The 115,343-nt window shown below is 71.1% G+C and carries 95 protein-coding genes, 9 pseudogenes and 1 riboswitch (1 of these 105 running past the window's edge); of the genes and pseudogenes, 70 read left to right on the plus strand and 34 right to left on the minus strand.

The genetic code is table 11. The features are described from left to right. Window positions 1-196 precede the first annotated feature (196 nt). From ACIBNA_RS19140 to ACIBNA_RS19150, 3 genes are all read right to left on the minus strand, one after another. A complete protein-coding gene (locus ACIBNA_RS19140) occupies window positions 197-718 on the minus strand; it encodes a DUF1990 domain-containing protein (protein ID WP_399166371.1) in 522 nt (173 codons plus the stop codon). A 68-nt stretch (window positions 719-786) separates the two neighbouring features. Continuing rightward, window positions 787-2,433 (minus strand): M4 family metallopeptidase, encoded by a 1,647-nt coding sequence (locus tag ACIBNA_RS19145; RefSeq protein WP_399166372.1) that lies wholly within the window; start codon window positions 2,431-2,433, stop codon window positions 787-789. A 210-nt stretch (window positions 2,434-2,643) separates the two neighbouring features. Next, window positions 2,644-4,632 (minus strand): M4 family metallopeptidase, encoded by a 1,989-nt coding sequence (locus ACIBNA_RS19150; protein WP_399166373.1) that lies wholly within the window; start codon window positions 4,630-4,632, stop codon window positions 2,644-2,646. 88 nt (window positions 4,633-4,720) lie between these two features. On the opposite strand from ACIBNA_RS19150, the gene ACIBNA_RS19155 reads away from it, so the two are divergent. From ACIBNA_RS19155 to ACIBNA_RS19180, 6 genes are all read left to right on the plus strand, one after another. Beyond that, window positions 4,721-5,191 (plus strand): hypothetical protein, encoded by a 471-nt coding sequence (locus tag ACIBNA_RS19155; protein ID WP_399166374.1) that lies wholly within the window; start codon window positions 4,721-4,723, stop codon window positions 5,189-5,191. Window positions 5,192-5,246: 55 nt separating this feature from the next. Then, entirely contained in the window at window positions 5,247-5,477 is a 231-nt protein-coding gene (locus ACIBNA_RS19160; protein WP_399166375.1) for a hypothetical protein, read from the plus strand. Between the two features lie 658 nt (window positions 5,478-6,135). Beyond that, window positions 6,136-7,644, plus strand: coding sequence for a tyrosine-type recombinase/integrase (locus tag ACIBNA_RS19165; RefSeq protein ID WP_399166376.1), 1,509 nt, complete (start codon window positions 6,136-6,138; stop codon window positions 7,642-7,644). 183 nt (window positions 7,645-7,827) lie between these two features. After that, window positions 7,828-7,959: a hypothetical protein gene (locus ACIBNA_RS19170; protein ID WP_399166377.1), complete on the plus strand. Its 132-nt coding sequence runs from the start codon at window positions 7,828-7,830 to the stop codon at window positions 7,957-7,959. Window positions 7,960-8,347: 388 nt separating this feature from the next. After that, window positions 8,348-8,854, plus strand: a complete 507-nt coding sequence (locus ACIBNA_RS19175) for a peptidoglycan-binding domain-containing protein (protein WP_399166378.1) — start codon at window positions 8,348-8,350, stop codon at window positions 8,852-8,854. 58 nt (window positions 8,855-8,912) lie between these two features. Beyond that, window positions 8,913-9,119 carry a hypothetical protein gene (locus tag ACIBNA_RS19180; protein ID WP_399166379.1) on the plus strand — a complete coding sequence of 69 codons (207 nt, stop codon included), beginning with the start codon at window positions 8,913-8,915 and terminating at the stop codon, window positions 9,117-9,119. 107 nt (window positions 9,120-9,226) lie between these two features. Here ACIBNA_RS19180 and ACIBNA_RS19185 read toward each other — a convergent pair. The 3 genes and pseudogenes from ACIBNA_RS19185 to ACIBNA_RS19195 form a co-directional block, all read right to left on the minus strand. Next, window positions 9,227-9,667 (minus strand): annotated as a pseudogene (locus tag ACIBNA_RS19185) (class I SAM-dependent methyltransferase); the annotation flags it as partial. Window positions 9,668-9,886: 219 nt separating this feature from the next. Further along, complete coding sequence (locus ACIBNA_RS19190) at window positions 9,887-11,752, minus strand: ABC transporter ATP-binding protein (RefSeq protein WP_399166380.1); 1,866 nt, start codon at window positions 11,750-11,752, stop codon at window positions 9,887-9,889. Beyond that, on the minus strand, window positions 11,749-13,590 hold the full coding sequence (locus ACIBNA_RS19195) for an ABC transporter ATP-binding protein (RefSeq protein WP_399166381.1): 1,842 nt from the start codon (window positions 13,588-13,590) through the stop codon (window positions 11,749-11,751). Before ACIBNA_RS19195 ends, ACIBNA_RS19190 begins: the two co-directional genes overlap by 4 nt. 218 nt (window positions 13,591-13,808) lie before the next feature. On the opposite strand from ACIBNA_RS19195, the gene ACIBNA_RS19200 reads away from it, so the two are divergent. From ACIBNA_RS19200 to ACIBNA_RS19215, 4 genes are read left to right on the plus strand one after another with little or no spacing between them, the layout of a single operon-like run. Further along, complete coding sequence (locus ACIBNA_RS19200) at window positions 13,809-14,723, plus strand: ATP-binding cassette domain-containing protein (protein WP_399166382.1); 915 nt, start codon at window positions 13,809-13,811, stop codon at window positions 14,721-14,723. Next, window positions 14,720-15,469: an ABC transporter permease gene (locus tag ACIBNA_RS19205; RefSeq protein ID WP_399166383.1), complete on the plus strand. Its 750-nt coding sequence runs from the start codon at window positions 14,720-14,722 to the stop codon at window positions 15,467-15,469. The genes ACIBNA_RS19200 and ACIBNA_RS19205 overlap by 4 nt, the downstream gene beginning before the upstream one ends. Before the next feature lie 25 nt (window positions 15,470-15,494). Next, complete coding sequence (locus ACIBNA_RS19210; protein WP_399166488.1) at window positions 15,495-16,745, plus strand: sensor histidine kinase; 1,251 nt, start codon at window positions 15,495-15,497, stop codon at window positions 16,743-16,745. Next, window positions 16,738-17,397, plus strand: a complete 660-nt coding sequence (locus ACIBNA_RS19215) for a response regulator (protein ID WP_399166384.1) — start codon at window positions 16,738-16,740, stop codon at window positions 17,395-17,397. Before ACIBNA_RS19210 ends, ACIBNA_RS19215 begins: the two co-directional genes overlap by 8 nt. Here ACIBNA_RS19215 and ACIBNA_RS19220 read toward each other — a convergent pair whose 3' ends face one another. The 3 genes from ACIBNA_RS19220 to glgX form a co-directional block, all read right to left on the minus strand. After that, window positions 17,398-18,807 carry a sulfatase-like hydrolase/transferase gene (locus tag ACIBNA_RS19220; RefSeq protein WP_399166385.1) on the minus strand — a complete coding sequence of 470 codons (1,410 nt, stop codon included), beginning with the start codon at window positions 18,805-18,807 and terminating at the stop codon, window positions 17,398-17,400. Window positions 18,808-18,854: 47 nt separating this feature from the next. Then, window positions 18,855-18,956: a putative leader peptide gene (locus tag ACIBNA_RS19225; RefSeq protein ID WP_399166386.1), complete on the minus strand. Its 102-nt coding sequence runs from the start codon at window positions 18,954-18,956 to the stop codon at window positions 18,855-18,857. A 143-nt stretch (window positions 18,957-19,099) separates the two neighbouring features. Continuing rightward, window positions 19,100-21,352 carry a glycogen debranching protein GlgX gene (gene glgX, locus ACIBNA_RS19230; protein WP_399166387.1) on the minus strand — a complete coding sequence of 751 codons (2,253 nt, stop codon included), beginning with the start codon at window positions 21,350-21,352 and terminating at the stop codon, window positions 19,100-19,102. A 187-nt stretch (window positions 21,353-21,539) separates the two neighbouring features. Here glgX and ACIBNA_RS19235 point away from each other — a divergent pair, with 187 nt between their 5' ends. From ACIBNA_RS19235 to ACIBNA_RS19260, 6 genes are all read left to right on the plus strand, one after another. Beyond that, window positions 21,540-22,784: an Ig-like domain-containing protein gene (locus tag ACIBNA_RS19235; RefSeq protein WP_399166388.1), complete on the plus strand. Its 1,245-nt coding sequence runs from the start codon at window positions 21,540-21,542 to the stop codon at window positions 22,782-22,784. Between the two features lie 161 nt (window positions 22,785-22,945). Next, entirely contained in the window at window positions 22,946-24,178 is a 1,233-nt protein-coding gene (locus ACIBNA_RS19240; protein ID WP_399166389.1) for an Ig-like domain-containing protein, read from the plus strand. 81 nt (window positions 24,179-24,259) lie between these two features. Continuing rightward, window positions 24,260-25,027 (plus strand): enoyl-CoA hydratase/isomerase family protein, encoded by a 768-nt coding sequence (locus ACIBNA_RS19245; protein WP_399166390.1) that lies wholly within the window; start codon window positions 24,260-24,262, stop codon window positions 25,025-25,027. Window positions 25,028-25,195: 168 nt separating this feature from the next. Beyond that, window positions 25,196-25,804 (plus strand): ATP-binding protein, encoded by a 609-nt coding sequence (locus ACIBNA_RS19250; RefSeq protein WP_399166391.1) that lies wholly within the window; start codon window positions 25,196-25,198, stop codon window positions 25,802-25,804. A gap of 60 nt (window positions 25,805-25,864) precedes the next feature. Next, window positions 25,865-27,043 (plus strand): YncE family protein, encoded by a 1,179-nt coding sequence (locus ACIBNA_RS19255; protein ID WP_399166392.1) that lies wholly within the window; start codon window positions 25,865-25,867, stop codon window positions 27,041-27,043. A 92-nt stretch (window positions 27,044-27,135) separates the two neighbouring features. After that, window positions 27,136-27,789, plus strand: coding sequence for an ADP-ribosyltransferase (locus ACIBNA_RS19260; RefSeq protein ID WP_399166393.1), 654 nt, complete (start codon window positions 27,136-27,138; stop codon window positions 27,787-27,789). Here the strand turns inward: ACIBNA_RS19260 and ACIBNA_RS19265 are convergent. Further along, complete coding sequence (locus tag ACIBNA_RS19265) at window positions 27,743-28,465, minus strand: GNAT family N-acetyltransferase (protein ID WP_399166394.1); 723 nt, start codon at window positions 28,463-28,465, stop codon at window positions 27,743-27,745. The genes ACIBNA_RS19260 and ACIBNA_RS19265 overlap by 47 nt on opposite strands. Here ACIBNA_RS19265 and ACIBNA_RS19270 point away from each other — a divergent pair. Beyond that, the gene (locus ACIBNA_RS19270) at window positions 28,464-29,378 is read left to right on the plus strand and encodes a MerR family transcriptional regulator (protein ID WP_399166395.1); all 915 of its coding nucleotides are present in this window, start codon (window positions 28,464-28,466) and stop codon (window positions 29,376-29,378) included. The two genes, ACIBNA_RS19265 and ACIBNA_RS19270, sit on opposite strands and share 2 nt — an antisense overlap. Window positions 29,379-29,425: 47 nt before the next feature. After that, on the plus strand, window positions 29,426-29,638 hold the full coding sequence (locus tag ACIBNA_RS19275; RefSeq protein WP_059422708.1) for an EF-hand domain-containing protein: 213 nt from the start codon (window positions 29,426-29,428) through the stop codon (window positions 29,636-29,638). 64 nt (window positions 29,639-29,702) lie between these two features. Here the strand turns inward: ACIBNA_RS19275 and ACIBNA_RS19280 are convergent. Both ACIBNA_RS19280 and ACIBNA_RS19285 read right to left on the minus strand, forming a co-directional pair. After that, window positions 29,703-30,489 (minus strand): annotated as a pseudogene (locus ACIBNA_RS19280) (ABC transporter ATP-binding protein). Further along, a pseudogene (locus tag ACIBNA_RS19285) lies at window positions 30,486-31,214 on the minus strand (alpha-isopropylmalate synthase regulatory domain-containing protein); the annotation flags it as partial. The pseudogenes ACIBNA_RS19285 and ACIBNA_RS19280, both read right to left, overlap by 4 nt. On the opposite strand from ACIBNA_RS19285, the pseudogene ACIBNA_RS19290 reads away from it, so the two are divergent. Both ACIBNA_RS19290 and ACIBNA_RS19295 read left to right on the plus strand, forming a co-directional pair. After that, a pseudogene (locus ACIBNA_RS19290) lies at window positions 31,212-31,484 on the plus strand (FCD domain-containing protein); the annotation flags it as partial. The pseudogenes ACIBNA_RS19285 and ACIBNA_RS19290 sit on opposite strands and share 3 nt — an antisense overlap. A gap of 67 nt (window positions 31,485-31,551) precedes the next feature. After that, a pseudogene (locus ACIBNA_RS19295) lies at window positions 31,552-32,235 on the plus strand (NADPH-dependent F420 reductase); the annotation flags it as partial. A 28-nt stretch (window positions 32,236-32,263) separates the two neighbouring features. Here ACIBNA_RS19295 and ACIBNA_RS19300 read toward each other — a convergent pair. Continuing rightward, complete coding sequence (locus tag ACIBNA_RS19300) at window positions 32,264-32,821, minus strand: glycoside hydrolase family 25 protein (RefSeq protein ID WP_399166396.1); 558 nt, start codon at window positions 32,819-32,821, stop codon at window positions 32,264-32,266. Between the two features lie 116 nt (window positions 32,822-32,937). Here ACIBNA_RS19300 and ACIBNA_RS19305 point away from each other — a divergent pair, with 116 nt between their 5' ends. Further along, entirely contained in the window at window positions 32,938-34,155 is a 1,218-nt protein-coding gene (locus ACIBNA_RS19305) for an acetyl-CoA carboxylase biotin carboxylase subunit family protein (RefSeq protein ID WP_399166397.1), read from the plus strand. A gap of 111 nt (window positions 34,156-34,266) precedes the next feature. Here the strand turns inward: ACIBNA_RS19305 and ACIBNA_RS19310 are convergent, their stop codons facing one another. From ACIBNA_RS19310 to gcvT, 4 genes are all read right to left on the minus strand, one after another. Beyond that, the gene (locus ACIBNA_RS19310; protein WP_399166398.1) at window positions 34,267-35,634 is read right to left on the minus strand and encodes an L-serine ammonia-lyase; all 1,368 of its coding nucleotides are present in this window, start codon (window positions 35,632-35,634) and stop codon (window positions 34,267-34,269) included. Between the two features lie 83 nt (window positions 35,635-35,717). Next, a complete protein-coding gene (gene glyA / locus ACIBNA_RS19315; protein WP_399166399.1) occupies window positions 35,718-36,980 on the minus strand; it encodes a serine hydroxymethyltransferase in 1,263 nt (420 codons plus the stop codon). Between the two features lie 14 nt (window positions 36,981-36,994). After that, entirely contained in the window at window positions 36,995-37,372 is a 378-nt protein-coding gene (gene gcvH, locus ACIBNA_RS19320) for a glycine cleavage system protein GcvH (protein WP_010041753.1), read from the minus strand. 103 nt (window positions 37,373-37,475) lie between these two features. Further along, window positions 37,476-38,597 (minus strand): glycine cleavage system aminomethyltransferase GcvT, encoded by a 1,122-nt coding sequence (gene gcvT / locus ACIBNA_RS19325; RefSeq protein WP_399166400.1) that lies wholly within the window; start codon window positions 38,595-38,597, stop codon window positions 37,476-37,478. Window positions 38,598-38,757: 160 nt separating this feature from the next. Further along, window positions 38,758-38,857, minus strand: a riboswitch (glycine riboswitch). Window positions 38,858-39,040: 183 nt separating this feature from the next. On the opposite strand from gcvT, the gene ACIBNA_RS19330 reads away from it, so the two are divergent. The 9 genes from ACIBNA_RS19330 (at window position 39,041) to ACIBNA_RS19370 (ending at window position 48,730) form a co-directional block, all read left to right on the plus strand. Next, window positions 39,041-39,709 carry an AAA family ATPase gene (locus ACIBNA_RS19330; protein ID WP_399166401.1) on the plus strand — a complete coding sequence of 223 codons (669 nt, stop codon included), beginning with the start codon at window positions 39,041-39,043 and terminating at the stop codon, window positions 39,707-39,709. A gap of 67 nt (window positions 39,710-39,776) precedes the next feature. Next, on the plus strand, window positions 39,777-40,571 hold the full coding sequence (locus tag ACIBNA_RS19335; protein WP_399166402.1) for an enhanced serine sensitivity protein SseB: 795 nt from the start codon (window positions 39,777-39,779) through the stop codon (window positions 40,569-40,571). A 177-nt stretch (window positions 40,572-40,748) separates the two neighbouring features. Then, window positions 40,749-41,555 (plus strand): enhanced serine sensitivity protein SseB C-terminal domain-containing protein, encoded by an 807-nt coding sequence (locus ACIBNA_RS19340; protein ID WP_399166403.1) that lies wholly within the window; start codon window positions 40,749-40,751, stop codon window positions 41,553-41,555. Window positions 41,556-41,897: 342 nt separating this feature from the next. Further along, window positions 41,898-42,896 carry an ABC transporter permease gene (locus ACIBNA_RS19345; RefSeq protein WP_274819823.1) on the plus strand — a complete coding sequence of 333 codons (999 nt, stop codon included), beginning with the start codon at window positions 41,898-41,900 and terminating at the stop codon, window positions 42,894-42,896. 8 nt (window positions 42,897-42,904) lie between these two features. Continuing rightward, window positions 42,905-44,671, plus strand: a complete 1,767-nt coding sequence (locus ACIBNA_RS19350; RefSeq protein ID WP_399166404.1) for an ABC transporter substrate-binding protein — start codon at window positions 42,905-42,907, stop codon at window positions 44,669-44,671. Window positions 44,672-44,761: 90 nt separating this feature from the next. Then, window positions 44,762-45,772: an ABC transporter permease gene (locus ACIBNA_RS19355; protein ID WP_399166405.1), complete on the plus strand. Its 1,011-nt coding sequence runs from the start codon at window positions 44,762-44,764 to the stop codon at window positions 45,770-45,772. Beyond that, a complete protein-coding gene (locus ACIBNA_RS19360) occupies window positions 45,769-46,851 on the plus strand; it encodes an ABC transporter ATP-binding protein (RefSeq protein WP_399166406.1) in 1,083 nt (360 codons plus the stop codon). Before ACIBNA_RS19355 ends, ACIBNA_RS19360 begins: the two co-directional genes overlap by 4 nt. Window positions 46,852-46,865: 14 nt before the next feature. Further along, complete coding sequence (locus tag ACIBNA_RS19365; protein WP_399166407.1) at window positions 46,866-47,990, plus strand: ABC transporter ATP-binding protein; 1,125 nt, start codon at window positions 46,866-46,868, stop codon at window positions 47,988-47,990. A gap of 65 nt (window positions 47,991-48,055) precedes the next feature. Beyond that, entirely contained in the window at window positions 48,056-48,730 is a 675-nt protein-coding gene (locus tag ACIBNA_RS19370) for a trimeric intracellular cation channel family protein (protein ID WP_399166408.1), read from the plus strand. Here ACIBNA_RS19370 and ACIBNA_RS19375 read toward each other — a convergent pair. Beyond that, window positions 48,621-49,856 carry an alpha/beta hydrolase gene (locus ACIBNA_RS19375; RefSeq protein WP_399166409.1) on the minus strand — a complete coding sequence of 412 codons (1,236 nt, stop codon included), beginning with the start codon at window positions 49,854-49,856 and terminating at the stop codon, window positions 48,621-48,623. The genes ACIBNA_RS19370 and ACIBNA_RS19375 overlap by 110 nt on opposite strands. Before the next feature lie 135 nt (window positions 49,857-49,991). Between ACIBNA_RS19375 and ACIBNA_RS19380 the strand changes: the two genes are divergently transcribed. Beyond that, window positions 49,992-50,852: a thioesterase family protein gene (locus tag ACIBNA_RS19380; RefSeq protein WP_399166410.1), complete on the plus strand. Its 861-nt coding sequence runs from the start codon at window positions 49,992-49,994 to the stop codon at window positions 50,850-50,852. On the opposite strand, the gene ACIBNA_RS19385 is transcribed toward ACIBNA_RS19380, so the two are convergent. After that, window positions 50,839-50,988, minus strand: a complete 150-nt coding sequence (locus ACIBNA_RS19385; protein ID WP_399166411.1) for a hypothetical protein — start codon at window positions 50,986-50,988, stop codon at window positions 50,839-50,841. The genes ACIBNA_RS19380 and ACIBNA_RS19385 overlap by 14 nt on opposite strands. Before the next feature lie 359 nt (window positions 50,989-51,347). Further along, window positions 51,348-51,986 carry a TetR family transcriptional regulator gene (locus ACIBNA_RS19390; protein ID WP_399166412.1) on the minus strand — a complete coding sequence of 213 codons (639 nt, stop codon included), beginning with the start codon at window positions 51,984-51,986 and terminating at the stop codon, window positions 51,348-51,350. Between the two features lie 116 nt (window positions 51,987-52,102). Here ACIBNA_RS19390 and ACIBNA_RS19395 point away from each other — a divergent pair, with 116 nt between their 5' ends. The 3 genes from ACIBNA_RS19395 to ACIBNA_RS19405 all read left to right on the plus strand — a co-directional run bounded on the left by ACIBNA_RS19395 (window position 52,103) and on the right by ACIBNA_RS19405 (window position 53,915). Further along, complete coding sequence (locus tag ACIBNA_RS19395; RefSeq protein ID WP_399166413.1) at window positions 52,103-52,270, plus strand: hypothetical protein; 168 nt, start codon at window positions 52,103-52,105, stop codon at window positions 52,268-52,270. A 58-nt stretch (window positions 52,271-52,328) separates the two neighbouring features. Next, window positions 52,329-52,595, plus strand: coding sequence for a DUF4190 domain-containing protein (locus ACIBNA_RS19400; protein ID WP_399166414.1), 267 nt, complete (start codon window positions 52,329-52,331; stop codon window positions 52,593-52,595). Between the two features lie 150 nt (window positions 52,596-52,745). Then, window positions 52,746-53,915: a cysteine desulfurase family protein gene (locus tag ACIBNA_RS19405; protein ID WP_399166415.1), complete on the plus strand. Its 1,170-nt coding sequence runs from the start codon at window positions 52,746-52,748 to the stop codon at window positions 53,913-53,915. Window positions 53,916-54,126: 211 nt separating this feature from the next. On the opposite strand, the gene ACIBNA_RS19410 is transcribed toward ACIBNA_RS19405, so the two are convergent. Next, on the minus strand, window positions 54,127-54,792 hold the full coding sequence (locus ACIBNA_RS19410) for an N-acetylmuramoyl-L-alanine amidase (protein WP_399166416.1): 666 nt from the start codon (window positions 54,790-54,792) through the stop codon (window positions 54,127-54,129). A gap of 59 nt (window positions 54,793-54,851) precedes the next feature. Here ACIBNA_RS19410 and mnmA point away from each other — a divergent pair, with 59 nt between their 5' ends. After that, window positions 54,852-55,982 (plus strand): tRNA 2-thiouridine(34) synthase MnmA, encoded by a 1,131-nt coding sequence (mnmA, locus tag ACIBNA_RS19415; protein WP_399166417.1) that lies wholly within the window; start codon window positions 54,852-54,854, stop codon window positions 55,980-55,982. A 488-nt stretch (window positions 55,983-56,470) separates the two neighbouring features. Here mnmA and ACIBNA_RS19420 read toward each other — a convergent pair whose 3' ends face one another. Both ACIBNA_RS19420 and ACIBNA_RS19425 read right to left on the minus strand, forming a co-directional pair. Then, window positions 56,471-57,253, minus strand: a complete 783-nt coding sequence (locus tag ACIBNA_RS19420) for an alpha/beta fold hydrolase (protein WP_399166418.1) — start codon at window positions 57,251-57,253, stop codon at window positions 56,471-56,473. A gap of 61 nt (window positions 57,254-57,314) precedes the next feature. Continuing rightward, window positions 57,315-57,638, minus strand: a complete 324-nt coding sequence (locus tag ACIBNA_RS19425) for a DUF427 domain-containing protein (RefSeq protein WP_399166419.1) — start codon at window positions 57,636-57,638, stop codon at window positions 57,315-57,317. 31 nt (window positions 57,639-57,669) lie between these two features. On the opposite strand from ACIBNA_RS19425, the pseudogene ACIBNA_RS19430 reads away from it, so the two are divergent. The 10 genes and pseudogenes from ACIBNA_RS19430 to gatB all read left to right on the plus strand — a co-directional run bounded on the left by ACIBNA_RS19430 (window position 57,670) and on the right by gatB (window position 69,093). Beyond that, window positions 57,670-58,121: pseudogene (locus ACIBNA_RS19430) on the plus strand (hypothetical protein). After that, window positions 58,118-58,657, plus strand: coding sequence for a TIGR00730 family Rossman fold protein (locus ACIBNA_RS19435; protein ID WP_338783296.1), 540 nt, complete (start codon window positions 58,118-58,120; stop codon window positions 58,655-58,657). The pseudogene ACIBNA_RS19430 and the gene ACIBNA_RS19435 overlap by 4 nt, the downstream one beginning before the upstream one ends. A 41-nt stretch (window positions 58,658-58,698) precedes the next feature. Continuing rightward, a complete protein-coding gene (locus ACIBNA_RS19440) occupies window positions 58,699-59,397 on the plus strand; it encodes an SDR family oxidoreductase (protein WP_399166420.1) in 699 nt (232 codons plus the stop codon). Between the two features lie 29 nt (window positions 59,398-59,426). Beyond that, the gene (locus ACIBNA_RS19445) at window positions 59,427-60,434 is read left to right on the plus strand and encodes a methionine synthase (RefSeq protein WP_399166421.1); all 1,008 of its coding nucleotides are present in this window, start codon (window positions 59,427-59,429) and stop codon (window positions 60,432-60,434) included. A gap of 15 nt (window positions 60,435-60,449) precedes the next feature. Then, the gene (ligA, locus tag ACIBNA_RS19450; RefSeq protein WP_399166422.1) at window positions 60,450-62,645 is read left to right on the plus strand and encodes an NAD-dependent DNA ligase LigA; all 2,196 of its coding nucleotides are present in this window, start codon (window positions 60,450-60,452) and stop codon (window positions 62,643-62,645) included. A gap of 257 nt (window positions 62,646-62,902) precedes the next feature. After that, complete coding sequence (locus ACIBNA_RS19455; RefSeq protein ID WP_399166423.1) at window positions 62,903-65,200, plus strand: putative bifunctional diguanylate cyclase/phosphodiesterase; 2,298 nt, start codon at window positions 62,903-62,905, stop codon at window positions 65,198-65,200. Window positions 65,201-65,524: 324 nt separating this feature from the next. Further along, complete coding sequence (gatC, locus tag ACIBNA_RS19460; protein WP_004925108.1) at window positions 65,525-65,821, plus strand: Asp-tRNA(Asn)/Glu-tRNA(Gln) amidotransferase subunit GatC; 297 nt, start codon at window positions 65,525-65,527, stop codon at window positions 65,819-65,821. Between the two features lie 6 nt (window positions 65,822-65,827). After that, window positions 65,828-67,327, plus strand: a complete 1,500-nt coding sequence (gene gatA / locus ACIBNA_RS19465; protein WP_399166424.1) for an Asp-tRNA(Asn)/Glu-tRNA(Gln) amidotransferase subunit GatA — start codon at window positions 65,828-65,830, stop codon at window positions 67,325-67,327. Beyond that, a complete protein-coding gene (locus tag ACIBNA_RS19470; RefSeq protein ID WP_019329755.1) occupies window positions 67,324-67,563 on the plus strand; it encodes a hypothetical protein in 240 nt (79 codons plus the stop codon). Before gatA ends, ACIBNA_RS19470 begins: the two co-directional genes overlap by 4 nt. 15 nt (window positions 67,564-67,578) lie before the next feature. Then, the gene (gatB, locus tag ACIBNA_RS19475; protein WP_399166425.1) at window positions 67,579-69,093 is read left to right on the plus strand and encodes an Asp-tRNA(Asn)/Glu-tRNA(Gln) amidotransferase subunit GatB; all 1,515 of its coding nucleotides are present in this window, start codon (window positions 67,579-67,581) and stop codon (window positions 69,091-69,093) included. Window positions 69,094-69,148: 55 nt separating this feature from the next. Here the strand turns inward: gatB and ACIBNA_RS19480 are convergent, their stop codons facing one another. Then, the gene (locus ACIBNA_RS19480; RefSeq protein ID WP_399166426.1) at window positions 69,149-69,952 is read right to left on the minus strand and encodes an SAM-dependent methyltransferase; all 804 of its coding nucleotides are present in this window, start codon (window positions 69,950-69,952) and stop codon (window positions 69,149-69,151) included. Window positions 69,953-70,142: 190 nt separating this feature from the next. On the opposite strand from ACIBNA_RS19480, the gene ACIBNA_RS19485 reads away from it, so the two are divergent. The 7 genes from ACIBNA_RS19485 (at window position 70,143) to ACIBNA_RS19515 (ending at window position 78,004) form a co-directional block, all read left to right on the plus strand. Next, complete coding sequence (locus ACIBNA_RS19485) at window positions 70,143-70,562, plus strand: hypothetical protein (protein ID WP_399166427.1); 420 nt, start codon at window positions 70,143-70,145, stop codon at window positions 70,560-70,562. A 192-nt stretch (window positions 70,563-70,754) separates the two neighbouring features. Then, window positions 70,755-73,001, plus strand: coding sequence for an MMPL family transporter (locus ACIBNA_RS19490; RefSeq protein ID WP_399166428.1), 2,247 nt, complete (start codon window positions 70,755-70,757; stop codon window positions 72,999-73,001). Continuing rightward, window positions 72,979-73,554: a GNAT family N-acetyltransferase gene (locus ACIBNA_RS19495; protein ID WP_399166429.1), complete on the plus strand. Its 576-nt coding sequence runs from the start codon at window positions 72,979-72,981 to the stop codon at window positions 73,552-73,554. Before ACIBNA_RS19490 ends, ACIBNA_RS19495 begins: the two co-directional genes overlap by 23 nt. Window positions 73,555-73,589: 35 nt before the next feature. Then, entirely contained in the window at window positions 73,590-74,120 is a 531-nt protein-coding gene (locus ACIBNA_RS19500; protein WP_399166430.1) for a hypothetical protein, read from the plus strand. 200 nt (window positions 74,121-74,320) lie between these two features. Next, on the plus strand, window positions 74,321-74,506 hold the full coding sequence (locus tag ACIBNA_RS19505) for a hypothetical protein (protein ID WP_399166431.1): 186 nt from the start codon (window positions 74,321-74,323) through the stop codon (window positions 74,504-74,506). 206 nt (window positions 74,507-74,712) lie between these two features. After that, complete coding sequence (locus ACIBNA_RS19510; RefSeq protein WP_399166489.1) at window positions 74,713-77,757, plus strand: AAA family ATPase; 3,045 nt, start codon at window positions 74,713-74,715, stop codon at window positions 77,755-77,757. 49 nt (window positions 77,758-77,806) lie between these two features. Next, window positions 77,807-78,004, plus strand: a complete 198-nt coding sequence (locus ACIBNA_RS19515) for a DUF6191 domain-containing protein (RefSeq protein WP_399166432.1) — start codon at window positions 77,807-77,809, stop codon at window positions 78,002-78,004. Window positions 78,005-78,011: 7 nt separating this feature from the next. Here the strand turns inward: ACIBNA_RS19515 and ACIBNA_RS19520 are convergent, their stop codons facing one another. Then, window positions 78,012-79,184, minus strand: coding sequence for a PQQ-dependent sugar dehydrogenase (locus ACIBNA_RS19520; RefSeq protein WP_399166433.1), 1,173 nt, complete (start codon window positions 79,182-79,184; stop codon window positions 78,012-78,014). A gap of 666 nt (window positions 79,185-79,850) precedes the next feature. Continuing rightward, entirely contained in the window at window positions 79,851-80,849 is a 999-nt protein-coding gene (locus ACIBNA_RS19525; RefSeq protein WP_399166434.1) for an aldo/keto reductase, read from the minus strand. A 77-nt stretch (window positions 80,850-80,926) separates the two neighbouring features. On the opposite strand from ACIBNA_RS19525, the gene ACIBNA_RS19530 reads away from it, so the two are divergent. From ACIBNA_RS19530 to serA, 6 genes are all read left to right on the plus strand, one after another. Then, window positions 80,927-81,877 carry a 2-hydroxyacid dehydrogenase gene (locus ACIBNA_RS19530; RefSeq protein ID WP_399166435.1) on the plus strand — a complete coding sequence of 317 codons (951 nt, stop codon included), beginning with the start codon at window positions 80,927-80,929 and terminating at the stop codon, window positions 81,875-81,877. A gap of 426 nt (window positions 81,878-82,303) precedes the next feature. Next, on the plus strand, window positions 82,304-85,324 hold the full coding sequence (locus ACIBNA_RS19535) for a putative bifunctional diguanylate cyclase/phosphodiesterase (protein WP_399166436.1): 3,021 nt from the start codon (window positions 82,304-82,306) through the stop codon (window positions 85,322-85,324). Window positions 85,325-85,555: 231 nt separating this feature from the next. Further along, the gene (locus ACIBNA_RS19540; RefSeq protein ID WP_399166437.1) at window positions 85,556-87,403 is read left to right on the plus strand and encodes an acetolactate synthase large subunit; all 1,848 of its coding nucleotides are present in this window, start codon (window positions 85,556-85,558) and stop codon (window positions 87,401-87,403) included. A 21-nt stretch (window positions 87,404-87,424) separates the two neighbouring features. Continuing rightward, a complete protein-coding gene (ilvN, locus tag ACIBNA_RS19545; RefSeq protein WP_010048631.1) occupies window positions 87,425-87,949 on the plus strand; it encodes an acetolactate synthase small subunit in 525 nt (174 codons plus the stop codon). A 120-nt stretch (window positions 87,950-88,069) separates the two neighbouring features. After that, entirely contained in the window at window positions 88,070-89,068 is a 999-nt protein-coding gene (gene ilvC, locus ACIBNA_RS19550) for a ketol-acid reductoisomerase (protein ID WP_274819886.1), read from the plus strand. A 430-nt stretch (window positions 89,069-89,498) separates the two neighbouring features. Beyond that, window positions 89,499-91,088, plus strand: a complete 1,590-nt coding sequence (serA, locus tag ACIBNA_RS19555) for a phosphoglycerate dehydrogenase (RefSeq protein ID WP_399166438.1) — start codon at window positions 89,499-89,501, stop codon at window positions 91,086-91,088. A 9-nt stretch (window positions 91,089-91,097) separates the two neighbouring features. Here the strand turns inward: serA and ACIBNA_RS19560 are convergent, their stop codons facing one another. Then, entirely contained in the window at window positions 91,098-92,639 is a 1,542-nt protein-coding gene (locus ACIBNA_RS19560) for an MFS transporter (RefSeq protein ID WP_399166439.1), read from the minus strand. A gap of 99 nt (window positions 92,640-92,738) precedes the next feature. Here ACIBNA_RS19560 and ACIBNA_RS19565 point away from each other — a divergent pair, with 99 nt between their 5' ends. Next, window positions 92,739-93,317, plus strand: coding sequence for a TetR/AcrR family transcriptional regulator (locus ACIBNA_RS19565; protein ID WP_399166440.1), 579 nt, complete (start codon window positions 92,739-92,741; stop codon window positions 93,315-93,317). Here the strand turns inward: ACIBNA_RS19565 and ACIBNA_RS19570 are convergent. The 5 genes from ACIBNA_RS19570 to ACIBNA_RS19590 form a co-directional block, all read right to left on the minus strand. Next, window positions 93,304-93,990 carry an ATP-binding cassette domain-containing protein gene (locus ACIBNA_RS19570; RefSeq protein WP_399166441.1) on the minus strand — a complete coding sequence of 229 codons (687 nt, stop codon included), beginning with the start codon at window positions 93,988-93,990 and terminating at the stop codon, window positions 93,304-93,306. The two genes, ACIBNA_RS19565 and ACIBNA_RS19570, sit on opposite strands and share 14 nt — an antisense overlap. Further along, window positions 93,987-94,955: an ABC transporter ATP-binding protein gene (locus ACIBNA_RS19575; protein WP_399166442.1), complete on the minus strand. Its 969-nt coding sequence runs from the start codon at window positions 94,953-94,955 to the stop codon at window positions 93,987-93,989. Before ACIBNA_RS19575 ends, ACIBNA_RS19570 begins: the two co-directional genes overlap by 4 nt. Further along, on the minus strand, window positions 94,945-96,708 hold the full coding sequence (locus tag ACIBNA_RS19580) for an ABC transporter permease subunit (RefSeq protein ID WP_399166443.1): 1,764 nt from the start codon (window positions 96,706-96,708) through the stop codon (window positions 94,945-94,947). The genes ACIBNA_RS19575 and ACIBNA_RS19580 overlap by 11 nt, the downstream gene beginning before the upstream one ends. Beyond that, entirely contained in the window at window positions 96,705-98,198 is a 1,494-nt protein-coding gene (locus ACIBNA_RS19585) for an ABC transporter substrate-binding protein (protein ID WP_399166444.1), read from the minus strand. The genes ACIBNA_RS19580 and ACIBNA_RS19585 overlap by 4 nt, the downstream gene beginning before the upstream one ends. Before the next feature lie 344 nt (window positions 98,199-98,542). Then, complete coding sequence (locus ACIBNA_RS19590; protein ID WP_399166445.1) at window positions 98,543-100,150, minus strand: PucR family transcriptional regulator; 1,608 nt, start codon at window positions 100,148-100,150, stop codon at window positions 98,543-98,545. 190 nt (window positions 100,151-100,340) lie between these two features. Here ACIBNA_RS19590 and ACIBNA_RS19595 point away from each other — a divergent pair, with 190 nt between their 5' ends. The 4 genes from ACIBNA_RS19595 to ACIBNA_RS19610 all read left to right on the plus strand — a co-directional run bounded on the left by ACIBNA_RS19595 (window position 100,341) and on the right by ACIBNA_RS19610 (window position 104,074). After that, the gene (locus tag ACIBNA_RS19595) at window positions 100,341-101,267 is read left to right on the plus strand and encodes a proline dehydrogenase family protein (RefSeq protein WP_399166446.1); all 927 of its coding nucleotides are present in this window, start codon (window positions 100,341-100,343) and stop codon (window positions 101,265-101,267) included. Between the two features lie 38 nt (window positions 101,268-101,305). After that, window positions 101,306-102,937: an L-glutamate gamma-semialdehyde dehydrogenase gene (gene pruA / locus ACIBNA_RS19600; protein ID WP_399166447.1), complete on the plus strand. Its 1,632-nt coding sequence runs from the start codon at window positions 101,306-101,308 to the stop codon at window positions 102,935-102,937. 204 nt (window positions 102,938-103,141) lie between these two features. Next, window positions 103,142-103,696 carry a GNAT family N-acetyltransferase gene (locus tag ACIBNA_RS19605; protein ID WP_399166448.1) on the plus strand — a complete coding sequence of 185 codons (555 nt, stop codon included), beginning with the start codon at window positions 103,142-103,144 and terminating at the stop codon, window positions 103,694-103,696. Between the two features lie 246 nt (window positions 103,697-103,942). Next, the gene (locus ACIBNA_RS19610; RefSeq protein ID WP_399166449.1) at window positions 103,943-104,074 is read left to right on the plus strand and encodes a hypothetical protein; all 132 of its coding nucleotides are present in this window, start codon (window positions 103,943-103,945) and stop codon (window positions 104,072-104,074) included. Window positions 104,075-104,126: 52 nt separating this feature from the next. Here ACIBNA_RS19610 and ACIBNA_RS19615 read toward each other — a convergent pair whose 3' ends face one another. Further along, window positions 104,127-105,695 carry a purple acid phosphatase family protein gene (locus ACIBNA_RS19615; RefSeq protein WP_399166450.1) on the minus strand — a complete coding sequence of 523 codons (1,569 nt, stop codon included), beginning with the start codon at window positions 105,693-105,695 and terminating at the stop codon, window positions 104,127-104,129. Window positions 105,696-105,849: 154 nt separating this feature from the next. On the opposite strand from ACIBNA_RS19615, the gene ACIBNA_RS19620 reads away from it, so the two are divergent. Continuing rightward, window positions 105,850-106,893, plus strand: a complete 1,044-nt coding sequence (locus tag ACIBNA_RS19620) for a 3-isopropylmalate dehydrogenase (RefSeq protein WP_399166451.1) — start codon at window positions 105,850-105,852, stop codon at window positions 106,891-106,893. 243 nt (window positions 106,894-107,136) lie between these two features. Beyond that, a complete protein-coding gene (locus ACIBNA_RS19625) occupies window positions 107,137-108,225 on the plus strand; it encodes a branched-chain amino acid aminotransferase (RefSeq protein WP_399166452.1) in 1,089 nt (362 codons plus the stop codon). A 514-nt stretch (window positions 108,226-108,739) separates the two neighbouring features. On the opposite strand, the pseudogene ACIBNA_RS19630 reads toward ACIBNA_RS19625, so the two are convergent. After that, window positions 108,740-109,874, minus strand: a pseudogene (locus ACIBNA_RS19630) (ABC transporter substrate-binding protein); the annotation flags it as partial. A 275-nt stretch (window positions 109,875-110,149) separates the two neighbouring features. Here ACIBNA_RS19630 and ACIBNA_RS19635 point away from each other — a divergent pair. From ACIBNA_RS19635 to ACIBNA_RS19655, 5 genes and pseudogenes are all read left to right on the plus strand, one after another. Continuing rightward, window positions 110,150-110,313: pseudogene (locus ACIBNA_RS19635) on the plus strand (agmatine deiminase family protein); the annotation flags it as partial. Then, window positions 110,279-110,728: pseudogene (locus tag ACIBNA_RS19640) on the plus strand (TetR family transcriptional regulator C-terminal domain-containing protein); the annotation flags it as partial. The pseudogenes ACIBNA_RS19635 and ACIBNA_RS19640, both read left to right, overlap by 35 nt. Before the next feature lie 125 nt (window positions 110,729-110,853). Then, entirely contained in the window at window positions 110,854-112,098 is a 1,245-nt protein-coding gene (locus ACIBNA_RS19645; protein WP_399166490.1) for a TolB family protein, read from the plus strand. A gap of 301 nt (window positions 112,099-112,399) precedes the next feature. After that, window positions 112,400-114,004 (plus strand): citramalate synthase, encoded by a 1,605-nt coding sequence (cimA, locus tag ACIBNA_RS19650; protein ID WP_399166453.1) that lies wholly within the window; start codon window positions 112,400-112,402, stop codon window positions 114,002-114,004. Between the two features lie 134 nt (window positions 114,005-114,138). Continuing rightward, a protein-coding gene (locus ACIBNA_RS19655) for a hypothetical protein (RefSeq protein ID WP_399166454.1) crosses the window boundary here: on the plus strand, window positions 114,139-115,343 show its 5' portion. Its footprint extends 148 nt past the window's final position; the window shows 1,205 of its 1,353 coding nt (coding positions 1-1,205); the start codon lies at window positions 114,139-114,141; the stop codon falls past the right edge of the window.

A 115,343-nucleotide genomic window follows, 5' to 3' on the forward strand; every position in this document is an offset into this window, starting at 1 on the left:
CCTCCAACACGGCCCGCTGGGCATCAGTCAGTGACAACGGCGGAATCTTCGGGCCCGGACGACTCATACCGAACCAACGACGAATCTCCGACTCAGGTCACTAGGGTCTGTCGTTTGGATCAGGTCGCAGGGAAGCGACTGTTCTGCTCGGTGCGTGCCAGACCCCGCGTCTGCGACGTGATCCAAACGACAGGCCCTAGGCCTCCGCACCACCCTGTGTTGCCAGGTTCCGTAGGACGCTGCCGCACCTGCGCGCGTACGCGTGCTGGAAGCCCCTGGTCGCCGGGCCGCCCGCCTTCGCGTACCACTTGGCGCCGCGGCTGAAGGCGTTCACCGTCAGCCAGACCGTGCCGTCTCCCGTGCGGTCGACGACAAACGACTCCTCGCCGCATTCCGGGTGGCCGGGCAACGTGCCGTAGGCCCAGCCGGCGCGGCGGGGTTCCTCGACCGTCCACACCACACGGCAGGGGGCCTTGATCATCCCGGCGAGGGTGACGGTGACGTCGACACCGGGGACGGCCCGGTCCGCGCCGGCGTCGATGCCGACGCCCAGGGCCCGGTGCATCTCCCAGGTGAGCACCGCCTCCGAGGCCCGGCGGAAGACCTCCTCGCCCTCCCCGAGGCGGGTGCGCACGTTCATGGGGTGGAAGCCCGGCGGGCAGAAGCCCTCGTCACGGGTGGCGCCGACATCGGCGTAGGTGAAGTCCTCCGAAGACATGGTCACCAAGAGTAGGGCGGTACCCGGATCCGCCTTCGCTCCGGGTACCGCCCTCGGCCGCGCTTCGGTCAGCCCACGTTGACGGCGGACCAGGCGGCCGCGACCGCCTTGTACTCGGTGCTGGACGCGCCGTACAGCGCCGAGGCCGCGTTCAGGGTCGCCGTGCGGGCGCCCGCGTACTTGGTCGTCGACGTCATGTACGTCGTCAGCGCCTTGTACCAGATCTGGAGCGCCTTGGTGCGGCCGATGCCGGTGACCGTGGAGCCGTTGGACGTCGGCGAGTTGTAGGTCACGCCGTTGATGGTCTTCGAGCCGCTGCCCTCGGACAGCAGGTAGAAGAAGTGGTTGGCGGGGCCGGAGGAGTAGTGGACGTCCATGCTGCCGAGGCTGGAGGACCACGCGTCGGCGGAGTCGCCGTCCTTGCTGGGCTTGTCCATGTAGCGCAGCGGGGTGCCGTCGCCGTTGATGTCGATTTTCTCGCCGATGAGGTAGTCACCGACGTCGGAGGAGTTGTTCGCGTAGAACTCCGCGCCCGCGGCGAAGATGTCGCTGGTCGCCTCGTTCAGGCCGCCGGACTCGCCGCTGTAGTTGAGGCGCGCCGTGGCCGACGTCAGGCCGTGGCTCATCTCGTGGGCGGCCACGTCGAGCGAGGTCAGCGGTTTGGCGTTGCCCGCGCCGTCGCCGTAGGTCATGCAGAAGCAGCTGTCCGACCAGAAGGCGTTGTTGAAGTTGTTGCCGTAGTGAACGCGCGAGTAGGCGGCCTTGCCGTCGTTGCGGATGCCGTTGCGGCCGAAGGTGTTCTTGTAGAAGTCCCAGGTCACCTGGGCGCCGTAGTGGGCGTCGGCGGCGGCGGTCTCCAGGTTGGAGGGGTTGCCGTCGCCCCAGACGTCGTCGGGGCCGGAGAAGAGGGTGCCGGTGCCGGAGGTGCCGCGGCCCAGGTTGTACGTCTTGTTGCCGCCGCGCGTACCGTCCGACAGGGTGTACGACGACCCGGACTTCGTGGTGCCGATGGTGACCTTGCCGCTGTACGTGGTGTTGCCCGTGCCGGTCTCGATGCCCTGGTACTCGTAGAGCTTCTTGCCGGTGGCGGCGTCGGTGATGACGTGCAGCTCGTTCGGGGCGCCGTCCTCCTGGAGGCCGCCGACGACCGTCTCGTAGGCGAGGGTGGGCTTGCCGTCGGCCGCCCAGATCACCTTGCGGGGCGCGGAGTTCGCCTCGGTCTTCTCCGAGCCGGCCGCCTTGGCGAGCGTCACGGCCTGCTTCTCGGCCTTGGCGGCGGTGACCGCCGGCTTGAGCGAGGCGACCTTGAGGGCGGCCTTCGTGGCTCTGGTGATGCCCTTGGTCTCGCCGGACTTCGACTCGTGTACGACGAGGTCGCCGCCGAGCACCGGCAGGCCCGCGTAGGTGCGCTCGTAGCGGGTGTGGACCGTGCCGTCGGCGTCCTTCACAACGTCCCTGACGAGCAGCTTCTCCTGTGCGCCGAGGCCTATCTCGTCGGCGGTGCCGGTGGCGTCCGCCTGCTGCTCCTTGATGAGGGCGGCGCGGGCGGGCGCGGTGAGGAGGACGGGGGCGGCGGCGAGCGTCGGCTTGCTCGCGGAGTCGGCGGCGACGCTGCTGCCGGAGGTCAGACCGGTGGTGAGCAGGGCGCCGGCCGCGACGGCGGTGGCGATGGCCAGCGTGGTGCGCTTGTGACGCGCGTAGAGAGGGGAGGTCACACAAGCTCCTAGGTGTGGGGGAAGTGCAGTGGTGCTGTGCGGCGGGTGGGGGAAGAGTGGCACTTGAGGCGCGTACATGTCAGGAGCACCGCGTGATGTTGGCCGGAAAACGACGGCGACGTGTCGCACCGGAGGCGGAAAGCGGGCGCCGCCCCGGGGGAGTCGAACCCACCGGGGCGGCGCCCTGCCCTGGGCGGACCGCGAACGGGCCTACGGGAAGGTGAGCTTCCAGCTGTTGATGTATCCGGTGTCGCGGGCCGCGTTGTCCTGGACCCGCAGCTGCCAGACGCCGCCCGCGGCCTCGGAGGAGGCGTTCACCGTGTACGTGGTGTTGATGTTGTCCGCGCTGCCGCCGGTGCCGTAGCCCTTCAGCGTGTACGCCGTGCCGTCGGGGGCGACCAACTGCACCTGGAGGTCACCGATGTAGGTGTGGACGATGTCCACGGCGACCTGGAGGTTGGACGGCGCGTTGCCCGTCAGGCCGGAGACGGTGACCGACGACGTGACCGCCGCGCCCCGGTCCGGGATCGCCACGTCGGCGGTGTTCTCGAAGGACGTACCGCCCCCGCCTCCACCGCCGGAGCGGGCACCGACGTTCACGCCCGCCCACGCGTCCTGGACCGCCTTGTACTCGGCGCTGTCGGTGCCGTAGAGCTCACCGGTCGCCGCGAGGGTGCCGGTGCGGGCACCCGCGTAGTTGGTGGTCGAGGTGAACTTGGTGGTCAGCGCGCGGAACCAGATCTTCTCCGCCTTGTCGCGGCCGATGCCGGTGACCGGAAGGCCGTCCGAGGTGGGCGAGTCGTAGCTGACACCGTTGATGGTCTTGGCGCCGCTGCCCTCGCTCAGCAGGTAGAAGAAGTGGTTCGCCGGGCCCGAGGAATAGTGCACGTCGATCGAGCCGATGCCCGAGTACCAGGCGTCCTTGGAGTCCCCGTCCTTGCTGGGCTTGTCCATGTAGCGCAGCGGGGTGCCGTCGCCGTTGATGTCGATCTCCTCGCCGATGAGGTAGTCACCGACGTCGGAGGAGTTCTTGGCGAAGAACTCGACGGTCGCGCCGAAGATGTCGGAGGTCGCCTCGTTCAGACCCCCGGATTCGCCGCTGTAGTTGAGGCCCGCGGTGTTCGAGGTGAGCCCGTGGGTCATCTCGTGCGCGGCCACGTCGATCGACGTCAGCGGGTTGGCGTTGCCCGAGCCGTCGCCGTACGTCATGCAGAAGCAGCTGTCCGACCAGAAGGCGTTGACGTAGTTGTTGCCGTAGTGCACCCGGGAGTACGCGGCCACGCCGTCGCCGCGGATGCCGCTGCGGCCGTGCACGTTCTTGTAGTAGTCCCACGTCAGCGCGGCGCCGTAGTGGGCGTCGGCGGCGGCCGACTCCAGGTTGGAGGAGCTGCCGTTGCCCCAGACGTCGTCGGGGCCGGAGAAGAGCGTGCCGGTGCCGGAGGTGCCGCGGCCCAGGTTGTACGTCTTGTGGTTGCCGCGGGCGCCGTCGGTGAGGTTGTACGTCGAACCGGACTGGGTGGTGGTGAGGTCGACCGTGCCGGAGTACACCGTGTTGCCGGTGCCGTTCTCGATGGCCTCCCACTCGTACAGCTTCTCGCCGGTGGTGGCGTCGGTGACGACGTGCAGTTCCTGCGGGGTGCCGTCGTGCTGGAAGCCGCCGACGACCGTCTCGTAGGCCACGACCGGCTGGCCGTTCGCGGCCCAGATCACCTTGCGGGGCTCCCGGTTGACGGCCGGGCTCTTGGCGTCCTCGGCCTTCCCCGCGGCCAGGGCCTGCTGCCGGGCCTGCGCGGCGGGCACCGCGGCCTTCGTCGTGGCCGGCTTGATCGCGGCGCGGGTGGCTTTCACGACGGACGCGGTGGTGTCCGTCTTGGTGCTCTGAACGACCAGGTCGCCGCCGAGGACCGGCAGGCCGTCGTAGGTGCGCTCGTAACGCGTGTGCACGGTGCCGTCGCGGTCCTTGAGGACGTCGCGGACGACCAGCTTCTCCTTGGCCCCGAGGCCCAGGTCCTTCGCCGTCCCTGCTTTGTCCGCGTCGGCCTCGCGGATCAGCGCGGCGCGCTGGGCGGGGGTGAGCCGGACCGACTCCGAGTCGGGGTTCGCCTTGCTCGCGGCCGACGGTGCCATCGTAGGGGCCGCGGTGGCGGTGCCGCTGTGCACGGCGGTTGCGATCAGCGCGGCGACGCCGGCGAGGGCCACGGCCGCGGTGCGGCGGGGGGCCTGTTGACCGAACTAACTCTTCCATCTGGATGGCAACGTCGGGGCATTGCTCGTCAACCCGTTTCCGTTGGTTCGTGAACGCCGCTCGGCTCGGCCCGGGTCGCAGAGCGATGGTGAGAAGAAGCACCGGAACCGGCGCACGGGTCTCTACCGGCCGACCGTTCCTCAGCAGATCCCGCGGCGGATTCCTGACGAGAAGTACACCGAGGTCTTCGCCGGGCTCCGCTCGCACCGCGACCGGGCCTTGCTGGCCTTCTGGGTCGCCACCGGCGCCCGCGCCGAGGAACTGCTCACCGTCACGCAGGGAGGTGCGGTCGTCGGCGAGCAGACCATCGGCGTGATCCGCAAGGGCAGCCGCGAGTACCAGGAGCTGCCCGCCACCCCGGACGCGTTCGTCTGGCTGCGGCTCTACCAAGAGGCTGCCTGGAAGAAGGGCGTGCCTCGCGGCCGTCACCATCCACTGTGGTGGACACTACGGCGCCCTTGGCGGCCGCTGGGGTACGGCGCGGCCCGCATGATGTTCAACCGCGTCCAATGAGCTCCTGGGCGCCAACTGGACCCTTCACGACCTGCGGCACACGGCGACGTTCCCGATGCTCGACGACCCGAACATGCCGCCGGTCTACGTGCAGAAGATCCTCGGTCACAAGTACCTGTCGACCCTGGACATCTACAACCGTCCCACCAGGGACGACGTCATCACCGCTGGGCTTGCCCACCATGCCCGTCAGGAGCAGCGACGCAAGGAGCCTCCCGTGCCCGTCGACGAACCGTCCTACAACCCCGACTCCTTGTCCATCCTCTTTGGCCGGGACGTGTCATGACCAGCGCGGCGACACACGTCGCCTCGAGTTTCGTCCCGCGGGAAACGAGCTTGGTGGGTGCCGAAGCGCTCGCCTTGATGGACCGATTCCCACCTCGGCAAAGGTCGAGTATGTGGCCAGCAACGGCCGTCTCGCGCGGAGAAGTCCTTGAGCGGCTGGCTCGTCCGCCGCTGCGAGCTGCGGACAGCAGCGCTCAGGAAACTCGTATGTTCGGTGCACGCCTCGTGCTGGATTGGCTGGCGACCTACCCCGGCGAGACCTGGCAACAGCGCTGGGAGGCGAGCCCGGCCCACGGCCAGCAGATCGCGTCCCAAGGATGGAGGGATGCCTTCGCGAAGTGGACCCGCTCGGAGGCACGCGTGTCCCGGCGCGAGACGCTGCTGGTCGGGGTCCTGGCGCTGCTCTGCGCGGATGCTGTCAGACCCGGCCCGGAGTTCCTCATCGGGTCAAGATCGCGGCACCTCCGACCGGCTCTGGAGGCAACGCGCGACCCAGAGGGATTCGCTCGGTCCGCGATCTGTTAGTCGCCTATCTTTCCCATCGTTCCGTAGGTGACTTCACATCGCTGCAGTCGCTTACGAACTCGCTGGCGCTTCGGTTCTCGGATGACCTGGAGCGGCATCATCCGGGCGTCGACTCTCTTCGGCTGCCAGCCGAGGTGATCACTGCCTGGAAGCTCCGTCTGGCCACCAAGACCGTCCGCAAGCGTCTGCTCGACGGCTCGTTCCGCGAGGTCACAGAGCCACGTAGGAACGCGACTGCCATCAAAACCCAGGTCCGGGCTTTGTACTTGGACCTGGCGGAGTGGGCTGTGGAAGACCCCAGCCAGTGGGCCGCTTGGGTGGCTCCCTGCCCGATCAGCGAAGCCGAGTGCTCGACAGCGAAGGCTGACCGCCAGCTCAAGGCCCGGATGGACCAACGCACTCGTGAGCGTCTGCCCGCGTTACCCACGCTGGTGCAGACAGCTGACCGCCTTCTGAAGGAGGCCAGGGCTCGGCTCGAGGCGCTCAACGCCGCACCGCTCAGCTCGACATTCACCGTATTGGACGAGACATTCACCGTCCCACGCTTCAGTAAGCGCGCTGACGGGCGCCCGATCCATGCCTGGGACAGCAAGGGCCACCGGCGCTCGTTCGCGGGCGAGGAGCGGAGCGCCTTCTGGGCGTGGGCTGCGATCGAGATCTTGCGGCACACCGGCATCCGCATCGAGGAGCTCCTCGAGCTGGGGCATCACAGCATCATCAGCTACAAGCTGCCCACTACCGGGCAGGTCGTCCCGCTCTTGCAGATTGCCCCGTCGAAGACGGACCAAGAGCGACTTGTCCTGGTCACACCAGAACTGGCCGACGTGCTGAGCGCGATTGTCTCCCGAGTCCGCGCTCCCGACGGGAGAGTTCCCCTGGTTCGAAGCTACGACCATTACGAACGGGTCTGGAACCCGCCGATGCCCCTCCTGCTTCAAGATCGCATGAGTGGCTATCCGCGTCCGCTGTCTGCAGCGTCTATCCGCAGGGGACTCGACGCGACTCTGCTGGCCTCAGGATTGGTGGACAGTGCGGGCGAACCTCTCATCTTCCAGCCCCATGACTTCCGACGAATCTTCATCACGGACTCCATCCTCAACGGCCTGCCACCCCACATCGCCCAGGTCATTGCTGGTCACGACCACATCGGAACGACGATGGGATACGCCGCCATCTACCCGACGGACGCCATCGAGGCACATCGAGCGTTCATCGCCCGACGCCGGGCCCTGCGGCCAGTCGAGGAATACCGCACCGTCACCCCAGAGGAATGGGACGAATTCCTCGGACATTTCGAGCGCCGCAAGCTGGCCCTGGGCGACTGCGGCCGCGTATACGGAACCGACTGTGCTCATGAACACGCCTGTGTCCGTTGTCCCGTCCTCATCGTTCACGCGACGGAACGTCCGCGGCTCGCCGAGATCCGCGACAACCTCCTCGCGCGCATCCTGGAAGCCGAACGCGAAGGTTGGCTCGGCGAGCTCGAAGGACTGCAGAGCAGCCTGACCCACGCCGAGGAGAAGCTCGCCCAACTCGACGCGCAGATCTCCCGGCAGCAGGAGACCGTCGACCTGGGAATTCCCACCTTTCGGGAGATCGTTGCTCGCACCACTGCGGTGGCCGCACCGCTGGAGCCCTCGTGACCTGGACGGTTGTCAGAACCCATCTTTGAACCTCTGCTGATCTCGTATACAAGCCCCGGTGGAGTGCTCGGTGCACACAGACCCCGCTCTTCGCAGTGGTGTGGCAATTCTGCCACTACCGGGCGGGCCGGGGTTCCCCATTCACGGCGGGGCCGTGCTCCGGCCTGGCAGGGGGTGGGCACGGTGCCCAGTACAGAGAAGATCGGCAACGTCAGCGTCCAGCGGTACGAGCAGATCGTGGAGAAGCTGCGCGATGCCGTCGAAAAGTTGTCGAACCAACACCCCAACACCCCAGCCCTCCGCACTCCGCGGTGACCCGCGCGTTCGCTGCGAGCCACGGATCTGACGGACCCGTAGGGGCGGCTTCTCGTGGTCCCAGCGGTAGCGGCAGTCGAGCTCAACAAGATCGCGGCTGCAAACCAGAGGCGGTCTCGACCGCCGCCTTGCCCCTATTCCGGTGTGCGCGGCGGCCGTTCCTTGTGGGGCAAACGACCGGCACACTCAACGATCGAGCCGGGCTACCGTGCCCGTCGTACGAGGCTGACACCGGCCATGGCGGTCGCGTGAAGCGGCGCGACCTTGAGGCGGTGCACCACTGACAAAGTTCCCTGCACGGATGACAAAGTCCCAAGCCCACGATGACTCTAAGGTCCATGGGCGAGGACGTCACTGAGACGACATCACCGACCGGAAGGATTGCATCGTGCAACGAGTATCAACGACGCTCCGCATGCGGAGCGGAGTTTTGGGGGCTCTGGCTCTCCTCTTCGCCGCCGGTCTGACGGCCAGCCCGATGATGACTGCGCCCGCCCACGCCGCCTACGGTCCGTGCAACACGACGGTGAAGCGCACCGATGGGTTGGGCGATGGCGGCAACCCTGGCAATCACTACAAAATCCCCGCGCGCACCGATAACGGTCTGAGCTGTTACATGGAATATCAGACGGGCAGTTCAAACGCCGTGACGGCGCTGCAGAGAGCCATCGTTTCCTGCTACAGGGGCACCTATGCCGCCAATCGGATCAACGCCACCGGAGGGGCAGATGGAGTCTACGGCACCGGCACGGTGGATGCCGTTCGGTGGCTCCAAGCCAACCGCCTCGGCGTGAGCGCCGACGGCGACTACGGGCCGGCGACCCGTGAACAGATGCAGTGGCCGCTGTATACCGAGGGCGGTACCTATATCGCCTGCCTCAACCCCCCTTTCTAGTCAACACAACGTCTGTCGACGCCGACCTCTGTGCCTGAGGTCGGCGTCGACGTCTGCCTTGCAGGCCAATACCGTAGGCACGGCCACTGCCAACAGCAGGGACGACCGCAGTTGGTCGACCCGCGTCACCCGGTTGTCGGCCACGACCAGGCTCGCCCCCGAACACTGCGGCCACAGTGACGAGGTGCTTCGCCACAACGGCGACCCCGCGTTGCTCACCGTCCAGTTCCAGACCGACACCAACTGGCAGGTCCGTTACGTGTGAAAACGACCTCTCAGCTCAGTGGACGCCAGCACAGAACGCGGCGCTTCGGGCGAGCTTCATCCACGCGGATGATCTACACCCCCACGACCCAAGCCACGGGCCACGCTCTACGGGCGGCGGGCCAGCAAGTGGGCGTCGAGGAAGCCCCGCTCGGACGCTGGGTCGTGGAGCAACCGAGCCACCGTGACGAGTCCAGCCCCGGCCAGCAACTCGGCAAACTGCTCCGCCGGCCAGCTACAGGCGGGCGCCACCTTGTGATCGAAGCGGACCGGCTCCGGCCCCTCGGTCCCGAAGAAGGACACCAGGAGCAGACCCCCTGGTGCCAGAACACGCACCTGCTCAGCGAGCAGCGCGGGCAATTCTCCAGGTGGGGTATGGATCATCGAGTAGTGGGCCAGCACTCCGCCGAGCACGCCGTCCTCGACCGGCAGGGCCTCCATTCGCGCTTCGTCGAACCGCAGCGCCGGCTGGGCCCGCCGAGCGTGGTCGACCATGGCCGGGGAGAGGTCGAGCCCGAGGGCGTCCAACCCCAAGTCGTGAACGAGATGCCGAGACGCCGCGAAGGGACCACTCGCTGCGAGGACTTCGAGGCGGTCCGCTCCAGGCTGCGGGTCAGAGCAGTCCTGAGATGCGTTTCATCCCCGGCGTGAGCGCCGGGCTTTCAGGCAAGGCCACAGGTAGCGGCCGCCGCTCCGGGAGTCGGGTGTGCCGGGGTCCTCGTACGCGTCGATCATCCGCCCGCCTCCGCCGCCCTCTCCGCCGCCGTCCTACGCCAGGCTGTCCCGCCAGGCCCGGTGCAGATCCGCGAACCTGCCCGTGCCCGCGACGAGTTCGGCCGGTTCGCCGTCCTCGACGATCTTCCCCTGTTCCATCACCAGGACACGGTCCGCGATCTCGACGGTCGAGAGCCGGTGCGCGATGACCACGGCCGTACGGCCCTTGAGCACCGTCGCCATCGCCCGCTGCACCCCACGCTCGCCCGGGATGTCCAGCGAGCTGGTCGCCTCGTCGAGGATCAGCACCGCCGGATCGGCCAGCAACGCCCGTGCGAACGCGACCAGTTGCCGCTGACCGGCCGAGATACGGCCGCCCCGCTTGCGTACGTCGGTGTCGTAGCCGTCGGGCAGGGAGCTGATGAAGTCGTGCGCGCCGATCTCCTTCGCCGCCCGCTCCATCTCTTCCCGCGTGGCGTCCGGGCGGCCGATCGCGATGTTCTCCGCGACCGTGCCGGAGAACAGGAAGGCCTCCTGCGTCACCATGACCACCCCGCGCCGCAGTTCGGGCACGGCGAGATCGCGCAGGTCGACGCCGTCCAGCAGTACCCGGCCGTCGGAGGGGTCGTAGAACCGGGCCAGCAGCTTGGCCAGGGTCGACTTGCCGGCGCCCGTGGAGCCGACGACCGCGACCGTCTGCCCGGCCGGGATCGTCAGGTCGAAACGGGGCAGCACCTCGCCACCGGTGCGGTAGCCGAACCGGACGCCGTCGAAGTCGACCTCGCGGCCCGGCTGTTCACTCGCCGGCGGGGGGAGCTGCCGGGGACTCGACGGCTCGGGCACGGACGGCGTCTGTGCGAGCAGCCCGGCGATCTTCTCCAGCGAGGCCGCCGCCGACTGGTAGGAGTTGAGGAACATCCCGAGCCGGTCGATGGGGTCGTACAGCCGCCGCAGGTACAGCACGGCCGCCGCCAGCACACCGAGGGCCAGCGTGCCGTCCGCGACCCGGTAGGCGCCCCACAGCACGATCGCCGCGACCGCCGTGTTGGCGACCAGCCGCGAGCCGGTGACGTACCGGGCCATCTCCAGCAGCGCGTCGCCGTTGGTCCGCTCGTGCCGCTGGTTGAGCACGCCGAAGTCCGCGTCGTTGACGGCCTCGCGGCGGAAGGCGCGCACCGGCCGGATGCCGTTCATGGTCTCGACGAACTTGACGATGACGGCGGCGATGGCCGTCGACCGCGCCCGGTACACCCGCCCGGCGCGCCGCTGGTACAGCCGCACCAGGGCGTAGAGCGGCACCAGGGACGCCACCGCCACGCCGCCGAGGCCCAGGTCGAGCCAGAGCAGCATCGCCGAGATGTAGACGAAGGACAGGATGACCGTCACGAGCTCCTGAAGGCCCTCGTCCAGCAGCTCGCGCAGCGACTCCACGTCCGTGGTGGAGCGGGAGATGAGCCGGCCCGAGGTGTAGCGCTCGTGGAAGTCGACGCTCAGCGCCTGCGCGTGGCGGAAGATCCGGCCGCGCAGGTCGAGCAGCACGTCCTGGCTGACGCGGGCCGCGGCGGCGACGAACGCGAACTGGAGCCCGCCCGCGGCCAGCGCGCACGCCAGATAGCCGACGGCCACCGCGATCAGCGGCCCGTGGTCCTGCGCCCGGAACGCCGGCACGGCACGGTCGATGGCGTACGCCACGAGCAGCGGGCCCGCCTGCACGACGGCCTGCTGGAGCAGCAGCAGGAGCGTCGTGACCGTGACGCGGGCCTTCATCGGCGCGAGCAGGGAGCGCAGCAGGGCAGCGGTGGCGCCCGGGGGTGTGGGCAGGACGTCCCGGTCGAAGGGGTCGCCGGTGGCGGGGGTCCGAGCGTCGGGTTTGTCGTCGTCGGGTTTCCCGTCGGCCGGTGCGGTGGTGGCCGCCGTCATCGTGCGTCCTCCTGTTCGACGGGCTGTTCGCCTGACTGCTCCGCTGACTGCTCCCCTGCCTGTTCTCCCGCCTGTTCTCCTGACATCAAATGCGCGTACTCGGCGTTCGTACGCAGCAGTTCCTGGTGGGTGCCGACCGCGGCGATCCGGCCGCCGGACAGCAGCGCGACCCGGTCGGCGAGCAGCACGGTGGACGGGCGGTGCGCCACGATCAGGGCGGTGGTGTCCGCGAGGACCTGGCGCAGGGCGGCCTCGACGGCGGCCTCGGTGTGCACGTCCAGGGCCGACAGCGGGTCGTCCAGGACGAGGAAATCCGGTTGTCCGACGACAGCTCTGGCCAGCGCCAGGCGCTGCCGCTGCCCGCCGGAGAGGCTGAGGCCCTGCTCGCCCACCTGGGTGTCCGTCCCCTGCGGCAGGGCGTGCACGAAGTCGGCCTGGGCGACGGCCAGGGCGCGCTCCAGCTCGGCCGGGCCGGCCGTGTCGTCGGCGCCCATGAGGACGTTGTCGGCGACCGCGGCCGAGAAGAGTGTGGGCTCCTCGAAGGCGACCGCGACCTTGGCGCGCAGCGCCTGACTCGACAGGGCCTTGATATCGACGCCGTCGAGGGTGATGCGGCCCGAGGTCACCTCGTGGAGGCGGGGGATGAGCGCGGTGAGGGTGGTCTTGCCGCTGCCCGTCGCTCCGACCAGGGCCATGGATTCGCCGGGCCGGATGTGGAGGTCGACCTTGTCCAGGACGGGCGGGGAGTCGGGTGAGGCGTCCGGGTAGCGGAAGGTGACGCCGTGGAACCGGAGACCGGTCCCGGCTGCGGGCAGCGACGCCGAGTCACCAGGAACTCCCCGCTCCTCGACGCCCTCGTCCATCACCTCGAAATACCGCTCCGTCGCCGTCGCCGCCTCCTGGCTCATCGCCAGCAGGAACCCGATCGACTCCACCGGCCACCGCAGCGCCAGCGCCGTGGACAGGAACGCCACCAACGTCCCCGCCGACAACCCCCCGTCGGCCACCTGCACGACCCCCACCACCAGCGCCGCCCCGATCGCGACCTCCGGCAGCGTCACGATGACGCCCCAGATCGTCGCCAGCAGCCGCGCCTTGCGCAGTTCCGTGCCGCGCAGCCTCCCCGACAGCTCCCGGAACGCACGGGCCTGGCTCCGGTGCCGGCCGAAGCCCTTGATGACGCGGATGCCGAGCACGCTCTCCTCGACGACCGTCGTCAGGTCGCCGACCTGGTCCTGGGCGAGCCGGGCCACCTTGGCGTACCGCTTCTCGAAGATCACGCAGGTGACCATGACGGGCACGGCGGGCCCGAGGATCACCAGCCCCAGGGTCCAGTCCTGGAGCAGCATGATGACCACGCCGACGAGAATCGTCACGCCGTTGACCAGCAGGAACGTCAGCGGGAAGGCGAGGAACATGCGCAGCAGCATCAGGTCCGTCGTCCCCCGGGACAGCAACTGCCCCGACGCCCACCGGTCGTGGAAGGCCACCGGCAGCCGCTGCAGGTGCCGGTACAGATCCGCCCGCATGGATGCCTCGACGTGGGAGAGCGGGCGCGCCACCAGCCACCGCCGCAGCCCGAACAGCAGGGCCTCGGCGAGGCCGAGCAGCAGCAGGTACAGCGCGCCGAGCCAGACCCCGCCCGGGTCCCGGTCGGCGATCGGCCCGTCCACCATCCACTTCAGGACGAGCGGGATCACCAGGGCCACGCAGGAGGCGAGTATCGCCACGAACGCGGCGGTGAACAGCCGTACCCGCACGGGCCGCACGTACGGCCACAGGCGCAGCAGCGTACGCACGGCGGAACGGTCCTGGGCGGGGGCGGGTGTCGTGGCCATCAGCAGCGAGCCTACGGATCGCCACTGACACTGCCCACCGAGTTTCCGCCGTTACCCGGGGCGGCCGTTGGACCTACGACCTGGGGGTACCTCCCTCGAGCGAAGCCGAGAGCTTGGGGTGTTCGAGGGGTCGTACGGCGGCATCAGCCGATCGGATGATGCCCGTTCGAGCGCGACGGCCGATGTGCCGGTACCCACCGCGCCGCGACCCTCGTCGTATGCCGACCGCACCTGTCATCGAAGTCACCGAGTTGCGCAAGAGCTACGCCGGGCGTCCCGCCGTCGACGGTGTCTCCTTCGCCGTGGAGGAGGGGGAGATCTTCGGGATCCTCGGGCCGAACGGCGCCGGCAAGACCACGACCGTGGAGTGCGTGGAGGGGCTGCGCGTGCCCGACTCCGGCCGGGTCCGTGTCACCGGCCTCGACCCCGTCGCCGAGCACGAGGCCACCCGCCGTGTGCTCGGCGCGCAGCTCCAGGAGAGCGAGTTGCAGGCCAAGCTCACCGTCCGCGAGGCACTGGAGCTGTACAGCGCCTTCTACCCGAGCCCCCTCGATTGGCGGCCCCTCGCCGAACGCCTCGGCCTCACGGCCAAGTTGACGACCCGGTTCGCGGGGCTCTCCGGCGGCCAGAAGCAGCGGCTGTTCATCGCGCTCGCGCTGGTGGGCAACCCCCGGGCCGTCGTCCTGGACGAGCTGACCACCGGCCTCGACCCGCGCGCCCGCCGGGACACCTGGGAGCTCATCGAGGACATCCGCGCGAACGGCGTGACCGTCCTCCTCGTCACCCACTTCATGGAGGAGGCGCAGCGGCTGTGCGACCGGATCGCCGTGATCGACAAGGGCCGGGTGGCCGCCCTGGACACCCCGGCTGGGCTGATCCGGCGCTCGGCGGGCGCCACCGTCATCAGCTTCACGCCGTCCGCCCCACTGGACGACCGTGACCTGAACGCGCTGCCCGCGCTCGCGTCGGTCGAGTACAAGGAGGGCCGCGTCACCCTGTCCGGCACCGACGAGACGGTCAACGCCGTCCTCACCCTCCTCGCCCGCACCCGCGTCACGGCCCACCAGCTCCGGGTCACCGACGCCACGCTGGACGACGCGTTCCTCGACCTCACGAAGGAGGCAGCGGCATGAGCACGCACCTGGTCAACACCGCCGTACTGAGGAGCGAGATCCGCCTGTTCCGCCGGGAGCCCGGCAGCCTCTTCTGGATCCTGGGGTTCCCGACCCTGCTGCTGGCGATCCTCGGCTCGATCCCGTCCTTCCGCGAGGCCGACCCGTCCTTCGGCGGGCTGCGCCCGGTCGACGGCTACGTCCCGGTGAGCGTGCTGCTCGGCCTGATCATGGCTGGGATCCAGGCGATGCCGCAGACCCTGACCGGCTACCGCGAGCGGGGCATCCTGCGCCGGATGTCCACGACGCCGGTCCGGCCCGCCGCCCTGCTGTCCGCGCAGATGCTGCTGTACGGCGGGGCCGCCCTGGTGTCGGCGCTGCTCGCCCTCACGGTCGGCCGGCTCGCCTTCGGCGTACGTCTGCCGCGGCAGGCCTTCGGATACGCCCTCGCCCTGCTCCTGGCCGTCCTGGCAGCCCTCGCGCTGGGCGCGGTGATCTCCGCGCTGTCCCGGTCGACGAAGATCGCCGGCGCCATCGGGTCGGCTGTGTTCTTCCCGGCGATGTTCTGCGCGGGCGTGTGGATGCCGGTGCAGACCATGCCGGACGTCCTCGCCCGGTGCGTCGGCTTCACGCCGTTCGGGGCGGCGGCCGAGGCCCTGAACCAGGCCGCTGCGGGGCACTGGCCGGGCTGGGGCCACATCGGGGTGCTCGCCGCATGGACCGTGCTGCTGACGGCCGGCGCCTCGCGCTGGTTCCGCTGGGAGTAGGGAAGGAGCCGTGCAGACTGGGGAGATGACCGCGGCGGACGAGCACATCGAGCACCGTCAGAACCAGTTCCACACCTGGGGCGTCTACGGACTGCTCGCCGTCTCCGTCCTCCTCTCGGTCGCCGCGCACGAGTTGATGACGAGCCCCGCCGAGTGGTACGCGGGCGGGGCGCTGGTCGTCGCCGCGGTGCTGCTCCAGCTGTGGCACGGGCCCCGCCGTGGCCGCCGGACCCCGTCCCGCCGCGGAACCGTCTACTACGTCCTGCGCTGGGCGATCTCCTTCGCCCTCACATGCCTGACCCCGTTTTTCGGGTTCTACGCGTCCGCCGGCTACTTCGACAGCGAAGAACTGATCGCCGGAAGGCGCCGGCAGTGGCTCGGTCTCCTCGCCACCGTCGTCGTGGTGGCGGGCTCGCAGTCCGGCGGGATGCCGAGCGGCAGCCCGACCCGGTGGCTGCTGTTCGGCGTGCTGCTGGTCACGAACTTCGGCCTGGTGATGGTGGTCGGCCACATCACCCAGCAGGAGGAGCAGCGCTCCCGCGAGCGGGCCGTCACCATCACCGAACTCGAACGCACCAACGCCGCTCTGCAACGGGCCCTCGACGAGAACGCCGCCCTGCACGCCCAACTCCTCGTCCAGGCACGGGAAGCGGGCGTCGCCGACGAACGCCGGAGGCTGGCCGCCGAGATCCACGACACCATCGCCCAGGGCCTGACCGGCATCATCGCCCAGCTCCAGGTCGTCGCGAACGCCCCCGACCCGGCCGTGGCCCGCACGCACCTCGAACGCGCCTCGGACCTGGCCCGGCACAGCCTCGGCGAGGCCCGCCGCTCCGTGCACAACCTCGCACCGGTGGCGCTGGCCGACGCCGGGCTGCCGGAAGCCCTGAAGAAGACGGTCGCCGAGTGGGGCGAACGGACTGGGGTGCGCGCCGGGTTCACGGTCACCGGTACCGCCGAGCAACTCCACGAGGAGGTCGCGGCCACGCTCCTGCGGATCGTCCAGGAGGCCCTCTCCAACACCGCCCGGCACGCGGCCGCCGGCCGCGTCGGCGTGACGCTCACCTTCCTCGGCGCCGAGGTCATCCTCGACATCCGCGACGACGGCCGCGGCTTCGACCCCCTCGCCGTACCCCAACGCACCGGCTCCGGCGGCTTCGGCCTGGACGGCATGCGTGCCCGTGCCGAACGCATCGCCGGCTCCCTCACCGTCGAGTCCGAGCCGGCCCAGGGTACGGCGGTCTCCGCTCGCGTACCGTTGGTCAACCATGACTGAAGACGCCGCGACGGGTGACGCCGCGATCACCCTGCTCATCGTCGACGACCACCCCGTCGTACGGGACGGCCTGCGCGGCATGTTCGAGTCCGCCCCGGGATTCACGGTCCTGGCAGAGGCGTCGAACGGCGTCGAGGCGGTCTCGCTCGCCACCGGCCTGGACCCGGACGTGATCCTGATGGACCTGCGCATGCCCGGCGGCGGGGGAGTGGACGCCATCCGTGAACTGACCCGCACCGGCGCCCGCGCCAAGGTCCTCGTCCTCACCACCTACGACACCGACTCCGACACGCTTCCCGCGATCGAGGCGGGCGCCACCGGCTACCTGCTGAAGGACGCGCCCCGCGAGGAGCTGTTCACCGCCGTACGGGCGGCGGCGCAGGGCCGTACGGTCCTCTCCCCGGCCGTGGCCTCCCGCCTGGTCTCCGCGGTCCGTGCTCCCAGGTCTCCCGGCAACGAGCCGCTCTCCGCGCGCGAACGCGAGGTGCTGGCCCTGGTCGCCAAGGGCACGTCCAACCGCGAGATCGCCCGCGAACTGTTCATCAGCGAGGCGACCGTGAAGACCCACCTCACCCACCTCTACACCAAGCTCGGCGTCAGGGACCGCGCGGCGGCGGTGGCGGTGGCGTACGACCGGGGGATCCTGGGCTGATCACTCAGCGGGATACGGCAGCAGTCCGCCCGCGATCCGCTCCCAGGACGCCTTCAGCTCAGCGAGCAACTCGGGCCGGTCCGGGGCGAGATCGGCCTGTTCGCGCGCGTCGGCGGCGAGGTCGTACAAGTGATCCTTGCCGTCGGAGTCCTGGTAGTACTTCCAGTCCCCTCGCCTGAGCGCCCGGTTGGCCCGCACGCGCCAGAACAGGTCCCGCTCGGGGAGCCGTTCGCCCCGCAGCAGGTACCCCGCGAGGCTCGTCCCGTCCAGTGGATACGCCGGGTCGGGGCGGGCGCCGCCCAGTTCCAGCAGCGTCGCGGTCCAGTCGGGGGAGAAATTCGGTTCGTGGCTGACCTGACGGCCGTCGATCCGGGCGGGCCAGCGCAGGATCGTCGGCACGCGGATGCCGCCCTCCAGCAGCACGAACTTCTCGCCGCTGAGCGGCCAGTTGTAGGAGAACCGCTCACCGCCGTTGTCGCTGGCGAACAGCACGACGGTGTTCTCCTCCTGCCCGGAACGGCGCAGGGCGGCGAGCACCTCGCCGACGGCCGCGTCCAAGCTCTCCACCATCCGCGTGTACGTCGCGACCGAGCCGCCGTCGTAGTGGTTCAGGGCCTTGCCGACCTCGTCCTGGGACGTGGCCGCCCTGATCTTCGCCGCGATCTCGGCACCGGTCTGCGCGTCGCCCTCCGCGAGCCAGGGCCAGTGCGGGGTGGTGAAGTTGAGGTTGAGCAGCCAGGGCCGGTCGTGGTCCCGGCGCACGTACTCAACGGCCCGGTCGGTGAGGACCGTCGTGTAGTACCGCAGGTCCTTGTACTCGGCGTCCCCCTCGTACAGGTCGTAGTCGCCGAGCTGGCCGAGCTTGGAGAAGTACTCCAGCACGCCCCCGAAGTTCCCGAAGAACTCGTCCCAGCCCGACTTGGTGGGGCTGTGGTCGGGCAGCCAGCCGCAGTGCCACTTGCCGATGAGGGCGGTGGCGTATCCCGCCTGCTTCAGCAGGGAGGCCAGGGTGGGGTGGTTCGGGTCCAGGCCCTGCGACCTGTCGGCGATCGGCTCGGCCAGCCCGCCCTTCGTACGGCCCGGATAGCGCCCGGTGTAGAGGCTGAACCGGGTCGGGGAGCAGGTCGAGGAGCCGGAGTAGGCGTTCGTGAAGCGCACGCCCTGGCGGGCCAGCCGGTCCAGGTTCGGCGTCCTGATGTGCGGGGCGTCGTAGGAGGACAGGTCGGCCCAGCCGAGGTCGTCGCCGAGGATGACGAGGAAGTTGGGGCGAGGGCCGGACGCGGCACCGGGGCGGGTCTCGAACGGGCGCTCCGCGGGGGCGGCTTCGGCGGCGGTGAGCGTATCGGCGACGGCGGTCACGGCACCACCGCCGACGAGAGCACCGAGGGCACGGCGGGACATTCCGGGCATGTGGGATCCTGGGGAATCAGAGTCAGAAGGGTGGGGGCGGCCGTGGTTCAGCGACAGACCGCGCTCGACTGACGGCACAGATCGACATGGCGCCGCTCGACGAGCGCGACACGTGCGCACGGGAGATCAGCGGTCGGCCTCATGGCCATGGACGGTGCCAGCGGGGCAGCGGCGGGGTCAAGAAGATCCCCGCCGAGTTCACGGAGCCGAAACGAGCCCCGAGCCGGAACGAGTCCCCGAGCCGGAACGAGCCCCCGAGCCGAAGCGCTGCCCCGCCCGGCGAAACGATGCCTCAGCCCACCACCCGCAGCACCAGCACCGCCCGCGCCGGCATCGTGACCTCCGTCCCCGCCCGGTGCTCCACCCCCGGCGCCTCCCCCTGCTCCTCCAGGCTGGTGTCGACGACGACCTCGTATCGCTCCGCCCAGGGCGGCCCCGGCAGCACGAAGCTCACCTGCCCCTCGCCCGCGTGCAGGACGGCGAGGAAGCTGTCGTCTAGGATCTGGTCGCCGCGCTCGTCCCGGCCCGGGATGTCCCGGCCGGAGAGGTACATGCCCAGCGTGGCCGCGGGCGCGTACCAGTCCTGCTCCGTCATCTCGGTGCCCCGGGGCGTGAACCAGGCCAGGTCGCGCAGGCCGTCCGCGGTCTGGGCCCGGCCCGAGAAGAACGCCCGGCGCCGCAGCACCGGGTGCCGGTGGCGCAGCTCGATCAGCCGGGAGGTCAGCTCGAACAGCGCCTTCCAGCCCGGGTCCTGAAGCAGGCCCCAGTCCACCCAGCTGATCTCGTTGTCCTGGCAGTACGCGTTGTTGTTGCCGCCCTGCGTGCGGCCCAGCTCGTCGCCCGCGACCAGCATCGGCACACCGGTGGAGAGCAGCAGCGTGGTCAGCAGGTTCCTGAGCTGCCGCCGCCTGAGCGCCCGTATGCCCTCGTCGTCCGTCTCGCCCTCGGCGCCGCAGTTCCAGGCCCGGTTGTCGTCCGTGCCGTCGCGGTTGCCCTCGCCGTTGGCCTCGTTGTGCTTGCGCTCGTGACTCACCAGGTCGCGCAGGGTGAAACCGTCGTGCGCGGTGATGAAGTTGACGGACGCCTGCGGCCTGCGCCCGCCCCAGGCGTACAGGTCGCTGGAGCCCGACAGGCGGTAGCCCATCTCCCGTACGTCCGGCAGCGCGTGCCGCCAGAAGTCCCGTACGGCGTTGCGGTACCGGTCGTTCCACTCCGTCCACAGCGGCGGGAACGCCCCCACCTGATAGCCGCCGGACCCCACGTCCCACGGCTCGGCGATCAGCTTCACCCGGCGCAGCACCGGGTCCTGGGCTATCACCGCCAGGAACGGGGAGAGCATGTCGACGTCGTGCATGGACCGGGCCAGCGCCGCCGCCAGGTCGAAGCGGAAGCCGTCCACGCCCATCTCCGTCACCCAGTACCGCAGGGAGTCCGTGATGAGCCGCAGCACGTGCGGCTGGACCACGTGCAGGGTGTTGCCGCAGCCGGTGTAGTCGGCGTAGCGGCGCGGGTCGTCCTGGAGGCGGTAGTAGCCGCGGTTGTCGATGCCCTTCAGCGACAGCGTCGGCCCCAGCTCGCCCGCCTCCGCCGTGTGGTTGTAGACCACGTCGAGGATGACCTCGATCCCGGCCGCGTGCAGGGCGCGCACCATGCGCTTGAACTCGCCGACCTGCTGGCCCCTCGTCCCGGAGGCCGCGTAGGCCGCGTGCGGGGCGAAGTAGCCGATGGAGTTGTAGCCCCAGTAGTTCCTCAGGCCCCTGCGCAGCAGATGGTCCTCGTGCGCGAACTGGTGCACGGGCAGCAGCTCCACCGCCGTCACGCCCAGCTTCACCAGGTGCTCGATCGCCGCCGGGTGCGCGAGGCCGGCGTAGGTGCCGCGCAGCTCCTCAGGGATGCCCGGGTGCAGCCGGGTGAAGCCCTTGACGTGCAGCTCGTAGATCACCGAGTCCGCCCACGGCGTCTTCGGGCGGCGGTCGTCCGCCCAGTCGTCGTCATCGTGGACGACGACGCCCTTCGGGACGTACGGCGCCGAGTCCCGGTCGTCGCGCACGGTGTCGGCGACGTGCTGCTGCGGCCAGTCGCGCACGTGCCCGTACACCTCCGGCGGCAGCGTGAAGTCCCCGTCCACGGCGCGGGCGTACGGGTCGAGGAGCAGCTTCGCCGGGTTCCAGCGGGCGCCGGTCCACGGGTCCCAGCGGCCGTGCACCCGGTAGCCGTAGCGCTGCCCGGGCAGCACGCCCGGTACGAAGCCGTGCCAGATCTCGTGGGTCAGCTCGGCGAGCCGGACCCGCGACTGGTTGCCCGCCTCGTCGAAGAGGCACAGCTCGACCCCTTCGGCCCCGCCCGCCCACAGGGCGAAGTTGGTCCCCGCCACCCCGTCCGAGCCGACCCGGAACCGGGCACCCAGCGGGGTCGGCGCGCCCGGCCGGGCGGGCACCGTGGGCGGCGGCGCGGCCCGCCGTGCGCCGTTCACGGCGGCGGCCTGGCGCCCGTTCCCGGTGGCCTGATGACCGGCCACCGCCTCCTGCTCGGCTGCGCTGGACACCTGTCAGCCTCCCGCGGCTCGTGGGACGACGGGGGACAGAGGGGTGCGGCCTGTGCTCCGGCCCGGGCCGCGGCTCCCCTGCGCGTCGTCCTCCCCACTGTTCTGCCCAGAGCGTGGGTCGCACTCACGTTTCCCCGGGGGCGGGCATGGTCGTTTCCCGGGGCCGCGGCCGGTCGTTGGGCACCTCGTGAGGCACGTACAAGGGCGCGCGCGGCGCGCGAGGGCCGCGCTGGCCGCCGTAGTGACATGGGCAGGGCTCCTGACCGGGGCCACCGGCTGTACCTCGGACGACGCGGGCGGGATCGCCGGTGCGTTCGGCGCGCCCCCGGCGCCCGAGGACGTCATCAAGGTCTCGCCCGCCGACGGCGGCAGGGGTGTGCGCCCCGGGCAGAAGCTGCGGGTGCATGTGCCCGACGGCAGGCTGGAGTCGGTGAAGGTCGTCCGGTCGCAGGACGCGCAGGAGTCCCCGGTGCCCGGGCACCTCTCCGCCGACGGACTGACGTGGGAACCCGACGAGAAGCGGCTCGCGCTGGCCGCCAAGTACACGATCGACGCGGTGGCCGTGGACGGCGACGGCCGCCGCTCCGCCCGGCACACCACTTTCACGACGTACGTCCCGGAGGAACGCTTCATCGGCTACGTCGCCCCGGAGAACCGGGCCACGGTCGGCACCGGCATGATCGTCTCGCTGGAGTTCAACCGCGAGATCGCCAACCGCGCCGCCGTCGAACGCGCGGTGCGGGTCACCGCCCGCCCGGCCGTCGAGATCCGCCCGCACTGGTTCGGCAGGACCCGCCTCGACTTCCGCCCCGAGCACTACTGGAAACCCGGCACCCAGGTCACCGTCGCCCTGCGCCTGCGGGACGTCGAGGGGGCGCCCGGCGTCTACGGCCTCCAGCACAAGACGCTCTCCTTCACCGTCGGCCGCAGCCAGGTCTCCGTGGTCGACGCCGCCCGGCACACCATGGAGGTACGGCGCGACGGCGAGGTGCTCGCCACCGTGCCGGTCACGGCCGGCGCCCCCAAGACCACCACGTACAACGGCAAGATGGTGGTGACCGAGATGCTCGAGGTCACCCGGATGAACGGCGCCACGGTCGGCTTCAAGAAGCGCAACGGCAAGGGCGAGTACGACATCCCGGACGTCCCGCACGCCATGCGCCTGACCGACTCCGGCACCTTCCTGCACGGCAACTACTGGGCGCACCACACCGTCTTCGGACGTACCAACGTCAGCCACGGCTGCGTCGGACTGCGCGATGTGAAGGGCGGCGGTTCGGGCACCCCGGCCGGCTGGTTCTTCGACCGCAGCCTCATCGGGGACGTCGTCGAGGTCGTCCACAGCAATGACAAAAAGGTCGCTCCCGACAACGGGCTCGGAGGCTGGAACATGGGCTGGAAGGCATGGAAGGCGGGCAGTGCGGTGAAGTAGCCCGACAGGGATGAGGGTTGCTTCGACTTTCCGTCGATGTTGGGACTGAACAGTGACAATCGCAGGTCACCGGGGTGCGGCGCCTTGTGGTTAATATTCGCCGGGTGCGCGGGGGACGCGCAGGGGTGCGGGCCTGACCAGGTCCGGGGAGGGGAGAACAATTGAACGGGCGACCGATATCGGGGGCGTCGGTTGGCGGCAGGCACGGGCTGCTCGCGTTGATACTGGGCGTGCTGCTGCTCGCCGTCACGGCGTGCGGCGGCGGGGGGACCGGCTCCGGTTCCGGCGCGGGCGCCGGCAAGGGCAAGGGCGCGGACGCCGCGCAGAGCAAGCAGTCCGAGGCCATCGTCGCCATCACCCCCAAGGACGGCGCCAAGTCCGTCGACACCAGCGGGGCGCTGAAGGTGACCGCCGCCAAGGGCAAGCTGACCGAGGTCGTGGTCAAGGACGCCGAGGGCAAGAAGGTCGACGGCGAGATATCCGGCGATGGCGCCACCTGGGCGCCGTCCACCCATCTGGCCGCCGCCACCAAGTACACGGTCCACGCGGTCGCCAAGGACTCCGAGGGCCGCACGGCCGCCGAGGACGCGGGCTTCACGACCCTGACGCCGAAGAACACCTTCATCGGCACCTTCACCCCCGAGGACGGCTCCAAGGTCGGCGTGGGAATGCCCTTCTCCATCCGCTTCAGCCGGGGCATCACCAACCCGGACGACGTCGAGAAGGCCATCCGCATCAGGACGGAACCGGCCGTGGACGTCGAGGGCCACTGGTTCGGCAACGACCGTCTCGACTTTCGCCCCGAGAAGTACTGGAAGCCCGGCACCAAGGTGACCGTCGACCTCGGCCTCGACGGCGTCGAGGGCCGCCCCGGCGTCTACGGCGAGCAGGACAAGACCGTCGACTTCACCATCGGCCGCAACCAGGTCTCCGTCGTCGACGCCAAGAAGCTCACGATGAAGGTCATGCGCGACGGCAAGGTGATCAAGACGATCCCCGTCACCACCGGCAAGCCCGGCATGGAGACCTGGAACGGCCAGATGGTCGTCAGCGAGATGCTCACGGTGACCCGGATGAACGGCGAGACGGTCGGCTACGGCGGCGAGTACGACATCAAGGACGTCCCGCACGCCATCCGCCTGACCACCTCCGGCACCTTCCTGCACGGCAACTACTGGGCGGGCGGCGCCTTCGGCAACTACAACGCCAGCCACGGCTGCATCGGCCTGCGCGACGTACGCGGAGGCTGGGACAAGAAGGTGCCGGCCGCGTGGTTCTTCAACCACTCGATGGTCGGCGACGTGGTGATCGTCAAGAACTCCGAGGATCGCACCGTCGACCCCGACAACGGGCTCAACGGCTGGAACATGTCGTGGGAGAAGTGGAAGAAGTAGCTCTCCGCCGCTGACAAGAGGGCCCCGGTGTGACGGACCGCACCGGGGTCTTCGTCGTTAGTGGGCGTTAACCTGCTGCCTATGACCGTCTCTCTCGAAGTCGCTGAAGGCGTCGGCACGCTCCGTCTCGACCGCCCGCCCATGAACGCGCTGGACATCGCCACGCAGGACCGGCTGAAGGAACTCGCCGAGGAGGCCACGCGCCGCGAGGACGTGCGGGCGGTGGTGGTCTACGGCGGCGAGAAGGTGTTCGCGGCCGGCGCCGACATCAAGGAGATGCAGGCGATGGACCACACCGCGATGGTCCTGCGCGCCCGCGCCCTGCAGGACTCGTTCACGGCGGTGGCCCGGATCCCCAAGCCGGTCGTCGCGGCCGTGACCGGCTACGCGCTCGGCGGGGGCTGTGAGCTCGCGCTGTGCGCGGACTTCCGCATCGCCGGCGAGAACGCCAAGCTCGGCCAGCCGGAGATCCTCCTCGGCCTGATCCCCGGCGCGGGCGGCACCCAGCGTCTGGCCCGCCTGGTCGGTCCTTCCAAGGCCAAGGACCTGATCTTCACCGGCCGGATGGTGAAGGCCGACGAGGCGAAGGAGCTCGGCCTGGTGGACCGGGTCGTGCCCGCCGACGAGGTGTACGCGCAGGCGCACGCCTGGGCCGCGAAACTGGCGCAGGGCCCGGCCCTCGCGCTGCGCGCCGCCAAGGAGTCGATCGACACGGGCCTGGAGACGGACCTCGACACCGGCCTCGCGATCGAACGGAACTGGTTCGCAGGCCTGTTCGCCACCGAGGACCGCGAGCGCGGCATGCGCAGCTTCGTGGAGGAGGGGCCGGGCAATGCCAAGTTCCTCTGAACATCCCTCCCAGGGCTGACAGTTGACGTGGTGTCTGATCCGGGTCCCTCGATGGGGCGGTTTATGACAGCCTTGAGGCAGCCTTAAACGTGTTTGGTCGAGGGAGTCCGCCGCTTGCCGCGAAACAGGCCGTCTTCGCAGGCCAATCGGGCTGCCGGTGATGTCGAAGTGCCGCTGGCATATGCCGTCGGCTCGCCGGTCCCCACCTCGCTCCCGGGGGCGTATTCCCCGGGAACGGCCCCCGAGGGCGCTCCGGGCGGCCATGATGGGGGCATGGCGGGGCTGGAGGGTATGGAACAGCCGCGGGGGCACGCACATGCGGCCGCGGCGCGCTGGTCGCCGACCGTCGAGGACGAACGGGCGCTGAAGGCGCTGGAGTTGTACGGCAACCCGGCGGAGGCAGAGGTTCCACTGCCGTCCCGCCCCGAGTCCGCGGCCACCGCCAGACGGCTGACCCAGGTCGTCGTCCTGCGCCACTGGGGGCTCACCCCCAAGACCACCGAGGACGCGGTCTTACTCGTCTCCGAGCTGGTGGGCAACGCCGTACGCCACACCGGCGCCCGCGTCTTCGGGCTGCGTCTGCACCGGCGCCGCGGCTGGATCCGCGTCGAGGTCCGCGACCCGTCCCGGGGGCTGCCCTGTCTGATGCCGGTCCAGGAGATGGACATCAGCGGCCGGGGCCTGTTCCTCGTCGACAAGCTGGCCGACCGCTGGGGGGTCGATCTGCTGCCCCGCGGGAAGACCACGTGGTTCGAGATGCGGGTCACCGACCGCTGAGGACCGCCGCCGATCGGGCGAATCACCGGTTTCCCCGCGAAGCGGACCTTAAATGGTGCAATGCACCGCCACCTTGTCAAGAGCGCCCTTGTCGTGGGCGCTGCCCTCGCCTGCCTCGCCGCCTGCGGCACCCAGGGCGGGGAACGGACCTCCGAGGCACGCGGCACCAAGGCCGCCGTGCCCGCGCCGCGCGAGAAGAAGCCCGTCGAGGGGCTGCCCGGGATGCCGCCCGTCCTCGACCCCGAGGACGTGTACGCGGCCGACCGCCCGAACAAACTGTCGCCCGTGGTCAAGGACTTCCCGTCCCGGGTCTACGTCCCCAACACCGAGTCCGACACCGTCTCCGTCATCGACCCCAAGACGTACGAGATCATCGAGACGATCCCCGTGGGCCGGCAGCCCCAGCACGTCGTCCCCTCCTGGGACCTGAAGACGCTCTGGGTCAACAACAACCGCGGCCACACCCTCACCCCGATCGACCCGAAGACCGGCAAGGCGGGCAAGGAGGTCGAGGTCCACGACCCGTACAACCTCTACTTCACGCCGCACGGCAAGTACGCCGTCGTCATGGCCTCCCTCGACCGCGAACTGGTCTTCAGCGACCCGCACACCATGGAACGCAAGAAGACGGTCCCCGTCTCCTGTTACGGCGTCAACCACGCCGACTTCTCCCTCGACGGCCGCTACTTCATCGTCTCCTGCGAGTTCAGCGGCGAACTGCTCAAGGTCGACACCGAGGAGATGAAGGTCGTCGGGCAGCAGAGGCTGCCGTTCGAGGGCGCCATGCCGCAGGACGTGAAGGTCTCGCCCGACGGCAAGAAGTTCTACATCGCCGACATGATGGCCCACGGCATGTGGGTCCTGGACGGCGACAAGTTCACCGAGCCCACCCTGCTGCCCACCGGCAAGGGCTGCCACGGCCTGTACGTCAGCCGCGACTCCCGCGAGATGTACGTGTCCAACCGCGGCGAGGGCACGATCTCCGTCTTCGACTTCACCCAGGGCAAGCTGACCAAGAAGTGGCAGCTGCCCGACGGCGGCAGCCCCGACATGGGCGGTGTCTCCGCCGACGGCAAGGTGCTGTGGCTGTCCGGCCGCTACGACGCCGAGGTGTACGCCATCGACACCCGCACCGGCACCCAGCTCGCCCGCATCCCCGTCGGCAGCGGCCCGCACGGCCTCGCGGTCTACCCGCAGCCCGGCCGCTACTCGCTCGGTCACACGGGCATCTTCCGGTGAGAGCCATCCGCCGTCCACCTAGGGGCAGTTGACACGCCCCTGATCGGGTGAGGGTCCCGGCCCGGCGCCGCGGACCGGCGATCGTGCTCCTCGTGATCACCACCAGCCTGCGGCGGCGCACCGCTGCCGCCGCCCTCTCCCTCGCGGCCGTCCTCACCACCACGGCCGCCACGCCCGGCCAGACCTCCGAGGCTTCCGGGGCCTTCGCGGCTTCCGCGGCGTCCGCGACGACGCTCGCCAAGCCCGCCGCCCCCGGACCGGCCGTCTGTCCCGTCCAGTTCGACGACAAGACCAAGGCCGCCGCCGACCGCCGGGTCCAGGTCGACCGCATCACCCCCGACCCGTCCTGGCGCACCAGCTGCGGCACCCTCTACCGCGCCGACGGCCGCGGCCCGGCCGTGGTCTTCGAGGAGGGCTTCCGCCCCCGGGACGTGGTCGACGGCCAGTACGACCTGGAGAAGTACGTCCTGGTCAACCAGCCGTCCCCGTATGTGTCGACCACGTACGACCACGACCTGTTCAAGAAGTGGAAGTCCGCCTTCAACTACTACGTCGACGCCCCCGGCGGCGTCGACGTCAACGAGACCATCGGCGACAACCACAAGTGGGCCGACCAGCAGGAGGTCGCCTTCCCCGGCGGCATCGCCCGCGAGTACATCGTCGGGGTCTGCCCGGTCGACAAGCAGACCAAGACCGAGATCATGAGCGAGTGCGAGAGCAACCCGCACTACGAGCCCTGGCACTGAGCAGCACCTCCGAGCCCACGGGCCGGTATCCGGCCGCCTGGAACGCCCGCAGACTGCGGGCGTTCCCCGCCGACACCTGAGCCCACACCGGCTCGCCCCCGGTCAGCTGCCGGGCCACCGCCACCAGCCGCCGCCCGAGCCCCCGGTGCCGTGCCCCCTCGTCCACCTCGACCGCGACCTCCCACCGCCCGGCCACGCCACGGCCCAGCACGAGCACCCCGCCGTCCGCCGCCCACACCCGCACGTCGTCACGCCGCCGGCGTGCGGATTCCACGCGCGGATGGCCGGGATCGTCGATCTCCGCCAGCGCGACCGACGGCTCCCCGGGCAGCGCGGCACCGGTCAGCAGCACGTCGACGGTGTCGGACGTACGTCCCGTCCGGTCCATGAGGGCCGTCAGGAAGCGGGCGTTCATCGTGGCCGCGAGCCGGTCGCAGTCGGTCCCGGCCAGCGTCCGCCGCACCCAGTCGGGATCCTCGTCGGTGAAGACGACCGAGTGAGCCGTGAAGGCCAGGACCCCCGCGTCCCGGGGCGAGGGCTGCGGCACGATCGTCGTACGGCCGTCCGCCGGCGGGAAGACGCCGCGTGCCGCCGCGTCGAGAATGTCCCCCAGAGTGTCCGCCACCCACGCACTCCTTGAGTCTCCACCCACTGGAAGGCCCAGACTCCCAGACATGATCGACGACGGCACCGGACTGCTCACCATCGGCGAACTGGCCCGGGTCACCGGACTGACCGTGCGCACCATCCGGTACTGGTCCGACGAGGGCGCACTGCCCCCGGTGGCCCGGTCCGCGGGTGGCTACCGGCTGTACGACGCCGCGTCCGTGGCGCGGCTGGAGCTGATCCGGACCCTGCGCGAACTCGGCCTCGGGCTGGCTGACGTCCGCCGGGTGCTGGCCGGTGAGACGACGGTCGCGCAGGTCGCCGCCGCGCACGTGGTCGCGCTGGACGCGCAGATCCGGTCGCTCAAGGTGACCCGTGCGGTGCTGTCGACAGTGGCGAAACGTGGTTCCAGCGCGGAGGAGATGACACTCATGAACAAACTGGCGCGGCTGTCGGCGGCCGAGCGACGACGGATCGTCGAGGACTTCATGGCCGAGATCTTCGAGGGGATCGACACGGCCGATCCGGACATCCGCAGCAGGCTGCGTTTCGCGGCCGCGCAGCTGCCCGACGACCCCACGCCCGAGCAGGTGGACGCCTGGGTGGAGCTCGCCGAGCTCATCCAGGACCCCGGCTTCCGGGCGCAGATGCGGCGGATGATCAAGTTCAACGCGGAGGACCGGGGGCCGGACGTCCCGGCCGGGTCGTCCCTGTGGTTCATGAGCCGGCTCGTCCAGCTCGCGGCCGGGGCACGTCGGCGCGGCATCGCGCCCGAGGCGCCGGAGGCCGATGACGTCCTGCGGGAACTGCTCGGCCACGCCGACCGGTCCGCCGTGCTCGAGCGCCTCACGGCCGCCTCCAACGCCCGGGTCGCCCGCTACCGCGAGCTGCAGGCCATCGTGAACGGCCTCGGGCCCCAGCCGACCTACGACGAGGAGTTCGCCTGGGTGGTCGCCGCGCTGGTCGCACGTACGGGCGGTTAATCTGACCTGCGTCAGCAAGACGCAGAACAGAGAGTAGGGGCGGATCGGTGGCGGACATCGAGGAAGCACGCAAGCAGTTCGAGCAGATCGATACGGACGGCGACGGATTCATCACCGCTGCCGAGTTCAAGTCCGCTCTGGCCCGGTCCGGCGACTGGAACGTGACCGAGTCGGTCGCCGAGGTCGTCATCAAGACTCGCGACCTCGACGGCGACAAGAAGCTGAGCTTCGACGAGTTCTGGGGCTACCTGAACAAGTGACGCCGGCGCTCCGGCGCCGAGGGTCGTGGGGCCCGGTCCGTCCTCGGACGGACCGGGCCCCACGTCATCCCCGTCGTGCCGTGCGTACGCTCCAGCGGCCGTCGTGCCGTTCCGGCGTCAGCGGCAGGTCGAAGCACTTGCCGAGCCGGTCGGCGGTCAGCACCCCGGCCACCGGGCCGCCCGCGAGCGGACGCGCGCAGCAGCAGGGCGTGTGTCGTGTGGGCCGGCAGCTCCTCCAGGTGGTGGGTGACCAGGACCGTCGCCAGGTGCGGATGCTCCCGGCGCAGTTCCCCGAGCGCCCCGATCAACTGCTCCCGGCCCGGCAGGTCCAGGCCGGTGGCGGGTTCGTCCAGGAGCAGCAGCCGGGGCTCGGGTATGAGGGCCCGCGCTATCAGGGTCCGGCCGCGCTGCCCCTGGGAGAGCGTGGGCCGGCGCGCCTCACGGTGCTCGGCGAGCCCCAGCGTCCGGATCAGCCGCTCCGCCCGCTCCCGCTGCTCCGGCGCCGGACGCCACCGGGGCAGCGGCTCGACCGAGTTGGTGAGGCCGGTCAGGACGACGTCCCGTACCCGCAGCGGCGAGGTGAGCGGATGCCGCGGGTCGACATGGCCGACGTGCGCACGCAGCTCCCGCACGTCGACCCGGCCCAGCCGGTGGCCCAGCACCTCCACGCAGCCCCGGGTCGGGTGGACGAGCGCGCCGAACAGGCCGAGCAGGGTCGACTTGCCGGCGCCGTTCGCGCCGAGCAACGCCCAGTGCTCACCGGCCCGGACGGTCAGCGACACCTCCGCCAGGATCGGCCGGCCGTCGCGTACGACGTGGACGTCCTCGGCCCGCAGGACGACTTGCGTCACCGCAGCGCCCTGTTCACCGCGGACAGCACCGCCCGGACCGAGGCGCCCAGGGCCGAGGAGTCCCGGCCCGCGCCCCAGCACGTCCTGCCGCCGACACGGCACTCGGCGAAGGCGTTCGTGCCCTCGTCGCCGCCCTGCTCGCAGAAGTCGAGCACGCCGACGCCGATCCCGGCGCCGGCCAGCGCGTCGACGAACGCGGAGACCGGTCCGCCGCCGGTGCCCTCGTAGTCGCCGGTGCGCTCGCCGGTCCGCAGCGTGCACACGAAGCGATGGCCGCCGGTCTCGTCGCGGTGCACGGACCAGGCCTCCAGTCCCACCTCCCCGTCCTCCACGACGTACGTCGCCCTGAACAGCGCGTACAGCTCCTTCGCCGTCATCTCCCGCCCGCTGTCGTCCGTCGCCTCCTGCACGGCCCGGGAGAAGTCCGGCCGCATGCGCGCGGGGATGTCGACGCCGTGACGGGTGCGCAGCAGGTAGGCCGTGCCGCCCTTGCCCGACTGCGAGTTCACGCGGATCACCGCCTCGTAGGAGCGGCCCACGTCGGCCGGGTCGATCGGCAGGTACGGCACCGACCAGGGCGCCTGCCGCTCGGGCACGCCCAGCTCCCTGGCCCGCTCGGCGTGCCGGGCCAGTACCTTGCTGATCGCGTCCTGGTGGGTGCCCGAGAAGGCGGTGTGGACGAGATCCCCGGCGTACGGGTGGCGCGGGTGCACGGGCAGCCGGTCGACGCGGACATCGCCTTCCACGCCGCCGTGGTCGCCGCCGCCCACAACCCGGTGCTCGCCGACCTGTTCGCCGAGTTCACCCCCGTCCTGCGCGAGGGCCTGATCGAGCTGCTGTCCCTGACCGGCCTGCGCGCCGACGACCCGGACACCGGCGACGAGGCGCACGAGGCACTCGTCCGGGCGGTGGCGGACGGGGACGCGGAGGGGGCGGCGGAGGTGCTGCGCGGGGAACTGGAGGACCCGTTCGCGCCGGCCCGGAACCCGGAATAGCCCATCCGCTCCGGAGGTTGACACTGATCACGAAGGCCCCGCGAAGAGGCCCAGGCGTCACCGATTCCCGGAAGGGCGAGGCGAGGACATGAAGATCGGCATCATCGGCGCCGGCAACATCGGCGGCAATCTGACCCGGCGGCTCACAGCCCTCGGTCACGACGTGTCCGTCGCCAACTCCCGAGGCCCGCACACACTCACGGCCCTTGCGGAGGAGACCGGCGCGACACCCGTGACGGTCGAGGAGGCACCCCGGGGCGCCGAGATCGTCGTCGTCACCGTCCCGCTGAAGGCGGTCCCCGACCTGCCGTCCGGCCTGTTCGACGAGACGGCCGACGGCGTCGCGGTCATCGACACCGGCAACTACTACCCCCGGCACCGGGATGGCAGGATCGCCGCGATCGAGGACGAGGGCCTCACCGAGAGCCGCTGGACGGAACGGCAGATCGGCCACCCCGTGATCAAGGCCTTCAACGGCACGTACGCCCAGGACATCCTGGAGCGCCCGCTCCCGGCCGGCGACCCCGACCGTATGGCCCTCCCGGTGGCCGGCGACGACGAGGCGGCCAAGCGCAAGGTACGGGACCTGATCGATGAACTCGGCTTCGACACCGTCGACGCGGGCGGCATCGACGACTCCTGGCGCCAGCAGCCCGACACCCCGGTCTACGGCCTGCGCGGCGGCGTCGAAGCGGTCACGAAGGCCCTGGCGGAGGCGTCCCCGGAACGCACACCGGACTTCCGCGGCTAGGGGGTGTCCGCAAAGTCCCCTGCGAAGGTCACGCGTCCGCCGCCCACTTCCGCAGCGCCGCCTTGCTCTCGAAGTCGGCCACGTTCTTGTCCAGCGGGTCGTCGGTGTACTGGTGGAAGCGCCACCTGGCCTTGATGCGGGGCTTTCCCGCGCTGACGTAGTCGGCTATCCACAGGGCGTCGCCCGCGTAGGACGTCGTGTCGTGGTTCAGCCAGAAGTTCCTGTTGCAGTAGAGCACCACCTGGTTGTTCGGCCGGAGGTCCTTCAGCTTCCGGATGAACAGGTCCTTCTCCGCGTTGCTCGCGTGCGTCCCGTTGCTGGTCGTCTCCCAGTCGACGGCGAGGATGTCGCCCGGCCGGTCCGGGGCCTTGCCGACGAAGTACTCGGCCTGGGCGGTGAGATTGCCGGGCCACAGGAAGTGGTAGAAGCCGACGACCAGCCCGGCGTCGCGGGCTCGCTTCGTCTGGGCGGCGAGTCTGGGGTTGACGTAGGAACGCCCCTCGGTCGCCTTGACGAAGACGAAGGAGAGGCCGTCGGTGTTGTAGGAGGAGGACTGGTAGGCGCTCACGTCTATGCCGCGCAGCATGGGGGCTCCCTGAAGTGCTGGTGGGGGAGGGGGAGTTGGTGCCCACCACCATGGCACGGGCTGCTGTGGACTGACGTGTAATTGTCAACTTGCGAACGAGAACGGTGTCCGGCCGGATGACGACAGCACACACCCCCGCGGCGACCCCGACGGCAGCGGACGGCGGCGGCGAGGCCGGGAGCGGCACGGTGCTCTACCTCGGCCTGCGGCGCTCCCCCCTGGAATGGCGCGCCGAACTCGACGCCGCCGCCGCGCGGGGACTGAGCGTCCACGTCGCCTCCGACGCCGACGTCTCCCACACCGGGCTGCCCGACCACCGGCTCGGCTCCTTCGACCGCGGCTCCTCGCTCGCGGAGCAGGCCGCTCAGGCCGCCCCGGACCAGGCCCTCGTCGCGGTCGCCTGCTGGGGCGACAAGTACGTCGGCCTCACCGCGCTGCTCGCCGAGCGGTTCGGCGTGCGCGGCATCGGTACCGACGCCGCGGCCGTCACCACGGACAAGGCGGCCCAGCGCAGGGACATGGAGCCGTACGGGCTCAACCCACCCTGGCGCGCGGGCCGGACACGCGACGAGCTGCGCGCCGCCGTCTCGGAGCTCGGCACCGCGGGCCGGCCCCTGGTGTTCAAGCCCGCCCACTGCTCCGGCGGCCGCGGCATGGCGCTGATCACCCAGGACACCGGCCTGGACGAGGTGTTCGCGCTCACGGCCGCCAACTACTCCAAGACCAGCGACTTCCTCGTCGAGGAGTACGTCGACGGCTCCGAGCACTCGGTCTCCGGTGTCGTCTCCGACGGCACGGTGCGGATCCTCGGCGTCACCGACAAGAGCGTCGAGGGGCCGTTGTCCCCGTCGTGGGCCACGGCTGTCCCCTCCGCCCTGGCGCAGGCGCAGGTGAAGGATCTGATGCGGGCCGCCGAGCAGGCCGTGCTCGCCGTCGGCCTCGGGACCGGGGGATTCCATGTCGACCTGCGGCTCGGCTCCGCGGGCCCCGTCGTCCTGGAGGTCGGCGGACGGCTCGGCGGCGACCTGATCAACTCCCACCTCATCCCGTACGCGCACCAGGGTGCCGTCCGTCCCTACGAGGCGCTGCTCGCCCTGCTCACCGACGGAGAGCTGCCCGGCGAGACCCCCGAGCCGAGTCGCGGCGCGGCCATGGTGCTGTTGCCCGAGGACGGGCGCCCGGCGGGCGAGGTGGCCGTGGCCGCGCTCACCCGCCCCCGGGTCGTCCTCGCCGAGGACTGGCCCGGCACGGACACCGTCGTGGCGATCGTCGTCACCGAGGACCCGGCCGATCTGCCCGCGGCCGTGGCGGACGTCCGCGAGTCGGCCCGGTGACCGCCGGCCCCCGCAACTGTGCCCGGCCTTCGAGGAACTGACGCCGCCTCACCGGCTCGGTGGCGACAGCTCCTTCCGCCACGACCGCCGCGACAGCCGCCGCCCGGGCCCTCAGCACTCGATGATGTTGACGGCCAGCCCGCCCCGCGCGGTCTCCTTGTACTTCACCGACATGTCCGCGCCGGTGTCCTTCATGGTCTTGATGACCTTGTCCAGGGACACCTTGTGGGAGCCGTCGCCGCGCATCGCCATGCGCGCGGCCGTGACGGCCTTCACCGCGGCCATGCCGTTGCGCTCGATGCACGGGATCTGGACCAGGCCGCCGACCGGGTCGCAGGTCAGGCCGAGGTTGTGCTCCATGCCGATCTCCGCGGCGTTCTCGACCTGCTCCGGCGAGCCGCCGAGCACCTCGGCCAGCGCGCCCGCCGCCATCGAGCAGGCGGAGCCGACCTCGCCCTGGCAGCCGACCTCGGCGCCGGAGATGGACGCGTTCTCCTTGAACAGCATGCCGATCGCGCCCGCGGCGAGCAGGAAGCGGACCACGCCCTCCTCGTCGGCGCCGGGCACGAAATTGACGTAGTAGTGCAGGACCGCCGGGATGATGCCGGCCGCGCCGTTCGTCGGGGCGGTCACGACCCGGCCGCCGGCCGCGTTCTCCTCGTTGACCGCCATCGCGTAGAGCGTGATCCACTCCATGGCGAGGGCCTTCGAGTCGCCCTCGGAGCGCAGCTTGCGGGCGGTGTTCGCGGCCCGGCGGCGCACCTTCAGACCGCCCGGCAGGATGCCCTCGCGGGACATGCCGCGCGCCACGCACGCCTCCATCACCCGCCAGATCTCCAGCAGACCGGCGCGGATCTCCTCCTCGGTGCGCCAGGCCCGCTCGTTCTCCAGCATCAGCGCGGAGATGGACAGGCCCGTCTCCCCGGCCACGCGCAGCAGCTCGTCGCCCGTGCGGAAGGGGTACTTCAGCACCGTGTCGTCGAGCTTGATGCGGTCCGCGCCGACCGCGTCCTCATCGACGACGAAGCCGCCGCCGACCGAGTAGTACGTCTTCGTCAGCAACTCCGCGCCCGAGGCGTCGTACGCCCACAGGGTCATGCCGTTCGCGTGGTACGGCAGGGCCTTGCGGCGGTGCAGGACCATGTCGTCGTCGTAGGAGAACGCGATCTCGTGCTCGCCCAGCAGCCTCAGCCGGCCGTCGGCCTTGATCGTCTCCACGCGTTCGTCGGCCGTCTCCACGTCCACCGTGCGCGGCGAGTCGCCCTCCAGTCCGAGCAGCACCGCCTTGGGCGTGCCGTGGCCGTGGCCGGTGGCGCCGAGCGAGCCGTAGAGCTCCGCGCGGACCTTCGCGGTCGGGGTGAGCAGTTCCTCGTTGTGCAGCCGCCGGGCGAACATCCGGGCCGCGCGCATCGGGCCGACCGTGTGGGAGCTGGACGGGCCGATGCCGATCGAGAACAGGTCGAAGACCGAGATGGCCACGGGAACTCCTGACTACGGGGGTGGTGCGAAGGGGGTGGGCGCCGCGCCGCTTGTGGCCGCGCGGCGCCCGAAAGGTTTCTTCGTTACGTGTTCGGACCCGGGTACAGCGGGTGCTTGTCGGCCAGGGCCTTCACCCGGGCCTTGAGGGCCCGCGCGTCGTAGGACGGCTTCAGCGCCTCGGCGATGACGTCCGCGACCTCCGCGAAGTCCTCGGCCGTAAAGCCCCGCGTCGCCAGGGCCGGCGTGCCGATCCGCAGACCGGACGTCACCATCGGCGGACGCGGGTCGTTCGGGATCGCGTTGCGGTTGACCGTGATGCCCACCTCGTGGAGGCGGTCCTCGGCCTGCCGGCCGTCCAGCTCCGAGTGGCGCAGGTCGACCAGGACCAGGTGCACGTCCGTGCCGCCGGACAGGACGTCCACGCCCACCGCCCGGACGTCGTCCTTCACCAGACGCTCGGCCAGGATGCGGGCACCCTCCAGCGTACGGCGCTGGCGCTCCTCGAAGTCCTCCGAGGCCGCGACCTTGAAGGCGACCGCCTTGGCCGCGATCACGTGCTCCAGCGGACCGCCCTGCTGACCGGGGAAGACAGCGGAGTTGATCTTCTTGGCGAGTTCGGCCGTGGACAGGATCACACCGCCGCGCGGGCCGCCCAGCGTCTTGTGGGTCGTCGTGGTCACCACGTGCGCGTGCGGGACCGGGTTCGGGTGCAGCCCGGCCGCGACGAGCCCGGCGAAGTGGGCCATGTCGACCATCAGGTACGCGCCGACCTCGTCCGCGATCCGGCGGAACTCCGCGAAGTCCAGCTGCCGCGGGTAGGCCGACCAGCCCGCGACGATCAGCTTGGGCCTGGACTCCTTGGCCAGCCGCTCGACCTCGGCCATGTCGACCCGGCCGTCGTCGCCGACGTGGTAGGCGACGACGTCGTAGAGCTTGCCGGAGAAGTTGATCTTCATGCCGTGGGTCAGGTGCCCGCCGTGCGCGAGGTTCAGACCCATGATGGTGTCGCCAGGCTTGAGCAGCGCGAACATCGCGGCGGCGTTGGCCTGGGCGCCCGAGTGCGGCTGGACGTTGGCGTGCTCGGCGCCGAACAGCTCCTTGACCCGGTCGATCGCGATCTGCTCGACCACGTCGACGTGCTCGCAGCCGCCGTAGTAGCGGCGGCCCGGGTAGCCCTCGGCGTACTTGTTGGTGAGGACCGAGCCCTGCGCCTCCATGACCGCGACCGGAGCGAAGTTCTCCGAGGCGATCATCTCCAGCGTGGACTGCTGCCGGTGCAGCTCGGCGTCGACCGCGGCGGCCACGGCCGGGTCGAGCTCGTGCAGGGGTGTGTTCAGGACGGACATACGGCTACGACTCCTCAGCCCGCGGAGAACGCGGTGTACTCGTCGGCGGAGAGCAGGTCGCCCGGCTCGTCCGTGACCCGCACCTTGAACAGCCAGCCGCCCTCGAAGGGGGCCGAGTTCACCAGCGACGGGTCGTTCACGACGTCCTCGTTGACCTCGGTGACCTCACCGGAGACGGGGGAGTAGAGGTCGGACACCGACTTGGTCGACTCCAGCTCGCCGCAGGTCTCGCCCGCGGACACCGAGTCACCGACCTCGGGGAGCTGGACGAACACGACATCGCCGAGCGCGTTGGCCGCGTGCTCCGTGATACCGACCGTCGAGACGCCGTCCTCGGCGGCCGACAGCCACTCGTGCTCCTTGCTGTAACGCAGCTGCTGGGGGTTGCTCATGGCCTGGATTCTCCTGTACGCGCGGGAGTGCTGTGGAAGGGGGGACTGCTGGTGAGCTGGGAGGACGGACAGCGGGGTCGCTGCCGCGGCCCTTGGTCAGTGTCTACTTCTGGCGCTTGTAGAACGGCAGCGCCACGACCTCGTACGGCTCGTGACTGCCCCGGATGTCCACGCCCACGCCGGTCGTGCCGGGCGCGGCGTGCGCGGCGTCGACGTAGGCCATCGCGATCGGCCTGCCGAGGGTGGGGGAGGGGGCGCCGGAGGTGACCTCGCCGATCACCTCGCCGCCGGCCACGACCGCGTACCCGGCGCGCGGCACCCGGCGGCCCTCGGCGACCAGGCCGACCAGCACGCGGGGCGGGTTCTGCTCGGCGCGGGCGGCGGCCTCCCGCAGGGCCTCGCGCCCCACGAAGTCGCCCTCCTTCTCGAACTTCACCACCCGGCCGAGCCCGGCGTCGAAGGGCGTGAGGGACGTGCTCAGCTCGTGCCCGTACAGCGGCATGCCCGCCTCCAGGCGCAGCGTGTCGCGGCAGGACAGCCCGCACGGGACCAGTCCGGCGCCCTCGCCCGCCTTGGTCAGGGCCTGCCACAGCTCGACCGCGTGCTCCGGCTTCACGAACAGCTCGAAGCCGTCCTCGCCGGTGTAGCCGGTCCGGGCGATCAGGGCCGGGACGCCCGCGACCGTGCCGGGCAGACCGGCGTAGTACTTCAGGCCGTCGAGGTCGGCGTCGGTGAGGGACTTCAGGATCCCCGGGGACTGAGGCCCCTGCACGGCGATCAGCGCGTAGGCGTCCCGGTCGTCGCGCACCTCGGCGTCGAAGCCCGCGGAACGTTCCGCCAGGGCGTCCAGCACGACCTGGGCGTTGGAGGCGTTGGCGACGACCATGTACTCGGTCTCGGCCAGCCGGTAGACGATCAGGTCGTCGAGGATGCCGCCGTCGGCCCGGCAGATCATGGTGTAGCGGGCGCGGCCGGGCTTGACGCCGCCGATGTTGCCCACCAGGGCGTAGTCGAGGAGGGCGGCGGCCTGCGGACCGGTGACGGTGATCTCCCCCATGTGGGAGAGGTCGAAGAGCCCGGCCTTCGTGCGCACGGCGTTGTGCTCGTCGCGCTCGGAGCCGTAGCGCAGGGGCATGTCCCAGCCGGCGAAGTCGGTCATCGTCGCGCCGAGCGAGCGATGCAGGGCATCGAGCGCGGTGTGGCGGAGTTCTCCTGTACTGCTCATCGGTCGCGTCTCCCAGGGGCATGACGGGCGAGGTCGTTCCTCCCCATCTGTCATCGGAACCTGAGAGGTTCGCCATGACCACGGGGGACACGGCTTGCACCTTGGGTGGAGCCACGCCCGTCGCCTCGACGACAGGAGATGGCCCGCTTTTCAGATGTGCCTCGCCCGCGCGGTAACGGGGCCTGAGAGATTCAAGGGAGGGACTTGCTCCTTCGGCGCCCCAGCGTCAGCGGTGCTGGGAACTCTCCCGCGCGGATTCAAACGGCCGGTATGCAGTTGGCGCGCACATCATTGCACGCATCGTCGCGGGGTGGCAGGGGCACCACCCTGTAGCAGGCCTGTTGCAGGAAGAGGACTAAAAAGAGAGACATCGGGCATTACCTTCTCTTTACACTCGGCGGGGATGGGTCTTCCGTACCTGGCCCCAGGGGAGGACGATCACGGTGAACAGGACCACCGCGTACGCCACGACAACGGGCGTCGCGCTGCCCGAGCAGCCGGCCGGTCCGGCACGCGCGGGCTGCGGCCCGCTGCCGGTGCCGGTCGTCCGCGATCTGCGCGAGCGCGCCGGCCGCAGCCCGCACGCGCTGCTGTTCGGCCCTCGCGACCTCGTCGTGGTCACGGGCCTGCCCGGCAGCGGCAAGTCCACGCTGATGCGGCGCACCGTGCCCGGCCGGCGCATCGACTCCCAGGACACCCGCGACCGCTGGGACGGCCGCATGCCGCGCTTCCTGCCGTACGCGGTCTACCGCCCGCTCGTCCGCCTCGCCCACTACGCCGGGCTGCGCCGCGCCCTGCGCACCGGCGAGGGCGTCGTCGTGCACGACTGCGGCACCCAGGCCTGGGTCCGCCGCTGGCTGGCGCGCGAGGCCCACCGCCGGGGCGGCACCCTGCATCTGCTCATGCTCGACGTCACCCCCGAGGAGGCCCTGGCCGGCCAGCGCGACCGCGGCCGCGGTGTCTCGCGGTACGCGTTCCTGCGCCACCGCGCGGCGACCACCCGCCTGCTGCGCGCCGCGGAGCGGGGCGAACTGCCCGCGGGCTGCGGCTCGTCGATCCTCGTCGACCGGGACGCGGCGGACACCCTTCGCCGGATCGGGTTCACGGGCTGACCGCAGGCGGCCGGCGAGACGCTAGCCTTTTGAGCCACAGCAGTGGTTCCAGGCAGGCGGTAGGCAGATGGACTTCCCGGCGGACTTCTCCGCGGACTTCCCGGCGCACACGCAGACCCATCCGCACGGCGGATGGCCAGGCAACGAACTGGAGGAGGTGCTCTCGGCCTCCCTTGGCGCCGGGCCGTCGGCCGGCGGGCGGATCGTCGAGGTGCTCGGCCGGAGTTTCGTCTGGGTCCCCCTGCCGAGCGGCGGCGGGCCCCGCAGTGGCCCCCTGGACCTGCCCGGCATCGAGATCGAGGGCCAGGCCTACGTGCCGGTGTTCAGCTCCGAGGAGCAGTTCCGCCAGGTCGTCGGCTCCCACATGTCGTACACCATCGCGCCCGCGGTGGAGTTCGCCCGCGGCCTGCCCCCGCATGCCGGGATAGCCATCAACCCGGGCGGCGTGGTCGGCATCCCACTCCCGCCGCCCGCCGTTGCCGAGCTCTGCCGGGCCGGCCGGACCCCCCTGGACGGCCCCGCGAGCGGCGGCCGGGTCCGCCTCTTCGAGCCCGACTGGCAGGAGGACCCGGTGGACTTCCTCGCCGCCGCCTCCGCCGAGTTCGAGGCGATCGGCGTCGTCGTCACCGCCCGCCGCTGCCTCGCCGCGATCGAGACCGCCGACCCGGTGATGTTCGTGGGCGTCGAACTCTCCCAGTGGGAAGGCGACCTGCGGGCCCTCCCCCTGGAGGCCCTCACCCGCGCCGTCACCAAGTCCCCGGCCCCGTGGCCGGTCAACCTGGTCCTCCTGGACGTGGCGGAGGATCCGGTGGGCGAGTGGATGCGGGAGCGAGTGCGCCCGTTCTTCCAGAGGGTTCACTAGCAAACGCCCCTAGGGGCGAGGCGCCTCAGGGGCGCGGGTCTGTAACATCATGCGGCTCCGCCGCGTGGGCGCGATCAACCACGAACAACCCGCGGCCGCAAGACGGCACCAAGCCCCGAGCTCCGGGCGGGCTTAAGCTAGGTCACGGTCGAGGCGTTGTACGAAGGGGCGGTAAAGGTGAGCGCGAGCGGCACGGCCGCGGCCGGACAGGTCGAGCACATGCTGCGCCAGGTCACGCCCGGGCGTTACGACGCCTACGAGGCACTCCTGCGCGCGCTCGCGACCCCGCACTCCGGCCAGATCTGGATGCTCCTCTGGCACGGCCAGGCGGGCTCCCCCGACGCCCAGTACGGGAACATGGAGGTCGACGGCTACGGCTACGCGCCCTGCGTGACCTCCGCCCAGGAGCTCTCGGCCAGCGGCTGGAACCGCAGTTACGAGGTGGTCGACGGAGTCGACGTGGCCCGCGCCCTCTACCCCGACCACTACGGCCTCTGGCTCAACCCGCACGCCCCCGGCGGCGGTGTCGGCATCCCCTGGCTCGACCTGCGCCGGATCGCCACAGGCCTGGACCGCCAGCCCGCCGGCCCGCTGCGGCTGTCCGAACCGGCCATCGAGATCCCGCAGTTCTACGCCCTGCTCGCGCAGAACGCCCACCGCACCCCGGCCGTCCGCTCGCTGCGCCGGGCCTGGGTGCAGCCCGCGCTCGGGGCGCCGTACCTCGCCATCGGACTGGATGTGTACGACACTTCGCCGCCGGCCGTGGATTCCGTGCGCGCGATGATGCAGCAGTCCCTCGGTGCCGTACCGGACGGGCTGCCCGTCTCGACCGTCGCCATGTCCGACGAACACGACCCGGTCGCCATGTGGCTGCGCGCGAGCGCCCGTCCCTTCTACGACCGCGAGGCCCACGCCACCGCCCCTGTCCAGGCCCAGGCACCGGCCTCGGACTACGGCTTCCCCCCGGCTCAGGGCAGGTACTGACCCACTCCGCGGCCGGCCCGCGGGTCCCTGTTTCCCCACCCTCAAATGCGACTAGCTCTCAGCTCTTCGCGCGTAGATAAGGGGGAAAATCAGGGGTATGCCCTAAAATGCCCCTATTGCAGCGCGTCCGACCCCCGTTACCTGTTGTCCGGATAACGGATCCCCGCAGACAGCATCACGTTTACGCATCCTTTCACCGTCAAGTCTGGCAACAGATCGCCAAAGCGTTGAAGACTCCCCGCAAGACACGGGCCGGGTCGGTCTCGTGTACGAGACAAACAAACCGCTACAGCGGCAGCCAGGGGCTCGGCGATCGCCGGCCCGAGAGGGGTCAATCGCACCGTGACCGCACCGATCGAGACCACCGGGGCGGAAGCCGGAGCACAGCCCGAGGCCGTGCTCTCCGGGGTCAAGAAGAGCCAGATCGAAGGGCGTTCGCTCACCCAGATCGCCTGGATGCGCTTCAAGCGGGACAAGGTGGCGATGGCGGGAGGCGTCATCGTCATCCTGCTCGTACTGATGGCGGTGTTCTCCAAGCCGATCCAGTGGATCTTCAACCTCGATCCCAACAAGTTCAACCAGGACCTCATCGACCCCGCGCTGCTCGCCCCCAAGGGCGGCTGGGGAGGCATGAGTTGGGACCACCCGCTCGGGGTGGACCCGCAGTACGGCCGGGACATGCTCGCCCGCATCATCGACGGCTCCTGGGTCTCCCTCCTGGTCGCGGGCGGCGCCACGCTGCTGTCCGTGTGCATCGGCACGGTGCTCGGCGTCATCGCCGGCTACTACGGCGGCTGGATCGACAGCGTCATCAGCAGGCTGATGGACACCTTCCTGGCGTTCCCGCTGCTGCTGTTCGCCATCTCGATCTCGGCCTCGGTGCAGGACGGTTTCTTCGGCCTCGACGGGCTGTCGCTGCGCATCTGCGTGCTGATCTTCGTGATCGGGTTCTTCAGCTGGCCGTACATCGGCCGCATCGTGCGCGCCCAGACGATGACCCTGCGCAAGCGGGAGTTCATCGAGGCCGCCACGAGCCTCGGGGCGCGCGGCCCGTACGTCCTGTTCCGGGAGCTGCTCCCGAACCTCGTCGCGCCGATCCTCGTCTACTCGACGCTGATCATCCCGACGAACATCCTGTTCGAGGCCGCGCTGAGCTTCCTCGGTGTCGGTATCGCTCCGCCGCAGGCCTCCTGGGGCGGCATGCTCAGCAACGCTGTGGATCTCTACACGGCTGATCCGCAGTACATGTTCGTGCCCGGACTGGCGATCTTCATCACCGTCCTGGCCTTCAACCTGCTGGGTGACGGGCTGCGTGACGCCCTCGACCCTCGCAGCAAGTGATCCATCGAATGAGGGGGCTTCCTCAGGTGAAGACGAGAAGGGTGACCGCCGGCGTTGCGTCGGTCCTGGCGCTGTCGCTGGGTGCTGCCGCGTGCGGCGGCGGAGGTGACGACAACGACGGGGGAGGCAACGGCAAGAAGGACGCCGCGCTGAACTCGATCGTCAACGCGTCGAGCAAGAAGGGCGGTACGGTCTCGTACGAGCACTCGGACGTGCCGGACTCCCTCGACCCGGGCAACACGTACTACGGCTGGGTGCAGAACTTCTCCCGCCTCTACGGCAGAACGCTCACCACGTTCAAACCGGCGGCGGGCAAGGAAGGCCTGGAGGTCGTGCCGGACCTCGCCGAGGGCCTCGGCAAGTCCAGCCCGGACGCCAAGACCTGGACGTACAAGCTGCGTGCGGGTGTGAAGTTCCAGGACGGCACCCCGGTGACGTCCAAGGACGTGAAGTACGCCGTCGAGCGCTCCAACTTCGCGCCCGAGGCGCTGTCCAACGGCCCGACGTATTTCAAGGCGTACCTCGAGGGCGGCGACAAGTACAAGGGCCCGTACAAGGACAAGTCCGCCGAGGGCATCAAGTCCATCGAGACGCCGGACGACCGGACGATCGTCTTCAAGCTGAAGCAGCCGTTCGCCGACTTCGACTACCTGGCGACGTTCTCGCAGACGGCGCCGGTGCCGAAGGCGAAGGACAACGGTGCGAAGTACGTGCAGAACATCGTGTCCTCCGGCCCGTACCAGTTCCAGTCCTACGAGGAGGGCCGCGGCGCCACCCTCGTGCGCAACCCGCAGTGGGACGCCAAGACGGACCCGATCCGTAAGGCCCTGCCGGACAAGGTCACGATCAAGTTCAAGGTCAACCCGGTCACGGTCGACAACAACCTGCTCTCCGACAAGATCACGGTTGACGCGGCGGGCACGGGTGTGCAGCCGCAGACCCAGCCGAAGGTGCTGCGGGGCAAGTACGTCAACCAGACGGACAGCTCGTACGCCGGTGCGACGCAGTACATCGCGCTGAACCTGAAGGTGGCACCGTTCGACAACATCCACTGCCGCAAGGCTGTGCAGTGGGGCCTCGACAAGCAGTCGGTGCTCGACGCCATGGGCGGCTCGCCGAAGGGTGACGTGGCGACCACGCTGCTGCCGCCGTCGGTCAACGGCTACGCCAAGTTCGACACCTACGCGACCGAGGGTCACAAGGGTGACGTGGCCAAGGCCAAGGCGGAGCTGAAGGCGTGCGGCAAGCCGAACGGCTTCAGCACGATCATGACTGCCCGCTCCGACCGCCCCGCCGAGGTGGCGCAGGCGACGGCCGTCCAGGCGTCGCTGAAGAAGATCGGCATCAACATCGAGATCAAGCAGTTCCCGGCCGGTAAGTACTTCTCCAACTTCGCCGGTGTCCCGAGCTACGTTCACAAGAACAAGCTCGGCATGCTGTCGATGGCGTGGGGCGCGGACTGGCCGACCGGCTACGGCTTCCTCGACCAGGTCGTCAACGGTGCCGCCATCAAGCCCTCGGGCGGCAACAACCTGATGGAACTGGACGACCCGAAGATCAACAAGGCCCTGACGGACGCGATCGCCAACACCGACGACGCGGCCCGCACCAAGGCCTGGGGCGAGGTCGACAAGATGGTGCTCGACAATGCCTCGGTCGTCCCGGTCATCTACCGGAAGAACCTGCTGCTCCGGCCGACGTCCGCGACGAACGTCACGGTCACGCAGGCCTACCTCGGCATGTACGACTACCTGCTGATGGGCTCCTCGAAGTAACCAGCAGGCCGGATCCTTTCGAAAGGCAGGTGAAGGCACCGGGTGGCCGCGGCGGACGATCCCGCCGCGGCCACCCGGGGCCGTACAGCTGTGGCTGCGTACATCCTCCGACGCGTCATGGGCGCGGTGCTGTTGCTGCTGGTGGTCAGCGCAGTCACCTTCGCCATCTTCTTCCTGGTGCCCCGCCTCGGGGGCCAGACGGCCGACCAGTTGGCCACCCAGTACGTCGGCAAGGACGCGAACCCCGAGTCCGTCGCCGCCATCAAGCAGAACCTGGGTCTGGACCAGCCGGTCTACGTCCAGTTCTGGGAGTTCATCAAGGGCCTCGTGGTGGGCGCCGACTACAAGTTCGGCCCCGACGCGACGCACTGCGGCGCACCCTGCTTCGGGTACTCCTTCAAGAGCCACATCGAGGTGTGGCCCCAGTTGGAGCAGCGGATCCCGGTCTCCTTCTCGCTGGCCGTCGGTGCGGCGGTGATCTGGCTGATCTCCGGTGTGACCACCGGCGTGATCTCGGCACTGCGCAAGGGCAAGCCGATCGACCGCATCTCGATGTTCATCGCGCTCGCCGGCGTCTCGCTCCCGATCTTCTTCACCGGCCAGATCCTGCTCGCGCTCTTCGTCTACGAGATTCCCGTCTGGGAGAGCATCGACTACGTCCCGTTCACCGAGAACCCGGCCGAATGGGCATGGCACATGGTGCTTCCCTGGGTCAGCCTCGCCTTCCTCTTCTCCGCGCTCTACGCCAGGCTCACCCGGGCGGGCATGCTGGAGACGATGAGCGAGGACTACATCAGAACGGCCAGGGCCAAGGGTCTGAAGGAGACCACGGTCGTGACCAAGCACGGCCTGCGTTCCGCGCTCACTCCGATCGTCACCATCTTCGGCATGGACTTCGGCACCCTCGTCGGCACCGCGGTGCTCACCGAGACCGTGTTCTCGCTCCAGGGCATCGGCGCATACTCGGTCCAGGCCATCAAGGACAACGACCTGCCCATCGTGATGGGCGTGACCCTGGTCGCCGCGTTCTTCATCGTCTTCTGCAATCTCGTCGTCGACCTGGTGTACGCCGCCATCGACCCCCGGGTGAGGTACTCGTGAGCAAGCTCGACAAAGCCGCGCTCGGCGAGCCGGACACCACCGCCCCGTCCGTGGCGGACGACGTGTTCCTCTCCGTCCGCGACCTGCGCATCCACTTCGACACCGACGACGGTCTGGTCAAGTCCGTGGACGGCGTCAGCTTCGACGTGCGCAAGGGCAAGACCCTGGGCATCGTGGGCGAGTCCGGTTCCGGCAAGTCCGTCACCTCGCTCGGTGTGATGGGCCTGCACCGCTCGGCGCGCGCCAAGGTCTCCGGCCAGGTGTGGCTGGACGGCCAGGAGCTGATCGCGGCCGACCCCGACGACGTACGGCGGCTGCGCGGCCGGAAGATGGCCATGATCTTCCAGGACCCGCTGTCGGCGATGCACCCCTACTACTCGGTCGGGCAGCAGATCGTCGAGGCGTACCGGGTCCACAACGACGTCAGCAAGAAGGTCGCCAAGCAGCGGGCGATCGAGATGCTGGACCGCGTCGGCATCCCCGAGCCCGCCAAGCGCGTGGACGGCTACCCGCACGAGTTCTCCGGCGGTATGCGCCAGCGCGCCATGATCGCCATGGCGCTGGTGAACAACCCCGAACTGCTCATCGCCGACGAGCCGACCACCGCCCTGGACGTCACCGTGCAGGCGCAGATCCTCGATCTGATCCACGATCTGCAGAAGGAGTTCGGCTCCGCGGTCATCATGATCACCCACGACCTGGGCGTGGTCGCCGAGATGGCCGACGACCTGCTGGTCATGTACGGCGGCCGGTGCGTGGAGCGCGGTCCCGCCGAGGACGTGTTCTCCGAGCCCCGGCACCCTTACACCTGGGGCCTGCTCGGCTCGATGCCGCGCCTGGACCGCGAGGAGACCGACCGGCTCATCCCGATCAAGGGCGCCCCGCCCTCCCTCATCAACCTCCCGTCCGGCTGCGCCTTCCACCCGCGCTGCCCGTACGCGGACATCCCGAAGGACAACGTCACCCGCACGGTCCGCCCCGAGCTGACCGAGGTCGGCGGCTCGCACTGGGCCGCCTGCCACATGACGCAGGAGCAGCGGGAGCGTATCTGGACCGAAGAGATTGCGCCGAAGCTGTGAGCGACGAAAAAGCGGTGAGCAAACCGGACACGAGCGGGAGCACCCTCACCCAGGACACCGCCGCCGACGGCGAGGTCCTGCTGAAGGTGACCGGCCTGGAGAAGCACTTCCCGATCCGCAAGGGCCTGCTCCAGCGGCAGACCGGCGCGGTGCGCGCCGTCGACGGCATCGACTTCGAGGTCCGCAAGGGCGAGACGCTCGGCGTCGTCGGTGAGTCGGGCTGCGGCAAGTCCACCATGGGACGGCTGATCACGCGGCTGCTCGAACCGACCGGCGGTACGGTCGAGTTCGAGGGCAAGGACATCACGCACCTGAAGACCGGCCAGCTGCGCCCCATGCGCCGCGACGTGCAGATGATCTTCCAGGACCCGTACTCCTCGCTGAACCCCCGGCACACCATCGGCACGATCGTCGGCGCCCCCTTCCGGCTCCAGGGCGTCGAGCCCGAGGGCGGGGTGAAGAAGGAGGTCCAGCGGCTGCTGTCGGTGGTCGGCCTCAACCCCGAGCACTACAACCGCTATCCGCACGAGTTCTCCGGCGGCCAGCGCCAGCGCATCGGCATCGCCCGGGCGCTCGCCCTCAACCCCAAGCTGGTGGTGGCGGACGAGCCGGTCTCCGCGCTGGACGTGTCGATCCAGGCGCAGGTGGTGAACCTGCTGGACGACCTCCAGGAGGAGCTCGGCCTGACGTACGTGATCATCGCGCACGACCTGTCGGTCGTCCGGCACGTCTCGGACCGGATCGCCGTGATGTACCTCGGCAAGATCGTCGAGCTGGCCGACCGCGACAAGCTGTACAAGTCGCCGATGCACCCGTACTCCAAGGCGCTGCTGTCGGCCGTGCCGATACCGGATCCCAAGCGCCGGGGCGGCAAGAGCGAGCGCATCCTGCTCAAGGGCGACGTGCCCTCGCCGATCGCCCCGCCGAGCGGCTGCCGCTTCCACACCCGGTGCTGGAAGGCGACGGAGATCTGCAAGACCACGGAGCCGCCGCTGGTGGAGCTGCGGGCCGGGCAGCGCGTCGCCTGCCACCACCCGGAGAACTTCGAGGACCAGCAGCCGCAGGACACCAAGCTGCTGTCCTCGGCGAAGGAGGCGTCGGTGGAGAAGGCCGCTGCCGGGGAGTCCGCGCAGAAGTAAGCACACGGGAGGACCCCCGCCTTGTTTTGCAAGGCGGGGGTTTGCCATGGGGTGAGAATGTTCGGGTGCTCCCACATCTGTTCAGCCCCTCCGTCCAGCACATGCTCGACCTGATCGGCATCTTCGTCTTCGCGATCTCCGGCGCCCTGCTGGCCGTGCGCAAGAACTTCGACGTGTTCGGCATCGCCGTGCTCGCCGAGGTCACCGCGCTGGGCGGCGGGCTCTTCCGTGACCTGGTCATCGGGGCCGTACCGCCCGCCGCCTTCACGGACCTGGGGTACTTCCTCACCCCGCTGCTCGCCACCCTGCTCGTCTTCTTCCTGCACCCGCAGGTGGAGCGCATCCAGGTCGCCGTGAACGTCTTCGACGCGGCCGGCCTCGGCCTGTTCTGCGTCGCCGGCACGATCAAGGCGTACGAGTACGGGCTCGGCCTGACCGCCTCCGCCGGCCTGGGACTGACCACCGCGGTGGGCGGCGGTGTGCTGCGGGACGTGCTCGCCAACGAGGTGCCCTCGCTGCTGCGCTGGGACCGCGACCTGTACGCGGTCCCAGCGATCGTCGGCGCCGCCCTGGCCGCCCTGTGCATCCGCTACGACGCCCTGAACCCGCTCACCAGCGCCCTCGCGGTGATCACCGCCTTCGTGCTGCGCCTGCTCGCGATGCGGTTCCACTGGCGAGCTCCGCGGGCGTGGCACCGGCGGTCGACGGTGAGCGAGGAGGAGCAGCCCGTCCTGCCGTGACGTGGTCGCGGCCCATCACCTCCGTCAGCCAGCGGAACGCCGGGACCACCTGCGGCCGCCACAGCGCCATGGTGTGACCGCCCGCGCTCCTCGGGACGTACACCACGTGCACGGTCGTCGGTGCCTTCGCGGTCTGTTCCAGGGCGATGGCCGCCTCGTAGCCGTCGTGCGGCTGGCCGGAGAGATAGAGCGAGATACGTGGCGGGACGGACGCCTTGCGCAGCAGTGCGTAGGGGTTGTTCTCGGCCCGCAGGGCGGGGGTCTGCGCGGCGAGCGAGTCGCGTTCGCCGATCGGGTCGTTGTAGCCGGACAGGCTGACGGCGGCCCGGTAGCGGTCGGGGTGGGCGACGGCCAGCTTGGCCGCGCAGTGCGCCCCGGCCGAGTAGCCGGCCACCGCCCAGCCCCGCGGGGCGGACTCGGCGCGGAAGTTGTCCATGACCATCATCGGCACGTCGACGCTCAGCCAGGTGTCGGCGTTGACCGTGCCCGGGATGTTGGCGCAGCCGGTGTCCACCCCGGCCAGCAGATTGGTGCGCGGCGCGACCAGGATGAAGGGGGCGACCTGCCCGTCCCGCATCAGCGGCTCCAACTGCTCGTGCGCGTGCAGCGAGCCGAACCAGGCCTTCGCCGAGCCGGGATAGCCGGGCAGCAGCTCCACGACCGGGAACTTGTGGTGCCGGTAGGCCGGTTCGTCGTACTGCGGCGGGAGCCAGACGTAGACCTCGGCGTTCACGCCCGAGACCCGGCCCTTGAGCTGGGTGACGCGCACGCCGCCGGCCGCGCGCATGCCGGGGCCGGTGGCCGGCCGGAAGGTCTGGCGCACCTTGGGCAGCCGCTTCAGCGCGATGCCCCCGGTGCCGTCGGCGCCCAAGTCGGCCGCCTGCTGCACGTGGTCGCCGGTGCCGAGCAGGTCGGCCCAGTTGTCGTACAGGCTGTTGGCGTTGTTGACCAGCGTGAAGACCAGCGCCACGGCAGTCCCCTGGGCGAACAGCAGCATCAGCGCGCGCGTCGCGGTGCGCAGGGCGCGGGGGCCGCGGACGCGCGACCACAGGGCGAGCGGCAGCGCCAGCGCGACGATCGACAGCGCGATCAGCGTGTAGAGGAACGCAGTCCCGGTGAGGCTCATGTCTCTTCAGAGGGGCGGATGGCCCTTCGGGTTTACGGACGAGTGCGGACACTTACCGAGAAATTGCCGAGGCCTCACCCAAGCCGGAACCGACCAAAGCTACCGCTTAGTAGTTAGTTCTTGTACTGTTCAGCCATGCCAGAAGCAGCCTCCGCACCGGCCGTCCGTGCCACGATCGGCGACAGCGAGTTCGACCGCGACACCGCGCTCACCCGGCGCGCGCCCGGCGTCTACGACATCGACCTCTCCGCGGGCTGGACGATCATCAGCGCCGTCAACGGCGGCTATCTGCTGGCCGTCCTGGGCCGCGCGCTCGCGGACACCCTGCCGCACGCCGACCCCTTCACCATCTCGGCGCACTACCTGACCGCGTCGCGGCCCGGCCCGGCGGTCGTCCGCACGGACGTCGTCCGCACCGGCCGGACCCTGTCGACGGGCCAGGCCTCCCTCTTCCAGTACGACGACGAGGGCCGCGAGGTGGAACGCATCCGCGTCCTCGCCTCCTACGGCGACCTGGACACCCTGCCCGACGACGTCCGTACGACGGCCGGGCCGCCCGTGATCCCGCCGCTGGAGCACTGCTTCGGCCCGGAGGACGGGCCCGCGCCCGTCCCCGGCAGCTCGGCCATCGCCGACCGGCTGATGCTCAAGCTGGACCCCTCGACCCTGGGCTGGGCCCTCGGCAAGCCCTCCGGCAAGGGCGAGATGCGGGCCTGGTTCGGGCTCGCGGACGGCCGTGACCACGACCCGCTCTCCCTGCTGCTGGCGGTGGACGCCCTGCCGCCCACCGCCTTCGAGCTCGGACTGAAGGGCTGGGTGCCCACCGTCGAGCTGACCGTGCACGTCCGCTGCCGCCCGGCGCCGGGCCCGCTGCGCGTGTCGATCACCACCCGCAACCTCGCCGGCGGCTTCCTGGAGGAGGACGCCGAGGTGTGGGACAGCGCCGACCGGCTGGTGGCGCAGTCCCGCCAGCTCGCCCGGGTCAGGCTCGGCTGAGCGGCTCGCGCCTGTTCTCGTCCCGCTGATCGTCCGGCAGCATGCGCTGGGTGACGGTCAGCGGGAACTCGGCGAGTTCTGGGTCGAGTTCACGCGGGTGGCCCAGGGCCTCGGAGAGATCCCAGGTATGGGTCACGGTCTCCAGGGCGTAGGCCGACAGGGCGGCCCGGCCGGGTGTCTCGCGGCCTCGTCGTACGCGGCCGTTCAGCCGTCGTCGAGCGGGCTTCGGCGAACGGCGAACGGCGAACGGCGGTACGGCGCTCGCGCGGGTTCCGCCACCGAGCTATACCGGCGCTCCGGCGAAGACCCGGGGCGAAGTGCCTGGTCGGCGGGGTCCTTGAGGTGCGCTTTTGCCCTGCTGGCAGGGCGGTCACGCGGCCCTGGACAGCGGGCGGGCCTGCCGGGCGCCTTCGGGGGCTCCGGCAGCAGGTCCAGCAGGCGTACGCGGGGCGGGCCCGGGCTCGCCCCCGCTGTCGTTCCTGCCCTTGCGGTCAGTCAGTCCAGCCAGTGATGGCGGCCCAGGCCGATCAGTCGCATCTGGCGGGTCGCCATCTGCGCGACGTGCCGGGTCCGCTCCTCGCGCTCCTGTTCCGGCCCTTCCAGCGCCTCCAGGAAGAGCGACGCGGTGATCAGCATCTGGTCGACGTAGAGGTGCGCGAGCATCAGCAGGTCGTCCTCGGTCCAGCCCGCGGACACCGGGTCCTTGGCCAGTTCGTCCTTGACCTCCTGGGCGAACCGGGCCAGTTGGTCCCGTATGGCCTCCCGTACCGGCTGGACTCCGCCATGTCGCTCACGGGCGATGAACCGGACATGTGCGGGGTACCCGTCGACATGACGGGCGATCAGCTCGATGGTGCGCGTGATGCGCTCCTCGCTGTCGCCCGTCGTGGACACCGTCGTCCGGATCATCGGGTGCAGGCTGCCCAGCGCCTCCTCGACCAGGGCCACGCCCAGATCCGCCGTGGAGCGGAAGTGGCGGTAGAAGGCCGTCGGGGCGACACCGACGGCGCGGGTGACCTCTCGCAGCCCCAGGCTGCTCAGACTCTGCTCCTCCAGCAGCCCGAGGGCCGCGTCCAGGAGTGCCTGCCGGGTCTTCTGCTTCTGGACCTGCCGGATGCCGAGGGTGTGACTCATACCATGCAGTTAACAACTGTTCTCTGGAATTGGAAAGTCATCGAGCGCGCTAGACTGGGAAGTCAGTGAACAAGTGTAACTACAACCGTTCACCGAAACCCTGGGGGTTGTTTCCCGTGCTGTTCATCGTCGCCGCACTCCTGCTGCTGGGTGCCGTCCTGGGCACCGTGGCCCACGCGCCGCTCACCTTCTCCGTCGCCGCGGGCGTCGTCATCGCCGTCTGGCTCGGCATCTTCACGCTCCGCGAGCGCCACGGCCGCCGGCGCCAACCACAGGCCCACTGACCATCGCGCGCGCCAAGCGAGCCCCCCACCACCGACCCGACACCGGGAGTCGATCACCATGCAGCTCACCGCACCGGCCACGCGCCGCACCGGTATCCGCGACACCGACGGCATGGCCGTCGCGTCCTTCGTCCTCGGCCTGCTCGGCCTGCTCGTGTTGAACGTCTTCCTCGGCCCCACCGCCATCGTGCTGGCGAGCATCGCCCTGTGGCGCGGTACCCAGCGCCGCGGCCGCGCGCTCCTGGGGCTGGGCCTCGGCGTCGCCGACCTGGTGGTCCTGGTGGCGTTCATGCAGGCCGACAGCACGATCTCGTGGAGCTTCTGAGCCGTCGTAGGACAGTCCGTCGCCGACAAGCCGCGGCCGGCCCCGGGGACGACGCGTCGCAGCCGCGCGGGAAAGCGGTTCACTTCGCTTCAGGTTCGGCCAACCTTGATCTGAGGACGGTCGAGGGGGAGCCGTAGAATCGGGCTCACCATGGCTTACCTCGACCACGCCGCGACCACCCCGATGCTCCCGGAGGCGGCAGAGGCGCTCACCGCCCTCCTGGGTGCCACCGGCAATGCCTCATCCCTCCACGCATCCGGCCGGCAGGCCCGCCGCGCCGTCGAGGAGGCCCGCGAGACCCTCGCCGAAGCCCTCGGCGCCCGCCCCAGCGAGGTCGTCTTCACCGCGGGCGGCACGGAGGCCGACAACCTCGCCGTCAAGGGCCTTTACTGGTCACGCCGTGACGCAGACCCGGCCCGCACCCGCGTCCTCGCCAGCCCCGTCGAGCACCACGCGGTCCTCGACGCCGTGCACTGGCTCGGCGAACACGAGGGCGCCACCATCGAGTACCTCCCGGTCGACGCCCACGGTCGCGTCCACCCGGACGCCCTGCGCGAGGCGATCGCCCGCAACCCCGACGACGTGGCCCTCGCCACCGTCATGTGGGCCAACAACGAGATCGGGACGATCCTGCCGATCCGCGAACTCGCCGACGCTGCCGCTGAGTTCGGTGTCCCCCTGCACTCCGACGCCGTCCAGGCCTTCGGCCAGATCCCCGTCGACTTCGCCGCATCCGGCCTCGCCGCGATGACGGTCTCGGGCCACAAGATCGGCGGCCCGTACGGCATCGGCGCCCTGATCCTCGGCCGTGCACACACCCCCGTACCCGTCCTGCACGGCGGCGGCCAGGAACGGCATGTCCGCTCCGGCACCCTCGACGTGCCCGCCATCGCCTCCTTCGCGGTCGCCGGACGGCTGGCCGCCGAGCAGCGCGAGTGGTTCGCCCGCGAGATCGGAGCCCTGCGCGACGCCCTCGTCACGGCGGTCCGTACGGCGGTGCCGGACGCGATCCTCGGCGGCGACCCGGACCCGGAGGGACGCCTCCCGGCCAACGCGCACTTCACCTTCCCCGGTTGCGAGGGCGACTCCCTGCTGCTCCTGCTCGACGCCCAGGGCATCGAGTGCTCCACCGGCTCCGCCTGCACCGCCGGCGTCGCGCAACCCAGCCACGTCCTCCTCGCCACCGGCACCGACCCGGACCTGGCCCGCGGCACCCTCCGCTTCTCCCTCGGCCACACCTCCACTCAGGCCGATGTCGAGGCCGTGGCGAAGGCCATCGGGCCGGCCGTTGAGCGGGCGCGGGCGGCGGGGCTGACGTAGGGACCGGCGTAGGGACTGCGAAGGGACCGGCGCGAACCCGGGGCGCGCGGCGCTCGGCGCGGACGGGGGCGCGCCCTGGCCGGCTACCTGTGCGCGTTCATGATCGTGTCCGCGGTCCTCTTCGCGCTGTCGTTCCCCCGGCTCTGGCGCGGAGCGCTCGGCCAGGGGCCGGCACCCGCCGTCGCGCTCGTCGCCGCCCTGTTCTGACCGGTCAGGCGGGCGCCGTACGCGCCTCGCGCACCAGCCGCATGTACGTGTCCCAGTCCCAGTGCGGCCCCGGGTCCGTGTGGTCCGTGCCCGGGACCTCCACGTGGCCGATGATGTGCTCGCGGTCGACGGGTATGCCGTAGCGCGCGCAGATCCGGGCCGTGAGGCGGGCCGATGCCTCGTACATCTCGTCCGTGAAGTCCTGCGGACGGTCCACGAAGCCCGCGTGCTCGATGCCGACACTGCGCTCGTTGTAGTCGCGGTTGCCCGCGTGGTACGCCACGTCGAGCTCGCGGATCATCTGGGCGATGTGCCCGTCCTTGCGGACGATGTAGTGGGACGCCGCTCCGTGCGACGGGTCCTGGAAGGCCCTCACCGCGCTGTCGAAGCCGCCCTGGGTGACATGGATGACGACCATGTCTATGCCGTAGTCGTCGGGCCGGTCCGCGCGGCGCCAGTTCGCGTCCGACGCGGCCACCCAGCGCGCGCCCGCGTAGTCGACCTCGCCCTGCTTGCGCGGCTTCTCGACGCCGGGCACGCGCCACCACAGACGCGCCAGCTCGTCCCGGGCCAGCAGGGCGGAGCCCGCCGCGGCCACCGTGCCACCGATCAGCAGCGCGCGACGGCCGACCTTCCGGTCGCCGTCCTTCGAAGCCTTCCGCTGTCCCATGTGATCGCCAACGGATACCCGGCGGCCTTGGTTCCCGCGCCCCGTACCCTGGAAGGGTTATGACTGACACCCCGCAGCGCACCCGTCCCCTCCGCGTCCTGGCCGCCATGTCCGGCGGAGTCGACTCCGCCGTCGCCGCCGCCCGCGCGGCCGAGGCGGGCCACGACGTGACCGGCGTCCACCTCGCGCTCTCCGCCAACCCCCAATCCTTCCGCACGGGCGCGCGGGGCTGTTGCACCATCGAGGACTCGCGCGACGCCCGCCGCGCCGCGGACGTCATCGGCATCCCCTTCTACGTGTGGGACCTCGCCGACCGCTTCCGAGAGGACGTCGTCGAGGACTTCGTCGCCGAGTACGAGGCCGGCCGCACCCCCAACCCCTGCCTTCGCTGCAACGAGAAGATCAAGTTCGCGGCGCTGCTGGACAAGGCGCTTGCGCTGGGCTTCGACGCGGTCTGCACCGGCCACTACGCCAAGGTGATCGTGCACGAGGACGGCACCCGCGAGCTGCACCGCGCCTCCGACATGGCCAAGGACCAGTCGTACGTCCTCGGCGTCCTGGACGACAGGCAGCTCGCCCACGCGATGTTCCCGCTCGGCGACACGGTCACCACCAAGGACGAGATCCGAGCCGAGGCCGAGCGCAGGGGCCTGGCGGTCGCCAAGAAGCCCGACTCGCACGACATCTGCTTCATCGCCGACGGCGACACCCAGGGCTTCCTGGCGGGCCGGCTCGGCAGGTCCGAGGGCGACATCGTCGACGAGTCCGGCAACCGGCTCGGCACGCACGAGGGCGCGTACGGCTTCACCATCGGCCAGCGCAAGGGCCTGCGCATCGGCACCCCGGCGCCCGACGGCAAGCCGCGCTACGTCCTCGACATCTCCCCGGTCACCAACACGGTCACGGTCGGCCCGGCCGACGCGCTGGACGTCAACGCCCTGACCGCGATCAAGCCGCGCTGGTGCGGCGTCGCCCCCACCGGCCCGGGCACCTACACGGCCCAGCTCCGCGCCCACGGCGGCGAGACCGAGGTCACGGCCGAGCTGGTCGACGGCCGGCTGGAAGTGTCGTTCGCGGAGCCGGTCCGCGGCGTCGCCCCCGGCCAGGCGATCGTCCTGTACGACGGCACACGCGTGGTGGGCTCGGCGACGATCGCGTCGACCAGGCGAGCGACGGCGGGCGTGGCCTGACGCTGTGGTGACAGGGGTCTGACGCTGGTGCCCCGGGGTCTGACGCGTCGGCAGCCGGGATCTGACGCGTCGGTACTCGGGGTCTGACGCGTCGGTACTCGGGGTCTGGCGCTGTGGTGCCCCGGGGTCTGGCGCTGTGGTGCTCAGGGTGCGCGGGGCCTGACGCATCGGCAACCGGGGTCTGACGCTGCGGTGCCCAGGGCCCGACGCTGCGGCCCCCGGGAGCCGACACATCGCCACCCGGGGCCCGACGCATCGCCACCCGGCGCTGCGGCAACCCGGGGCCTGGCACCCGGGCATCACTGGCCTTCCGCTGCGCGGAGTCGGCGCCTGACACCGCGCGTTCCCGATCTGATCCCGCGGACGTCCAGAGCCGCGCCCGCGGCGCCCCGGCGCGACCCCGACGGCACCCCGGGGCACCCGAGACAGGCTCCACGCCGCGCGTGCCCCGTCCCTCTCGGCCCTATTCCCTCTCAGCGCCGTCCCTCTCAGCCCCGCGTGAAGAACTCCATCAGCACCGGCGCCAGCACATTCGGCTCGACCATGTGCGTCTGCCCCTGGAGCGTGCGGTACGTCCCCTCGGGGACGGAGTCCGCGATCGCCCGGGCCGCCTCGCGGAGCCAGGCCGGGCTCGCGTCGCCCGCGACCGCCAGGACGGGGACGCCGATCGAGGCCAGCCGGGCGCGCGGGACCCGGCCGTCGCGCATGACGGCGTCGTCGTAGGCGAGGCTCGGGGCGATCGTCTCCATGCCGGCCCACATGGGGGACTGGCGGGCGCCCTGGATCACCCCCTCGGCCAGGCCGGTCAGCCGCAGGAACAGCTCGACCGCGTCCCCGCGCCGCCCCTCGCCGAGCGCCTCCGTCAGACGCGCGGTGTACTCCGCGCGCTCCCTGGCGCCCTCCTCGGACATCGCGAACGGCGTCTCGTAGACCGCGACGCGCCGCACCGGCAGGCCGCTCGCCGCCGCCTCCAGCGCCAGTGCCCCGCCCGACGAGGTGCCGTACAGGAACGCCTCGCCGCCCACCGCCTCGATCACCGCCGCAAGGTCCTCGACCTCACGCTCCACGGCGTACGGCGCCGTGTCCCCGCTGGCACCGCGGCCCCGGCGGTCGTAGACGACGGCCTGGAAACGCTCCGAGAGCGAGACGGCCAGCGGCGCCAGGGTGCCGCCCGTCGACATCGCGCCGCTCACCAGGACGACCGCGGGGCCCCGGCCGGTGCTCTCGTAGGCGATGCGGGTGCCGTCGCGCGAAAGGATCCTCTTGTCCATGTCAGTGCAGACTGCCGCACGGCACGGATTTCATCGATGAGGCGGGCCGCGCGTCAGCCGATCACATCACTTCCACTTCGTAGAAGCACAGGTGGTCCTTGATCCCCGCGACGTCCGGCTTGGGCTCCGGATACGCCCAGACGAGGTCCGCGGCGTCCGGCAGCGACCAGTAGGACGCGGTGCCCTTGAACGGGCAGTACGTGCGCGTGCCGGACGGTGTCAGCAGGTCCAGGCGTACGTCCTCGGCCGGGATGTAGTAGCGATCGGGACAGCCCGTCTCGCGCAGGACCAGCGGCCGGTCGCTCTCCGCCAGGACCTGCCCGGCGCGCACGACGCGCACGGGCCGGCCGCTCCGCTCGATGGTGATGCGATGCCCGGTGGTCACGATCGCCCTCCTTGGGTAGCCGACTCCCCGGATACAGCGCACGCTGAAGCGGAGTTCTTCCCTCCCCGAAGGAGGCCACCCATGCGCCCGGCGCGCGGTGCGGGACGCCTGGCTGCGGCCGCGGTACCGCGACCACATCGCGTACTACCGCGCCGTGATGGCCTCGGACGCGGCGCGCAGCGCTGAGGCCGCGGTGGGGCACAACCCCTCACGCGAGGCGTGGGCGCGGATCGGGCGCATGCAGTTCGACTACCGGGTGGGGCACGGCCTCCGGCCGCACCACCGCACGTTCGACCGCGCCGAGGGCGAGGAACACCAGGTGCTGCGCGAGGACTTCCACCACCGGAGGGCGACGCCGACCGAACTCGCCGCCGAGCACGGCCTGGACGCCCGGTTCATGGACGACTGGGAACAAGTCCCGCACCGGCAGTCCAAATGCGGGTCACCATGACGGCGGACCGGGCCCGTACGGTGGGCGCATGAACATCTGTGTCTTCCTGTCCGCCGCCGACCTCGACGAGCGCTACACCCGTCCCGCGCGGGAGTTCGCCAAGCTGCTGGGCAAGGGCGGCCACACCCTTGTGTGGGGCGGCTCCGACGTCGGCCTCATGAAGGTGGTCGCCGACGGGGTGCAGGAGGCGGGCGGCCGGCTCGTCGGCGTCTCCGTGCAGTTCCTGTCGGCCAAGGCCCGTCCCGGCGTCGACGAGATGGTCGTCGCCCGTGACCTCGCCGAGCGCAAGAAGCTGCTCCTGGAGAAGGCCGACGCCGTGGTGATCATGGTCGGCGGTACCGGCACGCTCGACGAGGCGACCGAGATCCTGGAACTGAAGAAGCACGGCCACACGGACAAGCCCGTGGTCCTGCTCAACACCGCGGGCTTCTACGACGGCCTGAAGGAGCAGTTCCGCCGCATGGAGGACGAGGGCTTCCTGCCCCGCCCGCTCACCGACCTGGTGTTCTTCGCGGAGGAGCCGGTGGGGGCGCTGGCGTATCTGGAGGAGAGCCGGGGCGTGGCGTGAACCCGGGCTGGTGCCCTGCGTGATCCTCGCGTGATGCGAGCATGGCGGGCATGGCTACTCATGTGATCACCGGAGCCGGCTCCGGCATCGGCGCCGCCGTGGCCCGCCGTCTGCACGCGCGCGGGGACGACCTCGTGCTGCACGCGCGCGACGCGGGCCGCGCCAAGGAGCTGGCGGCCCAGTTCCCCGGGGCGAAGACCCTGGTCGGCGACCTGGCCGACCCCGACAAGCTCTCCTGGTCCTTCTCCCACCAGTCGCTGCCCGACCGCGTGGACTCGCTGCTGCACATCGCCGGGGTCGTCGACCTCGGCCCGGTCGGCGAGCTCACCCCGAAGACCTGGCGCCACCAGCTCAACGTCAACCTCGTCGCCCCGGCCGAGCTGACCCGCCACTTCCTGCCCCAGCTGCGCGCCGCCCGGGGCCACGTGGTCTTCGTCAACTCCGGTGCCGGCCTGAGCGCCCACGCCGACTGGTCCGCGTACGCCGCCTCCAAGCACGGTCTGAAGGCCCTCGCCGACTCGCTCCGCCACGAGGAGCACGCGGGCGGCGTCCGCGTCACCTCGGTCTACCCCGGCCGCACGGCCAGCCCCATGCAGGCCAAGGTCCACCGGCAGGAGGGCAAGGAGTACGACGCCTCGAAGTGGATCGACCCCGAGTCGGTCGCCACGACGATCCTGATGGCCCTGGACCTGCCGAGGGACGCCGAGGTCAACGACCTGACGGTACGACCGGGGAGCTGACCGGCCGGGCCGCTGCGTAGGCTGCTCCGGTGAGCGAAAACAGCCAGTTCAGGTTCGGTGCCGCAACAGGTGTCGGCTCCATGCCCGGGGGCGACGCCAGGGAAGCCGCCAGAACCGTCACCGGAACCTTCGAGGACTTCCCCTACCTGCCCGAACTGCCCGCCCGCGGGCCCGGCGCGGACATGATCGGGCGGACCGCCGGCATGCTCGTCGAGTTGTACGCGCGCGTGGAGCCCAGCGGCTGGCGGCTCGGCGACCGCCCGGGGAGGGACACCAAACGGGCCCGCTCCTGGCTCGGCCAGGACCTCGACGCGCTGGAGGAATTCACGCAGGAGTACACCGGGCCGCTGAAGGTCCAGGCCGTCGGGCCCTGGACCCTCGCCGCCAACCTGGAGTTGCGAGGCGGCGAGGCCGCCCTCTCCGACCCCGGAGCCTGCCGCGACCTCGCCGCCTCCCTCGCCGAGGGACTCCGACTGCACCTCGCCGAGGTCCAGCGGCGGGTCCCCGGCGCGCAGCTAGTCCTCCAGCTCGACGAGCCCTCCCTCACCGCCGTGTTGCGCGGCCAGGTGAAGAGCGCCAGCGGCTACCGCACGCACCGGGCCGTCGACCGGCAGATCGTCGAGGGCGCGCTCCGCGACGTCGCCGCGGTGCACGCCGGCGGCCCGGTCGTCGTCCACTCCTGCGCACCGGACGTCCCGTTCGCCCTGCTTCGCCGGGCGGGCGCGGCGGCCGTCTCCTTCGACTTCTCCCTGCTCACCGAGCGTGACGACGAGGTGATCGGCGAGGCGGTGGAGGGCGGCACCCGGCTCCTCGCCGGTGTCGTCCCGACCACGGAGGGCCCATTGTCAGACCCTGCCGGTAGCGTCATGGGTGTCAGGACGCTGTGGCGCAGGCTGGGGCTGTCACCGGGGCTTCTCGCGGAGGCGGTCACGCTCACGCCGGCGTGCGGACTCGCGGGGGCCTCCCCGGGTTACGCGCGCACGGCTCTCGCCCACTGCGTCCGGGCGGCGAGATCCCTCGCGGACAACCCAGAGTAACGGGAGGACGACACGGTGGCCGGCGACAAGCAAGCGGAGACGACGACGGTGCCCGCCGAGGCACGGGAGAAGCACGCGCGCCTCGCGGAGCAGATCGAGGAGCACCGCTTCCGCTACTACGTGAAGGACGCTCCCGTCGTCAGCGACGCGGAGTTCGACCAGCTGCTGCGTTCCCTGGAGGCCCTTGAGGAGGAGTTCCCGGAGCTGCGCACCCCGGACTCGCCGACCCAGAAGGTCGCCGGCTCGTACGAGACGGAGTTCACGGCGGTCGAGCACCGCCAGCGCATGCTCTCCCTCGACAACACCTTCAACGACGAGGAGCTCGCCGCCTGGTCGGAGCGCATCGCGAGGGAACTGGGCGAGCAGGACTACCACTTCCTGTGCGAGCTGAAGGTCGACGGCCTCGCCGTGAACCTCACCTACGAGCACGGCCGTCTCACCCGCGCGGCGACCCGCGGCGACGGCCGCACCGGCGAGGACATCACTCCGAACGTCCGGACGATCGCGGAGATCCCGGAGCGCCTCAAGGGCGACTCGGTCCCCGACCTCGTGGAGATCCGCGGCGAGGTCTACTTCCCGATGGAGAAGTTCCAGGAGCTCAACGCCCGTCTGGTCGAGGCCGGTGACAAGCCCTTCGCCAACCCGCGCAACGCGGCGGCCGGTTCACTGCGCCAGAAGGACCCGCGCGTCACGGCCACGCGCCCGCTGCACATGGTGGTCCACGGCATCGGCGCCCTGGAGGGCTTCACCGGCCTGACCCGCCTCTCCCAGGCCTACGACCTGCTCAAGACCTGGGGCCTGCCCACCTCCCGGCACAACAAGGTGGTCGACGGCCTCGACGGCGTACGGGAGTTCATCGCCTACTTCGGCGAGAACCGCCACTCCGTGGAGCACGAGATCGACGGCGTGGTCGTCAAGCTCGACGAGATCCCGCTCCAGGGCCGCCTCGGCTCCACCTCGCGCGCACCGCGCTGGGCGATCGCGTACAAGTACGCGCCGGAGGAGGTCAACACCAAGCTCGTCAACATCCGCGTGGGCGTGGGCCGCACGGGCCGCGTCACGCCGTACGCCCAGGTCGAGCCGGTCACGGTCGCGGGCTCCGAGGTCGAGTTCGCCACGCTGCACAACCAGGACGTGGTCAAGGCCAAGGGCGTCCTCATCGGTGACACGGTGGTGCTGCGCAAGGCCGGTGACGTCATCCCCGAGATCCTCGGGCCGGTCGCCGACCTGCGCGACGGCAGCGAGCGCGAGTTCGTGATGCCGAGCGAGTGCCCCGAATGCGGTACGGCTCTGCGGCCGATGAAGGAGGGCGACGTCGACCTGCGCTGCCCGAACGCCCGTACCTGCCCGGCCCAGTTGCGCGAGCGTCTGTTCTACCTCGCGGGCCGAAAGGCGCTGGACATCGAGCACTTCGGCTACGTCGCCGCGGCCGCCCTCACCAAGCCGCTGGAGCCCGAGGACCCGCCGCTGGTGGACGAGGGCGACCTGTTCGACCTCGCCGTCGAACAGCTGCTGCCCATCAAGGCGTACGTCCTCGACCCGGACAGCGGTCTGCCCAAGCGCGACCCGAAGACCGGCGAGGAGAAGGTCGCCACGATCTTCGCCAACCAGGAGGGCAAGCCCAGGAAGAACGCGCTTGCCATGCTGGAGAACATCGCGGCGGCCAAGCAGCGCCCGCTCGCCCGGATCATCACCAGCCTGTCGATCCGTCACGTCGGCCCGGTCGCCGCCGAGGCGCTGGCCCGCGAGTTCCGCTCGATCGAGCGCATCGACCAGGCCACGGAGGAGGAGCTGGCGGCCACCGAGGGCGTCGGCCCGACCATTGCCGCCTCCCTCAAGCAGTGGTTCGCCGAGGACTGGCACCGCGAGATCATCCGAAAGTGGAAGGCCGCCGGCGTCCGCATGGAGGAGGAGAGCACCGGCGAGGACGAGGGGCCGCGCCCGCTCGAAGGACTCACCGTCGTCGTCACGGGCACCCTCGAACACTTCACGCGGGACGGCGCCAAGGAGGCGCTGCAGAGTCGCGGAGCGAAGGTGACCGGCTCGGTTTCGAAGAAGACGTCGTTCGTCGTTGTGGGTGACAGCCCTGGATCGAAATACGACAAGGCGATGCAGCTGAAGGTTCCGGTCCTGAACGAGGAGGGTTTCGGGGTCCTTCTGGAACAAGGGCCGGACGCGGCGGCCGAAGTCGCCCTTTCGGCTGAGGAGTAGCGGTTGAAGGCCACCCGATCGGCGCATACCAGATGCATACGGGTGGCCGGGGCGCATTCGGGCAACCGTCGGCGACCGCTGCCCGTGGAAGCCTTCTGCGGCCTACTGTTGAGATGTGCGCCTGCCGTGCCCAGCTGCGGTCGGGGCATCTTCGTGCTCGCGGAGCACGGGGAAGGGTTTTCCAACGCGGGCCGCCCGAGGGTTGTCGGGCACCGGGCCGCGGGGCGTGGGCACCGCCGGCTGTGAGAGGGACGGGAATGGAACCGACCGAGAGCGCCGTGCCGGGCTCACGGCTGCGTCTGCGTCGCATGGCGGTCGTATGGCGTGCAGTCCGTGGGACGGGCCGGCCGGCGGGGCGTCCGGGCGCGGAAGTGCGCGCCGTCGGACAGTACACCGCGGACGGACGCAGCTCCGGGGGGCGCGCCGCGGCGGACGGCCGTGGCGCCGCACAGCCGGTCACCGACCGCACGTCCGGCCTGACCGGCGAGGACGCGGACACGGAACGGCACCTGACCTGGCCCGCGCTGCCCGCGGCGGTCGTCGCGGCGGCCGGGTTCGTCCTGGGCGCCGGCTTCTACCGCGCCTTCACCGGCGACCACGCGCTCTTCCCGTCCGGCACGGCCGGCTGGGCGCTGGCCGTGCTGACCGGCATCATCGTCGGCCACCTCGTCATGCTCGGCCGCTCCCGCTGGTGGGGCGGCACCGGCTCGGGCGCCGCCCTCACCCTCGCCGTGCTGCTGCTGTACGGCTGGGTACCGGCCGGCATGGTCAGCCTCACGGTCGTCGTGCTGGTCGGCATAGCCCGCCGCAACCGCTGGCGCCAGGGCATCCTGCACGGGGCGGCCGACCTCCTCGGCATCGGCGCCGGCGCCCTGGTGCTGGGCGTCTTCGGATCCATACCGTCCGTCGAGTCCCCATCGGATCCGGACAGCTGGACGCTCTACACCGCGTCCGAGGTGGTCATGGTCGCCGTCGCCTACCTGGCGGTCAGCCGCGTCCTGCTGTGGTACCTGCACGCCCCGCGCTCCGGCCTGCCCACCGTCGCCCGCACCGCCCTGGTCAGACAGGGCCTGGTCGCGGTCGCGCTGCTGGGGATCGCGCCGCTGGTCTGCGTGGTGGCCACGGCCAAGCCGATCCTGCTGCCGCTGTTCTCCATCCCCCTCATCGCCCTGGACTCCACGCTCTGGATAGCCCGGGCCCGGGCCGAGGAGCAGCTGCGCGACCCGCTGACCGGGCTGCCCAACCGTCAGTGGCTCCTGGAGCGCATCTGGACCGCGCTGGACGATGCCGAGCGGATCGACGCGCGCGCCGCCCTGATGCTGATCGACCTGGACCGTTTCCGGTCGGTCAACGACACGCTCGGTCATCTGGCCGGTGACCGGCTGCTCCTCCAGATCGCCGACCGGCTGCGGGTGGCGCTGCCGCGCGGGGCGGAGGCCGCACGGCTCGGCGGGGACGAGTTCGCCGTCTTACTGCCGGTCGCCGACTCCACGACGTCCGCGACCCGGATCGCCCGCAACCTGGTCGCCGCGCTCAGCTCCCCGCTCGACCTCGACGGCCTCACCCTCGTCCTGGAGGCCAGCGCCGGGGTCGCCGTCTTCCCCGACCACGCGCTGGACGCCGAAGGGCTGCTGCGGCGGGCGGACGTGGCGATGTACCAGGCGAAGCGGGACCGTACGGGCGTGGAGGTCTACGAGTCCAAGCGCGACTCGAACACGCCGGACCGGCTCGGTCTGCTGGGAGACCTCCGCAGGGCGCTGGACGCCCACGAGGTCGAGCTGCACTACCAGCCCAAGGTCCGCTTCGACGGACAGGTCGCGGGTCTGGAGGCCCTGGTCCGCTGGGTGCACCCCGAGCGGGGCAAGGTGCCGCCGGACGAGTTCATAGCGATCGCCGAGTCCTCCGGCCTCATGCCCCATCTCACCGAGTACGTCCTGGAGACCGCGCTCGCCCAGGTCGCGCGGTGGCGGGCGCAGGGACTGTTCGTCCCGGTCGCGGTCAACGTCTCCCCGCGTGACGTCCACACCCCCGGCTTCGCCGGCTCGGTCGCCGCGCGGCTGGCCCGGCACGGCGTCCCGGCGGGAGCGCTCCAACTGGAGATAACGGAACACGTCCTCCTGGAGGACCCGCAGCGCGCCGCCGACACCCTCAACGGGCTGACCGGGCACGGCGTGAAGATGTCCCTGGACGACTTCGGCACGGGCTACTCGTCGCTGGTGCACCTGCGCAAGCTCCCGGTCAGCGAGCTGAAGATCGACCGCTCCTTCGTCGCCCGGCTCGCCGTCGACACCGAGGACGCGGAGATCGTGCGCTGCACGGTCGACCTCGCGCACTCCCTCGGCCTGCTCGTCGTCGCCGAGGGCGTCGAGGACGACGAGACCTGGGAGCGCCTGCGCGACCTCGGCTGCGACGCCGTCCAGGGCTGGCTGGTCGCCGCCGCGATGCCCCCCGAGGAGACCACGGCCTGGCTCCGCGCCCGGGGTTCCCGCGGCTGGCAACGCCCCCGGGCGGCCCTCCCGGCGGCGACGGCGGACGACTCGGGCCGCATCGTCTAGGTCCCGGACCGGACCGATTCGGTCACCGGCCCTGAAACCACTCCGGCGGGCCGGGCCACCGGCGTCAGGGAAACCGTTTCACGGTCACAGCTGCCCGCCCCATAGGATTAGGACCTGGCGCCACATTCCCGCCTGCCGTGCGACGCCTGGCACGCACGCTCGCCGCGTTGCCGAATCGTCCACGTGGCTGTGCCACGAGGACGCTCCGGCGCCTTGCGATCGCTCGCGCCGGACGCCGCACGGCCCGCCCTCCGGGCGGACGACGGGAATGTGACGCCAGGTCCTAGGCCCAAACCACACACACTCACCCCAGAGGATCGCTGCATGCCTGGCATCACGCGCGAGGAGGTCGCCCACCTCGCCCGGCTGGCGCGTCTGGAGCTGAAGCCCGAAGAGCTCGACCACTTCGCGGGACAGCTGGACGACATCATCGGCGCGGTGGCCCGCGTCAGCGAGGTCGCCGACCAAGACGTACCGCCGACCTCGCACCCGCTCCCGCTGACGAACGTCATGCGCCCGGACGAGGTCCGTCCCTCGCTCACCCCCGAGCAGGCGCTCTCCGGAGCCCCGGCCCAGGAGCAGCAGCGTTTCAAGGTGCCGCAGATCCTGGGGGAGGAGTAACCCGCCATGACGGACAGCCCCATCATCAAGCTCACGGCCGCCGAGACCGCCGCGAAGATCGCCTCCGGCGAGCTCACGGCCGTCGAGGTCACCGAGGCCCACCTCGCCCGGATCGAGGCCGTCGACGAGAAGGTGCACGCCTTCCTGCACGTCGACCGCGAGGGCGCGCTCGCCCAGGCCCGTGCCGTCGACGAGAAGCGGGCCAAGGGGGACAAGCTCGGTCCGCTGGCCGGTGTTCCCCTGGCGCTCAAGGACATCTTCACCACCGAGGGGATCCCGACCACCGTCGGTTCGAAGATCCTCGAAGGCTGGATCCCGCCGTACGACGCGACCGTCACCAAGCGGCTGAAGGCCGCCGACGTGGTGATCCTCGGCAAGACCAACATGGACGAGTTCGCCATGGGGTCCTCCACCGAGAACAGCGCCTACGGCCCGACCGGCAACCCCTGGGACCTCACCAAGATCCCCGGCGGCTCCGGCGGCGGTTCCTCCGCCGCGCTCGCCTCCTTCCAGGCCCCGCTCGCCATCGGCACCGACACCGGCGGCTCCATCCGCCAGCCCGCCGCCGTCACCGGCACGGTCGGCGTGAAGCCGACGTACGGCGGGGTGTCGCGCTACGGCATGGTCGCCTTCTCCTCCTCCCTCGACCAGGGCGGCCCCTGCGCCCGCACGGTCCTGGACGCGGCCCTGCTGCACGAGGCGATCGCCGGTCACGACCCGATGGACTCCACCTCGATCGACGCCCCGGTCCCGCCGGTCGTCGAGGCCGCCCTGAGCGGCAGCGTCGAGGGCATGCGCGTCGGCGTCGTCAAGCAGTTCCGCGGCGAGGGCTACCAGGCCGGCGTCATCCAGCGGTTCGACGAGTCGGTCGCGCTCCTCAAGGAGCTGGGCGCCGAGATCGTCGAGCTGGACTGCCCCTCCTTCGACCTGGCGCTGTCGGCGTACTACCTGATCGCGCCGTCCGAGTGCTCCTCCAACCTCGCCCGCTTCGACGGCCTGCGCTACGGCCTGCGCAGCGGCGACGACGGCACGCACTCCGCCGAGGAGGTCACCTCCCTCACGCGCGAGGCGGGCTTCGGCCCCGAGGTCAAGCGCCGCATCATGCTCGGCACGTACGCGCTGAGCTCCGGCTACTACGACGCGTACTACGGCAGCGCCCAGAAGGTCCGCACGCTCATCAAGCAGGACTTCGACAAGGCGTTCGAGCAGGTCGACGTGATCGTCTCCCCGACGACCCCGACCACCGCCTTCGCGATCGGCGAGCGCGCCGACGACCCGATGGCGATGTACCTCGCCGACCTGTGCACCATCCCGACCAACCTGGCGGGCAACGCGGCCATGTCGCTGCCGTGCGGCCTCGCCCCGGAGGACAACCTCCCGGTCGGACTGCAGATCATCGCCCCGGTCATGAAGGACGACCGCCTCTACAAGGTCGGCGCCGCCGTCGAGGCCGCCTTCGTGGAAAAGTGGGGTCACCCGCTGATCGAGGAGGCTCCGTCGCTGTGAGCGCACTGTCCAAGGCCAAGGGCTTCAAGAAGTCCAAGTCCGGTCTGTACGTGTCGATGGCCACGTCGGCCTTCGGCGCCGTCGGTGTCTACAAGCAGATCAAGAAGGCCCGCGGAGACAACGACACGCTGCGGCTGCTCGACGCCGTCGTGACCGGTGCCGCCGTCGTCACCAACCTGGCCATTCTCTACCGCGAGCTGAAGCGGCTGGGCGACGACGACGTCCTGCTGGGCTGAGAGGGAAGTTTCACCGTGACCACCACGACAGACCTGGTGTCGTACGAGGAAGCACTCGCGTCGTACGACCCCGTCATGGGCCTCGAGGTCCATGTCGAACTCGGCACCAAGACCAAGATGTTCTGCGGCTGTTCGACCGCCCTCGGGCAGGACGCCAACGCGCAGACCTGCCCCGTGTGCCTCGGCCTGCCCGGCGCGCTCCCGGTCGTCAACGCGACCGGCGTCGAGTCCGCGATCAAGATCGGCCTCGCCCTGAACTGCGAGATCGCCGAATGGTGCCGCTTCGCCCGGAAGAACTACTTCTATCCGGACATGCCGAAGAACTTCCAGACCTCCCAGTACGACGAGCCGATCGCCTTCAACGGCTACCTCGACGTGCAGCTGGAGGACGGCGAGACCTTCCGCGTGGAGATCGAGCGCGCCCACATGGAGGAGGACACCGGCAAGTCCACCCACGTGGGCGGCGCGACGGGCCGTATCCACGGCGCCTCGCACTCGCTCCTGGACTACAACCGCGCCGGCATCCCGCTCATCGAGATCGTCACCAAGCCGATCGTCGGCGCGGGCGAGCGTGCCCCCGAGGTGGCGAAGGCGTACGTCCGTGAGCTGCGCGAGGTCATCAGGGCGCTCGGCGTCTCCGAGGCCCGTATGGAGATGGGCCAGATGCGCTGCGACGTGAACCTGTCGCTGCGCCCGAACGGCACCGAGAAGTTCGGCACGCGTTCCGAGACGAAGAACGTCAACTCGCTCAGGTCCGTGGAGCGCGCGGCCCGCTTCGAGATCCAGCGGCACGCGGCCGTGCTGAGCAGCGGCGGGACGATCGTCCAGGAGACCCGGCACTTCCACGAGGACACGGGGTCCACGACCTCGGGCCGGGTGAAGGAGGAGGCCGAGGACTACCGGTACTTCCCCGAGCCCGACCTGGTCCCGGTGGCGCCGTCGCGCGAGTGGGTCGAGGAGATCCGGGCCGGACTGCCCGAGCTGCCGCTGGTCCGCCGCAGCCGGCTCCGCGAGGAGTGGGGCGTCTCGGCCACCGACATGCAGGCGATCCTCAACGCCGGTGCGCTGGAGCCGATCGTCGCCACCATCGAGGCCGGGGCCGACGCCACCTCCGCCCGCAAGTGGTGGATGGGCGAGCTGGCCCGCAGCGCCAACGAGTCGGGCAAGGCGCTCGACGAGCTGGCGATCACTCCGCAGCAGGTGGCCCGGGTCACCGAGCTGGTCGCGAAGGGTGACCTGAACGACAAGCTGGCCCGTCAGGTCATCGAAGGCGTCCTCGCGGGCGAAGGCACCCCGGACGAGGTCGTCGACAAGCGCGGTCTGAAGGTCGTCTCCGACGAGGGCGCGCTCACCGCCGCCGTCGAGGAGGCCATCGCCGGCAACCCGGCCATCGCGGACAAGATCCGCGGCGGCAAGGTGGCCGCGGCCGGCGCGCTGGTCGGCGCCGTCATGAAGGCGACCAGGGGCCAGGCCGACGCGGCCCGCGTGAAGGAGCTGATCCTTCAGAAGCTGGGCGTCAGCGAGGGCTGACCTCCCGCGGACCCGAAAGGGGGGATGCACCAAAACCGGTGCATCCCCCTCTCAGCTACTTACGGCGTCCCACGACCCGCACGAAGCCCAGCGTGCCGCCCTGGTCGAGGCGCAGCATCTCGGCGGACCGACCGGCCATCCGGATGTGGAACTCGTCCGTGTGCTCCTCGGCCACGACCTCGGACCACCGCAGCCAGTCGCGCCAGCCGTCCTCCAGCCAGTCGGCCGTCTCGACCTCCACAGCCCCGCTGCGGGTCCAGTGGCGATGCCACCAGGCGGCAGTGTGGAAGCACCAGAATCCCGGCTCCCAGTACGGCTTGAGGTGCTCCGGCGGCTCAGCGCCGTCGATCTCCTCGCGCAGCGCCGGTGCGACGACGCCGATCCGCCCGCCCGGCTTCAGCAGCCGGGTCAGCGTGGGCAGATACAGGTCGTCGGTGCCGAAGTAGTGGTACGCGTCGACGGAGACGATCGCGTCGAACGTCCCCTCGGCGAACGGCAGGTCGTGCGCCTCGGCGAACACGGGCATGACACGGTCCGCGACGCCGGCCTCGGCGATACGGGCCGCGTTCTCGTCGGGCTTGACCCACAGGTCGGCGGCGGTGACCTGGACGTCGTACTCCTTGGCCAGGAAGATCGACGTCATGGCGCGACCGCAGCCCAGGTCGAGCACGCGGGCGCCGGGGCTCAGCGTGTCGAGCCCGAGAGCCGGGGCCAGCCACTCCAGCAGCCACAGCGCGTGCGGGCCCATCTGGTTCTCGATGGTCCAGCGGGCGTCGTAGCGGTTGCTGCGCGGGTAGCGGGGGTGGCTGACGCGGTCAGTGAGGCGGTCGTTCGAGGTCCGGGAAGTGATGTCCGACATCGGTGAACGGGCTCCTTGAGTCCTTGAGGAAAAAGGGGGATGCGTCGGAGCTCGGTCGGACCGTCAAACAATGCACCTGCTTCGGCTGGGCGGCGGGGTGCCGCGGGCGTACCTCGGACCAGCGGACGCTAACAGCCGGCCCGTCGGCCCCGCACTCGGTTTTCCCACCCGACGCGCTACCGTCTCGGCCATGAGTGGACGCGCTGATTCCGACACCGATCCTGAGATAACGGACCCGGAGGCAGCCGCCGCGCAGGACACCGAGCCGGATGCCGTCCCGGACGAGCCGGATGCTGTCCCGGACGAGCCGGATGCCGTACCGGACGAGGCGGACGACGAGCCGGACGACGCCGATGATCCGGCGGAGGGCGCGCGGCGGGCCCGCTGGACGGCCGTCGGCACCGGCGCCGTCCTGGCCCTCGCGGGGCTGGCCGCGGCACTGCTGCGCCTCACCCGCTCCGCACCGGCGCTCGTCCCGGCGGCGTACGCCGGCGGAGCGGCCGTCTGCGCGGGCGCCGCCGTGCTGGGCTCCCGGGGACGCACCCGGCGGGCGCTGTGGCTGCTGATCGCGGGCGCGATGGTGATGGCGCTGGGGGACCAGTTCGACTGAGGGCGACAGAGTTCACCTGATGTCCTGTGAGCCGTCTCTCCCGGTTGTGAATAAGCCCACGAATGCGACAAATGATCTCGTGTGCCTGTAAGAGTGGCTTCGCATTGCTCATGCGTTCTTTGCGGGCTGTTCAGTTCATGGACGACTGCTCCCGGTCAAAGATCCAAAAAAGTCACCCTGGGAGCACGTTTCGTGGCAGCCCTCGCACGCTGGTGTGTCCGACGCCGTCTGGTCAGCGTTCTGCTCTGGCTCCTCGCCTTCGCGGGGGTCGCCGCTGGCGCCGCGGTCGCCGGCTCCGCGTACTCGAACGACTACCAGGTCCCCGGCACCGAGTCGGGCCGCGCCAGCCAGCTGCTGCACGAGGACTTCCCGCAGCTCGGCGGCGACAGCGACACCGTCGTGTGGCACACCACGTCCGGCAGCGTCCGCGCCACCGACGTCGAACAGACGATGACCCGTGCCCTGGAACGCGTCGAGAACCTGCCCGGCGTGGCCTCCGTGACCAGCCCGTACGACGGGCCGGGCGCGGGACGCGTCAGCGCGGACGGCCGTACGGCGTACGCCACGGTCACCTTCGACGACCAGGCGCAGGACATCAACCGGTCCGAGGCGCAGGCCGTCGTCGACACCGCGAAGAGCGCGGAGACCGACGGGCTCCAGGTGGAGCTGGGCGGCAGCGCCGTCGCGCTCACCGAGTCCTCCGGGGGGCACCTCGCCGAGGTCATCGGCGTGGTCGTCGCCGCGGTCGTGCTGTTCCTCGCCTTCGGCTCGCTCGCCGCGTCCCTGCTGCCCATCGCCACCGCCCTGGTCGGCGTCGGCACCGCCTACGCCGGGATCGTGCTGCTCGGGCACGTCATGACCGTCGCCGACTTCGCCCCCATGCTCGGCATGCTGATCGGGCTCGGCGTCGGCATCGACTACGCGCTGTTCATCGTGACGAGACACCGGCGCGGGCTGAAACGCGGGCTGTCCGTCACCGAGGCGGCCACCAACGCCGTCGCGACCACGGGACGGGCGGTCGTCTTCGCGGGTGCCACCGTTTGCATCGCCCTGCTGGGCATGCTGATCCTGCGGCTGAGCTTCCTCAACGGCGTCGCCATCGCCGCCAGCCTGACCGTGATCCTCACCGTCGCGGCCTCCGTGACCCTGCTGCCCGCCCTGCTGTCCCTCATCGGCATGCGGGCGCTCAGCCGCCGCGAGCGCCGCCGCCTGGCGGAGCACGGGCCCGAACCCGAGCTGCCCACGGGCTTCGCCGCCCGCTGGTCGGCGTTCGTGGAGCGCCACCCCAAGGTGCTCGGGGCGGTCGCGCTGGTGGTCATGGCCGTCCTCGCGCTGCCCACGTTCTCCCTGCACCTGGGCACCTCCGACCAGGGCAACGACCCGAAGACCTCCACCACACGCCAGGCCTACGACCTCCTCGCCGACGGCTTCGGCCCCGGCGTCAACGGCCCGCTCACCCTCGTCACGAAGGTCGACGGAGCCGACGACAAGCTCGCCCTGGGCAACCTAGACGGCACGCTCCGGGCCACCGAGGGCGTCGCCTCGGTGACGCCGGTGACGTTCGACTCCGGCGGCCACACCGCGTACCTGACCGTCGTACCGGAGTCCTCGCCGCAGTCGAAGCAGACCAGCGACCTCGTCGACCGGCTGCGCGAGAAGGTGCTGCCCCGTGCCGAGGCGGGCACCTCGCTCGACACGCAGGTCGGCGGCATGACGGCCGGCTACGACGACTTCGCCGACGTCATCGTCTCCAAGCTGCCCCTCTTCGTCGGGGTGGTGATCGGCCTGGGCTGTCTGCTGCTCCTGCTCGCCTTCCGGTCGATCGGCATCCCGCTGAAGGCCGCCGCGATGAACGTCGCCGCCGTGGCCTCCGCCTTCGGGGTGGTCGTCGCGATGTTCCAGTGGGGCTGGGGCAGCGAACTGCTCGGCCTCGGCAGCGCGGGGCCCATAGAGCCCTTCCTGCCCGTGATCATGGTGTCGGTGCTCTTCGGCCTGTCCATGGACTACCAGGTCTTCCTGGTGAGCCGGATGTACGAGGAGTGGCTGGAGACCGGCGACAACCGGCGTGCCGTCCGGATCGGCCTCGCCGAGACCAGCCGGGTGATCAACTCGGCGGCGGTCATCATGATCTCCGTCTTCCTCGCCTTCGTCCTCAGCGGCGACCGCGTGATCGCCATGTTCGGCATCGCCCTGGCCGCCGCCGTCGCCCTGGACGCCTTCGTCCTGCGCACGCTCCTCGTCCCCGCCCTGATGCACCTGCTCGGCGGCGCCAACTGGTGGCTGCCCCGCTGGCTGGACAAGTGCCTGCCGCGGATCAGCATCGAACCGCCCGAGGCCCGGGCCGCCCATGAGAGGCTGGCCGCCGCGACGGACGCCGAGGTGGCGGACGTCCTGGCGGAGGAGGAGCGGCAGCGGGATGTACGCGATATCCCTGGGTGACGACGGCGCCGAACTGCGGCCCCTTGAGTCCTGGCACGCGGAGGAGTTCTTCGCGCACCTGGAGCGGGGCAGGGAGTTCATCGGGCGGTTCATCAACTTCGGGTCGCAGGAGACGGACGTGGAGTCCGCGCGGGCCATGCTCCAGCGGTACGCCGACATGCGCGCCGCCGACACCCGCTCGCTGCACGGGCTGTGGCTGAACGGCAAGCTCGTGGGCGGCGTACTGTTCCTGAACTTCGACGCCGCGAGCGGCAACTGCGAGGTCGGCTGCTGGCTGGAGCCCGCCGGGACCGGGCGTGGTCTGGTCACCCGGGCGATGCGCGTCCTCATCGACTGGGCGGTCGAAGAGCGCGGCATTCACCGGATCGAGTGGGTCGCCGCCTCGGGCAACCAGCCGAGCCTGAACGTGGCCCGGCGCCTCGGCATGACCCGCGACGGTGTGCGCCGCGAGGCGCACCCCTATGGTGGCGTACGGCACGATCTCGAAGTCTGGTCGGTGCTGGCACCCGAGTGGCGCGCCGCACGCGCGCGTGCCGCTCACGACGATCATTAAGAGACTTCTCAGACAGCGACCCTACGGTGCGAGACATGGCAACGAACGCAGTGGACGAGACCGAGGCCACCGAGGCCACGACCGACGAGAAGGCGGTGGACACCACCAAGTCCGACGAGGTGACCCGGACCGAGGTCCCGGCCGAGGCTGCCGAGACCAAGGAGGAGGGCCCCTCCGGCGTCGGCCAGGGCGCTGCCGCCGTGGTCTCCGCCGCGCTGGGCGTCGTCTCGCTCACCGGCAGCTGGCTCGGCACGGTGGCTGCCGCACGGCAGAACCTCATCGGTCAGCTTCAGACCGCGCAGAACGCGGACGTGGCCAAGCAGATCCAGGCGGTCTACGGCGACGCCTGGCAGACCACCGCCCTGTGGGGCGGCCTGTTCGCGCTGACGGCGCTGGTCGTCGGCGTCTTCGTGCTGGCCCGGCCGGCGTTCGGCACCCCCGGCAGGATCCAGGCCCCCTGGATCAAGTCGGTCGCCTGGGCGGGTGCCGCGCTCGGCGTGATCGGCCTGTTCCTGGCCGTCCTCAAGTACACCGGCATCCTGCTCGGCCTGCCGTCCGCCGGCTGAGTCACCGCAGGTCCTTCAGGGGTCTTAGTGCATCCGTGAGCACCTTACGGAGGCCCTAAGACCCCTCAGCCGTGTCTAAGGCCCCGACCGCCCACGAAGATGCGGAACTCTCCCGATGTGGCAGCCCCGCCTGGGAGACGAAGGTGGAGGCATCGCAGAAAGCGAAGCCCTCGCACCCGACCTCTCCCGAAGGACACGCCATGTACGAGTACGAGTTCCAGCAGATGCGCGCCGCCGACCTCATGCGCCGCGCCGATCACGAGCGCCAGGTCCGCGAGGCCGCCCGGGCCCGCCGCGCCGCCCGTCACGAAGGCGCCGAAGGCTCCGCCGAGCACGAGAGCCATAGCCGCCGCTTCCGCAGGCCCCGGTCCGCCCGGGCCGCGTGAACACGGGGGCGGGGCCGGTCCGGGCTGTGAGCGTCCGTACGGAAGCGGCTGCCGATGCGGTGGCCGTGCGTACGGAAGCGGCTGCCGATGCGGTGGCCGTGCGTACGGAAGCGGGCGCCGGTGTGGTGGCCGTCCGTGGGGAAGCGGGCGCCGGTCCCGCGGCCCGCCGCGGCAAATCCGGTGCCGTGCTGCCGGACGCGCATGCGATGCTCGGGTCCGTGGATACCAGGTCCGTCAGCCCCGTGTTCGTCGGCCGTGCCGAGGAGTTGGGCACGCTTCTCGACGCACTCGCACGCTCCCGCGGGGGAGAGCCGCAGGCGCTGCTCATCGGTGGGGAGGCCGGAGTCGGCAAGACCCGCCTGGTGGAGGAGTTCGCCGCCGCAGCCCGTCACCGGGGCGCGGTGGTCGCACTGGGCGGCTGCGTGGAGATCGGCGCCGATGGACTGCCCTTCGCGGCTTTCTCCACCGCACTGCGCGCCCTGCGCTGCGAACTCCCCGGCGAGCTGGCCGCCGCGGCCGCCGGACAGGAGGAGGAACTGGCCCGGCTGCTGCCCGAGCTGGGCGAGTCGGGTACCGGGCGGCACGACGAGGACGGCATGGCCCGCCTCTTCGAACTCACCGCACGCCTGCTGGAGCGCGTCACCGCCGAGCACACCGTCGTCCTCGCCCTGGAGGACCTGCACTGGGCCGACGCCTCCACCCGGCACCTGCTCTCCTACCTCTTCCGCACCCTGCGCACCGGCCGCCTCGTCGTCCTCGCCACCTACCGCGCAGACGACATCCACCGCCGCCACCCGCTCAGGCCCCTGCTCGCCGAACTCGACCGGCTCCGCACGATCCGCCGCCTCGAACTCGCCCGCTTCAACCGCGACGAGGTGTGCCGCCAGGTCGCCGGCATCCTCGCCCAGGACCCCGACCCGGACCAGGTCGACGCGATCTTCGAACGCTCCGACGGCAACGCCTTCTTCGTCGAGGAACTCGCCGTCGCCGCCCACGAGGGCTGCCGCACGGGCCTGACCGACTCCCTGCGCGACCTGCTGCTCGTCCGGGTGGAAGGGCTGCCGGAGACCGCCCAGCAGGTCGTTCGGATCGTCGCCGAGGGCGGCTCCACCGTCGAGTACCGGCTGCTGGCCGCCGTCGCCCGGCTCGCCGAGGACGACCTCATCGAGGCGTTGCGGGCCGCGGTGAACGCCAGCATCCTCACCCCCGCGCCCGGCGGCGACGGCTACCGCTTCCGCCACTCCCTGGTCCGCGAGGCCGTCAGCGACGACCTGCTCCCCGGCGAGCGCTCCCGTCTCAACCGCCGCTACGCCGAAGCCCTGGAGGCCGACCCGACCCTCGTCCCGGCCGACCAGCACGCGACGCGCCTGGCCAGCTACTGGTATCACGCCCACGACGCGGCCAAGGCCCTGCCCGCCGTCCTCGACGCCTCCGTGGAGGCCCGCCGCCGCCACGCCTACGCCGAGCAACTGCGGCTGCTGGAACGGGCGATGGAACTGTGGGACACCGCCCCCGAAGCCGTACGCCGGAGCCTGCGACCCGTCGACTGCGCCGAGGTCTATCCGCCCTGCGGCGGTCCGGAGGCCACCGCGCTGAGCCACCTCGACCTGCTGGCCGAGGCGGCCGTCGCCGGACGGCTCTGCGGGGAGCGCGAGAGCGCCCTGAAGATCACCAAGAGGGCGCTGCGCCAGCTGGACGAGGAGGACGACCCCCTGCGCGCCGCCTGGTTCTGGATCCAGCGCTCCCGGCTGGTGCAGCGGCTCGCCCGCGGCGACGGCTGGAAGGAGATCGCCACCGCGCAGGACCTGGTCCGCGGCCTGCCGCCGTCCGAGGTGCACGCCGAGGTGCTCGCCACGGTCGCCCACTGGTCGATGCTCCGCCAGCCGGGCCCGGAGGCCCTGACGGCCGCCGAGCGTGCGGTGGAGTACGCGCGCATGGTGGGCGCCGACGACATCGAGTCCAACGCCCGGCTCACCCTCGGCTCACTCATGATCGACGCCGGGCAGATCGAGGCCGGGCTGGCCCACATGTACCAGGTCAAGGACGAGGTCAAGGCCCGGGGGCTCGCGGTGGTCGTGGGCCGCAGCCATGTGAACCTGCCCTCCGCCCTGGAGGGCATCGGGCGCTCCGAGGAGTCCGTGGACGTCCTGCACGAGGGCCTGCGCCTCACCGGCAGGATGGGCCTGCGGGAGGCCGAGGGCTGGGTCTGGGGCAACCTCGCCGAGTCGCTCATCTCCCTGGGCCGCTGGGACGAGGCGGCCGAGGCGGCCGTCAACGCCCAGCGGCGCGGGCAGACGGCCGCGCCGTACGGCTCGGGCGCCAACAGCCTGGCGTTCCTCGCGCTCGCCCGCGGCCGGGCGCCCGAGGCGACTCGCCACCTCGCCGAGAGCCGCGCCTCCTACGGCCCGCACGACCCCATGCCGCAGCACGACCTCCCGATCTCCTGCCTCACCATCGCCGTCGCCGTCGCCGAGGGCCGCCTCCCCGACGCCCGAGCCGAACTGGCCCGCACCCTGGAGTCCGGCTTCCCGCCCGGCACCCAGCGCTACGCCTGGCCGCTGCTGCTCGAAGCCGCCACGGCCGAGGCCGACGCCCGCGCGTTGCCGGCCGCCCGGGACGGTCGTGCGGAGGTCCTGGAGAGCATCTTCGAAGCCGTCAGGTGCCTCACCACGAACGCCCCCGTCTGGCTGGCCCACGAGAAGTGGGTCCGCGCCGAACTCCACCGCGCCGGAAGCGGGAGCACACCGGACACCTGGTCGGAGGTGGTCACCGCCTTCGAACCTCTTCAGCGCCCTTACGACCTCGCCCGCGTCCGGTACCGCCTGGCCGAGTCGCTGCTGACGGGCGGCGGCGAGGCCGGCGAGCGCGACCGCGCCACGGAACTGCTGCGCCTCACCCATGCCGTCGCCCGCCACCTCGGGGCCCGGCCGCTCGCCGACGCCGTCACCGCGCTCGCCCGGCGCGCCCGCCTGCCGCTCACGCCCGCCGCGGAACCGGCCCCCGCCCCCGCGGACCCCGCCGAGGCCCTCGGCCTCACCGGCCGGGAACGGGACGTGCTGCGCCTGGTCGCGGACGGACACACCAACCGCCGGATAGCCGAGGAGCTGTTCATCTCCCCGAAGACCGCGAGCGTCCACGTCTCCAACATCCTGGCGAAGCTCGGCGTCTGCGGACGCGGCGAGGCGGCGGCGGTGGCGCACCGGCTGGGGCTGTTCCCGGCCGAATCCCTCACCTCCGGGTCGACGGGCTGAGGCATACGCTGTAAAGGACGTCGGGGGAGTCGCGGCCCAGGGAGGCTTCGTGTTCAACATGTTCGAGGAACTGTTCTCACCCGGCCGCAAGCACACCCGCGACGAGCAGAACCGCCTGGAACTGACCCGCGAGGACGTCGGGGACGGCGATCCGGGACGCGGGCCGATAGACCTGTCGTCCGGGAAGGTCGTCGTACGCCCGCCGCAGGAGCCGGACGCCGAAGACCCCGAGGACACCGAGGACTGAGCCCGGGCTACGTCACCTGCAGTTCCAGGATCCGGTCGTCCCCGTCCTCCGGATTGCCCCGGCCGTCCGTGTTGCTGGTCACGAGCCACAGCCGGTCGCCGCCCGCCGGGACCACCGTGCGCAGCCGGCCGTACTCGCCCTCCAGGAACGCCTGCGGTTCTGCGGAGGCCTCCGTGCCGTTCAGCGGGATGCGCCACAGCCGCTTGCCGCGCAGGCCCGCCATCCAGATCGACCCCTCGGCGTAGGCGATGCCGCTGGGCGAGGCCTCGGCGGTGGTCCACTGGTCGATCGGGTTGTGGAACCCGGAGTCGTCGGACCTGCCCTCGGCCTCCGGCCAGCCGTAGTTGTCGCCCGGCTTGATCGCGTTGAGCTCGTCCCAGGTGTCCTGGCCGAACTCCGAGGCGAACAGGCGCTGCTTGCCGTCCCAGGCGAGGCCCTGCACATTGCGGTGGCCGTACGAGTACACGGGGGAATCGGGGAAGGGGTTGCCCGGCGCCGGTTCGCCCTCCGGTGTCAGGCGCAGGATCTTGCCGCCCACGGACTCCTTGTCCTGGGACAGGCCCGTGTCACCGCTCTCGCCCGTGCCGACGTACAGCATCTTGTCCGGGCCGAACTCGATCCGGCCGCCGTTGTGGACGAAGCCCTTGGGGATGCCCCTGAAGACCGTGTCCGGAGCGCCGAGCTGCTCGCCGGAGGGCTTCTTCTCGTCGTACAGCATGCGGACGATGCGGTTGTCGGAGGCCGAGGTGAAGTACGCGTAGACCATGTGGTCCGAGGCGTAGTCGGGGGACAGGGCGATGCCGAGCAGGCCGCCCTCGCCGGCGGCCGATACGCCCGGCACCTCGCCGAGCTCGGTCTTCTTCCCGGTCTTGTCGTCGACCCGGACGATCGTCCCGTCGTCCCGGGAGGAGACGAGCAGGCCGCCGCCGGGCAGCGGGGCGAGGCCCCAGGGGGAGTCCAGGCCCTCGGCGACGGTACGCACCACCTTCACCGAGCCCTTGGCGGGCGGTGTCTCCTCGGCGGCCTGCCCCGCCGACGGGGACGACCCCGGTGCCGTACGGCTCGGGGAAGCGCTCCCGTCCGGGTCGGTCGATCCTCCGCCGTCGGAGGAGCAGCCGGCCGTCAGCAGGAGCGCGGCGGCGGCCAACACGGCCGGCACGGCTCGACGTTGCACGATCATGGTCCCTTCGAGCGGCGGCGGGTTCTACCTGTCATACACCTCCCGCGCCTCCGAAGTTCCCGATCACCCAACCCCGACCAGCGAACGCGGCCCCCTCACGGCTTTTGCCCGGTTCCCTCCGCTCGCCGGGGCACGCCCCCTCCTCCGCGGTCTACCGTCGGCCGGCGGTGCGGGCTTCGGGGAGCCGGGGTGCCGCTGTGGTGCCAGTCCTTCGGCGGCTTGGATGCCGCCGGTGGCTGAGCCCGCCGTGGGTGATCGTGGGTCGGTTCCGGATCAGTCCCACGTCCCCTGGGCGGGTGGCAGTTCCGCCACCTTCAAGGGCTTTGCCTGGATCCCTCCGCGCGCCGGGGCGCGCCCGCCTCCTCCGCGGTCCGCCGTCGGCCGGCGGTGCGGGCTTCGGGGAGCCGGGGTGCCGCTGTGGTGCCAGTCTTCGGCAGCCCGGATGCCGCTGCGGCGTCAGTCCGTCGGTGGCTTGGATGCAGCCGGTGGCCGAGCCTGCCGCGCGTGATCGCGGGCAGGCTCTGGAGCAGTCCGCGACTCCTGGGCGGGTGGCAGTGCCGCCGCATGTAAGGGCCTTGCCCGGACCCCTCCCGCGGTGCCGGCCTTCGGCAGTCGGCTGCCGCCGGTGGCCGAGCCCGCCGCGCCTGACCGCGGGCCGGCTCCGGATCAGTCCCACGACCCCTGGGCGGGTGGCTGTTCCGCCACCTCTCGCAGGTCCTCGGTCGTCAGACGCAGCGTCGCCGCCGCCGCGTTCTCCGTGACCCAGCGCTCCTGCTTGGTGCCGGGGACCGGGACCACGTGCCGGCCCTGGGCGAGAACCCAGGCGAGGGCGACCTGGGCCGGGGCGACGTGTTCGCCGTGGCGGCGGGCCACGCGGCGCAGGCCCGCGACGATCGGCTGGTTCGCGGCCATCATCTCGGCCGTGAAGCGGGGGTGCCGGGCCCGGACGTCGTCCGCCTCGAAGCCCGCGCCGGGCCGCAGCCTGCCGGTCAGGAAGCCGTTGCCGAGCGGCATCGCCGCCAGGAAGCCGACGCCCCGCGTCTCGCACCACGGCAGCAGCGTCTCCAGCGCCTCCGGCGACCACACCGACAGCTCCGCCTCCACCGCGCTCACGGGGAACACCTGCTGCACCCGTTCCAGCTGCCGGATCGTCGCGTCGTGCAGCCGGGCCCCGGAGCGGCGGCCGGCCCGCGCGCCCACCGCGCACAGGCCCAACGCCCTTACCTTCCCGGCCTGGACGAGCTCCGCCATCGCGCCCCACGTCTCCTCGACGGGGACTTCCGGGTCGGCCCGGTGCAGCTGGTAGAGGTCTATGACGTCCGTCTGCAGGCGCCGCAGCGACGCGTCGCAGGCACGTTTCACATACCCCGGGCGGCCGTTGGCGACGATGTGCTGGTCGCCCACGAGCAGACCGACCTTCGTCGACACGAACGCGTCCGACCGCCGCTCCTTCAACGCCCGCCCCACCAGCAGTTCGTTGGTGAAGGGGCCGTACATGTCGGCCGTGTCCAGCAAGGACGACCCGAGGTCCAGCGCCCGGTGCACCGCCCTGAGCGACTCGTCGCCACGCTGCCGCGACGCGCTGTACGCCCAGCTCATCGGCATGCACCCGAGTCCGACGGCCCCCACCGCGAGCGCCGCCGCGCCGATCGTCCTGCGCTCCACCTGGTCGTGACCCTCCCTGTTCCGGCCACCCCAACCTAACCTCTGCCGTCGCACCCTCCTGACATAGCCTCCAGAGCATGACTGCTGACGTGTGGCTGCCCATCCCGCCGGACGAGATCGAGGGACTCCCCGAGGGCCCCGCCTACCGCTTCTGGAACGGCGAGGAGGACTTCCCCGCGGACCCGGCGGACTGCGCCTTCTACGCCGTCCCCTACATGAAGCCCAGCCCTCTGTGCGTGCGTCCCCTGCCGGAGATGAGCCACGTGGAGGTCGTACAGACCCTCTCCGCCGGCATCGACCACGTGGAGCCGGGGCTGGGGCACCTGCGTCCGGGCGTGCGGCTGTGCAACGCGCGCGGGGTGCACGAGGCCAGCACCGGAGAGCTCACCCTGGCGCTGATCCTGGCCTCGCTGCGCGGTGTCCCCGACTTCGTCCGCGCGCAGGACCGGGGGGAGTGGCTCGCCGGGTTCCGGCCCGCGCTCGCCGACAAGAACGTCCTCATCGTCGGATACGGATCGATCGGCGCCGCCATCGAGGACCGGCTCGTTCCGTTCGAGGTGGCGCGGGTGGCGCGCGTCGCGCGCTCCGAGCGCACCACGGCGCGCGGGCCGGTGCATCCGCTCACCGAACTCCCCGCGCTGCTCCCGGAAGCGGACGTGGTCATCCTGTCCACGCCGCTCACCGAAACCACCCGTGGCCTGGCCGGGGCCGACTTCCTGTCCCGGATGAAGGACGGCGCGCTCCTCGTCAACGTCGCCCGCGGCCCCGTCGTCGACACCAAAGCGCTGCTCGCCGAGCTGGAGAGCGGCCGCATCACCGCCGCCCTCGACGTCACCGATCCCGAGCCCCTGCCGCGCGAACACCCCCTGTGGCGTACGCCGGGGGTACTCATCAGCCCGCACGTCGGCGGACCCACCTCCGCGTTCCTGCCGCGCGCCAAGCGGCTCCTGGCGGACCAGTTGAACCGTTATGTGAACCGGGAGCCGCTGCGCAACGTGATCCTTACGACGGGTGCCTCAACCGGCTGATCCGAACTTCGGGTACCGTCCGCAATCCCTCGGGTGCGGTGGGTACTCATATACCTGTTGATCGTCACGGAGAGTAGAGAACCTATGTCCCTGAGTGACGAGACTGGTGTATCGTCCCGACAGGGGCTGCGCCGGGGACAGTTCGGCGCCGGGGACGGACACATCAGGACTGTGAGGGGGGCGACAGGCGATGCACGGCCTATGGACGAGCGATCCGACGGGGCGGGGCTGCCGGCGGCGACCCTGGCGGACGGCCGCGAGTAGACGCGGTCACCACGCCGATCACGGCGGGCAGCACACCCACCACAGCGACCACCACGCCGACCACAGCCATCACCACCGCAGGCCAGGCAGCCGTAGAAGGCATGCCCAGCCGACGCACCGGGGCCCGCGGGACCCGGGAGCGGCACGGACCGGGAGGGTCCGGTGAGCGCGCCGCCGACCCCCACACCCACGCTCGACGGAGCGCTGCGGGCACAGCCTCCGTCCCCCGGGGCGCTGCTGCCCCGCACGCCAACCCCCGGCCCTCGGCCGCGCCTGGCCCTCCGACTCGTCCTCGCCCTGGTCTGCGCGGGATACGCCGTCGGTTGCGCGTTCGACTGGGGTTCGAACGAAATGGCCCTGATCATGGGCGACTTCGGGCTGAGCGCCGCCGCCGGCGCCGCCGCCGTGTCCTGCGTCCTCTACGCCCGCAACCGCTGCACCCGCTTTCGACCCGCCTGGTTGCTGTTCGGCCTCTCCTCGGCGATGGCGGCCCTGGGCAACCTGGTCTGGGGGTGGTACGAGGTCGTCCTCGGACAGCCCGTCCCCAGCCCCTCGTACGCCGACCTCTTCTTCCTGTGCTTCGCGCCGCCCGCCATCGTGGGACTGCTGGTCCTCGCCAAGCGGCCCGTGAGCAAGGCCGGCTGGGTCTGCCTCGCGCTCGACGCCTGGCTGATCGGAGGCTCGCTGCTCACCCTGGCGTGGAGCCTCGCGCTCGCCCAGGCCGCGAAGACGGAAGGGCCGGGCGTGGCACATACGGCGCTGTCGCTGGCGTATCCGCTGCTCGACATCGCGCTGATCAGCATGGTGTTCGCGCTGCACTTCCGGCGCTCGGCGGTGAACCGCACAGCGATCAACACCGCGATCAGCGGCCTGGCGCTGACCCTGATGTGCGACGCCCTGTTCACCTCGCCGCTGATGCACGACAGCTACCGCTCCGGCCATCTCCTCGATGCCGGCTGGTTCGCCGGCTCGCTGCTCCTGGCGTATGCCCCGTGGGCCGCGCCCAGCACGCCGGACATCGACCGGCACGGCCCGGACCGGCAGAGCACGGCGGGGCATGCGCGCGTGGTCCACGAGCACGTGCCCGGGCAGCGCAGCGGACCGCACCACCACCTGCCCCTCCCCGGAGGCGAGCTCGGCCGGTACCCGGCCGCCCGGCCCATCGCCGGTTCCCTCGCCGCCCTCACGCCGTATCTCGCGGCGGCCGTGTGCACCCTGGGGATCCTCTACAACGTCCTGAACGGCCGCAGCGTCGACCGCGTGGTGCTGATCACCGGCGGCACGGTGGTGCTCGCGCTCGTCGTGCGGCAGGGCATCATGCTGCTCGACAACGCCACCCTCACCCAGGAACTGGCGCAGAAGGAGAACCACTTCCGCTCCCTGGTGCAGGGCTCCAGCGACGTCATCATGATCGCCGCGCCCAGCGGCATCCTCCGGTACGTATCCCCGGCCGCCGCCGGTGTCTACGGCCGCCCCGCGGAGGAGCTCGTGGGGACGGAACTGGCCAACCTCATCCACCCGGAGGACCTGGGCTGCGTCGTCTACGAGGTGCGCCGTTTCCTCGCCGCCGACCCGGTTGAGGAACCCACCACACGCATCGAGTGCCGCTTCCGGTCGGGTGACGGCGGCTGGCTGAACGTCGAGTCGACCGTCAACCGTCACCACGGCGGCCTCATCCTCAACAGCCGGGACGTGACCGAAAGAGTGCGGCTGCAGGCGCAGCTCCAGCACAACGCCGAGCACGACCCGCTGACTGACCTGCCCAACCGCGCCCTGTTCACCAGGCGCGTGCAGCAGGCGCTGTCCGGCCGTCGCGCCTCCGACCGGGGCGTTGCCCTGCGCAACACGGCCGTCCTCTTCATCGACCTCGACGGCTTCAAGGCCGTCAACGACACCATCGGGCACCAGGCCGGGGACGAGCTGCTCATCCAGGCCGCCCGCCGGCTCCAGGACTCCGTCCGGCAGGGAGACACCGCCTCCCGGCTGGGCGGGGACGAGTTCGCGGCCCTGATCGTCGGGGACAACACCCGCGACCGGGAGGCCCGGCAGCGGCACATCCTGGAGCTCGCCGACCGCCTCAGGACGACGCTGTCCCAGCCGTACGTCATCGACGGCAACGATGTCCGGGTCAACGCCTCCATCGGCGTTGCCTTCGCGGAAGCGGGCCTCGGCGCGGGCGAGCTGCTGCGCAACGCCGACCTGGCGATGTACCGGGCCAAGGCCGGCGGCAAGGGCCGCGTCGAGCTGTACAAGCCGCAGATGCAGCAGGACGTCGTGCGGAAGGCGGAGCTGGCCACGCGCCTGCGGGCCGCGCTGCACGACGGCGAGTTCGCCCTGCTGCACCAGCCGGTGGTCCGTCTGGAGGACGGCCGGATCTCATCGGTGTCCGCACAGGCGCGCTGGCGCTCCTCCCAGGGGGTGCTGTTCACCCCGGCGGAGTTCCTGCGCGTGGCCGAGGACAGTGACAAGACCGCCGAGCTGGGCCGGTGGATGATCGAGGAGGCCGTCGAGCAGGCCGCCGAGCGGCACGGGACCGGGCTGTCCGCGCCGGTCGTGGTCCGGATGAGCGCCCGCCGGCTGCTGGACCGGTCGATGCCGCTCGGCACGATCGAGGCGCTGCTCACGCGGCACGGATTGCCGTCCGGGTCGCTGATCATCGAGCTGTCCGACGCCGACCCCAGGGCCGGCCTGGACGAGCTGGAGCGGCGGCTCGGTGCCCTCAGGCGGGTCGGTGTCCGGATCGCGCTCGACGGGTTCGGCAGTGGCTACGGGGCGATCACGGCCCTCAGGCGGCTGCCCGTCGACGTGCTGAAGCTCGACCGCAGTCTGGTCGAGGGCGTCGTGGAGTCCGCGCGCCTGCACAAGATCACCAGTGGGCTGCTGCGCATCGCCGGCGACCTCGGGCTGAAGTCCGTGGCCGACGGGGTGGATCTGCCCGAGCAGGTCGTCGCCCTGCGCGCGATGGGCTGTACGCATGGGCAGGGCATGGCGTTCTCCGGGCCGCTCGACGAGTATCGGCTGCGCCGGGCGCTCGCCTCCGGCCACTATCCGGTGCCGCACGGACCGGCCGAACCGGCGTTCGCGGGCGGCGCCCCGCGGGTGTACAGCTCGGGTGTGTCCGCCGTCATCGGAGGCGGTACGGCCCTCCGCTCACATAATGAGACTCCCGTCCCACCCACTTGACAGTGAGTGCGTGCCGGGGAGAGGGTCTGTGCCATGCGCACCCGAATTCTCGTACTTGGAAAGCGCGTCGGCTGACGCTGAGCCTCGACCGCTCAGCGACCCCACCCGGCGCGCTCCCCTCGCTTGCCTTATGGCACGAGGGGTTTTTTGTTGCACGGGCGCCTTCCGTGCAGCAGTCGAAAACCGCACAAACTTCGCAAAAAACCCTCAGCATCTGAGAAGAGAATGCCGATGACCGAGCAGGCCACCGGGGCCCATCACCCGCAGCCCCGGCCCCGATCCGGAGGACAGCACTCCGCCCCCGAGCAGGTGACGGGCGCGCAGTCCCTCATCCGCTCCCTCGAGGAGGTCGGCGCCGACACGGTATTCGGCATTCCCGGTGGTTGCATCCTTCCGGCGTACGACCCGCTGATGGACTCCACCCGCGTGCGTCACGTCCTGGTGCGCCACGAGCAGGGCGCCGGTCACGCGGCCGAGGGGTACGCGCTGGCCACCGGCAAGGTCGGCGTCTGCATGGCGACCTCGGGCCCCGGCGCGACCAACCTCGTCACGCCGATCGCCGACGCGCACATGGACTCGGTGCCGATGGTCGCGATCACTGGACAGGTGCCCTCCAAGGCGATCGGCACGGACGCCTTCCAGGAGGCGGACATCGTCGGCATCACCATGCCGATCACCAAGCACAACTTCCTCGTCACCAAGGCCGATGACATCCCGCGGGTGATCGCGCAGGCGTTCCACATCGCCTCCACCGGCCGTCCCGGCCCGGTCCTGGTCGACATCGCCAAGGACGCCCTCCAGGCGAAGACGACCTTCTCCTGGCCGCCGGCCATGGACCTGCCCGGCTACCGCCCGGTGACCAAGCCGCACGCCAAGCAGATCCGCGAGGCCGCCAAGCTGATCACCCAGGCCCGCCGGCCGGTGCTGTATGTCGGCGGCGGCGTGATCAAGGCCCAGGCCACCGCCGAGCTGAAGGTCCTCGCCGAGCTCACCGGCGCGCCCGTCACCACCACCCTGATGGCGCTCGGCGCGTTCCCCGACAACCACCCGCAGCACCTGGGTATGCCCGGCATGCACGGCTCGGTGGCCGCCGTCACCGCCCTGCAGAAGGCCGACCTGATCGTCGCCCTCGGCGCCCGCTTCGACGACCGCGTCACCGGCAAGCTGGACAGCTTCGCGCCCTTGGCCAAGATCGTCCACGCGGACATCGACCCGGCCGAGATCGGCAAGAACCGCGCCGCCGACGTGCCGATCGTCGGTGACGCCCGCGAGGTCATCGCCGACCTGGTCCAGGCCGTGCAGAAGGAGCACAGCGAGGGCCACCAGGGCGACTACAGCATGTGGTGGAACGACCTGAACCGCTGGCGCGAGACCTACCCGCTCGGCTACGACCAGCCCGGCGACGGCTCGCTCTCCCCGCAGCAGGTCATCGAGCGCATCGGACAGCTCGCCCCCGAGGGCACGATCTTCACGGCGGGCGTCGGCCAGCACCAGATGTGGGCCGCGCACTACATCGAGTACGACAAGCCGGGCACCTGGCTGAACTCCGGCGGCGCCGGAACCATGGGCTACGCCGTCCCGGCCGCCATGGGCGCCAAGGCCGGCGCGCCGGACAAGGCGGTCTGGGCGATCGACGGCGACGGCTGCTTCCAGATGACCAACCAGGAGCTCGCCACCTGCGCCCTGAACAACATCCCGATCAAGGTCGCCGTCATCAACAACGGCGCCCTCGGGATGGTCCGCCAGTGGCAGACCCTCTTCTACAACCAGCGGTACTCCAACACCGTGCTGCACTCCGGCCCGGACGACGTGAACCCTCAGGCGCGCGGCACCCGGGTCCCCGACTTCGTGAAGCTGTCGGAGGCCATGGGCTGCTACGCCATCCGCTGCGAGTCCCCGGACGACCTCGACAAGGTCATCGAAGAGGCGAACTCCGTCAACGACCGCCCGGTCGTCGTCGACTTCATCGTCCACGAGGACGCGATGGTCTGGCCGATGGTCGCCGCAGGCACCTCCAACGACGAGATCATGGCCGCCCGGGACGTCCGCCCCGACTTCGGCGACAATGAAGACGACTGAGCGAGAGAGACCGAAGAGATCATGTCCAAGCACACGCTCTCCGTCCTGGTGGAGAACACTCCCGGCATCCTCGCCCGGATCGCCGCGCTGTTCTCCCGCCGCGGCTTCAACATCGACTCGCTCGCCGTCGGTGTCACCGAGCACCCCGACATCTCCCGGATCACCATCGTCGTGGGGGTGGAGGACCTGCCGCTGGAGCAGGTGACCAAGCAGCTCAACAAGCTCGTCAACGTGCTCAAGATCGTCGAGCTGGAGCCGTCGCAGGCGGTGCAGCGCGAACTCGTCCTGGTGAAGGTGCGCGCCGACAACGAGACGCGCTCCCAGATCGTCGAGATCGTCCAGCTGTTCCGCGCCAAGACCGTCGACGTCTCCCCGGAGGCCGTCACCATCGAGGCCACCGGCTCCGGCGAGAAGCTGTCCGCCATGCTCAAGATGCTGGAGCCGTACGGCATCAAGGAGCTCGTCCAGTCCGGCACGATCGCGATCGGCCGCGGTGCCCGCTCCATCACGGACCGGTCGCTGCGCGCCCTGGACCGGTCGGCGTAAGACGGGAACGGGCGGTCGGCGCGCCGTCGGCCGCCCGTATTCCGAGACCCTCAGACTTCCCTTCCGCCCCCCGTCATACGGTGGGACGCAACACCTGCACTCCCGAGGAGAGAACCCAAAGTGGCCGAGCTGTTCTACGACGCCGACGCCGACCTGTCCATCATCCAGGGCCGCAAGGTCGCGGTCATCGGTTACGGCAGCCAGGGCCACGCCCACGCGCTGTCGCTCCGTGACTCGGGTGTCGACGTGCGCGTCGGTCTGCACGAGGGCTCCAAGTCCAAGGCCAAGGCCGAGGAGCAGGGCCTGCGCGTGGTGACGCCGTCGGAGGCCGCCGCCGAGGCCGACGTCATCATGATCCTCGTCCCGGACCCGATCCAGGCCCAGGTCTACGAGGAGCACATCGCCCCCAACCTGAAGGACGGCGACGCGCTGTTCTTCGGCCACGGCCTGAACATCCGCTACGGCTTCATCAAGCCCCCGGCCGGCGTGGACGTCTGCATGGTCGCCCCGAAGGGCCCGGGCCACCTGGTGCGCCGCCAGTACGAGGAGGGCCGCGGCGTTCCCTGCATCGCCGCCGTCGAGCAGGACGCGACCGGCAACGCCTTCGCACTGGCCCTGTCGTACGCCAAGGGCATCGGCGGCACCCGCGCCGGCGTCATCAAGACGACCTTCACCGAGGAGACCGAGACCGACCTGTTCGGTGAGCAGGCCGTCCTCTGCGGTGGTACGGCCGCGCTGGTCAAGGCGGGCTTCGAGACGCTGACCGAGGCCGGCTACCAGCCGGAGATCGCCTACTTCGAGTGCCTTCACGAGCTGAAGCTGATCGTGGACCTCATGTACGAGGGCGGCCTGGAGAAGATGCGCTGGTCGATCTCCGAGACCGCCGAGTGGGGCGACTACGTCACCGGCCCGCGCATCATCACGGACGCCACCAAGGCCGAGATGAAGAAGGTCCTCGCCGAGATCCAGGACGGCTCCTTCGCGAGGCAGTGGATGGACGAGTACCACGGCGGTCTGAAGAAGTACAACGAGTACAAGAAGCAGGACTCCGAGCACCTGCTGGAGACCACCGGCAAGGAGCTGCGCAAGCTCATGAGCTGGGTCGACGAGGAGGCGTAAGCCTCATGGCCGGGGGCCGGAGCGACAGGCTCCGGCCCCTTCGGCCAACCCGGGGTAACGTCGGAGGTACGGCGTTGTCCATCCCGTCCGGCCACGGACGGGTGATCCTTCCGCAGCGGCGCAAGACGACGCCCTGGGCGCCACTAGACTGCTGCACTACATACGCGTCAGGCCCACAGCGTCGTGCGTCTTCCACGCGGCCAAGCGACACCGGAGAAGTGCAGGCACGTTCCCACGCCGCCCGGCACGCACTCTCGCCGCACCGGCCGAAGGCCCTGGTAGCTCCGCTACGAGAACCTCCGGCCGACACGCCGAGAGCACGCACCGAACGACGCGGGAACGCACCCGCACTTCTCCGGCGCCGCTCCCCCCTCCACCGCCTGCGGCCGTCGGGACGGCCGTCCGCAGCATTGGACTTGTGAGGACTCACGTGAGCTCGAAACCAGTCGTACTCATCGCTGAAGAGCTGTCGCCTGCCACCGTCGACGCGCTGGGCCCGGACTTCGAGATCCGGCAGTGCAACGGCGCGGACCGGGCGGAGCTGCTCCCGGCCATCGCCGAGGTGGACGCGATCCTGATCCGTTCGGCCACCAAGGTCGACGCCGAGGCGATCGCCGCCGCGAACAAGCTCAAGGTCGTCGCGCGAGCCGGCGTCGGCCTGGACAACGTGGACGTCTCCGCCGCCACCAAGGCCGGCGTGATGGTCGTCAACGCCCCCACCTCGAACATCGTGACCGCCGCCGAACTCGCCTGCGGTCTCCTCCTCGCCACCGCCCGCAACATCCCGCAGGCCAACGCCGCGCTGAAGAACGGCGAGTGGAAGCGCAGCAAGTACACGGGCGTGGAGCTGGCCGAGAAGACCCTCGGCGTCGTCGGCCTCGGCCGCATCGGCGCGCTCGTCGCGCAGCGCATGTCCGCCTTCGGCATGAAGGTCGTCGCCTACGACCCCTACGTGCAGCCCGCGCGCGCCGCGCAGATGGGCGTGAAGGTGCTGTCGCTGGACGAGCTGCTCGAGGTCTCCGACTTCATCACCGTCCACCTGCCCAAGACCCCCGAGACGCTCGGCCTGATCGGCGACGAGGCGCTGCGCAAGGTCAAGCCGAGCGTGCGCATCGTCAACGCCGCGCGCGGCGGGATCGTCGACGAGGAGGCGCTGTACTCCGCCCTCAAGGAGGGCCGGGTCGCCGGTGCCGGTCTCGACGTGTACGCAAAGGAGCCGTGCACCGACTCGCCGCTCTTCGAGTTCGACCAGGTCGTCGCCACCCCGCACCTCGGTGCCTCCACCGACGAGGCGCAGGAGAAGGCCGGTATCGCCGTCGCCCGTTCCGTGCGTCTGGCGCTCGCCGGTGAGCTCGTGCCGGACGCGGTGAACGTCCAGGGCGGCGTCATCGCCGAGGACGTCAAGCCGGGCCTGCCGCTCGCCGAGCGCCTGGGCCGGATCTTCACCGCGCTCGCCGGTGAGGTCGCGGTCCGCCTCGACGTCGAGGTGTACGGCGAGATCACCCAGCACGACGTGAAGGTGCTGGAGCTGTCCGCCCTCAAGGGTGTCTTCGAGGACGTCGTCGACGAGACGGTGTCCTACGTCAACGCCCCGCTGTTCGCCCAGGAGCGCGGCGTCGAGGTGCGGCTGACCACCAGCTCGGAGGCGACCGAGCACCGCAACGTCGTCACCGTGCGCGGCACCCTCGCCGACGGCGAGGAGGTGTCGGTCTCCGGCACGCTGGCCGGCCCCAAGAACCTCCAGAAGATCGTCGCCGTCGGCGACTACGACGTCGACCTCGCGCTCGCCGAGCACATGGTGGTGCTGAAGTACGAGGACCGGCCGGGTGTCGTCGGCACGGTGGGCCGCATCCTCGGCGAGGCGAGCATCAACATCGCCGGCATGCAGGTGTCGCGGAGCGTGGCCGGCGGCGAGGCGCTGGCGGTGCTGACCGTGGACGACACGGTGACCTCCGGCGTGCTGGCCGAGGTCGCGGCGGAGATCGGTGCGACGTCGGCTCGTTCGGTGAACCTGGTCTGAGATTGCCGTTCAAACGCCGGACGAGCTGAGTTGATCAGCCCGTCCGGCGTTGTCGTGCGCGGGCACGCGCCGCAGTATGACCGCCGCCAGCACGGCCGCGCCCAGCAGCGTCACCGCCCCCGCCAGGGCGGCGCCCCGCATACCGCTGGTGAATGCCTCGCGTGCCGCCGCCGCCAGGACGTCCCCCGTGCGTCCCGGCAGCCGCTCGGCCACGGCCAGGGCGGCGCCCAGCGTCTCGTGGGCGGGGGCCGGTGCCGAGGCGGGGATCTCGTGGCGGTAGACCGCCGTACCGATCGAGCCCAGGACCGCCATCCCCAGGGCGCCGCCGAACTCCGCGCCGGTCTCCATCAGGGAGGAGGCGGTCGCCGCCCGGTCCGCCGGGGCGGCACGCATCGCGAGGTCCATGATCTGGGTCGTCGCCATGACGACTCCGCAGGCCAGGACCCCGCACGCGGCCAGCACCAGCCACATCGACCCCGTACCGGCGAGGGCCAGCAGGACGTAACCGCTCGCGGAGATCGTGAAGCCCGCCGCGACGACGGTGGCGCGGGCGACGCCCCTGTGGACCAACCAGGCCGCCAGCGGGGCCGCCATGCCGATCGGCACCGACGGCAGCAGGGCCCACAGCGCGGCCTCCATCGCGCTCTTGCCGAGCACCGACTGGATGTACTGCGTGGTGAAGAACGCCGAGCCCATCATCCCGAACAGCGCGAGCAGGTTCAGGACGACGGCCGGCCCGAAGCCCCGGCCGCGGAACAGCGCGGGCGGGATCATGGGTGAGGCCGATGTGCGCTGGCGGTGGACGAAGAGGGCGGCGAAGAGCAGGCCGACGGTGATCGAGACGACGTACCGGACGTTCCAGCCGTCCGACGTGATCTCCTTCAGGCCGTAGATCACCGGGAGCACCGCCGCCATCGACAGCGGCACGCTGAGCCGGTCGAAGCGGCCGGGGGCGGGGTTCCTCGACTCGGGGAGCAGGATCGGGCCGAGGACCAGCAGCAGCGCCATCGCGGGCAGGTTGACCAGGAAGACCGAGCCCCACCAGAAGTACTCGACGAGCACGCCGCTCATCACCGAGCCGAGTGCGACGCCGCCCGTCATCACGCCGGACCACAGGGCGATCGCCTTCGCGCGCTGCGCGGGGTCGGTGAACATCGTGCGGACCAGCGCCAGCGTCGACGGCATCAGGGTCGCGCCGCCGATGCCCAGCACGGCGCGGGCCGCGATCAGCGCCTCGGCGCTGTGGGCGTACGCCGCGGCCAGCGAGGCGGCTCCGAAGGCCGCGGCGCCGATCAGCAGCAGCTTGCGGCGGCCGATCCGGTCGCCCAGCGCGCCCATCGTCATCAGCAGGCCGGCCAGGACGAAGGCGTAGATGTCGAAGATCCACAGCTGCTGGGTGCCGGTGGGCTCCAGATCGGCGCTGATCTCCGGGATCGCGAAGTAGAGGACCGAGACGTCCATCGAGACCAGCAGCAGCGGCAGCATCAGCACGCCGAGTGCGGTCCATTCGCGGCGGCCGGCGCGGGCCGGGGAGTTGGGGTTCGTCGTCATGGGGCAGGACTGTACGAGCGTCTTAAACGCTTGTCTAGTACGACTGTATAAGACGGGTGTCTGGGACGTACGTATGGATGCGGGGTAGGGTGAGATGCCATGGGACATCGTGAGGATCTGCTCGAGGGCGCCAAGCGCTGCCTGCTGGCGAAGGGGTTCGTGCGCACGACCGCGCGCGACATCGTCAAGGAGTCCGGGACGAACCTGGCCTCGATCGGCTACCACTACGGCTCGAAGGACGCGCTGCTGGCGCAGGCGTACGTCGAGATGGTGGAGGGGATGTCCGACGCCTTCGAGGGAGGCGGCGAGCTGGGCGGGGAGCCGGGGTCGCTGGAGCGGTTCGCCGAGGTGTGGACGAACATCATCTCCACCATGCGGGACCCCGGTTCGCTGTGGCGCCTCAGCATGGAGATCGTGGCCCTGGGGGACCAGTTGCCGCAGGTGCGGGAGCATCTCGCGCAGGCCCAGCGGGGAGGGGCGCGCGGCATCATCACGCTCTTCCACGGCGGGAGCGAGGAGGATGTCCCCGAGGAGAAGGTCGACACCCTCGGCTACTTCTATCTGACCCTGATGATGGGGGTCATGGCGCAGTGGACCTTCGATCCGAAGAGCGCGCCCGAGGCCGGGCAGCTCGCCGAGGGGCTCCGCCAGGTGATCGAGGCCGCTACCCGGAAGTGACGCCGACACGCCCCTCGCGCATCTCGACGACCCGGTCCGCGAAGTGCCCTACGACCGCCCGGTCGTGGCAGATGAACAGGTAGCCGAGGCCCAGGTCGTCCTGGAGGTCGGCGAGCAGGTTCAGCACGCCCGCGCGTACCGACGGGTCGAGTGACGACACCGGCTCGTCGAGCACCAGCAGCCGCGGGTCGGACGCCAGGGCGCGGGCGATGCCGGCGCGCTGGCACTGGCCGCCGGAGAGCTCGTGCGGGTGCCGGTCGCCGTACGCGGGGTCCAGGCCCACCCGGTCGAGGAGTTCGGCGACCCGGGCCGGGCCGTCGGCGGGATGCCAGCGGCCCTGGACCTTCAGCGGTTCGGCGATGGCGTCGCGGATGCGGTGTCGGGGGCTCAGCGAGCCGTACGGGTCCTGGAAGACGGGCTGCATACGGGGCCGCAGCGGGCGCAGCTCGCGTTCGGTGAGGGACGTCAACTCCCGTCCCTCGAAGTGGACTTCACCACTGGTCGGGCGGCGCAACTGGAGCACCGCCAGCGCCGTGGAGGACTTGCCGCAGCCGGACGGGCCGTTCAGGGCGAGGGTCTCGCCGGCGGCCAGGGAGAAGGAGACGCCGTCCACGGCGGTGACCTGGCCGTAGCGGACGAGAAGGTCGCGGACGTCGAGCAGGGGTTCGCTCATGCGGGCTGCCGCTCCTTCAGGAACAACTCGGCGGCCGGGTGGGGGAGTTCCTCCCAGCGGTGGCAGGCGACCAGGCGGCCGGGCACCTGCTGGGGCTCTGGTTGTGCCGTGCGGCAGGAGTCCGCCGCGAGCGGGCAGCGCGGGGCGAAGGCGCAGCCCGGCGGGAGCGCGCCCGGGGCCGGCGGGGTGCCGCGCAGGGCGGGGAGACGGCGGCCCGGGGGCGCGTTCTGCGGGAGGGAGGCGAGCAGGCCGGCCGTGTAGGGGGCGCGGGGGCGGGCCAGCACCTCGTCGGCGGGGCCGAGTTCGGTGAGGCGTCCGGCGTACATGACCAGCACCCGGTCCGCGTGGCCCCGCACGACGTCCATGTCGTGCGTGACCAGGACCAGCGCGGCGCCGACCGCCTCCCGCTGCTCGGCGAGCAGCCGCAGCACCTGGTCGCGGCGCTCCTCGTCGAGGGCGGTGGTGGGCTCGTCGGCGACCACGATGTCCGGTTCGTTGATGGTGGCCATGGCGATCACCGCGCGCTGGCGCATGCCGCCGGAGTACTCGTGCGGATACGCCCGTGCCCTGCGGGCCGCGTCCGGGATGCCGACGCGGTCCAGGGCCGCGACCGCCCGGGCCCTGGCCTCCTTGCGGGAGACGCCGGTCACCGACCGCACGGCGGCGGCGAGTTGGTCGCCCACCCGGTGCACCGGGGACAGGGCCGACAGGGCGTCCTGCGGGACGAGCGAGACGCGGCGGCCCCGGTGGGCCGAGAGGTCGGGCAGGATCGTGCTGCTCGTCGTCGCGCCGCGCGGCAGCATGCCGAGGAGCGCGCGGGCCGTGAGGGACTTGCCGGCTCCCGACTCGCCGACGATCGCCAGCACTTCGCGCGGGAGGACGTCGAAGGACAGGCCGCGCACGGCCTCGATCCCGTCGAAGGCGATCCGCAGCTCGCGCACCGACAGCAGGGGCTCAGACTCCAACGGGGGCCTCCTTCTTGGCCGGAGCCGGGGTGACGCGCCGTATCCTCCGGCCCTGGGTGAGGGCCGCTCCCGAGACCGCGAGGCCCGCCAGCAGGGCCAGCGCCACCGCCGGGGCGAGGGCCGCCCACGGGGCGCGTTCCACATAGGCGCGGGACTCGTCGAGCAGCAGACCCCACTCGGGGGCGGGCGGCTGGGCGCCCAGACCCAGGAAGCCCAGTGAGGCCAGGGCCAGGGCGATGCCCGGCAGGCGCAGCAGGGCATGGCGGGCGACCGGGGCGGCCACGGACGGCAGGACGTGCCGGGTGAGGATCCAGAACGGGCCCGCGCCGATGGCCCGTTGGGCGGTCAGGAACGCCGACGCCCGCACCTCCTGCACCAGCGCCGCCGCATGCGCGGACAGGGCCGGCCAGGAGATCAGCGCGACCGCGAGGGCAGCGCCGCCGGTGCCGGGGCCGGCGGCCGCGGCGACCAGGATGCCGACGATCACCGGGGGCAGGGCGTTGGCGATGTCCGCCGCGCCCTGCGCGATCCGGGGCAGGAAGCCCAGGGCGAGCGCGACCAGCAGGCTCAGCAGGCAGACGGCCGCCGCTGTGCCGACCGTCGAGGCGGCGCCGTGGCCCAGCCGGGCGAGCACGTCACGGCCGAGACCGTCGGTGCCGAGCGGGTGGGTCCAGGAGGGCGCGGCCAGCCGGGCCGTGGTGTTCACGGCGTAGGGGTCGCGCAGCAGGCCCCAGCCGATGGCCACGGCGAGGACGGTGAACAGCGTCAACGGGATCGCGGGATGTGCGCGCACCGGCCGTGCCGGAGGCAGTGCCAGCGAGGCGTCACGCAGGGCCGGGCCCAGCAGCCGCCGCCGGGCGAGCGCCGCCAGCGCGCCCGTGACCAGGCCGAGCGCGAGCAGCGCGAGCACCGAGCCCTGGAGCAGCGGCAGGTCCTGCGACTTGGCGGCGCCGAGCGCGGTACGGCCGATGCCCGGCACGGCGAAGACCGTCTCCACGGCGACCGCGCCACCGGTGAGCCCCACGGCGACCATCCCGAACTGCGGGACCAGCGGCGGCAGGACGCGCCGCAGCGCCGCCCCGGCGATCCGCGCCCGGCTCACCCCGGCGCCCCGCCACAGCTCCACCCACCGCTCGTCGAGCACGGCGGGCAACGCGTCCGCGACCAGTCGGCCGAGCAGCCCGCCGCCGGGGACGCCGAGGGCCACGGCGGGCAGGACCATGTTCTCCGGCCCCAACCAGCCCGACGTCGGCAGCCACCCCAGCCACACCCCGAACACCAGCAGCGCCACCGTGGCCAGCAGGAACTCCGGTACGGCGGCCAGCATCGCGGCCCACGCCCCGGCCGAGGCCCGGCCCCGCACCAGCACCGGCGCGACCAGCGTGCACGCCAGCAGCAGCGCCACGCCGAGCGAGGCGCCCATCAGCGCCAGCGACACCTGGAGCCCCGAGACCACGGAGGGCAGGACCTCGGTGCCCGACACCCAGGAGGCGCCGAGGTCGCCGCGCAGCAGGTCAGAGGCCCAGCCGCCCAGCAGGGACAGGGGCCCGGCGTCCAGACCGAGGTCCCGCCGTACGGAGTCCAGAGCTTCCTCGGTCGGGTCCTGCTCGGCGGAGCGGGCCCGCAGCACGGCCAGGGCCGGGTCCCTGCCGGAGAGCCAGGGCAGCAGGCCGACGGCGGCCAGGACGGCGAGCAGGCACAGGAGGCGGGTCAGCGCCGCGGCGCCGGCGAGCCGCCGTATACGGGCTTTCACTTGACGTAGGTGTCCGCCGTGACCAGCTCCCGCTCACGCGGGTCGTGGGCGGCGTCGGTCACTCCGGCGGCGTCGCCCTGGATCACGCGCTCGTGCAGCATGGGCACGGCCGCGTCCGTGCCGAGCACGGCGGCCTCGGCGGCGATGACCGCCTTGCGCCGGGCGTCGCCGGTCGGCGTCTCGCCGGCCTTCTTCAGAGCCTTGTCCACGGCCGGGTCCGCGAGCTGGGAGATGTTGAAGGAGCCGTCGGAGGCGAAGTCGCTGTAGAGGTAGGCGGCCGGGTCGCCGGAGTCGAGGACGGTGGCGCGGGAGAGGATGAACGCGTCGAACCGGCCCGCCAGCGCGTCGGACTCGATGTTGGCGTACTCGCGGACGTCGAGCTTCACCTTGAACCCGGCCTTCTGCAGCTGCTGTTGCAGTGCGGCGGCGACCTCGGGCAGCTCGGCGCGGTCGGTGAAGGTGCCGATGGTGATCGTCTTGCCGGCCGGGTCGCCGGCCTTGGCCCGCTGCACCGGCTTCCGCAGCTCGGCCGCCCAGGGCAGGGCGGGGCCGAGCAGCCCCTCGGCGACGTCGGCGCGCCCCTCGTACACGCCCTTCACGATCGACTCGGCGTCGATCGCCTCGCGGGCCGCCGCCCGCACCGCGGCGTCCTTGAAGGCGCCCTTCTCGGTGTTGAGGTACAGGGTGTTGGTGCGCGGCATCGGGACCTCGGTGATCAGGTCCTGGTCGAGGACGGCGGCCTGCGACACCGGCACCGCCTCGACGATGTCGGCCTCGCCGCTGCGCAGGGCCGCGGCGCGGGCGGTGCCGTCCGGCACGAACCGCACATCGATGCCGGGGGCCTTGGCCTTCTTCCCCCAGTAGCCGTCGTAGCGGTCGAGGGCGGCGGAGGAGGTGCCGTTGACCTTCGTCAGCTCGAAGGGGCCGGTGCCCGCGCCGACGGGGTCGACCGACTTCCCCTTGTAGGCCCTGGCGGCCAGGATCGACAGCTGCGGGGAGCTGAGCCGCTGCGGGACCAGGGGGTCCTCGGTGGCGGTGGTGACGGTGACCTTGTCGCCGTCGGCCTTCGCGGTCAGGTCCACGCCGTCGAGAATGCGGGGCTTGGGGGAGGCGGCGGCGGCCTTGGTGAGGGAGCTGACGACGGTTTCGGCGGTGAGCTTCGTCCCGTCGTGGAAGGTGACGCCGTCGCGCAGGGTGAAGGTCCAATTCCGGCCGGACTGGGCCCACTCGGTGGCCAGCGCCGGCTCGGCGTCACCGTCCGCGTCCAGTTTCACCAGGGTCTCCGCCGTCGACCAGCGCGACAGCTTGAAGGCGTCGTCCGACAGCGGGGACAGCCCCGAGCGCGGTGGCTGCATCATCGCGACGCGTACGCGCTTGCCCCCTGCCCCGGAGTCGTCCGTGGCCGACTGCCCACCGGAGAAACAGCCGGTGAGCAGGGCGGAGGCCGCGGTGACGGCGGCAAGTGGGATGAGTCGAGCGGGGACGCGCACGGGGACACCTCGGTCAAGGCCTGGTAAATGGTTGAACGCGCCATGACCGTAGCATGATGACAATCGTTTTCAGAAGTGGTCCCGGCTGTCAGTGGACGGGACTGTCGGGAGACGGGACGGAAGTGCTTCCGCAGTGCCCAGGCCGCGAGTTGCCGGCCGGTGGCGCAGCCCACTTCGTCGGCCGTCCGGGTGTGGATGCCGCCCCGGATCCGGGCGTCGACGACGTCCCGCTCGTACTCGTGGGCGTAGCGGTAGTGGCGGGACGCACCGGTGGTCGTCGACCGGATGTGCAGGTCGACGCGGGAGGTGCCGAGGAGTCCGGTCGGCGTGCGCATCCGACGGACTCACCCGGACGGCCCGATGTCCTGGCCCTGTGCGAGCCGGGCCCCCTTCAACGCCATGTGCAGGAGCAGGCGGTCCTCGCCGTCGTCCAGGTCCAGGCCGGTGAGCTTCTCGATCCGGGACAGGCGGTAGTACAGCGTCTGGCGGTGGATGCCCAGCTCGGCGGCGGCCCGAGCGGCCTGGCCGGCGCAGTCGAGGTAGACCTCGGCGGTGCGGGCGAGCTCCTGGTGGACGGGGAAGAGCAGGGCGTGCACCGCGGGGTCGCGGGCCACCTCCGGTGGCAGCGCGGTGAGCAGCCGGAACGGCCCGATCGACGCCCACTGGGCGACGGGCCCCAGCCGGGGCTCGGCCGACGCGGCCCGTGCCGCTGCCGAGGCCTCCCACCAGGAAGTCCCCAGCTCGGCGAGGCCGGAGCGGGGCGTTGCGACACCGGCGGCGGGGCCGCCCGCTCCGCGCGAGGGCCTGCCGGCCGGGCCGGACGGAGCGGTGCCGGTCGGTCCGTGGGAGGAAGCCCCGGGCTGTCCGGCCCGGGCAGCGGCGGATGCGCCGCGGGGGCCGCCGGCCGGTTCCTGAGCGGGCGTGCCACCCGCTCCGCCTGCTCCGGACGACGGAGTGCCGGTGGCCGGTCTGCCCGAGGCACCGGCGGCGGCTCCGCCCGAGGTGTTGCCGGTTGTTCCGCGCGGGGTCGGGCCGGTCGTTCCGCCTGAAGTGTTGCCGGTCGCTCCCCGTGGGTCGTCGGCAGCCGCTCCGCCCGAGGTGTTGCCGGTTGTTCCGCCCGAGGCCGGGCCGGTCGCTCCGCCTGAGCCCGTGCCGGTCGCGACCCGCACGGCGCCGCCGCCCGGCCCGCTTCCCCCGCCCGCCCGCTCCAGCAGGCGGGCTGCCGCTGTCGTCGCCGGAGCCAGTACGTCCGACGAGCGCAGACGGACCAGGACGGCCACGCACTGGGACGCGGCACCCCACGGCAGGGTGCACAGGGCCGTCGCGCCCGGCATCGTGCGGACCGACGGGGCGTCGTCGGGGTCGGTCGTGGGCCAGGGGGCGACGCACACCACCGTGTGCGGGCCGTCGGCGCGAGGGCCGAGGGCGGTGCGCAGTTCCGCGATGGCCATGTCACGCTGCCAGTCGCGGTCGGCGGTGAGCACGGCCCGCAGCTCGCGGCTGAGGTCGGCACCGTGCTGGGCCTCGTCCGCGAGCAGCGCGCCGATCCGGGCCGTGACCTGCATCGCGGCGGACAGCTGGCGTTCGCTCGGGCCGGGATCGTCGTCCAGCAGCCAGACGTAGCCGTGGACCACGCCCCGGTGGCGGACGGGCAGGCAGATCCGGCCCCGGTACACCCCGGCCTCCGGCGTCGGCGGGATCCGGACCGGGCCGGTCGCGCGCGTGATGCCGAAGCCCTCGAACCACGCCCGGACGGCCGCCGTCGAGCGGCGGGTGAGGATCGAGCGGGTGCGCACCGGGTCCAGGGCCGACGGATCGAGGTCGCCCTCACTGTCGTACGCGCCGAAGGCGATCAGCTCGAAGTCCCGGTTCTCCAGCGTCGCGGGCGCCCCGAGCAGCTCCGAGATCTCGTCGACCAGCTCCTCGTAGTCACCCCTGTGTTCCGACGTCATCCAGGCATTGTCCCGCACTCCAGAGGCCCCTTCATACATCTGTCTGAGATCTGCGGCACGGATGCGTGACAGCTGTCGATGGCCGACGATCGGAGGGATCCTTAGGTTTCACGGTGGTTCTCCGCGCCGTACCCGAAGCGTCATCCGCCCGGGGTCCGGCCATCCGTTGGTTGTGCTCTGGAGGTGCCCCGTGCTGGGTCCCGTGATTCTCGCCGCGTCGCGCAGCGACCGGATGCGACGCCTGGTTTCGACGGCACCGGTGACCAAGCAGGTCGTCGACCGTTTCATCCCCGGCGAGGGCGTCGACGACATCGTTCCGGTCATCCGGGAGCTCACCGGGCGGGGCCTGGAGCTGACGATGGACGTCGTCGGCGAGGACATCACCAACCCCGTCCAGGCCGCCGCCGCGCGGGACGCCTACCTGGAGCTGATCGACCGCCTGAAGCCGCTGGAGCTCGGCGCCCGCGCCGAGATGTCGGTGAAGCTGTCGATGTTCGGGCAGGCGCTGGACGGCGGCCACGACCTGGCCCTCGCCAACGTCCGCCCGGTCGTCGAGGCCGCCGCCGAGATCGGCACCACGGTCACCCTGGACGCCGAGGACCACACCACCCTCGACTCGATGTTCGCCATCCACGAGGAGCTGCGGAAGGACTTCCCGCAGACGGGCTGCGTCATCCAGGCGTACCTCTTCCGCACCGAGGCCGACGCCCGCCGCCTCGCCGCGGACGGCAGCCGGGTGCGCCTGGTCAAGGGCGCGTACAAGGAGCCGGGCTCGGTCGCGTATCTGGACAAACACGAGATCGACCGGGCATACGTGCGAATCCTCAGGACGTTGATGCAAGGGGAGGGGTACCCGATGATCGGGTCCCACGACCCGCGCCTGATCGCCATCGGCCAGGAGCTCGCCCACCGCGCCGGGCGAAAGCTCGACGAGTACGAGTTCCAGATGCTCTACGGCATCCGCAGCGAGGAGCACCTGCGGCTGGCCGCCGAGGGCCACCGGATGCGTGTGTACACGGCCTACGGCACCGACTGGTACGGCTATTTCATGCGCCGCCTCGCGGAGAAGCCGGCCAACCTGCGCTTCTTCGTGCGCAGCATGATCACCAAGGGCTGAGACCGAAACACCGCTCAACTCAAGGAGTTACGGAAACCATGGACGCTGTGACCCAGGTCCCCACCCCCGTCAACGAGCCGGTGCACGGCTATGCCCCCGGCTCGCCCGAGCGTGCCCGGCTGGAGGCCAGGCTGAAGGAGCTGGCCGACAACCCCGTCGACCTGCCCTGCACCATCGGCGGCGAGAAGCGGATGGGCGGCGGTGAGGAGTTCAAGGTCGTCCAGCCGCACAACCACCAGGCCGTGCTGGGCACGTACCGCAACGCCACGCAAGCGGACGCCCAGGACGCCATCGACGCGGCCCTGGCCGCCGCGCCCGCCTGGCGTGCGATGTCCTTCGACGACCGCGCGGCGATCATCCTGCGCGCCGCCGAGCTGCTGTCCGGCCCCTGGCGCGAGACGCTCGCCGCCTCCACCATGCTCGGGCAGTCCAAGACCGCCCAGCAGGCCGAGATCGACACGCCCTGCGAGCTGATCGACTTCTGGCGGTTCAACGTCTCCTACGCCCGCAAGCTCCTGGCCGAGCAGCCCCCGGCGAACTCCCCGGGTGTGTGGAACCGTCTGGACCACCGCCCGCTGGAGGGCTTCGTCTACGCGATCACGCCCTTCAACTTCACCGCGATCGCGGGCAACCTGCCGACCGCCCCGGCCCTGATGGGCAACGTCGTCGTCTGGAAGCCGTCCCCGACGCAGACCCACGCCGCCGTGCTGCTCATGCAGCTGCTGGAGGAGGCGGGCCTGCCCAAGGGCGTCATCAACCTCGTCACCGGCGACGGCATCGAGGTCTCCAAGGTCGCCCTGGAGCACCGCGACCTCGCCGGCATCCACTTCACCGGCTCGACCAAGACCTTCCAGTACCTGTGGAAGACGGTCGGCAACAACATCGAGAAGTACCGCACCTACCCGCGTCTGGTCGGCGAGACCGGCGGCAAGGACTTCCTCGTCGCCCACCCGTCGGCCGACCCGGCGATCCTGAAGACGGCGTTCACCCGGGGTGCCTTCGAGTACCAGGGCCAGAAGTGCAGCGCCACGTCCCGGGCGTACATCCCCGCCTCGATCTGGAACGCCGGCTTCAAGGAGGAGCTCGCCGCCGAGGTCGACGGCATCAAGATGGGCGACGTCACCGACCTGTCGAACTTCATCGGCGCCGTCATCGACGAGCGTGCCTTCGCCAAGAACAAGGCCGCCATCGACCGCGCCAAGGAGGACCCCGCCTGCACGATCGTCGCGGGCGGCACCTACGACGACTCCGAGGGCTGGTTCGTCCGCCCGACCGTCATCGAGTGCACCGACCCGGACAACGAGGTCTTCCGCACCGAGTACTTCGGCCCGGTCATCGCCGTGCACGTCTACGAGGACGACAAGTACGACGAGATGCTGACGCAGATGGAGTCCGTCTCCGACTACGCCCTGACCGGCTCAGTCATCGCCAACGACCGTGCGGCCGCCGCCTACACGGCGAACAAGCTCCGCTACGCCGCCGGCAACTTCTACATCAACGACAAGTCGACCGGCGCCGTCGTCGGCCAGCAGCCCTTCGGCGGCGGCCGTGCCTCCGGCACCAACGACAAGGCCGGCGCCCCGCAGAACCTGATGCGCTGGACCCTGACCCGCGCCATCAAGGAGACCCTGGTCCCGCCGACCGACTACACCTACCCGCACATGGGCTGAGCCCTCACGGCACCGACGGGCCGGGTCACACGACCCGGCCCGTCGGCGTTTTTCGTCCGGCAGACTTCCGGCGTCTGCGGCACCCCGGCCCCGGGCGCCGCCTGCCGTGGCCTGGACGTGCCCGTACTCATCGCCGACGGTGCCCATCCGGCCGCGCTCGCATAACCGGTCGAGAGCCACCCGGCCCGTTCGCATACTGGGCCGATGACCTCCCGGACGACCACCCACGCGCGCACCGCCCACACCGCCGACCTCGCCCCCGCCGAACTCGACGCCGTACGGGCCCTGCTGTACGCCGCCTTCGACGGCGACTTCGGCGACGAGGACTGGGACCACGGCCTCGGAGGCATGCACGCCCTCGTGTACGACGGCGCCGGGCTCGCCGCGCACGGGGCCGTCGTGATGCGCCGGGTGCGGCACCGCGGCCGGTGGCTGCGCGCCGGGTACGTGGAGAACATCGCCGTACGCGCCGACGCCCGCCGCACCGGCCTCGGCGGGCAGGTCATGGCGGAGCTGGAACGCGTCGTCGACCGCGCCTACGACTTCGGCGCCCTCTCCGCCAGCGAGGACGGCGCCCGGCTCTACACCTCCCGCGGCTGGCGGCTGTGGCGCGGCCAGGTGCACGCCCTCAGCCCGCAGGACGGCGTCGTCCGCCTGCCGGAGGAAGAGGACAGCACCTACGTCCGGCCGGCCCTCGCCGGCCCGCTCGACCCCGCGCACGAACTGCTCTTCGACTGGCGCGACGGAGACGTGCTCTAGAGATCACCGCAGGTCAGTGCGGTGTGACGCAGTCCACCGTCTCAGATAGTAGGAAGTCCGAGTAATTGTGGAGACAGACGCTCCGGCCTCCCTTAGTTTTGTAGGAGCCGAACGTCTCGCTCGACCAAGCGAATGGCGGTCGTGAGCCGGGCCCCGTGCAGGCAACCCCTGCGGCACCGCTCCCCGCCCCATCCGGCGTCTCGTATCCCTCTTTGCACTCCATGCTGTCGAAGGAGTCGATTTCCCATGGCCGAGACGACCGTCCGCCGCCGAGTCCGCCACGTCTCCCCTACGAGCGAGTCCGACCGCAAGAACGCGGCCGCAGCGCTCCAGCGCGCCCTCGACCGCAGGGACAATGGCGGATCCACCGGTCACTGAGCCGTACCACCCCTGATCCGGGAGCCGCACCCGACGAGGCGCGGTGCGGGGCTCACGCCCCGCGCCGCACCTCGAAATGGTCGATCCGCTCACCGCTCGACGCCAGCGCCGACACCTTCAGTCTCGGCGCGGCGCCGCTCTCCGCCTCCACGGAGAGGAACGAGAAACCGCGGTAGCGCACCCGCGACCACTGCACCGACTCCGCCTTGGTGTCCCGGGACTTCGTCCACCGGAACGTGCCGACCGACTCACGGTCGGCGGTGTTCCCCTCGTAGCTCTCCTTCACGCCGTCGGGGAAGCCATACAGCTCCTTGCCGCCGCCGCCCGCCGTGACGTACACGATCCCGTCCCGCCGTGGATCCGTCGTCCCGCCGACCGGCACCGGCCTGCCCACCTCGCCGTTCCGGATGGCGTCGGTCCGCTCGTAGACGTGGTTGTGCCCGTTGATCACCAGGTCCACCCGGTGCTTGGCGAACAGCGGCAGCCACTCGGCGCGCACCCCGCCGTCGGAGGCGTGCGTGGACGTCGAGTACGCGCAGTGGTGGAAGAAGACGACGACGAAGTCGACGGAGGCGTCGTCTCGCAGTTCGCCGAGCTTCCTGTCCAGCCACTTCGTCTGCCGCCCCTCCGTGTAGCCGAAGTTGGCGGGGATCTCGTACGACACGTCGTTCGCGTCCAGCGCGACCACGCCGACGTTGCCGTACGTGAAGGCGTACACCCCCGGTGCCGTGCGCGCGTCGAAGCCGCTGTCCGGCAGGGAGAAACGGGCGAGCTGGCCGCCGTAGCCGTCCGGGGAGTACCAGGCCTCCATGTCGTGGTTGCCGGTCGTCACCATCCACGGCACCGACCTGGCCACCGGCTCGGTCTGCTTCAGGAACCGGTCCCACTGCCCGGCGTCGAAGACGTCCGACTCCTTGCCCTTGCCGGTCGGGTCGGCGTAGCAGATGTCGCCGGCGTGGAGGTGGAAGGCGGGGCTCCGGCGCAACAGCAGACGGTCGTTGAGGGCCGCCTCCTCGCCGACGCCCTGGTCGCCGAACGCGGTGAACACGAACCGCTCCGGCGGACTCGCGGGTGCCGTGCGGAAGGACGTGACGGTCGACCGGTGCTGCGGGGACGCCGGGTCGAAGCCCTCGTGACCGACGCCGTAGTAGTACGTCGTGTCCGGGCGCAGGCCGTCCAGCGCCGCGTGCAGGTAGTACTGCTCGACCGCCGGCCGTACGCCCTTCAGCTCCGGGGTGTGCAGGTCGCGCAGCTCCGCCTCGATCCTGCGGCCGAGGTCGTCGGGGCGCAGGCCCACCCGGACGTACGGCTTCTTCACCGCCAGCGGCACCTGCCAGGAGATCCGCATCTGCCTCTTCGGGTCGGCGCCGAAGGCGAGATGGCGGCCGAAGGGGGTGATGAAGGAGCCCGGCGCCTTCGACGTGCTCGACGACGGGCTCCTGGTCGCAGCACTGCTCCCGGGCCCCGAGCCGGAACAGCCGGTCAGCAGGCCGCCCGCGACCGCGCCCGCCGTCACCAGAGTGCGCCGCCGCGACAGCCTCGTCCGCAGGTACTCGTGCTGTTCCGCCATGCTCATCCGGCCGGCGAGCTCGGGCGGGATGCCGAAGTGGGGGATCTCCATGTCGAGTGAATTTCCCAGCGGAGGCCAACAGCCGCACCACGTACGGGTGAACGCGGGTCGACAGCCGCGTGCGGTCCCCCGAGTGGTCGCCCCTCACCTGTCCGCATCACGGACACCCCGTGTCATCCCATGGGACGGGGAGTAGGGTGCCCGCATGTCTCGCAGCATCAATCTCGCAGTGATTCCCGGTGACGGCATCGGCCAGGAAGTCGTGGCCGAAGGCCTGAAGGTCCTCTCCGCCGTCCTTCCGCAGGATGTGAAGCTGGAGACCAAGGAGTACGACTTCGGCGCCAAGCGTTACCACGCCACCGGTGAGACCCTCACCGACGCCGACCTCGACGCCCTGAAGAAGCACGACGCCATCCTGCTCGGCGCGATCGGCGACCCGAGCGTGCCGTCCGGCGTCCTGGAGCGCGGCTTCCTGCTGAAGCTCCGCTTCGCCTTCGACCACCACGTCAACCTGCGTCCGTCGAAGCTGCTGCCGGGTGTCGCCACCCCGCTGGCCGGCGAGCCGCAGATCGACTTCGTCGTGGTCCGCGAGGGCACCGAGGGCCCGTACACCGGCAACGGCGGCACGATCCGCAAGGGCACCGAGCACGAGGTCGCCACCGAGGTCTCCGTGAACACGGCCTTCGGTGTCGAGCGCGTGGTCCGCGACGCCTTCGCGCGTGCCCAGGCCCGCCCGCGCAAGAAGCTGGCGCTGATCCACAAGAACAACGTGCTGACCTTCGCGGGTCACCTGTGGACCAACATCTTCAACAAGGTGGCCGAGGAGTTCCCCGAGGTCATCACCGAGTACATGCACGTCGACGCGGCCACGATCTACCTGGTCACCCAGCCCGAGCGCTTCGACGTGATCGTCACCGACAACCTCTTCGGCGACATCATCACCGACCTCGCCGCGGCCGTCTCCGGCGGCATCGGTGTGGCGGCCTCCGGCAACATCAACCCGTCCGGAGAGTTCCCCTCGATGTTCGAGCCCGTGCACGGCTCGGCCCCGGACATCGCCGGCCAGGGCAAGGCCGACCCGACCGCCACGGTGCTGTCCGTCGCCCTGCTCCTGCGCCACCTCGGCTACGAGGCCGAGGCCGCCCGTATCGACGAGGCGGTCTCCGCCGACCTGTCGGAGCGCAGCGGCAAGCCCGTCCGCTCCACCTCCGAGATCGGCGACGCGCTCGCCGTACGCGTAGCCGGCTGACCCGCCGCCGCTTTCCGCAAGCCGCCGGGTCGCATCCGCGCCCGGCGGCTTCCGCATGTTCCCGCCGGGTGTCACCATCGACCACCGGGCCGCATTCCACCCCGTTCCTTCCGCCGTCGCCCCCGGGCGATAATCGAACGCGAGGCCGCGGAACGAGGGAATGCTCGGACGTCCTAGCACTGGTCACCATCAGAGCTGTACCGAGCGCGGCCCGTCACTACAACCGGTGAAGGACTTCAACCCATGACGACGCCCACGATCGAGCTCAAGCCGTCCGCCAATCCGCTCTCCGCCGCAGATCGGGAGGCGATCCTGGCCAACCCGGGGTTCGGCCGCCACTTCACCGACCACATGGTGACGATCAAGTGGACGGAGGGCCGCGGCTGGCACGACGGCCAGCTCGTGCCGTACGCGCCGATCTCCCTCGACCCCGCCACCACGGTCCTGCACTACGCGCAGGAGATCTTCGAGGGGCTGAAGGCCTACCGCCGCCCCGACGGCTCGGTCGCCACGTTCCGCCCGGAGAAGAACGCCGAGCGCTTCCAACGTTCCGCGCGGCGGCTGGCGATGCCCGAACTGCCCATCGAGACGTTCATCGAGGCGTGCGACGCCCTGGTGAGGCAGGACAAGGCGTGGGTGCCGGCGCACGGCGGGGAGGAGTCCCTCTACCTGCGCCCGTTCATGATCGCGACCGAGGTCGGGCTGGGTGTGAAGCCGGCCAACGAGTACCTGTTCCTGGTGATCGCCTCCCCGGCCGGCGCGTACTTCCCGGGCGGCGTCAAGCCGGTCTCCATCTGGGTCTCCGAGGACCGTGTCCGCGCCGTCCCCGGCGGCATGGGCGACGCCAAGACCGGCGGCAACTACGCGGCGTCCCTGCTGGCGCAGGCCGAGGCCGCGACCAAGGGCTGCGACCAGGTCTGCTACCTCGACGCCGTCGAGCACAAGTGGGTCGAGGAACTGGGCGGTATGAATCTGTACTTCGTGTACGGGGACAGGATCGTCACGCCGTCCCTCACCGGCTCGATCCTGGAGGGCGTCACCCGCGACTCGCTGCTCACCGTCGCGCGTGACCTCGGCTACGAGGCCGAGGAGGGCCGGGTCTCGGTCGACCAGTGGCAGGGGGACTCGGAGAACGGGTCGCTCACGGAGGTGTTCGCCTGCGGTACGGCCGCGGTGATCACGCCGGTCGGGACGGTGAAGCGGGCCGGGGCCGAGTGGAAGCAGAGCGGGGGTGACCCGGGCGAGGTCACGCTGCGGCTGCGTCAGGCCCTGCTCGACATTCAGCGCGGTACGGCGGAGGACAAGCACGGCTGGATGCACCAGCTGGGCTGACCCCGCCCCTGGTCCGGGGGCTCCGCCCCCGGACCCCCCGGACCTGTGCCCACCCGCCGCCCGAAGCGGTCGGACAAGAAGTGCTGGTCCCCTCCTCGCCCCCGGGCTCCGTAGTCACGGCGCCCGGGGCCGACAGCATGGTGGAAGCCGGGATGCTCACCGGAACGGGGACGGAGCGACAACGGACACCTCGGCAACTGCATCGGTCCTCGAAACAGCACCGAGCATGCCCGCTGATCATGCCGGCACACCGGGAAACTCCAAGATCCCCGACAGAGTCAAGCTGAGGACCGGAGCCACGCCCCGAGCCATGGCCGCCCTCGAGAACCTGGACATCGGCCCCCTCCGGCTCACCGGCCGCACACATCGCCGTCGGCCTCCGCCACCACGCCCGCAACCCCGCCGGGCCCTTGGCCACCTTGGACATCAGGTGATCAAACCGGACACCCCGCGAGAACGACGCAGTCCTGGCGGCGTAGCCCACCGGTGGGACCTGCGGCGCCGCCCATGGTCGCGCTCCGGGGTGCAGCCCGAGCCAGCCCGGCGTGGGGTCGCCCTTGACCTCGCCGAAGTACAGGGCGAACGTCTGCTTCCAGCGCTCCACTTCGGCACGGTCGGCCATGAAGCGGGGGAAGCCGTCGAGGTGGGCGTTCGGGTACTCCCAGATCGGCTTCAGCCCGCCCGCGGGAGTGACGTCGATCCGTACCGACCAGCCGGTGCGGGCTGCTTGCTGCCGTTCGGCGGACAGCACCCAGTTGAGGTAGAGCTTGGCCGCGGTCGGGTTCTTGGCCTGTCTCAGGACCGCGAGGCGCTGCCCCCACGCCATGAACGGATGCCCGTCGGCCACCGCCCACTGCACGGGCTCCGACGCCGACGCCCTCAGCGACCCCGCCCCGCCGATACCGATCGCCGCCTGGCCGCCGTTCAGCGCGTCCTCCGGGGAATTGGTGCCCCGCGCGAACCGCACGTCCTGTGCGGTTCGCGCGGGGCACCCAGTCCCAGCCGTACCGCTCGGTGTACAGCTTGTAGAGATACAGGACCGCGTCGTCGTCATGCGGGTACGACGAGGCGATCTTCCCCTTCCACTTCGGGTCGACCAGGTCGAGCGGAGTGCGCGGCGCGTCCGAACCGACCGCCGCCGGGCCGTACATGAAGCTGAAGGCGATCACCGCGCCCGCAACCCAGGCGCCCTGAGGGTCCCGGAAGCGGTGGTGCAGCTTGGAGAACCCGGCGGGCTTGTAGGGCAGCAGACGGCCTTGCTCCTTCCAGTGCGCGAAGTCGTGCAGAGTCTGCAGCTGGACGAGGTCGGGGACGAGGCTGCCGGTCGCTAGCTGGTTGTCGACACGGACGTCGTGGTACTTGCTGTAGTCCACGATCAGCGTCATGTCGATGCCCGGGAAACGCCGCGTGAAGGCCGCCTTGAGGCGGTCCTGCTGGTTCGGCGTGTCACCGCCGGCGTAGATCACGAGCTTGCCGCCCTCGGCGAGGGCGGCCTGGTACAGCTCGTCGAGCGTCCTGGTCTCCTCGGGGCCGGAGGCGTACCGGGCCGCGGAAGGAGAGGCTGTGGCCGGAGCCGCGGCGGCGCCGAGACCGAGGGCGGCACCCGCGCCCGTGGCGAGGATACGTCGCCTGCTGAGGAAGCCGGACATGTAGGAAAGACCTCTCTGCTGGGGGGAAGCACGAGACCCGGCGCCATGGGCACGGGCCATAATCAGGGCGTGTGCCGAGTGCAGATGGCGCGTGGTCCGTACGGGGTCTTCGGTACTCGGACGGACCGCCGGACGTGGTGGCGATCCTGCTGCTATTCGCCACCGGCAACCAGCCGCTGCTTTCCCTACGAGCGGTCTTCCTACTACTGACAGGGAGAGGCTATGGAGAGGGCAGAGCAGGAGTTTGCCCGGTTCGTGCGAACTTGGTCCGGTTGACGTTGGCGGCGATCTGGCTGCCGCGCGGCCTGACCGGCGACTACCCCCCCCGCACGGCTTCGGCACCCTCGGCCACGTCGACATCGTCGCGGCCTTCGCCCGCCCCGGCGTGGTCGTGGCCCATGTGCAAGGACGAACTGCTGCTGCGCACCCTGGAGTGGAGCGAGGCCCGCCTGGGCGCCGAGCGCGGACGGCTGCTGACCCGCGCCGCCACCGCTCGCGAACGCCTCGACGCCTACGTCGACCTGTACGTCCCCGACGGTCACCGCGACCCGCACTGGACGCTGTGGCTGGAGGTGTGGAACCGCTCGCAGAGCGCTGCCGCCGACGCAGACGCCCGCGACCGGCAGGCCGCCATCGAGGGCGTCTGGCACCGCGACCTGGTGGCCCTGCTCGCCGAGGGCATCTCGCGGGGCGAGTTCAAAAGCGTCGACCCGGACCGGTTCGCCGCCTGCCTGCGGGCGCTGCTGGACGGCTTCGCCATCCATGTGGCGATCGGCCTGCGCGGCACCGGCCGGGCCCAAGTCCTCAGGCACGTGCACGAGTTCCTCGCCGACAGCCTCCTCGCGGACACCTGAACACCCGCCCGGGTTGTACTCAATACGGCGGATTGACCCTGTGGCCCGTGGTGCTGTTGGCTCTGGGGAGCCCTCGGCGCGGGGCCGGGGGAGAAGCGTCAACGGGGACACAGGGGGAACAGCACATGACCAGCACCAGGAGGGCCACGTCCGTCGCGCTCGGCGTGGCCCTGGCCGTCACGCTCGGCGGCGTCGCCGCGCTGCCCGCGACCGCCGCTGAGGCGGCGCCGCGGACCGAGAAGGCGAGCATCGCCCCGGACGGCACCGACGGCAACGCCGCCTCCGGCGGGCCGAGCCTGAGCGCCGACGGCCGTCATCTGGCCTTCGTCTCCAGCGCCGACAAGCTCGCCGCCGGCGACACCGACGGCACCGCCGACGCCTTCGTCCGCGACCTGAAGACCGGCACGACCCGGCTGGCCAGTACGGCGGCGGACGGCGGCCCGGTCGACGACGTCGCCCTCAGCGGCAACGGCCGGTACCTGGCCTACGGCGCCACCGACGGCGACGGCCGCAGCCACATCTGGGTCAAGGACCTGAAGTCCGGCGCCCTCCAGCGCATCGACGACACCGTCGACACGGGCTACGACACCGGCCGGCGACCCGCCGTCAGCGCCGACGGCCGCTACGTCGCCTTCGTCGCGCAGCGCTCGCAGTTCACGCAGTCCGACGACGGCTGGGGACGCGTCTACCGCGTCGACCGCACCACCGGCGAGGCCGTCCGCATCAGCCAGGTGCCCGCGGCGGGCGACCGGAAGACCGCCGCCACCCACCCGACCATCAGCGCCGACGGCAGCCGGGTCGGCTACCAGTTCTTCGTCCCGCACCCCGCCTCGGGCGACTGGAGCGACGCCTACGTCCGTGACGTGCCAAGCGGCGATCTGTTCCACGCCGACCGGGCGCCGGACGGTCTGAAGTCCACCGGCCAGACCGAGTTTCCGCAGGTCAGCGCAGACGGCCGGTACGCCGTCTTCAACTCGCTCGACTCGCAGCTCACCCCGGGCGACACCAACAGCGGCCACAACGCCTTCGTCCGTGACCTCAAGACGGGCGAGCTGCGCCGCATCGACGCCGCCGACCCGGCCGCCTTCACCGCCTATCCGCAGCTCAGCGCCGACAACCGGCATCTGGCCTTCGTCTCGGCCGACCCGGGCGACACGGACCGTACGACCCGCGCGTACGTACGTGACCTGCGCACCGGGCGCACGGTCCTGGCCAGCCCGGACGCCGAGGGCGGCCCGAACGACCAGAGCGTGTCCGCCCCGGTGATCGACCGGCACGGCCGCCAGGTCGCCTTCAGCAGCTCCTCACCCGACCTCGTGCCCGGCGACACGTACGACACCTCGCACGTCTACGTCCGCCACATGAGGTGACCGACCGCATCCTGAGACACCCGTGAGCCAAGCACGGGGGTTGTGCCAGAATGCCCCCGTGCTCTCGTTCGCCATGATTATTGGCAGCAGGCGCGCCGGTCCGCAGTGACCGCCACGTACGACCAGGTACGGGCGGACACCGTCGTCCTCGACCCGCGCGCAGACCTCTCGCACCCGCGAGAGGTTTTTCGCATTTCTGGCCCACCCGCAGCCGGAGGCGAGAGCGCGAGGGAGTATGTGAGGGCGGTGGAGCCGGTCATTCCGGTACGACCGAGATCCCATCCTCAGGAGCCTTGACACCATGACCGCAACCAGCGAACTCGACGATTCCTTCCACGTCTTCGACACCACCCTGCGCGACGGCGCCCAGCGGGAGGGCATCAACCTCACCGTCGCGGACAAGCTGGCCATCGCGCGGCACCTGGACGACTTCGGCGTGGGCTTCATCGAGGGCGGCTGGCCGGGCGCGAACCCCCGGGACACCGAGTTCTTCGCCCGTGCCCAGCAGGAGATCGGCTTCCGGCACGCCCAGCTGGTCGCGTTCGGCTCCACCCGCCGCGCCGGCACCACCGCCGCCGAGGACCCGCAGGTCAGGGCGCTCCTGGACTCCGGCGCCCAGGTGATCACGCTGGTCGCCAAGTCGCACGACCGCCACGTCGAGCTTGCCCTGCGCACGACCCTGGACGAGAATCTGGCGATGGTCCGCGACACGGTGTCGTTCCTGAAGGAACAGGGCCGCCGGGTCTTCGTCGACTGCGAGCACTTCTTCGACGGCTACCGCGCGAACCCCGAGTACGCGAAGTCGGTCGTCCGTATGGCCTCGCAGGCCGGCGCGGACGTGGTGGTCCTCTGCGACACCAACGGCGGCATGCTCCCGGCGCAGATCCAGGCGGTCGTCGCCACGGTCCTGGCCGACACGGGCGCCCGGCTCGGCATCCACGCCCAGGACGACACGGGCTGCGCGGTGGCGAACACGCTGGCCGCCGTCGACGCGGGCGCGACGCACGTCCAGTGCACGGCCAACGGCTACGGCGAACGCGTCGGCAACGCCAACCTCTTCCCGGTCGTGGCGGCCCTGGAGCTGAAGTACGGCAAGAAGGTGCTGCCCGAGGGCCACCTGCGCGAGATGACCCGCATCTCGCACGCGATCGCCGAGGTCGTCAACCTCACGCCCTCCACGCACCAGCCCTACGTCGGCGTCTCGGCCTTCGCGCACAAGGCCGGCCTGCACGCCTCTGCCATCAAGGTCGACCCGGACCTGTACCAGCACATCGACCCCGAACAGGTCGGCAACACCATGCGGATGCTGGTCTCCGACATGGCCGGCCGCGCCTCCATCGAGCTCAAGGGCAAGGAACTCGGCATCGACCTCGGCGGCGACCGCGAGCTGGTCGGCCGGGTGGTCGAGCGGGTGAAGGAACGCGAACTCAGGGGATACACCTACGAGGCGGCGGACGCCAGCTTCGAGATCCTCCTGCGCACCGAGGTCCAGGGCAAGCCGCTGCGCTACTTCGAGGTCGAGTCCTGGCGCGCCATCGTCGAGGACCGCCCCGACGGCTCCCACGCCAACGAGGCCACGGTCAAGCTCTGGGCCAAGGGCGAGCGCATCGTCGCCACGGCCGAGGGCAACGGCCCGGTCAACGCGCTGGACCGGGCCCTGCGCGTGGGCCTGGAGAAGATCTACCCGCAGCTCGCCAAGCTGGACCTGGTGGACTACAAGGTCCGCATCCTGGAGGGCAAGCACGGCACCAACTCGACGACCCGCGTGCTGATCTCCACGTCCGACGGCACGGGCGAGTGGTCGACGGTGGGTGTCGCCGACAACGTCATCGCGGCGAGCTGGCAGGCCCTTGAGGACGCGTACACGTACGGGCTGCTGCGGGCGGGAGTGACCCCGGCCGAGTAGGCGGGTGGCGACGGCTGACGGCGCCTTCCGCGCCGTCGCCGTCAGCCGATCCGTTCCGTCAGTGCGGAAGCGTCCCGAAATCCGTGCCCTGCCCGATATCCCTTATCTGCGTCGATTCGGGTAGTTTCGAACATATGAAGGCCGCACTGGTGCGTACCCTCGTACGTCTGCTGATCGTGCCGGTCGTCGCCGTACTGGCGGCGCTGATGGCCGGGGCGCCCGGTGCGCACGCGGCCACCGACCTCTCGAAGGTCGCCGAGGAACTGCGCGAGAACCCGGTCTACGTCGATCCGGCCGCCTCCGGCCAGCTGGCCGAGTCGGACGCCGAGGCGCTCGCCGACAAGATCAAGGACGCGGACAAGCCCGTCTTCGTGGCGGTCCTCCCGGCCGACTTCCCGACGCAGGACCTCTTCCGGAACCTCCGCACCGAGACCGGCGTCACCGGCCTGTACGGCATCCGCCTCGGCGACGAGTTCGACGCCCGTGCGGACAGCGCGGTGATGAGCAGCCAGGCGGTGTCCAACCTGGTCACGGCCGTGCGTGACGCGGGCGACGCCAAGGCCCAGCTGAACGACTTCGTCGACGACGCCCTGCGCAACGTGGGCGGCTCGGCCCCCAGCAGCTGGAGCGACGGCTCGGGTACCGACGTGCCGGTCGGCGGCCTGGTCACGGTCGGCGCGCTGATCGCGGCCGGCGGCGCGGGCGCCTACGCGCTGGCCCGCCGCAACCGCCGCCGCCACGAGGAGGAGCAGCGGGCCGCGCTGGAGAAGCTGCGCGTGGTGGTCGACGAGGACATCACCGCCTTCGGCGAGGAACTCGACCGCCTCGACTTCCACCCTGGCGAACCCGGCGCCGACGACGCGATGCGCGCGGACTACGAGCACGCGCTGGACGCCTACGAACAGGCGAAGTCCCTGATGGCGGCGGCGACGAAACCGGAGGACGTGCGGGCCGTCACCCAGGCGGTGGAGGACGGCCGGTTCTCCCTGGCACGACTCGAGGCCCGCCGCGAGGGCGGACCGCTGCCGGAGCGCCGCCCGCCCTGCTTCTTCGACCCCCGCCACGGCCCGTCGATCGCCGACGCGAGCTGGACGCCCCCGGGCGGCAGCACGCGCGACGTCCCCGTCTGCGCGGCCGACCGGACCCGGCTCGCCGAGGGCCGCGACCCGGTGATCCGCGAGGTCGACACCGAGTACGGCCGCCGCCCGTACTGGGAGGCCGGCCCGGCGTACGGCCCCTGGGCCGGCGGCTACTTCGGCGGCGGCCTCCTGCCCGGCCTCCTCATCGGCACCATGCTCGGCAGCATGATGGCCGCCCCCGCCTACGCGGCCGACTACGG

Origin of the sequence: Streptomyces sp. NPDC050164 (assembly GCF_044459945.1) — a bacterium.
GTDB lineage: Bacteria > Actinomycetota > Actinomycetes > Streptomycetales > Streptomycetaceae > Streptomyces > Streptomyces coeruleorubidus_A.

Coding starts and splice junctions, on each gene's coding strand:
- ACIBNA_RS19140 (WP_399166371.1), bottom strand. CDS start 718: ATGTCTTCGGAGGACTTCACCTACGCCGATGTCGGCGCCACCCGTGAC.
- ACIBNA_RS19160 (WP_399166375.1), top strand. CDS start 5,247: ATGCTCGACGACCCGAACATGCCGCCGGTCTACGTGCAGAAGATCCTC.
- ACIBNA_RS19190 (WP_399166380.1), bottom strand. CDS start 11,752: ATGACGGCGGCCACCACCGCACCGGCCGACGGGAAACCCGACGACGAC.
- ACIBNA_RS19195 (WP_399166381.1), bottom strand. CDS start 13,590: ATGGCCACGACACCCGCCCCCGCCCAGGACCGTTCCGCCGTGCGTACG.
- ACIBNA_RS19200 (WP_399166382.1), top strand. CDS start 13,809: ATGCCGACCGCACCTGTCATCGAAGTCACCGAGTTGCGCAAGAGCTAC.
- ACIBNA_RS19205 (WP_399166383.1), top strand. CDS start 14,720: ATGAGCACGCACCTGGTCAACACCGCCGTACTGAGGAGCGAGATCCGC.
- ACIBNA_RS19210 (WP_399166488.1), top strand. CDS start 15,495: ATGACCGCGGCGGACGAGCACATCGAGCACCGTCAGAACCAGTTCCAC.
- ACIBNA_RS19215 (WP_399166384.1), top strand. CDS start 16,738: ATGACTGAAGACGCCGCGACGGGTGACGCCGCGATCACCCTGCTCATC.
- ACIBNA_RS19220 (WP_399166385.1), bottom strand. CDS start 18,807: ATGCCCGGAATGTCCCGCCGTGCCCTCGGTGCTCTCGTCGGCGGTGGT.
- ACIBNA_RS19225 (WP_399166386.1), bottom strand. CDS start 18,956: ATGGCCATGAGGCCGACCGCTGATCTCCCGTGCGCACGTGTCGCGCTC.
- ACIBNA_RS19245 (WP_399166390.1), top strand. CDS start 24,260: ATGACCGTCTCTCTCGAAGTCGCTGAAGGCGTCGGCACGCTCCGTCTC.
- ACIBNA_RS19255 (WP_399166392.1), top strand. CDS start 25,865: ATGCACCGCCACCTTGTCAAGAGCGCCCTTGTCGTGGGCGCTGCCCTC.
- ACIBNA_RS19270 (WP_399166395.1), top strand. CDS start 28,464: ATGATCGACGACGGCACCGGACTGCTCACCATCGGCGAACTGGCCCGG.
- ACIBNA_RS19265 (WP_399166394.1), bottom strand. CDS start 28,465: ATGTCTGGGAGTCTGGGCCTTCCAGTGGGTGGAGACTCAAGGAGTGCG.
- ACIBNA_RS19300 (WP_399166396.1), bottom strand. CDS start 32,821: ATGCTGCGCGGCATAGACGTGAGCGCCTACCAGTCCTCCTCCTACAAC.
- ACIBNA_RS19305 (WP_399166397.1), top strand. CDS start 32,938: ATGACGACAGCACACACCCCCGCGGCGACCCCGACGGCAGCGGACGGC.
- glyA (WP_399166399.1), bottom strand. CDS start 36,980: ATGTCCGTCCTGAACACACCCCTGCACGAGCTCGACCCGGCCGTGGCC.
- gcvH (WP_010041753.1), bottom strand. CDS start 37,372: ATGAGCAACCCCCAGCAGCTGCGTTACAGCAAGGAGCACGAGTGGCTG.
- gcvT (WP_399166400.1), bottom strand. CDS start 38,597: ATGAGCAGTACAGGAGAACTCCGCCACACCGCGCTCGATGCCCTGCAT.
- ACIBNA_RS19335 (WP_399166402.1), top strand. CDS start 39,777: ATGGACTTCCCGGCGGACTTCTCCGCGGACTTCCCGGCGCACACGCAG.
- ACIBNA_RS19350 (WP_399166404.1), top strand. CDS start 42,905: ATGAGGGGGCTTCCTCAGGTGAAGACGAGAAGGGTGACCGCCGGCGTT.
- ACIBNA_RS19375 (WP_399166409.1), bottom strand. CDS start 49,856: ATGAGCCTCACCGGGACTGCGTTCCTCTACACGCTGATCGCGCTGTCG.
- ACIBNA_RS19380 (WP_399166410.1), top strand. CDS start 49,992: ATGCCAGAAGCAGCCTCCGCACCGGCCGTCCGTGCCACGATCGGCGAC.
- ACIBNA_RS19390 (WP_399166412.1), bottom strand. CDS start 51,986: ATGAGTCACACCCTCGGCATCCGGCAGGTCCAGAAGCAGAAGACCCGG.
- ACIBNA_RS19400 (WP_399166414.1), top strand. CDS start 52,329: ATGCAGCTCACCGCACCGGCCACGCGCCGCACCGGTATCCGCGACACC.
- ACIBNA_RS19405 (WP_399166415.1), top strand. CDS start 52,746: ATGGCTTACCTCGACCACGCCGCGACCACCCCGATGCTCCCGGAGGCG.
- ACIBNA_RS19410 (WP_399166416.1), bottom strand. CDS start 54,792: ATGGGACAGCGGAAGGCTTCGAAGGACGGCGACCGGAAGGTCGGCCGT.
- mnmA (WP_399166417.1), top strand. CDS start 54,852: ATGACTGACACCCCGCAGCGCACCCGTCCCCTCCGCGTCCTGGCCGCC.
- ACIBNA_RS19420 (WP_399166418.1), bottom strand. CDS start 57,253: ATGGACAAGAGGATCCTTTCGCGCGACGGCACCCGCATCGCCTACGAG.
- ACIBNA_RS19435 (WP_338783296.1), top strand. CDS start 58,118: ATGAACATCTGTGTCTTCCTGTCCGCCGCCGACCTCGACGAGCGCTAC.
- ACIBNA_RS19440 (WP_399166420.1), top strand. CDS start 58,699: ATGGCGGGCATGGCTACTCATGTGATCACCGGAGCCGGCTCCGGCATC.
- ACIBNA_RS19455 (WP_399166423.1), top strand. CDS start 62,903: ATGGAACCGACCGAGAGCGCCGTGCCGGGCTCACGGCTGCGTCTGCGT.
- gatC (WP_004925108.1), top strand. CDS start 65,525: ATGCCTGGCATCACGCGCGAGGAGGTCGCCCACCTCGCCCGGCTGGCG.
- gatA (WP_399166424.1), top strand. CDS start 65,828: ATGACGGACAGCCCCATCATCAAGCTCACGGCCGCCGAGACCGCCGCG.
- ACIBNA_RS19480 (WP_399166426.1), bottom strand. CDS start 69,952: ATGTCGGACATCACTTCCCGGACCTCGAACGACCGCCTCACTGACCGC.
- ACIBNA_RS19485 (WP_399166427.1), top strand. CDS start 70,143: ATGAGTGGACGCGCTGATTCCGACACCGATCCTGAGATAACGGACCCG.
- ACIBNA_RS19495 (WP_399166429.1), top strand. CDS start 72,979: ATGTACGCGATATCCCTGGGTGACGACGGCGCCGAACTGCGGCCCCTT.
- ACIBNA_RS19500 (WP_399166430.1), top strand. CDS start 73,590: ATGGCAACGAACGCAGTGGACGAGACCGAGGCCACCGAGGCCACGACC.
- ACIBNA_RS19505 (WP_399166431.1), top strand. CDS start 74,321: ATGTACGAGTACGAGTTCCAGCAGATGCGCGCCGCCGACCTCATGCGC.
- ACIBNA_RS19510 (WP_399166489.1), top strand. CDS start 74,713: ATGCTCGGGTCCGTGGATACCAGGTCCGTCAGCCCCGTGTTCGTCGGC.
- ACIBNA_RS19520 (WP_399166433.1), bottom strand. CDS start 79,184: ATGATCGTGCAACGTCGAGCCGTGCCGGCCGTGTTGGCCGCCGCCGCG.
- ACIBNA_RS19530 (WP_399166435.1), top strand. CDS start 80,927: ATGACTGCTGACGTGTGGCTGCCCATCCCGCCGGACGAGATCGAGGGA.
- ACIBNA_RS19540 (WP_399166437.1), top strand. CDS start 85,556: ATGACCGAGCAGGCCACCGGGGCCCATCACCCGCAGCCCCGGCCCCGA.
- ilvN (WP_010048631.1), top strand. CDS start 87,425: ATGTCCAAGCACACGCTCTCCGTCCTGGTGGAGAACACTCCCGGCATC.
- ACIBNA_RS19560 (WP_399166439.1), bottom strand. CDS start 92,639: ATGACGACGAACCCCAACTCCCCGGCCCGCGCCGGCCGCCGCGAATGG.
- ACIBNA_RS19565 (WP_399166440.1), top strand. CDS start 92,739: ATGGGACATCGTGAGGATCTGCTCGAGGGCGCCAAGCGCTGCCTGCTG.
- ACIBNA_RS19570 (WP_399166441.1), bottom strand. CDS start 93,990: ATGAGCGAACCCCTGCTCGACGTCCGCGACCTTCTCGTCCGCTACGGC.
- ACIBNA_RS19590 (WP_399166445.1), bottom strand. CDS start 100,150: ATGACGTCGGAACACAGGGGTGACTACGAGGAGCTGGTCGACGAGATC.
- pruA (WP_399166447.1), top strand. CDS start 101,306: ATGGACGCTGTGACCCAGGTCCCCACCCCCGTCAACGAGCCGGTGCAC.
- ACIBNA_RS19605 (WP_399166448.1), top strand. CDS start 103,142: ATGACCTCCCGGACGACCACCCACGCGCGCACCGCCCACACCGCCGAC.
- ACIBNA_RS19610 (WP_399166449.1), top strand. CDS start 103,943: ATGGCCGAGACGACCGTCCGCCGCCGAGTCCGCCACGTCTCCCCTACG.
- ACIBNA_RS19615 (WP_399166450.1), bottom strand. CDS start 105,695: ATGGAGATCCCCCACTTCGGCATCCCGCCCGAGCTCGCCGGCCGGATG.
- ACIBNA_RS19620 (WP_399166451.1), top strand. CDS start 105,850: ATGTCTCGCAGCATCAATCTCGCAGTGATTCCCGGTGACGGCATCGGC.
- ACIBNA_RS19625 (WP_399166452.1), top strand. CDS start 107,137: ATGACGACGCCCACGATCGAGCTCAAGCCGTCCGCCAATCCGCTCTCC.
- ACIBNA_RS19645 (WP_399166490.1), top strand. CDS start 110,854: ATGACCAGCACCAGGAGGGCCACGTCCGTCGCGCTCGGCGTGGCCCTG.
- cimA (WP_399166453.1), top strand. CDS start 112,400: ATGACCGCAACCAGCGAACTCGACGATTCCTTCCACGTCTTCGACACC.